The organism is Ferrovibrio sp. MS7 (assembly GCF_038404985.1).
Taxonomy (GTDB): Bacteria; Pseudomonadota; Alphaproteobacteria; order Ferrovibrionales; family Ferrovibrionaceae; genus Ferrovibrio; species Ferrovibrio plantarum.
Map to the genome: position 1 here is coordinate 1914326 of NZ_JBBKBA010000001.1, position 113750 is coordinate 2028075.

Below are 113750 nucleotides of genomic sequence, written 5' to 3' on the forward strand. Positions count from 1 at the left end.
CTAAGCGCCCGGCATGGTAGGCGACACCCTGTGCATGATTGCCGGCCGACATGGCGATGACGCCGCGCCTGCGCTCATCGGCGTTCAGTTGCAGCAGCTTGTTCAGCGCACCGCGCTCCTTGAAGCTGGCGGTGAATTGCAGGTTCTCGAATTTCAGCCACACCTCGGCATCGACGAGCTGCGACAGCGTGCGCGATTGCAGGCAGGGCGTGCGGGTCAGCGCCCCGTCGATGCGCCGTGCCGCCGCTTCGATATCGCCGAGGGTGAGCAGCATGGTCAGTGGTCCGCGCGATGCAGAATCTTGTCGCGCAGGCCGGTTTCATAGGCCAGGCCGGCCGGCGTCAGGGTCATGCCGGGCTCGACCAGGCCTTTGCGGCCCAACGCCACCCATACCGCCTCGTTATGCAGGCCGGTGGCATCGGCGCCCGAGACCACGGCGGCGCCGATATGGAAATGGTTGCCATGCGGCGAGGGCAATTGGTGCAGCCGCACGCGGCCATCGGCCAGCGGCTCGCCCGCTATTTCAGCAATGGCCTGCAGCAGGGTCAGGGTCTTGAGTTGCAGCGGGTTCAATTTCAGCGGGTTGAGCTTGGGCGCCATGATGCCTGTCCCTGTAACTACTGTCCGAAAACTAGGCCCCAGGGTTAAGGCTTGCGCGGGGCGGCGTCAATCAGTGGCTTGCCGCCCGGCCGGCTAGGAGTAATCTAGCCGTCATGGATCAGGCGGCTCATCCCTTCTTCCAGGCCGAGTTGCGCCCGCACCGCTCGCTCGGGCGGCGCGGCTTTTTCATCCTGATCGCCTGCGTGGCGCTGATCAATTTCGCTGCCGGGGTGGCCTTCTGGCTCGCCGGGGCCTGGCCGGTGATGGGCTTCTGCGGCCTGGAAGTGCTGCTGCTATGGCTGGCCTTCCGCTACAGCTATGCCCAGGCGCGGGCGCGGGAATATGTCACGCTGGATGGCTCCAGCCTCACCATCCGCCGCGTCACCGCGCGCGGCCAGCAGAAGCAATGGCAGTTGCAGCCCTACTGGGTGCAGGTGGAATGCGATGAGGAGCCGGACAGCCATCAGGTGACGCTCTGGAGCCATGGCCGGGGCATCCCGGTCGGACAGTTCCTCAGCCCGCCCGAGCGGCTGGAACTGGCCGAGGCCTTGCGCGATGCGCTGTGGCGCTGGCGCCAGCCGCCGGGCGCCGGCCTGCGTACGCTCGACGTCGTTTAACCGGCGCTATGTCGGCTGCGGGAAGGCCCGCTCCATCATGCCGCGCGCGATTTCGCGCTCGCCCATCACGATCAGGTCGGCACCGAGATTGCTGAGGTAATCCACCTCGCCATCGGCATGGGCGCGGGCGACGATCTTGAGATCGGGATTGGCCTTGCGCGCCTGCTCGACGATCTGGCCGGCCTCGAAGGCATTCGGGATCGCTACGAAGATCCAGCGCGCGCCCGCGATATTCGCCGCCTCGATCATGTCATGCGCCGCGGCATTGCCGAGCAAGGTTTCAAAACCGGCGGCGCGGGCCTGCTCGGCGAGCTTCTGGCGTTCCTCGATCACCAGCAGCGCGCGGTTCTCGCGCCGCAGCGCCTCGGCCACCAGGCTGCCGACGCGGCCGAAGCCGATCACCACGGCGTGCTGGCTGAGGACGGTAGGCACCAGTTTTTCGGCGGCAGCGCTCTCCTTGTCCTCCGGTGCGGGCTCCTTGCCCTCGCGTTTTTCGAGCCAGCCTTTGAGCCGGTCTAGCGAGGCGAAGAAGATCGGGTTGGCCAGGATCGAGAGGATGGCACCTGTAACGATCAGGTCGCGGCCCATCGGCGGCAGCAATTCAAGATGCAGGCCCAGTGCCGCCAGGATGAAGGAGAATTCGCCGATCTGCGCCAGGCTGGCGGCGATGGTGAGCGCGGTGGAGAGCTTGTGGCGGAAGGCGAGAACCAGCGCCAGGGCCGCCACCGACTTGCCGATCACGATGATGATGAAGGTGGCCAGCACCGGCAGCGGCTCGCGCAGCAGGATGCTGGGATCGAACAGCATGCCGACCGAGACGAAGAACAGCACCGCAAAGGCATCGCGCAACGGCAGCGATTCTTCCGCCGCGCGATGGGAGAGTTCGCTCTCGCTCAACACCATGCCGGCGAAGAAGGCGCCGAGCGCGAAGGAGACGCCGAACAGCACGGCGGCGCCATAGGCAACGCCGAGCGCGATGGCCAGCACGGCAAGGCGGAATAACTCGCGTGAGCCGGTATGGGCGATGTAATGCAGCAGCCAGGGGATGACGCGGCGGCCGACAATCAGCATCAGCGCCATGAAGGCGGCAACCTTGCCCAGCGTGATCGCCAGCAGCGTGCCGATCTCGCGTGCGCCCAGCCCGCCGGCCTCGTCCTTCAGCAGGCCGGCCAGCGGCGGCAGCAGCACCAGCGCCAGCACCATGGCAAGGTCTTCCACGATCAGCCATCCGACCGCGATGCGGCCGCGTTCGGACTCCATCAGGTGGCGTTCCTGCAGCGCGCGCAGTAGCACCACGGTGGAGGCGACCGATAGCGCCAGGCCGAAGACGAAGCCGCCGCCCATGCTCCAGCCCATCGCCCAGGCCAGCGCCATGCCAAGCACCGTGGCCACCGCGATTTGGGCGACGGCGCCGGGAATGGCGATGGCCTTCACGCTGAGGAGGTCCTTGAGCGAGAAATGCATGCCGACGCCGAACATCAGCAGGATCACGCCCAGTTCGGCCAGCTCCGGCGCCAGCGCCTGGTCGGCGACGAAGCCGGGCGTGAACGGCCCGACCACGACGCCGGCCAGCAGGTAGCCAACCAGCGGCGAGATGCGCAGTCGGTTGGCGATGGCCCCCAGGATGAAGGCGAGCACCAGGCCGCCGACGACGGTGGCGATAAGGGGAGTGTGATGCGGCATCGGCGCTTAAGACTCCTGTCGAGATTTTGGCGGGAGGCAGCCGAAGCGTACCAAGGTCTGATATAAAAGCGCGGTAAAGAATGTCAACCTTTGCCGCCAAATTTGCCAGCGTCGAAGTTTGTCTGGCAATCACCCTTCGGTTATCATCGAAGCATGACTGCAGATCACCAGAGCGGCCCGAGCCTGGCCGAAATCGCAGCGCTGATCGGCGATCCGGCCCGCGCCAACATGCTGGCGGCGCTGATGGCTGGCCAGGCGCTCACCGCCAGCGAACTGGCGCTGATCGCCGGCATCGCGCCTTCCACCGCCTCCAGCCATCTGGGCAAATTGCAGGCCGGCGGCCTGCTCGCCCAGGAGGCGCAGGGGCGGCACCGCTATTTCCGCCTCAACGGTCCGCTGGTGGCCCAGGCGCTGGAGGCGATTATGGCGGTAGCCGGCGCGGCACCGAAGCCGAAGCGGCTGCCCGGCCCGCGCGATGCGGACATGCGCCGTGCCCGCACCTGCTACGACCATATTGCCGGCGAGTTGGGCGTGAAGCTGACCGATGCGCTGATCGCCCGGGGCTGTATCGAGCGCAGCGGGCAGGATTTCATCCTGACACAGCAGGGCAGGGCCTTCTTCGACCAACTCGGCATCGACCTGGCGGGCCTGAAAGTGGCTCGGCGCGGCCTGGCGCGGGTCTGCCTGGACTGGAGCGAGCGGCGGCCGCATCTGGCCGGCGCGCTTGGTGCCGCGCTGGCACGGCATTGCCTCAAGGCCGGCTGGGTGGCGCAGGCGAAAGGCGCGCGCACGCTCAGCGTCACCCGCACCGGCAAGGCAGCCTTCGAGAAATACTTCGCCGTTGCCGCTTGAGCGGCTAGGCCTGCTTCAGCTCCAGCACGTCGTTCATGTTGTACAGCCCCGGCGCCCGGCCGCGCGACCACAATGCGCAGCGCACCGCGCCGCGGGCGAAGATGCTGCGGTCGGTGGCCTTGTGGGTCAGTTCCAGGCGTTCATTATCGGCAGCGAAGATCACCGTATGCTCGCCCGCGACATTGCCGCCGCGGAGTGCTGCGAAGCCGATGGCGCCGGCTTTGCGCGCGCCGGTGATGCCGTCGCGGCCTGAATCGGTCACGTCCTTGAGCGCCACGCCACGGCCCTGGGCCGCTGCCTCGCCGAACATGATCGCAGTGCCGGATGGCGCATCCACCTTCATGCGATGATGCATTTCCACGATCTCGATATCCCAGTCGTCGCCAAGCGAGGCAGCCACCTGGCGCACCAGGCCGGCCAGCAGGTTGACGCCGAGACTCATGTTGAAGCTCTGCACCACGCAGCAATGCCGCGCCGCCTTGCGCAGCGCATCGAAATGCTGGTCCTCAAGCCCGGTCATGCCGACGATATAGGCGGTCTTGGCCTGGGCCGCGAGCGCGGCATGGCTGGCCAGCACAGCCGGCGCGCTGAAATCGATCACCGCATCGGCTTCGGCAAACAGCCGTGCCGCGTCGCCCTCGATGAGCGTGCCGGTAGCGGACAGACCAGCCAGTGGCCCGGGATCCTTGCCGACCAGCTCGGAGCCGGGACGCTCGGTGCCACCGGCCAGGGCTGCGCCGGGCGTTGCCGCCACCACGCGCAAGATCGCCTGGCCCATGCGGCCGCCGATGCCGATAATGCCGATGCGGGTGTCGTCGGAACTCATGAAAGCCTCCCGGATGCTGCTGCCTCCGGTGTGGCAGACACAGGCGTTGCCGTCAATCCGCCTTGCCGCCGAGCATTTCCTTGACGCGGGCGAAGAAGCCGGCGCTTTCCGGGCTGGTGCTTTCGGCGTCGATGGCGGCGAATTCCTCCAGCAGTTCGCGCTGGCGCTTGGAGAGTTTCACCGGCGTCTCGACATTGACCTGGATATAGAGGTCGCCGAAACCGCTGCCGCGGCCCTGCTGCGGCAGGCCGGGCATGCCCTTGCCGCGCAGGCGGAACTGCTTGCCGGTCTGGGTGCCATCGGGAATGGTGATGCGGGCCTTGCCGCCATCCAGCGTCGGCACCTCGACAACGCCGCCGAGCGCGGCAGTCGCCATCGAGATCGGCACGCGGCATTGCAGATGCTGGCCTTCGCGGCGGAAGATGCGGTGCGCCGCCACCGAGATGAAGACATAGAGATCGCCCGGCGAGCCGCCGCGCAATCCGGCCTCGCCTTCGCCAGCCAGGCGGATGCGGTTGCCTTCATCGACGCCCGGCGGGATATCGACGCTGAGCGTCTTTTCCTTATGCACGCGGCCGGCGCCGCCGCAGATCTTGCAGGGACGCTCGATCACCTTGCCGGCGCCGCCGCAGCTCGGGCAGCCGCGCTCGATGGTGAAGAAGCCCTGCGCGGAGCGGATTTTGCCGAAGCCTTTGCAGGTGGGGCAGGAGATCGGCTGTGCGCCGGCCTCGGCGCCGGAGCCGTCGCAGGCCTCGCAGGCAATCGAGGTCGGCACGCGGACCTGCACGGTCTTGCCGCGGAAGGCGTCTTCCAGGCTGATCTCGAGATTGTAGCGCAGGTCGGAGCCGCGATTGGCATTGCTGCTGCCGCCGCGCCGCTGGCCGCCCATGATGTCGCCAAACAGATCGTCGAAAATGTCGGAGAAGGAGCCGAAATCGAAACCGGCGCCGCCAGCGCCGCCGGGGCCGCGCGGGCCACCCATGCCGCCCTCGAAGGCGGCGTGGCCATACTGGTCGTAAGCCGCGCGCTTCTGGTCGTCCTTCAGCACGTCGTAGGCTTCGTTCAATTCCTTGAATTTCTGCTCAGCGCTGGCGTCGCCCGGATTGCGGTCCGGGTGATATTGCATGGCGAGTTTGCGGAAGGCGCGCTTCAGCTCATCGGCATCCGAAGTGCCACGCGGCACGCCCAGAACTTCATAGTAATCGCGTTTGGTCGCCATTCTTTGCAGCCCCGCCCGACGCGGAACCGGGCGCCCTGATGTTTCGGGCGCCCGGTCCGTCGGTCATTCCCGACTTACTTCTTTTTCTTATCGTCTTTCACTTCTTCGAATTCGGCATCAACGACGCCGTCATCGGGCTTCTTGGCATCGGCGCCTGAACCGGCGCCGGCCTCGCCGCCAGGCGCCGCCGCATCGGCCGCGCCCTGTTCCTTGTAGAGCGCCTCGCCGAGCTTCATGGCGATCTGGCTCAGCTTCTGCGCCTTGGTCTTGATCGCCTCGGCGTCATTGGCCTCGATCGACTTCTTGAGGTCGGCGATGGCGGCCTCGACGTCGGCCTTGTCGCCGGCCGGAGCCTTGTCGCCGAGATCGACCAGGGTCTTCTCGGTGGCATGGATCAGCGACTCAGCCTGGTTCTTGGCCTCGGCCGCCTCGCGCCGCTTCTTGTCTTCGGACGCATGCTCCTCGGCGTCGCGCACCATCTTCTTGATGTCGTCTTCCGACAGACCACCAGACGCCTGGATGCGGATCTGCTGCTCCTTGCCGGTGCCCTTGTCCTTCGCCGAGACATGCACGATGCCGTTGGCGTCGATATCGAAGGTCACCTCGATCTGCGGCACGCCGCGCGGTGCCGGCGGAATGCCCATCAGGTCGAACTGGCCGAGGATCTTGTTGTCCGCCGCCATCTCGCGCTCGCCCTGGAACACCCGGATCGTCACGGCGTTCTGGTTGTCCTCGGCGGTGGAGAAGACCTGGCTCTTCTTGGTCGGGATCGTGGTGTTGCGGTCGATCAGCTTGGTGAACACGCCACCCAGCGTCTCGATGCCGAGGCTCAACGGGGTGACGTCGAGCAGCAGCACGTCCTTGACGTCGCCCTGCAGCACGCCGGCCTGGATGGCAGCGCCGATGGCCACCACTTCGTCCGGGTTCACGCCCTTGTGCGGCTCGCGGCCGAACAACTGCTTCACCACCTCGATCACCTTTGGCATGCGGGTCATGCCGCCCACCAGCACCACCTCGTCGATGTCGCCGGCGGAGAGGTCCGCATCCTTGAGCGCCTTCTTGCAGGGCTCGATCGAGCGCTGGATCAGGTCGTCGACCAGGGCTTCCAGCTTGGCACGGGTGAGCTTCATCACCAGATGCTTCGGGCCCGACTGGTCGGCGGTGATGAAGGGCAGGTTGATCTCGGTCTGCTGCGAGGACGACAGCTCGATCTTCGCCTTCTCAGCCGCTTCCTTCAGGCGCTGCAGCGCCAGGCGGTCGTTGCGCAGGTCGATGCCGTTCTCTTTCTTGAACTCATCGGCCAGGTACTCAACGATGCGCAGGTCGAAGTCTTCGCCGCCGAGGAAGGTGTCGCCGTTGGTCGAGCGCACTTCGAACACGCCGTCGCCGATTTCGAGGATCGAGACGTCGAAGGTGCCGCCGCCCAAGTCATAGACCGCGATCTTCTTGCCGTCCGACTGCTTGTCGAGGCCATAGGCCAGGGCCGCCGCCGTCGGTTCGTTGATGATGCGCAGCACTTCCAGGCCGGCGATGCGGCCGGCATCCTTGGTGGCCTGGCGCTGGGCGTCGTTGAAATAGGCCGGCACGGTGATGACCGCCTGGGTCACCTTCTCGCCGAGGAAGGCTTCCGCCGTTTCCTTCATCTTCTGCAGCACGAAGGCCGAGACCTGGCTCGGGCTGTACTTCTTGCCGTCGGCTTCCACCCAGGCATCGCCGTTGTCACCGGCCACCACCTTGTAGGGCACCATCTTGGTGAACTTCTGCGAAGCTTCGTCGCGGATGCCGCGGCCGATCAGGCGCTTCACCGAGAACAGGGTGTTTTCCGGGTTGGTGACCGCCTGGCGCTTGGCCGGCTGGCCGATCAGGCGCTCGCCGTCCTTGGTGAAGGCAACCATCGACGGCGTGGTGCGCGCGCCTTCCGCGTTCTCCACCACCTTCGGGGTCTTGCCATCCATGATGGCGATACAGGAATTGGTCGTTCCCAGGTCGATGCCGATAACTTTGGCCATTACTCATCTCCTCGATTCAGGCAGTCCGAGGCGGCCTCCTTAGGCTGTGAGCGCCGGGCCGGACCCCTTGTCTGTTTGCACTTGTGACCGGTATGTAAGTGGGGACCCTGGGTCCCGCAACGCCCCAGGCAAAAAAAACGTGAAGTCCGGTCGAGTCTTGGTCTCCCTGGCGGCATAGTCCGGCCTGGCGCTTCCCAGCGAGGAAACCCGTGTCCGCTGCCCCTGGCCAAGCCCCGTCGAACGCCACTGCCAAAGCCCTGCAAAGCGGGGTGAAAGCGTCGGACTCGTCACCAATATTTATGGGAATTTTATTCGCCGCCATCGCCTATTGCGCCTGGGGCCTGTCGCCGCTGTATTTCCGCATGGCGGGCTTCATGACGCCGCTGGAAATCACCGCACAGCGTGTGCTGTGGGCCTGTCTGCTCTGCTTTGTTCTGCTGGCGGCGATGGGCAAGCTGCCGCTGCTGGCCCGAGCGGTGGCCAACCGCCGCCTGGTCGGCGTGTTGGCCATCACCAGCGCCATGATGCTGCTGAACTGGCTGCTGTTCGTCTATGCCATCGACACGCGGCAGGTGATGTCGGCCTCGCTCGGCTATTACATCAACCCGCTGGTGGCGGTGCTGCTCGGCCGCCTGGTGCTGAAGGAAAAGGTCAATCCTGTGCAATGGGCGATGCTGGCGCTGGCGGCGGTCGGTGTCACCGTGCTGGGTACGGCGGCGGCCAATACCGGCATCTGGATCTCGCTCGCCATTGCCATCTCCTGGGGCATCTACGCGCTGCTGCGCAAGCGCAATCCGGTCGACAGCCTGGTTGGCTTCACGGTGGAAATCCTGCTGCCGCTGCCGATCGCCATCGGTTATCTGGCCTGGCATGGCGGCGGTGCGCTGGGCCCGGCCTGGAATGGCTTGCTGAGCGCCGATCTGGTGCCGCTGCTGCTGCTGGTTTTCGCCGGAGTGATCACGGCGATCCCGCTGGTCGCCTTCGGTGCCGGGCAGAGCCGCCTCACCATGGCCAGCATGGGCCTTATGCAATACATCTCGCCGACCCTGCAATTCCTGCTCGCCACGCTGCTTTGGGGCGAAAGCTTCACCAGCAATCACGCCATCGCCTTCTCCTGCATCTGGGTGGCGGTGGGTGTGTTCAGCTTCGAGAACTGGCGCCGGGCACGGCGGGCGGCGGCGACCGGCTGAGGCGCCGCGAAATCAGGCAGTGATCGCCTAAATTGTTTGCATACAAATAGTTTTTGACAAAGCAAATAGCCGTGCTTTGATCAAGGCAGTGCAATCAAACGGGGGAGTGCTGCCATGACGAATGTAAGTCATTTCAATCGACGCCATCTGCTGCTTGGCCTCGGCGCCACGGCGGCGCTTGCCGGCCTTGGTAGTGCCGCCCAGGCGGCAGGCAAAGTTTCCGCCGGCTCGCGCAGCGTGCTGATCGTGGTGGACGTGCAGAACTGCTTCATCCCCGGCGGCAGCCTGGCGGTGAAGGAAGGCGACGTGATCGTGCCGCTGATCAACACATTGGCGAAGAAATTCCAGAATGTGGTGCTCACTCAGGACTGGCATACCGCCGACCATGTTTCCTTCGCCTCGCAGCATAGCGGCAAGAAGCCGTTCGAGAGCGTGAAGCTGCCCTATGGCAATCAGGTGCTGTGGCCGGATCACTGCGTGCAGGGCACGGAAGGCGCGGCCTTGGCCAAGGATCTGGCGATCCCGCAGGCGCAGCTCGTCATCCGCAAGGGCTATCACAAGAATGTCGACAGCTACTCGGCCTTCTTCGAGGCCGATGGCAAGACCTCTACCGGACTGGGAGGCTATCTCAAGCAGCGCGGCATGAAGCGGGTTTTCGTCGTCGGCCTGGCGACCGATTTCTGCGTCGCCTGGACCGCCATGGATGCGCGCAAGGAAGGCTTCGAGACCTATGTGATCGAGGATGCCTGCCGTGGCATCGACGCCGCCGGCTCGCTTGCCAAGGCCTGGACCGACATGAAGGCCAAGGGCGTGAAGCGCATCCAGTCGGCGGATATGGCCTAGGGTGACCTAGCATAGGCCAGCGGGCCGTCCTACATTGCAGAAATGTCGGACGGCCTGCATTTCCTTCCCGGATATTTCGATGCGGCGGCGCAGGCGGCTTTGCTGGGCGATGTACGTGCGCTGCTGGCCGAGGCGCCGCCCTATCGTGCGCTGATGCCGAAAACCGGCCAGCCGATGCGGGTGCGCATGAGCAATGCCGGCGCGCTCGGCTGGTATACCGACCGTGATGGCGGCTATCGCTATATATCAACCCATCCTGAAACCGGGCGGCCCTGGCCGGCGATCCCGGAACGCATCCTGAGCGTCTGGCGCGCGGTGAGCGGCTACGGCCATGATCCGGAATGCTGCCTGATCAATCTCTATGATACTGAGGCGAAGATGGGTCTGCACCAGGATCGCGATGAGCAGGATTTCTCGGCGCCCGTGGTGTCGATCTCGCTTGGCGACAGCGCCCTGTTCCGCATCGGCGGGCAGAACCGCCGCGATCCGACGCGCTCGCTGAAACTTGCCAGCGGCGATGTGCTGGTGCTGGGCGGCGCTGCGCGTCTGGCCTTTCACGGCATCGACCGCATCCATGCTGGCAGCAGTCGGCTGTTGCCGGAAGGCGGCCGGATCAACCTGACTTTGCGGCGGGTGACGCTGCCGCGCTGACAGCTGATTGCAGAGGCTGGGGCGATTGCAGCGGTGGTGGGAATTCCAGCGTCACCGTGGTGCCCTGACCGAGCCGGCTTTGCAGCAGGAATGTGCCGCGATGCAGCTCCACCAGTGCCTTGACCAGCGGCAGGCCAAGACCGGTGCCTTCATATTGCCGTGTGAGATCGTTCTCCACCTGGCCGAAGGGGCTCAGCACCAGGTCGAGATGTTCCGGCGCGATGCCGATGCCGGTGTCGCTGACCCAGATGCGGAAACCGCCATGCTCCATCGCCTGGGTGCCGATCTCGATGCGGCCGCCCTTGGGCGTGAATTTCACGGCATTCGACAGCAGGTTCAGCAGTATCTGCCGCACCGCCTGGGCATCGGCATAGCCTTCCTCCAGCGCCGGATCGAACCGGGTGGCGAAGCTCAGTTCCTGCCGCTCGGCATGAGGCCGCAGCACCCGCATGCATAGTTCGGCCATTTCCTGCGGATCGATCATGGCGGGATGGATGGTCCAGCCACCGCTCTCGATCTTGGCCATGTCCAGGATGTTGTTGATCAGGCCGAGCAGATGCTGGCCGCTGGCCAGGATGTCCTGCACGTATTCGGCATAGCGCGGTGTGGTAAGCGGGCCGAACAGCCGGTCGCGCATCACCTCGGCAAAGCCGATGATGGCGTTGAGCGGCGTGCGCAATTCATGGCTCATGGTGGCGAGGAAGCGCGTCTTGGCGCGCGAGGCTTCCTCGGCGGCGGCGCGGGCGCGTTCCAGCGAGCGGTTGCGCCGTTCGCTGCGCGCGCGGCTCAACTGCAGCAGCGACAGCGCGGTGCCGACGCCGTGATACAGGCCATCGGCGGTGACGATGAAGCCGCGCAGCAGGGCTGATGGGTGCTCGTCGGCGATCAGCGCTTCCAGGCGGTCGATACCGAGCTGCGCCTCCACGGTCAGCGGCTCCGGGTCCATCAGCGCCGTCACCGGTTTCTTAGCGTAGAGCGCACGGCCATAGTCGCGCGAAAGATGGGTGATCAGGTCGTAGCGGTTGATCAGGCCGAGCGGGCGGCCCTGTTCATTCACCACCGCGAGCGCGCCGAGATCGGGGTCGGCGGCAAACAGGCGGTCGACATCCTCGCAACGCATGCCGGGCGGCACTGGGGTACGGGGACTGGCGACACCGCCTATGGTCTCGAGCAGATCGCCATCGCTCATATGCACGGCAGGCCTCATGGATCTTGAGGCCTTGTTATCGCCGCCTAACGTGACGGCGCCGTGACATTGGGGGCGGGTTTACGCCCTGGTATCGACACTACCAGCAGTGGCGCCATCCGGCTGCGGACCGCCCTTGGTGACGCCCACCATGGCGGCGCGCAGCAGCCGGCCATGCTGCACATAGCCGGCGGCCACCACCTGGAACACCGTGCCGGCGGGCAGGTTCGGGTTCTCCACCTCGAACATCGCCTGATGCAGATTGGGATCAAAACGCTGGCCCTGCGGATCGATGCGCTGGATGCCGTGGCGCTCGAACACGCTGATCAGTTCCCGCTCGGTGGCCTCGATGCCGACCAGCAGGTTGTTCAGCGGATCACTCTTGGCGGCTTCGCCTTCGCTGGGCTTCGGCGCGCTTTGCAGCGCACGGCCGAGATTGTCGGCGACGGTGAGGATGTCCTTGGCGAACTTGGCCGAAGCGAACTTCACCGCATCATCGCGCTCGCGCTCCAGGCGGCGGCGCAGATTCTCGGTTTCGGCTGCCAGCCGCAGCAGCTTGTCCTTCAGTTCCGCGCTTTCCGCTTGCGCCTTGGCAAGATCGGCGGCGAGCAACACGGCGTCGCCGCCGAGGCTCGGTTCGGTGTTGATCGCGGCGTCGAAATTCACGCTGTCCTGGGCAGGCTGGGTCGGCTGGGTGTTCATCTTACATCTCTAAATAGCTGCGGCCCTGCATATACGGGCAGGGGCGGCAAATTTCAACCAAGCGGCTTTTACCGCAGCAGGCGGCCCACCACCTGGGCGGTGAAATCCACCATCGGCACCAAGCGGGCATAATTCATGCGGGTGGGGCCGATCACGCCGATGGCGCCGACAATGCGCTGCTGCTGGTTCTGCAGCGGCGCCACGATCAGCGAGCAGCCGGCTTGGCGGAACAGGGTATTCTCCGAGCCGATGAAGATGCGCACGCCCTCGCTGCCATGGGTGAGGTCGATCAGGCGCAGCATTTCCTCGGTGTTTTCCAGTTCTTCCATCAACGAGCGGATGCGTTCCAGGTCGGCCATCGCCGCCACGTCGTCGAGCAGGTTGGCCGAGCCGCGCACGATCAGGGTGCCGCCGGGATTGCGCCCTTGGGCCGGTTCGCCGCCCCACACCGCCAGGCCGGCTTCCACCACCTTTGAGGTGAGCTGGTCAAGCTCGGCGCGGCGTGCGGTGAGTTCGCCCAAGACTTCCTCGCGCGCCAAGTCGATGGTGCGGCCCTTGAGGCGGCGGGAGAGGAACTGCCCGGCCTCGGCCAGCGCCGATGGGCTCATGCCGAGCGGCATGTCGATCATGCGGTTCTCGACCTGGCCGTTCTCGGTCACCAGCACCACCAGGGCCTGGCCGGGGCCGACGGGTACGAATTCCACCTGGCGGAGCGGCGCATCGACTTTCGGCGCCACCACCAGCCCGGCATGGCCGGAAAGCCCGGAGAGCGCGGCGGTGGCTTCGGTCAGCACCTCCTGGAAGCCGCGGCCCGAGGCGGCGCAGCGATTCTCGATCGCCGAGCGTTCGTCATGGGTCAGGTCGCCGACCTGCAGCAGGCCGTCGACGAACAGCCTGAGGCCGCTCTCGGTCGGCAGCCGCCCGGCCGAGGTATGCGGCGCGAAGAGCAGCCCGGCATCTTCCAGGTCGGCCATGGTGTTGCGGATGCTGGCCGGCGACAGCTTGTGGTCCAGCTTCTTCGACAGGATGCGCGAACCGACCGGCTCGCCGGTCGCCATGTAGGTTTCCACCACGAGGCGCAGGATCTCGCGGTTGCGTTGGCCGATCTCTTTGATCATGCAGGAAGAATGGGGATTGCCTGGGCAAGCGTCAACCACCGGGTGGCTGAAGGGCGGATCCTGCGGGTATCGGAATGCCCTTTTCGGTCGTGATCGGGCGGCATGGAAAGCAGTGAGATCGCCGTGGCCGCGCGATATCCCTACCGTAGTGATCCACTAATTGCCGTGAATACTATTTTTTGTCTTGGCGGCCGCACGGAATCCGGGCAGAGTGATGCAACCATTCAGTGTTCTCGGGCGGAGAGTATTCCTGCATTCATTGCGGGCAATAACGGGGGGAGCGGGCGATGTCGGATTGGTTCCTGGGTGAAATCAGGATTTTTTCCTTCACGAACATCCCCGCCGGCTGGCATATCTGCGATGGCAGCACGCTGCCCGTGCAAGGCAATCAGGCGCTATTCAGCCTGATCGGCAATACGTTCGGCGGAGATAACGTCAACTTCAACCTGCCCAACCTGCAGGGCCGCGCCATGGTGCACATGTATGGCACGGGCAGCGGCATGAAGCCCAATGTTGGCAACATCGGCGGCAGCATAGGTGTCACGCTCAGCCAAGCGCAGATACCGGCTCATAATCATATTGTAGCCGCGGTTTCAGGCAGCGCGACGACTGCCAACCCGACTAGCAACCTGCTGGCGACCAGCGCCATGGGGCAACCGAACCCGCAACCGCCCAGCGCGCCGCTCGTATACGCGCCGCAGGGAAGCAATCCTCTGGTCGCCCTTGAGGCGACGACAATAGACAGTGAGGGCGGCTCGCAGCCGCATGAAAACCGTCAGCCCTACATGGCCCTGGTCTGCTGTATCGCGCTGACCGGCATCTACCCGCCGCGGCCCTGAAACCCCCTGCCACATAGGAGCCTGCCCCATGGCGGAAGCCTTCCTCGGTGAAATCCGGTTGTTTTCCAGCATTTACGCGCCGACCGACTGGCTGCCCTGCGATGGGCAGCTTCTGTCCATCTCGCAATACCAGGCCCTGTATTCGGTTATCGGGACCACGTATGGCGGGAATGGACAGACCAATTTTGCCCTGCCGAATCTGCAGGGACGACTGGTCATCGGCACCGGCACCTATACCAACCCGCCGGATCCGGTCACCAGCTATGCCGTGGGCAACCAGGGCGGTGTGATCCAGGTCGTGTTGACCGATGCGACCATGCCGGCGCATACCCATAGTTTCCAGGTGGTCAATGTTGAGGGCAATATCGCCGCTCCCAGCCCGGTAGTGATGTTGGCCGACACGCCGGATACCCAGCAGATGTATATGCCGAAAACCACCGGCACGGTGCGGGCCTTCGATCCAACGGCCCTCTCGCTCGAGGGTGGCGGCCAGCCGCATGAAAACCGCATGCCCGCCACAGCGATGATGTACATGATCTGCACGGTCGGGCTCTATCCGACCCCCGGCAATTAAGGGAGCGCCGCCATGGATGCCTTCTACGGTGAGATCAGGGCGTTTCCCTACCAGTTCTGTCCCTGGGATTGGGAGGAATGTAACGGCCAGGAGCTGCAAGTGCAGCAATTTCAGGCGCTCTATGCCGTCATCGGCAACCTGTATGGCGGCACCCCGGGTCAAACTTTCAAGCTGCCGGATTTGCGCGGCCAGGCGGCGATGCATTTCGGCACCTACGTCAACCCGCAGGCAAATCCGCCCGAGTGGGCGGACTACACCTGTACGGAAAGCAGCGGCGTCGATACGGTTACGCTGCAATACACGGAAATGGCGGCCCACTACCATACCCTGCAAACCATTCCCACCCAGACGCGACTGACGGCTCCCAGTTCAAGCGCTTTGATCGGCCCGCCCGCCTTCAGGCTCAAGGCGGGGAACAACTACACCTATTCGCTCTTCAGCGCTGCCGCTGCGGATACCACTCTGGCTGCGAACTCGGTGACCCCGGTCGGCTCCGGTACCGCGCATGACAATCATCAGCCCTTCCTGGTGATCCGCTACTGCATATGCGTGAACGGCTGGTGGCCGCCAAGACCGAGCTGATCGCGCCCATGCCGGAGCCGCAGCGCGGGGCGCTGCCATGGCTGCCGCTGCCGGCCAGCCTGCGGCGGCAGCGGATCGGCTTGCGGCCGGAACGCGGGCTGGAAAGCGAAAGCGTGGCCGGGAGTGGGGCAGAGAGCAGCGACCGTGATTTTCTCGGCCTGCTCTATGCCAGCACGCGATTGCATGAAATGGCTGCCAGCGGCTGGCCGATGAGCCTGCAGCAGCGTTTCCTCGCCGACCAGTTCCGGCTGCAGGACCAGCATTACCGCAGCCATTATCCCGGCATGGCCCGCCATATCATCGAGCGCGGCGGTGCACCGCTCGGGCGGCTCTACCTTTGGCGCCGCGACTATTCCAAGCAGGATGATGATCCCGAAACAGCCGGCGTCACGGCTGGCCCCGGCGAGGAATTGCGCGTGGTCGATATCTCGCTGTTGCCGGAATGGCGCGGCAGCGGCATTGGCGGCGATCTGCTGCGCGGCGTGCAGGCCATGGCGGCGGCGGCCGGCGGATTCGTCTCGCTCAATGTGTTGCAGGGCAATCCGGCTTTGCGGCTGTACCAGCGGCTCGGCTTCAAGCCGGTGCACAGCGATGGCGCCTATACGCTGATGCACTGGCGGGGCTGATCGCGCCCGCCGCGACTTCAACCGCCCCGAAAACACAAAAGCCGCGGGAAACCGCGGCTTTGGATGGTCTGGTAAATTGGAGCGGGCGATGAGATTCGAACTCACGACCCCAACCTTGGCAAAGGAAAAATTACAGTGTCAAAGTAGTACAAAAGAATATGTCGAGGTTCTTTTCTGTACATAAGAATATCTGGCACCACTACAGCCAACCTTCGACAGTATATCGAGCGGAATGAATTCTTTTGACCTCATATGAAGCCGAAAAGAAAATTAATACAGTGACCCATCGGTAACCGGCGCCATAACCGGCATTAAATTATACGAAACACTTAAAACCAGCATCCATTGAACCCCAAGTAGGCTTTTTATCAGAGGTAATCGAGAGGTTCGCGCTTTTAACAACTCATAATAGAATAAATGCGGGCGACTCGGATGATGGTAGGTAACTTTGTGGCCTGCAATTTCAGCTACCGATCTTTCGCATTGGGCTGATCGCCGTGAGGCACAGTCTCAATTGCCTGTGCTGATTCGTCGGTTGATCCATTGCACTTGCTCTGACCTGACGGTGATCACTTTCCCAGGTGGTGATTCTGTTCAAATCGGAGGTTTTGATGGTGCGCTAGAAACCTCGAAGGGCAATGTCTGGGCGCCTGCTGGCAAATCCATCTGGGAGATGGGTTGTGATCGCAAGATCAAGCAGAAAGCGGATGGCGACTACCGGAAGCGCACGACAACGGTAGTAGTCGAGGAGCGGCGGCAATCAACCTTTGTATTCGTGACGCCACGGCGATGGTCGGGTAAAGCTGCCTGGGTTGCTGCACGGAAAGCAGAAGACCAGTGGGCCGACATTCGGTGCCTTGATGCCGACGATCTTGAGCAATGGATCGAAGTAAGTCCGATTACAGCGGCGTGGCTTACTCGCGTCCTTGGGCGAGTTGTTGAGGGCATTTTAACGGCCATTGATTATTGGCGGAAATGGTCATGTGCCGCAAAGCCTGAACTCCCAGCAGAACTGCTCCTCGCAGGTCGTGATGAATTGGTTTCGAAATTAGTCGATTTGATCGAAAAGCGTCCTTCACAAGCAATTACAGTTGCTGCGGATTCTCGACATGAAGCTCTCGCTTTTGTCTGCGCGGCACTTGGTACACAGCCAAAACTCTCAGATCGATTGCTTGTTGTTGAGGGGAAGTTTCAGCCTGATCAACTGGGTAAGCCTGAAGGGCAAATACTCGCGTTGTCCGACGCGGCAGCCGAAGAGCAATTCGCTCACCTTTCGTCGCAGATTCCGCTGATTGTCCCACTGGCACGGGGGCAGGTAGGGGGCGCACCTGATATTGATTTAGAGCCGATCAGCGGGGAGCACTTTGAGAAGTGCCTGGAACAGCTTGGCCTCACAGACCATGAGATTATGGTTGCGGAGCGGGAAAGCGGTCGTTCGATTACAGTTCTTAGGCGCCGCTGGGCGGTAACCCCTGCTTTGGCTCAGCCGAAATGGTCGGGTGATTCAGAGATTGCAGGAAAGTTGGTGCCGTTTGCCCTCTGTGGCGCCTGGCATCTTGGTCGTAACGGTGACCTTGGCACGTTGGCGGCCATTGCAAATCTGTCCGTTGAGCAAATCGAGCAGAATAGCAATGAGTTACTTTCACTTGACGACGCACCCATTGAGGCAATTGGTCGATACAACCGTGTTGTGTCCCAAATCGATGCCTTGTTCGCAATCGGTCCACGACTAACAAAATTAGACTTTGATCGGTTCTTCTCCGTAATAGAACGAGCTATCGGTGTACGTGATCCTGCACTTGATTTGCCCGAAGAAAAACGCTGGATGGCCAATATCCTTGGTAAAGAGCATCCCTTTTCTGGCGCCTTACTAAAGGGTATTGGTAATGCACTCATCCTTCTCGCAATTCATGGAAATACTATTTGCGGGCGCCGTCTTGGTATAGATATCCAGGGCCGCATAAGCGCATTAGTTTCTCGACTTCTGACCGATCTCACGGGTGAGCAGTGGGTGTCAATCAGAGTTAATCTTCGTCTACTTGCCGAAGCTGCGCCTGATTCCTTTCTTAGCGCTTTGGAGCGCGACTTGGCCAAGGCGCAACCGGCTGTTATGGCGCTGATGCCCGTCACGAAGGGGGGCGTTACTGACCAATGTCTTCGGGTGGAACTGTTGTGGGCCCTGGAACTGTTGGCTTGGAATCCACGGACATATGGGCGGGTTGTCGGCATTCTTGCCATCTTGAGTCGAGTGCATTTGGATGACAACTGGGTAAACAAGCCTGCCAATAGCCTACATTCACTATTTCGCACATGGCTGCCGAAAACTGCCGCCCCTATCGAAATGCGGGTTGAAACGTTACAACAACTCTTCAATGTGGAGCCGGAAGTTGCCTTCGATTTGGCAATCAGTTTGGTTGATACCCGTCATGCTATAGCAACAGATAACACTAGGCCGCGCTGGCGCAACGATGCGGCCAATGCCGGTCGCCGAGCCAGTGCGATAGAATACTACGACATGGCTATAGCGGCGGCAGAATTGCTGTTGACAAGGGCGTCGTATTACCTGGAGCACCTGCAGAAAATTGTACCGGTTGCCGCATGTTTTGTTGCGGACCATCAGACTCGCTTATGGAATATTGTTCGTAGTTGGGCGCTGACTGCTGCTGATGGAGACAAAGCCGCACTCAAAGAAACTTTGCGCAAATATATCGCTCGGCGCCGCAAGAAACATGATGTGAAAGAAGTGGAGGATGTATTCAGCAGTTTGGAACCGTCCAATCTTTGCGAACGCCATAAGTGGTTGTTTGAGAGGCGCTGGCTGGATTTATCTGCTGACGAACTAGATGAAGATGAAAATTATAGTGATCGGCAAGAACGTGTGGATGGGCGTCGTTTCCAGGCGCTGCTGGAGATTCTTGCAGTAGAAGGTGAGGCTGGCATTTTTCGATTTGCACTCGGTGTTAAAGAACCCGCTCTTGTCGCTTATTTTATTGCCAAGAAACTAACTGAAGTAATACCTCAGGAATCTATCGTTGGGTTTATGGATAACGCAGTATCGAGTAATCAATTGGCACTGTTTCGTAGGGGTTATTTTGCCGCGCTCGAAGATCAAGAGCTGGCTGCTTTGCTGCGGCTTTATGTAGGTCAATGCGCCAGAAAGAATATTTCAGATGAGATGTTTATCGACATTCTTTGTCAGGCGCCGACTGGGCGAGTGGTTTGGAGTCTAGTAGATGAGCAACCTGAAGAGTTGAGGGGCAAGTATTGGGCCAAGGTAAACATTGGGTGGTTCGATTGGACTGCTGAAGATGTTGAGGTTGTTATCAGGAACCTATTAGCAGTTGGCCGCCCGAGATCTGCATTTTTTGCTATTCGCTTGGACAAGCAACTTGTCTCAGCGGAGTCTATGCAGATGGTTCTGCATTCCCTGTTAACAATCGATGAGCCTGGTGTATCAGTTCCGGTTGCTTATGATATTGCAGATGCATTCAAAATTCTTGATCGGTCACCTGCTCCAGATCAGGCGGCTATGGCCAAGCTTGAGTTCGGTTTTTCCATGGCACTTGTCGATACAGAGCGGGGCATGCCGAATCTTAGCCGCCATTTCGTGGAAGAGCCAGCTGAGTATGTTCGGATGCTCAGTTATGTGTATCCCCGAACTGATGACGGAAATGATCCTGAAGGTTGGAAAATTGCTGATGAAAAACATGAAGCAAACATTGCCGAGACATGTTCTTGCGTCATAGAGCACTGGAATGTGGTGAAAGCTTTCACCCATAATGATGTTCTTGACGTTGTCGCTTTTAAGGAATGGATAGATAAATGCCGCGCCATAGCTTCCGAAGTAGCGAGAGGCCGCATCGCTGACTTCAAGATCGGCACAATGCTTGCGTGGAACGCTTTTCGCGGGGAAGAGGTTTGGCCTTCTCCGGCTGTGTGCGATGTGTTGGAGCATATCGGAACGGACTCGATGCGCGACGCATTTAGCTCTGGCGTGTTCAATAGTCGCGGGATGACTACTCGCGACCCCTTTGAGGGCGGCCAGCAGGAAAGAGGGGTGGCCAAGCGATTTGATGATTATGCTGCCGTGCTTGAGATTAAATGGCCAAAGCTTGCTGCAACGATTCGCGACCTGGCGGATGGCTACCGTCGAGACGCCGAGTCGCATGATCGTCAGGCACGGCTAAACCAAGTGCGTGATTTATGATTTCACACGCACTTTTCCGCATACGCTACCGTTAGCCTATATCCCGGTGCACCTACCGTTCCCCTATACCCTGGCTTTCCACGGTGGCACAGCTACGCGCGCGGGCGCATGCGCTAGCTACGGTAGTGATGACTGACTAGATGAGTGCTTTCATATGGATTGAACGGGTGCCGGAGAATTTTGTCGACCGACTGCAGCCCGGATGAGCGATACGGTGCTCAAAGTGCTCTCGCATCCCATTGTTAGCCTTCCGGTGTGCCCGAACACGGCCATGACACTCGCAGCAGCGCAGTAGATATCCCGATCCGATGGTGAGCGCTTCGGCGATATCGATTTCCTCCCAAAGATTACCGCGTTGCACCTCGCATGTTCTCGCCTTAACCATTGATGACCCCGTGAGTTTTCAGTTTCTTGCTTCTAGCCCCACCACTTATTCGCTACTAAAAAACATAATCATGCCATCGCGGCCTAAGCATATGGGGAAATCATGTACAACGACGATATTCTACGAATACCTGCCAATGAAGACGAGATGTGGAAGGTACTTCGAGAGCAGTATGTATTTGTTCGACATCTGCTCTATGAGCTGCCCGTAGAAACCAAAGAGCAGGCGCTTGATGTCGATCTTCAAAGCACCCCGACAGCAGAACTGGCGCGGATAAGTATGGGTTCGGTTCGCTATCGTAACGTAAGCGAAGAAAACGACCAGCGAGACTATTACCTGGAAATAGGGCGAGGATTGCTCCCCTATATTGAGCGAGCGTTGGATGAGCGGAAGCTAACCCCCGAATTTGTACAGCAATGGGGCAAGGTAATGTTCTGTCACGGCTACATCGCATCACATGTATTTGATGACAGTGACGATCTCGAAACTTACCGAAATCGCGCAAAGGGGGCTCGGGCTTCGGATCGCACGCCTCAACGTGTTTTCCTTGCGAGGCTTTTGCTCTGGTTTATGAATGAACAAAAGCAAACACGCCAACAGGCTGAAGCAAGCGCGGCAAAAGCAATTTGGAAATTCATCGACGCCAAAAATAGCCGGCAGGTGCTGCCAAACTATGATTTAGACTGGTTCAGAACCCTCGTCCGAGAAGGCGAGTATCGTGACCGAATTGTCACCACAATGGCGCAAAAGAACTTGAATAAAGCTGAATTGAATGCGCTCGCTGTCGTCGAATTCGAGGGGGTGCCGTCAATTGAAGTTTTTCTTTCGGTAGTTCGCTCGTGATTTTTTCCTACAGGCTTAGCCTATAGGAATAGGCTTTGTGACGTGGCGTGTTTGCATGCGTATTTTTATCTCTGTCAGACGGCAATGTCTGAATAAGGAGATAGAACAATGAACGCAGACGTAACCCCACCGCTGTTCGATGACCTCGACCAGCTTCGCACCTTCAAAAACGCAGCCGTCGCGCTGCGTATTCCCTACTTCAAGATTCAACGCGCGGCTCGGGTGGGGATCATCCCGACCTATTCGCTGCTGAACAAACGCCGCTATGTAAAGCTGCGCGACATCCTCAATTTGATGTCCGCCGCCTAGCCAACCCTCCCCACAATCTGAGCCAACCAGCCGTGCTCTTGGCGCGGAACGGAAGCGGCTTGCCTAAAATACGAGAGAGCACAATGAACAAGCCATCTGTTCCTGTCGAATGCAGTTCCGACCAGGCCGTCGATTTCCTCGGCCGGATGTTTCCGCAACAACCCTGGCACCTTGTCGCTATCGACATGAAGGGCAGAGTCGAGGCACGCACCTTCTTGGCCAATGACTGCGAAGAAATGAGCGACTGGATTGAGGTTAGACAGGGGGGAGCCAATCTTTATTTCCACGTCAATAAGCTTCGCCCTGGCGTTGTGAACAAAAAGGCCACCAAGAACGATGTTGCTGCGGCGCTCTTCGTGCATGTCGATATCGATGATACGGGCGCCGAGGAGCGTCTTCGCAGCTTTTCGCTTCCACCGACCGTGATTGTGTTTTCCGGCGGCGGATACCACGGTTATTGGAGGCTGGACGAGCCAGCGGATGATCTGCTCCGCGTGGAGGCCATTAACAAACTGGTTGCTGAGGTGGTCGGCGGCGACCATTGCCACAACATCGACCGCCTTATGCGGCTACCAGGTACGGTAAACATTCCGAATGCCAAGAAACTGGCTTCCGGGCGCAAGCCCGCTCATGCTCGTGTCGTGGATGCGAGTTGGGCGTTGAGCTATTCGCTGAGCGACTTCCCGCAGGGCGACGCTCCGAAGCTGGCCAGCCCGAAGGGGGCGATGGCGCAGAATGCGCCTCTTGTTCCGGTTGGTTTCGACGCGTTGCCGCCCACGCTGTCGCCGGAAACGCGATCACTGATTCAGGAAGGGGACGATCCCGAACGCCCACGTGATGGCGATAATCCGCGTTACCGCTCGCGTAGTGAGGTGGTTTTCAAGGTGTCGTGCGATCTGGCACGCGCCGGCTGTACGGAGGAAATTATTGCGGGCGTTTTGACTAATCCGGCCTTCAAGATTTCACATTCGGTCTTGGAGAAGAAGTCACCGCAGCGGTATGCACTGAGGCAAGCGCGCTCTGCTCTTGCCGCCATAACGAGCGGTTGGCCGGATGTCGATAAAAGTGGCGGGCCGAAGCCGACCATGCGCAATGCAGTTGTCGCCCTTCAGCGCATTAGCGTGAGTTTCTCGCATGATCTGTTCCGCCATCGCAAAATAGTGAATGGCAATACTCTTGATGAGCATGCGGGCGAAGTGAGTGACGATGCCTGCGCCATATTGCGGGCCGCTATCATTGAGAATTTTGATTTCGATCCTAAAGCTGAGAACGTGCGTGACGCAATTACTCAGCTTTGTCTGGAGAATGCATTCCATCCGATCCGGCAGATGCTTGATGCCTTGGCCTGGGATGGTGTGCCAAGGCTTAATCGTTGGCTCACCACGTATCTAGGTGCTGCCGACACGCCGCTGAACGAAGCGATTAGCAAGATTGTGCTGATTGCCGCAGTTCGGCGGGTCCGCCAGCCGGGCGTGAAATTCGATACTATCGTCATCCTGGAAGGCGAGCAGGGCACCGGCAAATCCACGGCGCTGCAAATCTTGGCTGGCCCCGGCAACCACTCCGACAATGAAATCCTCACCCTCGACACCAAGGCCCAGATCGAGGCAATGGAGGGCGTGTGGATTTTTGAACTGGGTGAGGTATCCGGCCTCAATAAAAGTGAGGTGGAAAAGGTCAAGGCTTTTGCTTCACGGCAAGTAGACCGGGCACGCATGTCCTATGCCCGCTATTCCGATAGCCGGAAGCGGCAAGCCATATTCGTGGGCACCACCAACGAAAGTAATTACCTGAAGGATCGCACCGGCAACCGCCGTTTCCTGCCCGTAAGGACGGGCACTATCAACCTGGAGGCGTTGCGGCGCGACCGCGACCAGCTTTTGGCCGAGGCGGCGCTACGCGAGGCTCAGGGCGAGAGTATCGTGTTGCCGCAGGCTTTGTGGGCGATTGCCGCCGCCGAGCAGGAGGCTCGGCTTGAGGAAGACCCCTGGCTGGAAAAGCTGGCCGGTATTCGGGGCCGGGTGGCCGGGGAGGAGGTTCGAGCGTTCACCAGCGATTTGCTCGGCGAGATTTTAGGCATCCCCGTTGAGCGCCAGCACAATGGCCATGCCAAGCGGCTTGCGGGCTTGATGCGTGGTCTTGGCTGGATGCCCGGCAAGTTTAAGGTGGAGGGTAAAACCGTGCGCGGCTTCAGCCGACCGAAGCCCGAGGGGCATGTCGATGACAGCACGCCAACTGGCTCGGGTCATCCATTCTAGTGGTGGCGGTGGCGGCAGTGGCATGTACCTCAGGAATTCCCGGTGTGCAGTGCTGTGGGCAGGCAGGTTATGGGCGCTGCCCTGTGCCGCCCGGCGCCCGTACCCTGCCCATGCCACCGCCGCCACCGCCACCCGCTGCGATTTCAACCTCTATGGGCATGGAATCTGAATTTGCCGAGGCCGCGTCGTCGCGCGGCTTCGGTCTTCTCTCAAATCTCGAGGTTACGGTCTTGGTTACCGGGTTAGGCGCTGGGCGCTGCTTCACGATTACTTGTGCCGGTCACTTCGCAATGTTTTCCTCGCCGTTTTTTGCCTAGCGCGAGCAATCCTATGAACGACTTCAAGGTTTCGATCACCACCACCACGCGTCGCCGCAAGCTGAAGGATGGCCGCATCGCCGCCCATCTCCAATGGTATTGCGAGTTCAAGGACCCGCAGACCCGCAAGCGCTGCCGCCGCTCCTTTAACCGTAAAAAGGATGCCGAGGCGTTCCGCAATAGCCTGCTGGTGAAGGTGGCCGAGGGTAGCTATGTGGACGAGCGTAAGGCTCCGACGCTGGCCCAGGCCATCGATCACTGGCTGGGCGACAAGCTGGGCAAGGTGAAGCCGTCCACGCTGAAGGGCTACAAGGTGGTGGCGAATGGCGCCATCCGTGGCCCGCTGCTAGTCGGCAGCCGCCAGGAACGCGCCGACTATACCGAGAGCGGCATCGCGCCCAAGGGGGCGCAGTTCATCAAGTTGCTCGGCCATGTGAAGCTGACCGACCTGAACACAGCGATGATCCGTCAGTGGCATCGGGTTATCGTCGAGCAATGCGGCACCTACACCGCTAACCGCGCTAAGAGCCATTTGAAGTCGATCCTGGCTCTGGCCGAGGAAGATTTCTCCATCCGTGCGCCGTCCATGCCCACGGGCCTAGCGCGGGCGCGGCATAGGGCGAAGAAGGCCATCCTGACGCCCGAGCATATCGCCAAGCTGGTGGCGGCAGCGCGCCAGGATGCCGAGCAGGGCATCTACTACGCCTTCGCCTTCCTTGCCGGCACTCGGCCTTCCGAGCAATTGGGCCTGCTGTGGAGCGAGGTGGATTTCGAGCGCAATGTGATCCGCATCCAGCGCATCCAGGAGCGCGACGGCTCGCTCACCGAGATGACCAAGACTGAGGCCGGCACCCGCGACATTCCCATGGGCGCGGCCTTGCGCGAGATGCTGCTGGCCTGGCGGGTGCGCTGCCCTCGGCTGGGCAAGGAACTGCATCGCGTCTTCCCTGGCCCCGGTCGGCTGCAGGAATGGCCGTTGCCCCGCATCGGCGGCGGCGGGCCGCTGCTCTACCAGAACTTCCGCAAGCGCTACTGGGCGCCGGCCTTCAAGCGCCTCGGCCTGCCCTATGTCACCCCGCACTCTGCCCGGCATTCCTTCATCTCGACCTTGCAGGCACAGGGCATCGAGGTTGGGCTAGTGGCCCAGATCGCCGGCCATGCCAACCCGACCGTGACCTTGGGCCATTACACCCAGGCTGTTCGTGACGGTAGCGCCGCCATCGCGGCCCTGGACCGGGCCTATGCCAGCTAGGGGCAGGGGCGCTACCGCATACTGCGCCGCGCCCCGCCGACTATACGCCCGGCGCCATGGGCATGGGGGTAGCTACTCCCATAGCTGCTGGCGGCCATACGGCTCCCTGGGCCTCCCCGGCTCAGCGACGCCCTGCACGGCGATAATTGTGTCCAGATTATCGGCTGTGTTTTCCTGGCCTGTTGGTCACAGGAGATGGGGCGATGCATATCCTGGTCAGGTACAAAGGCAGCGGGGCCGAGGCATGGATACCGCTGGAGCAGGCGGCGCGGCTGATGCGCCTACCCGCCGACGAGATTGAGGCGGCGTTGCAGGCTTGCGGGGAATGCGAGGTGGCGGATTACATCGCCCTGGAGCCGGAAGATATCCCCGTCGAGCCAGAGGAATAGGGCAGCCGGCCAGTCCAGCCCCGAATACAGCATGGGCGCCGGTTATCCCGGCGCCCGTTGCATTTTATCCGCCGCTTCTCCGGGGCGGAATGGCTCGATACTCCCCCCTTGCGCGGGTCCCCTCCGAGCCGATGCCGGGGGACCCGCTCGATCCTGCGATCAAGCCCGGTGCATACGCGATATGCTGCCGGGCTCACTCGATCACATAATCCACAGACACCGAGGTGACGCGCACCACGCGCAGCCGCTTGCCCTCGATGGGCACGCTTTCGCCGGCCCCCAGGCTGATATGTATTGGTGCCGTCTGGCTGGCGTATTCCGTCGAACCGCGCGGGCCGATGACCTGAGTCGAGGTTGACCTTGAGGTGGCCGTTACCGGCGTCGTCCCCACCGAGCCGCTCATGCTGCTGGTGGTCGTCTGCGGGACGATGAGCGGCGTTTCGCTCATGGTGGTGGCGTTGCTGTCGATGGCGATCTGCGACCGCTCGAACACCGCCCGGCCATCCAGTGTGCCGATATAGCGCACGGTGGTGCGCCCGGCATTGACGGTACGACCGAACATGTCGGCGTTGCCGAAGGCATTGGGCAGCGAGCGCTGGATCTGAAAGGCCATCACCGTGTCGCCGGGACCGGCCGAGCGGATCTGGCCGATACCAGGGGTCATCAGTGTGGTCTTGGTCTCGACCGGTGAGCAGGCGGCAAGTGTCAGGGTGAGAAGCAAGAAAGAGGCGCGGATGTGTGCTGTGGTGGTCATCTGGTCCCTGTATAAGCTATTGAAAAAACATGTAATTCCAAAAAACACGGCGGAAATCCGCCGTCAATTTTTCGTGCCAAAGCAGCCGCATTGGCCAAGTTCAGCCTCGCTACAAGCAAGAATGCTTAGCCGAAGGGGTAATATATCAAAAAACCCCAATTTGGGGTACCCTAAAAATGGGTTCTATAGAGGCGCTAGTCTTTGCACTGGCGCCGAAATTGTCCTCACTTCGATCCGACCTCTATCGCCGAATGATCAAGCTGCTTGTCGCGGCTCGTAAAGAGGCGGGCTTAACACAAGTTGAGTTGGGTGAACGGCTTGGACAGCGGCAAACATTCGTATCGAAATTCGAACTTGGGGAACGACGCCTTGATGTTGCAGAATTCGTACTTGTCAGCAGAGCAATAGGGGTTGATCCCCATGCAATTTTGCGAAAAGCAGAAACAAACAGTTACTGAAGAACAACTTTTTACAAATCTCATAGGCTAAAGATTCAAAGCGTTTCTGCAATTCGTATCGCTTCATCGATTATTGACACTGAATAAGAGTGTTCTCTTCGCCACTTAGTGCCAACGCACTTTTCAATTGCGAAGTTGCCTTTGTAAGGAATGACACGATATTTTTTCTTGGCGCGATGTAGCACGGGAAACTCACATATACGCCAATCAGGTATCCTGCTTCTAATGTTGTTCAACACAGCTGTTAGATCAGCAACAGATGAATACCTATCAGTCCTGGCTTTTGCACAACACTTTCTAATAATTTTGATTAGAGAAGCTGGCGTCCAAGGTGGAAGAGAAGAAACCTTGAGCATCTTACCTTTACCAATTTTCTCCTCAATAATTGAGGTGGCATATGCTTGTCGATCAAGCCTGGCTAATCCGTCATATTTTTCTCTTTGCTTATCTTTTAGCCAATCGCGCTCATCATAAGGCAATGAGCCTCCTAGAGTTTGATAAAAAATAAATCCAAGCTGATATATATCACCCTCGCGATAGAAGCGGCTTTCTTGAATTTCTTCGGGTGGCCGATAGAGCAATGAGTGCTTTGTAAGTGTTTTGGCATAACCCTCGTTATTGTGTGCAACGACAGATCCGAAATCACCAATTACGAATCTGTTTTCCGACACGCAAAATATGTTGGACGGCTTTAGATCGCGATGAAGATGTCCACTGCCATGTAAAAAACTTGTGCCTGCGGCAATCTGGCTTATGACGTCGATGGCCTCCACAGGTCCAAATTTGCGATTATTGAGCGCGTCATCCAAGTCTCCTAACGCACAGTATGGCGTCATAAAGAAGGCATCATCTTCGTTTATGCTCTCAGCATGATCTATTGTGAGGATGTGTTGAGAATTGAAGCTTGCGAGTAGGGCAGGTTCGGCGTGATCACCTCCCCCCCAATAATAAAATTTAACAACAACTCGACGTTTCAAAATCTTATTGAAGCCGAATAGAACGTACCCATTCGAGCCTTTTGAATTGGTGGCAAAAAAATCTATATCCTTCGAAAGCTCTTCTGCTTTGGGGCGGATGGACTCTGGTAAGAAGGACAAATCCAAACTCATTAAAGCTGCCCAGCTTTTTTGAGATGATATGCCCCGCAAAGATAAGCATCTTTCTGATAAATAAGCGTTTCAGTTGGAATGCCCCCCAAATTTGATTTTGCGAATTTTGCTAGCGTAACGGGACTTATGAAAACAATTTCGCGATCTGATAGTTGAAACAACGTCTCCATTTTGAATGAGATGGCCCCCCCGCTCATTGCTCCCGCCTTTGCCCTCGACTTAATTGCGAAAACATCGACTCTGTTTTCATGTGCAAAAGTCTTTACTGCCTGAAGAAATGTTTTAATTGAATCAGTGTTTCTGTCCTCACCAAGGATGAGTTTTTTTGTATTGCAGCCAATGTGATACGGGCTTGCATCCGTATTGACGGAAACCAAAACTAACCTTGCTTCGCTTCCTTTTAACTCTACGCCGCACACGATCATCGTAGTTCCCCTAAATGCGGCAGCTCCGCTTCTTGTGTTTGCAGGAATCAAGCTAAGTTTATGGCCGGACCATAAGCTGTGATTGTAAAAAGTAACGATACCAAAACACCCGATAAAGTTGAACTGCTTTGCTGTAGGCTAAGGGTTAAAGGTCTATGGACGATTTTGGATAGTTTGAGGGTTTTGTGACCGTGCGGTGACCGCGGCCTCTCAAGCCCCATCGCGGTCCTGCGATTTCAATCGCCCAGAAAACACAAAAGCCGCGGTTTCCCGCGGCTTCGGATGGTCTGGAAAATTGGAGCGGGCGATGAGATTCGAACTCACGACCCCAACCTTGGCAAGGTTGTGCTCTACCCCTGAGCTACGCCCGCTCGGACGGCTTCGCGACCCGACCCAGCAGGGGGCGCCGCGTTGCAGGGGCGGACTATACTCAGCCGTTTTGCCATTGCAAGCGTCTGCATGAAAAAATGCGTGGCGGAAAAGCCCCGCCGCCGGAAGGGGTTGGGCGAAAACCGGCGGGGCGGCAGGAAAGCCCTTGCACCCCCGGCCTGGCTCTAGTATCAGAAGGCCGCCTCGCGCAGCCCCGAGCCAATCCGGCGCCGCGCAGACCCGGCATGGCGACGCCCCAAGCATCAACAGCGGCGGCTTGCCCCCAGGTCCCCATCGTCTAGAGGCCCAGGACGACGCCCTCTCACGGCGTAAACCGGGGTTCGAATCCCCGTGGGGACGCCACTTTCCCGAGTTTTAGTGTTTGAATTCCGTCGGCGCCCACACCGCCGCCCGCATGCTGGATGCCTGTGGCTGCACAGGCATCCAGCCGCCGCCGTGATGGCTTAGTTCCTGGCGTTCGGGAAGAAGAGCTGCTGGCCTTCGATCTTGTAGGAGGCGATGGCGTCCTGGCCTTCCTTCGAGGTGATCCAGTCGATGAAGGCCTTGCCCTCGCTCACCTTCACATGGGCATGCTTGGCCGGATTGACCAGCATGACGCCATACTGGTTGAACAGCTTCACGTCGCCCTCGACGCTGACCACCAGGTCGCCGCGATTCTTGAAGCTGAGCCAGGTGCCGCGATCGGTGAAGGCATAGGCGTTCATGGCGCTGGCGGTATTCAGCGTCGGGCCCATGCCGGAGCCGGTTTCGCGATACCAGCCGGCGCCGGCGGTTTTCACGTCGATATTGGCTTCCTTCCAGATGCGCAATTCGGCGGCGTGGGTGCCGGAGCTGTCGCCGCGCGAGGCGAAGGGCGCCTTGGCCTCGGCGATCTTCCTGTAGGCGGCGACGACATCCTTGCTGCCGCCGACCTTGGCCGGATCGCTCTTCGGGCCGACGATGACGAAGTCGTTATACATCACCTCGCTGCGGTCGATGCCCCAGCCATCGGCGGCGAATTTCAGTTCCGCCACGCGGTCATGCACGAAAACCACATCGGCATTGCCCTGTTCGGCGGTCTTGAGTGCCTGGCCAGTGCCCTGCGCCACAACGCGCACCTGGATGCCGGTCTTCTTGGTGAAGATCGGCAGGATATGGCCGAACAGGCCAGATTGCTCGGTCGAGGTGGTGCTGGCGACGATGATGAACTTGTCCTGCGCCAGCGCGGCGGCGCTGCTCAGGGCCAGGGTAAGGCTGGCGGCAAGCCCGAGAAGATGGCGGCGATTGAAAATGGACGTCATGGTTTCCTCCGTTTTGGACAAGTAAAAAATCACCAGGTCAGATTGCCATCGAGAAAAGCACGGGCGGCTTCGCTCTGCGGCTGGTGGAAAAAGTCGGCGGCGGCGGTGCGCTCGGCGATGCTGCCGCGATGCAGGAAGATCACGTCGCCGGCCAGCCGCTTCGCCTGGCCGAGGTCATGGGTGGTCATCACGATCTTGGTGCCGCTCTGGGCGATGCTTTCGATGATGCCTTCCACCTGGCGCGTGGCGCTGGGATCGAGCGCCGCCGATGGTTCGTCGAGGAACAGGATCTGCGGCTGCAACGCCCAGGCGCGGGCCAGCGCCAGGCGCTGCTGCTCGCCGCCGGACAGCACCCTGGCAGGCCGCTCGGCCAGGCCGGCAAGGCCGACACGCTCCAGCATGGCCATGGCGCGCTCGCGCCGTGTTGCGGCATCCAGGCCGCGCAGTTTCAGCGGAAACTCCGCATTGGCCAGCACCGAGCGGCGCAGCAGCACCGGCTTCTGAAACACCATGGCCTGGCCGAAGCGCAGGCTTTCCGCGTTCTGCGCCGCCGCACCCTGCCAGATCACGCTGCCCTGTGTCGGCATGATCAGGCCGTGGCAAAGCCGCAGCAGCAGGCTCTTGCCGGCGCCATTGGGGCCGAGTACCAGGGTCGGCGGGCCGGCGGCGAAATCCAGTGTCACGCCGCCGATCAGTGTCTGGCCGTTGATGCTATAGCCGACATCCTGCAGCCGCAGCGGCAGCAGCGTCGGGCGAGTCTGGAGCGGTGCCAGTTGCATGTTCATCATGCGCACCCGCTCAGGCGCCCTGGCGCCGGCGCGCGGCATTGCCGAGCGTGGTGGCGGCTGCATTGATGCCGATGGCGATGGCCAGCAGCACGATGCCGAGCGCCATGGCGAGCGCCAGGTCGCCACGGCTGGTTTCCAGCGAAATCGCCGTGGTCATGGTGCGGGTGTAGCCGGCGATATTGCCGCCGACGATGATGATGGCGCCGACTTCGGCAATGGCGCGGCCGAAACCGGCAAACACCGCCGTGCTGAGCGAGAAGCGGCCATCCCACAGCAAGGTGGCGATGGCTTTCAGCGGCGTGAGGCCGAGCGAGCGGAGCTGTTCTTCATATTCGCTCCACAGATCGGCGACGGTCTGGCGCGACAGGGCGGCGACGATGGGCGTGATCAGCACCACCTGGGCCATCACCATGCCGGCCGGGGTGAACAGCCAGCCGAGCGTGCCAAGCGGGCCGGAGCGCGACAGGATCAGGTAGACGATCAGGCCGACCACGACCGGCGGCAGGCCCATGCAGGCATTCAGCACCACGATGCAGGCATTACGACCAGGGAAGCGGGTGAGCGCGAGCAGGGCGCCGAGCGGCAGGCCGATAATGCTACCGAGCACCACGGCGGTAAGGCTGACGCGCAGGGAGAGGCCGACGATGCGCACCAGCTCGGGCTCGAGCCGCAGCATCATCTGCAATGAAAGAATAAAGGCTTCGGAAATTGTGTTCACCGAACCGGATTAGCGCACTTCCCTGCCTCGGCGCAAAGGCTTAAATGATTGATAAATACAGGCTTTTCGCTACAAAAAAATTTGTAGCGAAAAGCCGTTGCCGACCCGCGGCTGGCTACGGGGAGAAAGCCGGTGCCGATCATGGCGGCCGTGCGTCGCCACGCGCAGGGTTCTGACTTATATAAGGGGCATGAAGACTCAGCCGTCCGCCTATCTTGTCCAGCCCGATCCGCTGAACCCGGCGCTCACCGAAGCCGTGCAGGGGATCGACCAGGATGGCCATGCGGTCGAGACCCGGGTGCCGGTCGAACGCCCGCTCACGCTGTTTCTGAATGGCCAGGAGATCGTCACCATGATGACGATCGGCGATTACCCCGATTATCTGGCGCTTGGCTATCTGATCAACCAGCGCATGCTGCTGCCGGAGGATGAAGTCACCGGCATCGATTTCGATGCGGAGATCGAAACCATCGTGGTGCGCACCGCGCGCCGCACCGATTACGAGGAGCGGCTGAAGAAAAAGACCCAGACCTCGGGCTGCGCCCAGGGCACGGTTTTCGGCAACATGATGGAAGCGGTGGAAAGCGTGGCGCTTGATCCACAGGCCGAGCTTAAGACCTCATGGATCTACAGCCTGTCGAAACAGATCAATCTGACGCCGTCGCTTTACCTCGAAGCCGGCGCGATCCATGGCTGTGTGCTGTGCGAAGGCGAGCGGCCGCTGATCTACATGGAAGATGTCGGCCGGCACAATGCCATCGACAAGATCGCCGGCTATATGCGGGTGCATGGCTTATCGGCTGCCGGCAAGATCATGTACACCACCGGGCGCCTGACCTCGGAGATGGTGATCAAGACGGCCCAGATGGGGATTCCGATCCTGATCAGCCGCTCAGGCTTCACCGCCTGGGGCGTGCAACTGGCACGCCAGATCGGCATGACGTTGATTGGCCGCGCCAAGGGCAAGCGTTTCGTGGCGCTGAGCGGTGCCGAACGGCTGCGCTTCGATGCCGATCCGGCGACAGTGGCAGAGGAAGATGCGCGCAGCCGTCGCAAGGGCGGTCGCGATGATGAGGCAGCAGAATGAATCCCGCAGAATGGCCCGACCTGCCGCCCGGCTATACGCTGAAGCTTTGCGCCGGTGATGCCTTCGACACCGCCTGCCAGGCGGCGCGTGATGGGGCGGATGATGGCTTCATGCTGATGGTGGACCGGCAGGATCGCTGCGAGGCCGCCCTGGTGCTGCGCCCGCTCGATCCGATCCAGCCGGCATTGACGCTCAGCTATGTCGGCCTGCTCGGCCTGCATGACGGTTTCGCGGCGGTGGCGCCGGCGGAAACCCCGGCCAGTATCGGCTGGCCCGACCGCCTGCTGGTGAATGCAGCCTGCGTTGGCGGCATCCGCGTCGCGCATGGCCCGCTGGTCGAGAAGCAAGGCATGATGGATGTGCCCGACTGGCTGGTGATCGGCATTGCCGTGCAGATGTTTGGCGAGCATCAGGATGACGATCCTGGCCATGACCTCGCCTATACCGACCTGCATGAAGAGGGCTGTGGCGAGGTCACGGTGCCGAAGCTGGTCGAATCTTTCGCGCGGCACCTGCTGCATTGGCTCGACCGCTGGCAGGAAGACGGCTTCGAGCCGGTGCGCCGCGCCGTGCTGCATGACCTGGATGACAAGGCATTGAAGATCGAGCCCAATGGCGATGCGTCGCTCCAGGAAAATGGCGCCAAAACCATTTATGCCTTGCGCGACCGCCTGCGGCAGACGAGCTGGGCGTTGCCTGAAGCCATGAAAGCTGTGCTGTGAAGCTGCTGCGCGCCATCCGCTTCGATGAGTCCGACACGCGCGTCTTCCCGGCGGCAGCCGCTTCCGGCGAATGGGCGGTGCCGGGCACCTTCGTTTTCGCCGATGCCGATCCGGAGACGCTCAGCCGGCGGGAACGCCAGGCCTTCGCCAATGGTTTCCTCGGGCTGGAAAGTTTCGGCTGGTCCACCCTGGTCAGCATCGCCACCATCGACGCCGAGGAATATGAGGCGGTGGTGGCAGCCCTGGCCCGGCATCTGCAGCAAGCATATGGCGCACCGGATTTCGCCGCCGCCCATGCCGCCGCTCGCGAGGAGGTCGATTACGCCGTCTCGCTCTGCGAACACCCGATCAATACGCTGCTCTCGCTCAGCCGTTTCATCGAGGGCGATGCGATCCGCGAACAATTCCGCGTCGTGCAGCCGCCTGGCGAAAAGCCGCATGCGAAAATCTGGGAGATCGTGCCGGATGCCTGAAGCCTTCTGGATCAGCAGTGGTTATGACCTGCTGGATCGCGGCGCCGATGGCCGGTTGGGGGTGAGCGGTGATTTCATCCGCGCCTATCTCAGCCGGCCGGAAATGGCGCCGCCGGATGAAGCCTGCGATGCCGAACGCGCGCTGCATGCCGCTTTGCTGGCCGAACCGCTGCAGGCGGTGACGGCCACTGATCTTGGCCGGCTGGCTGATCCGGATGCGCGGGAAAATTATGCGATCTTCCTGCGCTTCCGCGATCATCTGGTTGGCAGCGGCAGTCTGGAGGCGGCCTATGTCGGGCTGTTCCGCCCCAATGCACCGGCAGTGCCGGCGATGTTCATTGATCATCTGGCGGCGGCGATCCTGCGCGATCTGCTGGAGGGGCGCGACAATGCCTTCCAGGCCCGCGCCGCCGAGCTGTTTTTCCGCGTGCAGAAGGTGACGATCCAGGATAGCCGCATGCTGCTTGCCGATGACGAGACGGTTGAGATGCTGTCTGCCGGCCGTGGCTTCGGTTCGCTGGGTGCATTGGTGGCGCAGGCCGGCACCGCCTTGCGCAATGTCGATATGGATATCCTGACCAAGGAGAATGCGCCGGAATACTGGGCGCGCAGCGACAAGCATGATTTCGTGCTCGACTTTGGCTTCACGCGCGCCGGGCAGGATGCCTTCGCCCGCGTGATCGAGGCCTGGGTGGAGCGGCTGACCGGCGCCGCCGTGCAGGTGCAGCCGGTGCAGACCATCCGTGACGAACGCTGGGTCTGGCATATCGGCCTCGACACCACCGCGAACACGATCATGAACGCGCTTTACGAAGGCAAGAGCGTGGACGAGGATCATATGCGCCAGATCCTGGCGCTGTTCCGGCTGGATTTCCGCGATCCGTCGCTGATGCTGCCGCGCGTGGCCGGCCGCTCGGTTTATCTCGGCATGGCGATGGATCATCATGGCAAGCTGCGGCTCAAGCCGCAGAATCTGGTGGTCAACCTGCCGCTGAATGCGGGAAGCTGAGCCAGGGGGAAGCAGATGTCTGAAATCCTGCCGCCTGAAACCGAAACCCGCCGCGTGGGCGTCATCCTCGAGCGCCGCAAGCTGGATAATCCCTGGCAGGAATTCAGCTGGCGCCCGGTGCAGGTTCTGCCCGGCGTGCCGGAAGTGTCGCCCTGGACCCGCCTGGCGGAAGGCGAGGGCTGGGTGCAGTTCTATGCCGGCGCGGCGGAGCTGCGGCTCTATCGCCACGAAAGCGAAACCTACGCCTACAACATCGAAAGCGCGCAGCCGGCGGTCTGGATTTTCCTGCGCAATTGCGATGAGGCGCCGGGTATCCTGCTGCATGGCGCCTCGGTCGATCCCGGCGAAGCCCATGCCCATAACGATACCGGCGACGATATTGTCGATTTCGTACCGATGCCGGCCTCGATCCTGGACTGGATGCAGGATTATGTGCGGCGGCATCCGCCGACCAAGGAGCATTACAAGCGCAAGCGCGACCGGGCCAATCCGGAAGCACTGGCGCGGCGCACGCGGCTGTATGAATCCGATCCGCTGCGCCAGGTGCCCGAGGACGAGTGAGGCAACAGATGGCCGCAGGCGAACGCGACAAACCCGAGCAGGACGACGGCGAGGCCGGCGGCTTCCTGTCGCGCTGGTCGCGGCGCAAGGCGGAAGCGCGGCGCGAGCCGCCGCCGGTGGCAGAGCCGGTTGTTGAGGCAGAGGTCCCTGCGCTGGAGATCGATCCGGCGACGCTGCCGCCGATCGAGAGCCTGACCGCTGAGAGCGATTTCAGCGTTTTCCTGCAAAAGGGCGTGCCGTCAGGTCTGCGTGCCGCTGCTTTGCGCAAGCTCTGGCTGGTCGAGCCCAGCGTGGTGAACTACAAGGCGCTGGTCGAATACAACTGGGACTTCAACGCGCCGGGCTATGGCGAATTGCTGCCCACCGACGACATCGCGCAGATGGCGCAGCGGGTATTCTCCGGTTTCAGCCAGGACCCGAAGCCGGAAGACCAGCCGCCGGCGGCTGGTGACGAGGCGGTGCCGCAGGCTTTGCCAGCACCGCAGGAAGAGGCGGTTGCGACAGTGCCGGCTGCCGAGCCTGCCATCGAGGCGGTGCCCGTCGTGGACGTTGAGCCACAGCCTGAACCTGTGATGCCATCGCCGCGGCGGCGGCATGGCGGGGCGCTGCCGACCTGAGGCCACAGATCCGGGCCGTTTTCGTGCCTGCTTCGCCTGGCGAAACCCGCCGGCTGAAACCGCCTTATTCATTTTATCCCGTAAAAGCTCGATAAAATCTTGCAACTGAGAGTCGCTTGCAAGATTTCGCAAGCGCAGCAAATGCCCTGACAAATCAGTTACTTACTGCGATTTCGGTTGCGTCCAACAAATGAATTTGTAAGTAATAACAATTGGAGGGAATCGTGAGCGCTGCACTGGCAAAAGTTGTAGAGATCGTGGGCGGGCAAACCCAGCTCGCGCGGCTGCTTGGCGTCAAGCAGGCCAATGTGTGGCATTGGCTGAACAAGGCTGACCGCGTGCCGGGCGAATATGTACTGGCGATCGAGACCGCGACCGGCGGTCAGGTGACGCGCCATGACCTGCGCCCCGACCTCTATCCTGATGCCCAGGCGCTTGATGCCGCCCCGTCTATCCCTGAAGAAGATCTCTGGCGGGCACAGATTTATGCGCTGCTTGGCCGTTGCCTCGCGCGGCGCCCCGATACGGCGCTGCTGACCGCCCTGGCGCAGCTCAAGGGCGATGAAAGCCCGATGGGGCAGGCGCTGGGCGCGCTGGCCGAAGCCGCCCGCACCACATCGCTGGAGCGCGCCCAGGAAGAATACGATGCCTTGTTCATTGGTTTGCCGCGCGGCGAACTGGTGCCCTATGCCTCGTTCTATCGCACCGGCTTCCTCTACGAGCGCCCGCTGGCCAAGCTGCGCGGCGATATGCAGCAACTCGGCTATGCGCGCGCCGATCACGTCACCGAGCCGGAAGACCATATGGGCGCGCTGTGCGAATTGATGGCACTGCTGATCCGTGGCGGTGATGGTCGCGGCCCGGCGGAACTGAAGACGCAGGAGCGGCTGTATCAGCAGCATCTGGCACCCTGGGGCGAACGCTTCTTCGCCGATCTGGAGCAGGCCGCCAGCGCGAAACTCTATCGGCCGCTCGGCACTGCCGGCCGGCTGTTCATGTTGATCGAAACCCAGGCATTTGTGATGGCCGCCTGAGCGGCCATCGGGAAATTTTGATGGAGGACCTGCCATGAGCAAGGACAACACCCCAGAGCAGAAGACACCGGAGAAGAAAGCGGCGCTCGATCGTCGCAGCTTTCTGCGTGCCGCTGGTGCGGGCGCTGCTGCTGCGGCGGCGGTGACCGTTGCGGCCAAGCCGGAACAGGCGGCGGCAACGGAGAATGCCGCGACCCGCAAGAAGCAGCGGTATCGGGAAACCGAGCATGTGAAGCGCTACTACGACAGCAACCGGCTTTAAGTGCCGGCCAGCCCTGTCGACCAGCCCCTTTGAACTAACTCCCGATCACGGAGAGCCCCGATGCTGATCAAGAAAAGCTCCACTACCGGCGCAGCCGCCAAGACTGGTGGCAAATTGTCCGGCCTGCTTGCCGGCGCCACCCTGCAGACGATGGATCGTCGTGGTTTCCTGAAAGCATCCGGCCTTGCGGCTGGTGGTCTGGCTGCCGTTTCGGCGCTGACCCCGGCGATGGTCAAGCAGGCCAAGGCGATGCCCTCGACCGGCGCCAATGTCGTCAAGAAGAAGAACATCTGCACCCATTGCTCGGTCGGCTGCACGGTCACCGCCGAAGTCGAGAATGGTGTGTGGGTCGGCCAGGAGCCGGCCTGGGAGAGCCCGATCAACCTCGGCACGCATTGCGCCAAGGGCGCCTCGATCCGCGAGCTGACCCATGGCGACCGCCGCCTGAAGTATCCGATGAAGCTGGTGGACGGGAAGTGGACCCGCATTAGCTGGGATACCGCGATCAACGAGATCGGCGACAAGCTGCTTGAGATCCGCCAGAAGTCCGGCCCGGAATCGGCCTACTGGCTCGGTTCGGCCAAGTTCTCCAACGAAGGCGGCTATCTGTTCCGCAAGTTCGCCGCCTTCTGGGGCACCAACAACATCGACCACCAGGCGCGTATCTGCCACTCGACCACGGTCGCCGGCGTAGCCAATACCTGGGGCTACGGCGCGATGACCAACTCGTATAACGACATTCACAATTCCAAGTGCATCGTGATCATGGGCGGCAACCCCGCCGAGGCGCATCCGGTGTCGCTGCAGCATGTGCTGCGCGGCAAGGAGCAGAACAAGGCGCCGATGATCGTAATTGATCCGCGCTTCACCCGCACCGCCGCGCATGCCACCGAATACATGCGCATCCGTCCGGGCACCGATATCCCCACCATCTACGGCCTGCTGTGGCACATCTTCCAGAATGGCTGGGAAGACAAGGAATATATCCGCCAGCGCGTCTATGGCATGGATGACATCCGCGCCGAAGTCGCCAAGTGGACGCCGGACGAAGTGGAGAAGGTCACCGGCGTTCCGGGCGAGCAGATGAAGCGCGTCGCCGAGCTGATGGCCAAGAACAAGCCCGGCACCCTGATCTGGTGCATGGGCGTGACGCAGCATACCGTGGGCACCGCCAACGTGCGTGCCCTGTCGATCCTGCAACTCGCGCTCGGCAATATCGGCGTGGAAGGCGGCGGCGCCAACATTTTCCGCGGCCACTGCAATGTTCAAGGCTGCACGGACCTTGGCCTCGACGTTACCACCCTGCCGGCCTATTACGGCCTGGTAGAAGGCGCCTGGAAGCATTGGGCCCGCGTCTGGGAAGTCGATTACAACTATCTGCTCGGCCGCTTCGCCGACAAGAAGTTCATGGAAGGCAAGGGCATCCCCTCGACCCGCTGGTTCGATGCCGTGCTGGTCGACAAGAAGGACCTGGAGCAGCCCGACAACGTGAAGGCGATGTTCTTCTGGGGCCATGGCGGCAACACCGTGCCGCGCATGCCCGAGATGCGCACCGGCATGGAGAAGGTGGAACTGATGGTCGTGGTCGATCCGCACCCGACCACTGCCGCCGCCCTGCCGGACCGCAAGAACGGCACCTATCTCTTGCCGGCCTGCACGCAGCTTGAAACCCGTGGCTCGCGCACCGCCTCGAACCGCTCGCTGCAGTGGGGCGAGCAGGTGGTGAAGCCGATCTTCGAATCGAAGCCGGATCACTGGATCCTGTACAAGCTGGCCCAGAAGCTCGGCTTCGATAAGGAGATGTTCAAGAACATCAAGATCGACGAAGGCGACGAGCCGAATGTCGAGGACATCACCCGCGAGTTCAACCGCGGCACCATCTCGATCGGCTATTCCGGCCAGTCGCCGGAGCGCCTGAAGGAGCATATGGCGCATCAGGGCGATTTCGACATCGTGTCGTTGCGCGCCACCAAGGGCCCGCTCAAGGGCGAGTTCTACGGCCTGCCGTGGCCGTGCTGGGGCACGCCGGAGATGAAGCATCCGGGCACCCATGTGCTCTACAACACCAACCTGCCGGTGAAGGATGGCGGCGGTGCTTTCCGTGCCCGCTTCGGCGTCGAGCGCAATGGCGTTTCGCTGCTGGCCGATGGTTCCTACCCGAAGGATTCGGAGATTCAGGACGGCCATCCCGAATTCACCTATGGCCTGCTGAAGAAGATGGGCTGGGACAAGGAACTCACCGACGCCGAGCGCGCCACGATCGAGCGGATCGGCGGCAACAATCCGGATGCGGTGGGCTGGGCGATTGACCTGAGCTGCGGCATCATCCGCGTCTGCATGGCGCATGGCGTGCAGGCGATGGGTAACGCCAAGGCGCGTGCCAATGCCTTCGGTCTGCCCGATCCGATCCCGGTGCATCGCGAACCGCTCTACACCTCGCGTCGTGACCTGGTCGCCAAGTACCCGGCCATGGCCGACCGCCGCGACTACCGCCTGCCGCATCTCGGCAAGAGCGTGCAGGACAAGGATGTCACCAAGGACTTCCCGCTGATCCTGACCTCTGGCCGTCTGGTGGAATACGAAGGCGGTGGTGAAGAAACCCGCTCGAACAAGTGGCTGGCCGAGTTGCAGCAGAACATGTTCGTGGAAATCAATCCCGAGGATGCTGCCCGCCTTGGCATCAAGGAAGGCCAGAATGTCTGGGTCTATGGCCCGGAAAACAAGGCCAAGGCCAAGGTCAAGGCAATGGTTACGCCGCGTGTTGGCAAGGGCGTCGCCTTCATGCCGTTCCACTTCTCCGGCTTCTGGCAGGGTGTGGATCAGCGCAAGAACTATCCGCCGGGGGCCGATCCGATCGTGCTGGGCGAAGCCGTAAACGGCGTCACCACTTACGGCTACGATCCGGTCACTCATATGCATGAGAACAAGGCCACCCTCTGCCGCATTGAAGCGGCCTAAGCGAAGGTTAGGGGAGATAAACCATGGCCCGCATGAAATTCCTCTGCGACTCCGAACGTTGCATCGAATGCAATGCCTGCGTCACCGCCTGTAAGAACGAACACGAAGTGCCCTGGGGCATCAATCGCCGCCGCGTCGTCACCCTGAATGACGGCGCCAAGGGCGAGCGTTCGATCTCGATGGCCTGCATGCATTGCGAAGATGCGCCCTGCATGGCCGTCTGCCCGGTCGATTGCTTCTACAAGACCGAGGAAGGCGTGGTGCTGCATTCCAAGGATCTGTGCATTGGCTGCGGCTATTGCTTCTATGCCTGCCCGTTCGGCGCGCCGCAGTATCCGCAGGTCGGCAATTTCGGCAGCCGTGGCAAGATGGATAAGTGCACCTTCTGCGCCGGCGGCCCCGAGGCTGACAACAGCAAGGAAGAATATGCCAAGTACGGTGCCAACCGCTTGGCCGAGGGCAAGCTGCCGCTCTGTGCCGAGATGTGCTCGACCAAGGCGCTGCTCGCCGGCGATGGCGACGTGATCGCGCAGATCTACAAGGAGCGCGTCAGCCGTCGTGGTTATGGGTCGGGTGCTTGGGGTTGGGCGACGGCCTACAAGGGCACGGCGGTTTGAGCCGGTTGGGGAGGAAAAACCACATGACCCTTTTCAACATGCGCAAGGTCACGATGTCCAAACTCTGGGCCGCTCTGGCGCTTGGCCTGATGCTCAGCATCGCCAACATGGCACCGGCTTCGGCTCAATCGCAGCAGCAGGCTGATGAAGCCGCGCTGCTGCAGCAGCTCAAAGGTGCGCCGGTTGCCGGCCGGGTCTCGATCCCGGATGCCAAGTCCGGCGTGCTGATTCAGCCGCAGGGCCGCGAATGGCGCCAGACCCTGGAAGGTCCGGTGAAGTCGGCTGGCGGCTGGCTGCTGGTTCTCACCGTGGTGGCCATTGCCGCCTTCATGGCGATCCGCGGCCGTATCAAGATCGAGCATGGCCCCTCAGGCCGCACCATCGAGCGGTTCAAGGGCATCGAGCGTTTCGCCCATTGGCTGACGGCAATCTGCTTCGTCATCCTCGGCCTCAGCGGTCTCAATATTTCCTTCGGCCGCAGCCTGCTGCTGCCGGTGATGGGGCCCGAGGCTTTCACCGCGATGAGTGCTTTCGGCAAGCTGGCGCATAACTTCCTCAGCTTCCCGTTCGTGCTTGGTGTTTTCCTGATGGCTGTGCTGTGGATCGCCCACAACATCCCGAATGCCATCGATGTGGAATGGATCAAGCAGGGCGGCGGCCTGTTCAAGAAGGGCGTGCATCCGCCGGCCGGCAAGTTCAATGCCGGCCAGAAGCTGATCTTCTGGTCTGTCGTGCTCGGCTCGACCGCGCTGGCGATCAGCGGCTACATCCTGATGTTCCCCTTCTATGTCACCGACATTGCCGGCATGCAGCTGGCGCAACTGGTGCACGCGATTGCCGGCATCCTGATGGTGGCGGTGATCCTGGGGCATATCTACATCGGCAGCATCGGCATGGAAGGCGCCTTCGATGCGATGGGCAGCGGCCAGGTCGATACCAACTGGGCCAAGGAACATCACAGCCTGTGGGTGAAGGATGTGACCGCGCGCGGCGCGGGCGACGACTAGGCTTCCTGGTTGGAGCGGAAATAAAAAGGGCGGGGGAAACCTCGCCCTTTTTCGTTTCATGCCCGTCTTGAGAATGCAGCCGCCCGCCGTCATGATGTGCAGGCCGGAGTGAAAGTTCATATTCATGCGAAGGGCGAACATGCGGCGACTGGCGGCGGCAATCGGTTTGATCCTGGGATTGGCCTGTCCTGCCGTGCCGGCGCAGGCCGATATGGTCGGCCACGGTGCCATGGTCAATGCGGTATCGGTATCCGCCGATGGGCGCCGGTTGCTCTCAGCCAGTTGGGATTACACGGTTCGTCTCTGGGATCTGGCGAAGCAGAGCGAGTTGAAGGTTTTCGATGGCCATACCGCCAGCGTGAATGCTGTGCTGTTCATGCCCGATGGCAAGTCGGCACTATCGGCAAGCTGGGATCACACGGTGATCCGCTGGGATCTGAACAGCGGCAAGGAAACCGCAAAGCTCACCGGCCATGTCAACAACATTGCCGGCATGGCACTTAGCCGTGATGGCAAATGGCTGGCCACCGCCAGCTGGGATCGCAGCATCAAGCTTTGGAATCTCTCGACCAACAAGCTGGAGCGCAGTTTTGAAGGCCATGAGGCGAATGTGATGCAGGTCGCCTTCGCCATGGATGACAAGCAGCTTGTTTCGGTGGCGTATGATCTCACGGTGCGGTTATGGGATGTGGCCAGTGGCAAGGAGCTTGCCGCCATGACCGGCCATCAGGCGAGCGTGAATGCCGTCGCGGTTTCGCCGGATGGCAAAACCGCGCTGACCGGCAGCACGGATGGTACGATCAAGCGTTGGGATCTCGCCGCGCAGCGTGAAAGTGGCAGTCTGCCTGGCCATGGCGCGTTCATCACTTCGATCGCAATTTCGAAGGATGGCCGTTATGCGCTGTCGGGCGGCGGCGATCGGCTGATGCGGCTATGGGATTTAAACACCGGGCGCCAGATGAAGCAGTTTGCTGGCCATGAAAAGCCGGTCTGGTCTGTGGCGTTCACGCCCGATGGCAAACGCGCGGTGTCAGGCGGTTACGACACGGTGATCAAGGTTTGGTCGCTGGAGACCGGCGCGCTCATCAACAACTGAGCAACGCCAGTCTGGACGCGGCGAGCGATCAGTTCTGATGCGCTTCCGGGCTGACGCGGGCACCTTCGGTGCTGAAGGCGACATCGACCGATTTATTGACAGTATTCAGGATGAAGGCGGAACCGACCGCGATGACCAGGGCAGCGATCAGGCCGGCGACAAAGGCTTTCATGGGGCTTCCTCCAAACTGCTGATTTCACTGGATTATATATGAATTAATGGACAAAGGGAAAGGGTTTGGCTAGGGCGCCGTGGCCTGTTTCAGCCAGGCAATCAGGTCAACCCGGTCCTGCGCGATGGCCAGCCCGCCATACATCTTGTTGCCTGGCATGAAGTCCTGCGTCGCGGCCAGGTACGCATCCATCGTCTGCTCGGTCCAGACCACGGCCGATTTCTTCATGGCCTCGGAATAGCGGTAGTCAGGTAAGCTGCCGGCGCGGCGCCCGAACACGCCATGCAGGCGCGGGCCGACGATGTTGCGGCCTTTGGCGTCGAGCGTGTGGCAGGCGCGGCATTTGCCCCAGAGTTCCTCGCCGCGCTCAAGGCTTGGCGGCTCCAGTTGATCGGCATTCGCAGCTTGTGCCCGGGCATCGCCGGCGCACAAAAAAAGCGCTGGAAGCAACATCCAAATCGCAGTCCGCACCAAGGCCTCCGGCTGGTTTTCGTATTGTTGCAACACTATAATCAGAGACGTGTAGTTTACCATATTGTCGGGTGAAAACAGGCCATGCGGCTGGACGGAAAACGCGTCCTGGTGTGCAACTGCGAAGGCACGATGCCGCTGGATGGCAAGGCGCTGGCGCGTGCCTGCGGCGCTGCCGAGGGCGGTGACGTCGCCAGCCAGCTTTGCCGTGCCCAGATCAAGAATTTCCAGGCGGCATTGCAGGCCGGCGAACCGCTGGTGGTGGCCTGCACCCAGGAAAGCCCGCTGTTCGACGAGCAGCGCGAGGAACTGGGCAGCGATGTTCCGGTCACCTATGTCAATATCCGCGAAACCGCCGGTTGGTCGGCGGAGGCGCCGGCGGCAACGCCGAAGATCGCCGCGCTGATTGCCGCCGCCACGGTGCCGTCGCCGGTCCTGCCGGCTGTCACGATGAAATCCGAAGGCGTGGCCCTGGTCTATGGCCGCGACGAGCAGGCAATCGCCGTGGCGCGACAGCTCAGCGACCGGCTCGATGTCACCATCATGCTGGACCGGCCGAAGGATGTGTCACCGCCTGCGGTGATGGATTTGCCAATCGTGCAGGGTCGCATCGCAACGGCACGCGGTCATCTCGGTGCGTTCGATCTGGTGATCGACGATTACGCCTTGCCGCTACCTTCCTCGCGCCGCAGCCTGCAATTCGGGGCACCGCGCAATGGTGCCAAATCGCGCTGCGATATCATCATCGATCTCACTGGCAGTGCACCGCTGTTTTCCGCCCATGAAAAGCGCGATGGCTATTTCCGCCCGGACCCCAAGGATCCGGCCGCGGTTCAGCTTGCGCTGTTCGAGGCCGCAGACCTGATCGGCAGTTTTGAAAAGCCGATCTATGTCAATTTCCATGCCGAACTCTGCGCCCATAGCCGTTCGAAGAAAACCGGCTGCACACGCTGTCTCGATGTCTGCCCCACCGGGGCGATCACGCCGGCCGGCGACCATGTGGCCATCGATCCCTATATCTGCGGCGGCTGTGGCAATTGTGGCGCGGTCTGCCCGACCGGGGCCGCTGAATACAGCCTGCCACCGCCGGCCACGCTGACCGACCGCCTGCGCAGCCTGTTGCTGGCTTTTCGCGAAGCTGGCGGCAGCCAGGCCGTGATCCTGCTGCATGATGCCAAGCATGGTGCGCCGCTGATCGATGCGCTGGCGCGCTATGGCGATGGCCTGCCGGCCCGCGTGCTGCCTTTCGCCGTGCATGCGCTAGGCGAATGCAATGTGGCTTTCTTTGCGTCCGCCTTTGCCTATGGCGCCGCCGATCTGCGCATGCTGGCGCCGGCCAAGCGCAGCGACGATGTAGCCGGGCTGGGCCAGCAGCTGGCGCTGACCGAAAGCGTGCTGGTGGGCCTGGGCTATGAAGGCGGCCGCGTGGGCCTGATCGAGGCCGATGATCCGGACCGGCTGGCGGCGGCGCTTACCGCGCTGCCGCGCCGTGAAGGGCCAAGCGGTGCCAGCTATCTGCCGATGGGCCGCAACCGCGACCTGTCGCGCCTGGCCTTCCGGCATCTGCATGCGGTGGCGCCGCAGCCGGTGGATGCCGTGGTGCTGCCACCGGGCGCGCCGTTTGGCAGCCTGCAGGTCGATGCCGCGAATTGCACGCTTTGCCTGGCCTGTGTTTCCTCCTGCCCGACCGGTGCGCTGAGCGATGACCCGGAGCGTCCGCGCCTGACTTTCACCGAGGATGCCTGCGTGCAATGCGGCCTGTGCAAGGCGACCTGCCCTGAGAAGGTGATCGCGCTCGAGCCGCGGGTGAATTTCACTGCCCAGTCGGCCCAGCCGCGCCTGGTGAAGGAAGAGGAGCCGTTCCACTGCATTCGCTGCGCCAAGCCGTTCGGCACCAAATCCTCGATCGAGAAGGTGATCGCCAAGCTGGAAGGCAAGCACTGGATGTATGGCCAGAGCGCCGTTGCCGACCGCATGCGGATGTGCGCCGATTGCCGCGTGATCGTGCAGAGCGAAAGCAAGATCGATCCCTATGCCGGCGCACCACGCCCCGAAGTCCGCACCACGGATGATTACCTTGCCGAGCGCGCGGCAGCGGAATTCAAGGCTGCCGGCAAGAAGCCGTCATGAAGGCCGAGCGTGAAGCGTCTGGGATGAAGGTTCTGGGCATTTCCGGCTGGAGCGGCGCAGGCAAGACCACGCTGCTGGTGGAACTGATCCCGCTGCTTGTGGCCCAGGGCGTGAAGGTCTCGACCATCAAGCATGCGCATCACGAATTCGATGTCGACAAGCCCGGCAAGGATTCCTATCGTCATCGCGAGGCCGGTGCCAGCGAGGTCGTGATCAGCTCGGCCCGGCGCTATGCGATCATGCATGAATTGCGTGATGAGGCCGAGCCGACGCTGGAAGAGTTGCTTGCACGCCTTGGCCCGGTGGATCTGGTGCTGGTGGAAGGCTTCAAGAAATCCAGTCATGCCAAGATCGAGGTCTGGCGCGCTTCGGTTGGCAAGCCGATGCTGCAGACGGAGGATGCCACGATCATTGCGGTAGCCAGCGATGCCGCGATACCGGCTTTGCCGGTGCCGCAACTGGATGTGAATCGACCGCAGCAGGTGGTTGCGTTCATTCTCGCCTGGATGGCGGGCGGCGGCAGGCACGAGGTGCAGCGTGGCGCAGCTGAGTGACGACTGCTTTGCCCATGGCGGCACGTTGCTGCGGCTGGATGCCGCCTTGGCTGAACTCTCTTCCCGTCTGGTTCCGATTGCGCCGACTGAAGCCCTGCCATTGGCACTTTGCCATGGCCTCATCCTGGCCGAGCCTCTCGTAGCCAAGGTCGCGGTGCCGCCGCGCGATAATTCCGCCGTCGATGGGTATGCGGTCTATTACGATGATCTGTCGCGTGATGGCGAAACCCGCCTGCCGGTGATCGGCCGCTCTGCTGCGGGCCATCCGTTTCCCATGCCGCAGCCGCGTGGCACAGCGGTGCGGGTACTCACCGGTGCCCTGATGCCGCTGGGTGCAGGCAGCAATCACCCCGATACGGTGATGATGCAGGAGGATTGCCGGGTCGAGGGTGATGCGGTGGTGATTCAGCCCGGTATCAAGCGCGGCGCCAACTGCCGACTGGCGGGCGAGGATCTGGCGGCCGGGGAAACCGTGCTGCCTGCCGGTCGCATCCTGTCGGCGCAGGACCTGGCGCTGGCGGCTGCCAGCGGCCATGCCGTGCTGACGGTGCGGCGGCCGCTGCGCGTGGCCTTGGTGTCGACTGGCGATGAATTGCACGAAGCCGGTGGTCCGCTGCCTGATGGCGGTATTTACGATGCCAACCGCCCGATGCTGGCGGCTCTGCTCGCCGCTGCGGGCTGCAAGGTGAGTGATCTTGGCATTCAGCCGGATCGCCGCGATCACCTTACCGCCTTTTTCGCCGCTATGGCGCGCGACTATGATGCGGTGGTGACATCCGGCGGCGTTTCGACCGGCGAGGAAGATCATGTGAAGGCCGCCATCCAGGCGCAGGGCCGCCTGGATTTCTGGCGTCTGGCGATCAAGCCGGGGAGACCGGTGGCGCTGGGCATGATCGGGCATGTGCCTTTCTTCGGCCTGCCGGGCAATCCGGTGGCGGCAATGCTCACCTTCTGTTTCTTCGCACGGCCGCTGCTGCAACGCTTGAATGGCGCAACGCCGCTGCCGCCGCGCAGTTTCGCGGTCACGGCCGGGTTTTCCTACAGGAAGAAGGCGGATCGCCGCGAATGGGTGCGCGTCTCGCTGCAGGATGATGGCCGGGGCGGCTGGCGGGCCGAGAAATATCCCATTGATGGCGCAGGCGTGATCACCTCGCTGACGCGCACCGATGGCTTGATCGAGCTGCCGGAAGACCTGTTGCGCCTGGAACCGGGGGAGACTGCCCGCTTCTATCCGTATGAAGCGCTCGGGCTCTGACGCGTGACGGGGCCGGGGTTCCGGCCGGCCAGTAAACCTTAATAAACAAGTATTAATGAGCCCTGGCGGCAGCATTGCTGGTATTTTTGTAACAAAACACCAACCTTGGGATTACTCTACTTTCAGTCGCTGTTTTTTGTGCGAGGTCTCGCGGGGAGGGGCCGGTGTCGCCGCTGTCGGCCAGGGGCCAATCTTCGCACACAAGTTTGAGCATGAAGCGGCTGCCAGGCTGGGCAGGATAAACTGGGTGGAAAACAGGGGTGACGCATGTTCGGTCTATTCGCACGCAAGGACGAGGCATTCGCGGCTGCCAAATTCGAGGCGATCAACCGCTCCCAGGGCATGATCGAGTTCGGCCTCGATGGCACCATCCTGCAGGCCAATGAAAACTTCCTCGCCGCCATGGGCTATACGCTGTCGGAAGTGCAGGGCAAGCATCACAGCATTTTCGTCAGCCCGGAATACAAGGCGAGCGCCGAATATCGTGGCTTCTGGGAGAAGCTGCGGCGCGGCGAATATGATGCCGGGCAATATCTGCGGCTTGGCAAGGGCGGCCGCGAGGTCTGGATCCAGGCCAGCTACAATCCGATCTTTGACAAGAATGGCCAGCCGGTGCGGGTGGTGAAAATCGCCGCCGATATCACCGAGCAGAAGCAGCGCGCCGCCGATTTCGAGGGCCAGCTTGCGGCGATACGCAAGTCGCAGGGCATGATCAGCTTCACCCTGGATGGCATTGTGCTGGATGCCAATGAAGCGTTTCTCGCCGTGCTCGGCTACAGCCTGGATGAAGTGCGCGGCAAGCATCACCGCCTGTTTGTCGAGCCGGCTTATGCCGAGAGCCAGGCCTACCGGGACTTCTGGGCCAAGCTGCATCGCGGCGCCTACGATGCCGGGCAGTATCGCCGTGTTGGCAAGGGTGGCAGGGAGGTCTGGATCCAGGCTTCCTACAACCCGATCCTCGATGCCAGTGGCCGGCCCTACAAGGTGGTGAAATTCGCCACCGACATCACGGCACAGGTCCGGTCGGCGCAATTGATGCGCCAGGCGGTGGACAAGGTGATCGCCGCCGCGCGCGCCAACGACCTGACGCAGCGTATCGACATTGCCGAACTCAATGGCGATATCCGCGAGCTCTGCCAGGGCATCAATGAATTGCTCGATTCCACCAGCGAAGTGATCCGGGCGCTGAAAGCCGCATCGGAAGCCATTGCCGCATCCACGGATGAAATCTCCGTTGGCAGCAGCGACATGGCTTCGCGCACCGAGAGCCAGGCGGCCAGCATCGAGCAGACCGCCGCCGCGATGCACCAGATCACCGCAACCGTGCGGCAGAATGCCGATAATGCCCAGGCGGCAAACCAGCTCAGCCAGGCGGCGCGCGAAACCGGTGAGCGCGGCGGAGTCGTGGTGAATGATGCGGTGGCGGCGGTCAGTCGCATCGAGGATAGCGCGCGGCGGATTTCCGATATTGTCGGCCTGATCGACGAAATCGCCTTTCAGACCAACCTGCTGGCGCTCAATGCTTCCGTCGAAGCCGCACGGGCAGGGGAGGCGGGCAAAGGATTTGCTGTCGTGGCGCAGGAAGTGCGAGCCCTGGCGCAGCGTTCCGCCAGCGCCTCCAAGGATATCAAGGGGCTGATTTCGGAATCCAATGCTCAAGTGAAATCAGGTGCCGAGCTGGTTGGCCGCACCGGCACCGCGCTGCATGAAATCCTGTCGGCAATCAAGAAAGTGAGCGATATCGTGGCGGAGATCTCGGCTGCCAGCCGCGAGCAATCCACCGGCCTGGAGCAGGTCAACACCGCCGTCACCAGCATGGATGAACTGACCCAGCGCAATGGCGCACTGATCGAGGAGAGTGCCGCCTCCGCCCAGGCCCTGGCCGATCAGGCCGCCAAACTGGCCGCGCTGGTGCAGAGTTATCGCGTCTAGGCGCTGTCGCGGTCGAAGCGCGGCAGCAGCAGCGATTGCAGGATGCCGCGTTCGAGTGTGCTGCTGTTGATTGGCGTTGCGCTCGGTTGCAGATTCTCCACATCGCCTTCGGGCCAGACCTGCAGCGTCATCACCTGTGAAACACGATGGCCATCGATGGTCAGCGGCAGCATCAGTCGCCGGGTGCGGCCGTGGCGGCCCAGGTCCCAGCGGAACGAGCTTTCGGAATAGACCGGGCTGGCAGTATCGTAGACGCGACGGAACAGGCCACGAATATAGACGGCATAGTCGTCGCGCATCAGGTCGTCGATGCGCTCGCCGGAGAAGTCGCGACCGAATTTTTCCACCATGGCGGCACCGACCATGTGGAAGCGCACATCGAAAGGATCATGCAGCAATTCGGCAATGACTAAGTGCGGCAGTAGCTGCCGTGGCAGGTCGATGGGAGAAATATCGCTGCGAAATGGCGCGAAGCGCGAACTGCGTTTTGATGCCCAGTATATTGCCGCTTCCAGCAGCAGTGGATCGTCGTAAAAGGGCAGGCCGGTATCAAACAAGGCACGCTGTGCGGCATTGCCGGTTTGGTATTGCAGCGTCCCGGTGATGAATTCCGCCAAGCTGTAGAGGGTTACCAGGTCACGCTCGCGCCATTGCCGGGGTGCGCCAGTTTGCTCACAGCACAGGATTGCTGCCGGCGTGCCGTCGCGGTCATGGATCAGGAAATCCAGCAGCGAATAGATGTCATTGTCGGTGAAGTAGTCTTTAGTGAAGCAGCGTGTTGCGGGATGCTGTCGCGCCTCCTCTGCGGCGATCACGCGCTCGGCGAGGATGGCATCCAGGTAGGAGGCATACTGGTCGCGGCTGATCACCATGCCGGCCGGTGCATTGGCGATGCGGCGGTCGATCAGGTATTGGCAAGAAATGCTGCCATTGGCCTCGAAATACCAGATGCTGGCGCGTGTAGCCTGGGTAGCGTCTAGCGCATCACGGCACACGGCGTTGAAGAGATTGCGTAGGCCCGCCGCGTTTAGGGCATGGGCCACGGCCAATCGCGACCGGTCGAACACTGCTGCTTCCCAATCCATACCTGCCGCAACGAAACGGCTAAGCCCTGCTTTATCGTCGTTATACGACGCATCGGCGGAAACGCTGCGGTCACGTTCATGTGTAGCGGGTGTTCGCCCCGCGTTGAAGTCGAATTCTGTCCAATCCTGTCTAATTTTGATAGCAACTACAGTATGTTACCGCAAATTTATATCGCATATACGGCGAGTATATATGATTTTTATTAGGGTCGAAGCGCCTACCCCAAGGAGCTTCGAATCATGGCACGCGCTGCCGCCAATCCGTTTCCCGCCCCGGTCAAGCTGCGTCGATTGCAGATCGAAATCACCACCGGCTGCAATCTGAAATGCGCCGGCTGTCCGCGCACCGTGGCGATGCAGGCTGACGAATGGCACAACCGCCATATGCCGGTGCAGCGTTTTCGCGCCGTGATCCAGAATGCGCCATTGGCCGATGTGGCGGTGCTGCAGGGCGTAGGCGAGCCAACCATTCACCCCAAGCTGCCGCAGTTGCTGGATATCGCGCTTGAGAGCGGCAAATTCGATCTGGTCAGCTTCAACACCAATGCCCTGGTGCGCGACCTTGGCTACTACATGCGGCTGGCGCAGCGCGGCCTGCGGCATTTGAGTGTCTCTGTCGATGCGCTGGACCAGGAAGGCGCGGCGATCACCCGCGCCGGCACCGACGCCGAGAAGCTGAAAAAACAGCTAAGCGGTTTGCTGCGGCTGTTTCCCGGTCTCACGGTTTCCATCGTGCTGAGCCGGATGAATCTGGATCGGCTGGAAGGCCTGCTCGACTACCTGATCGGTATCGGTACCAAGGTGATCGAGGTGCAGCCGCTGGTCAGCTATGCCGCCAGCACCAACGCGCTCGGCCTGAATCCGCAGGATATCGCCCGGGGCCTCGGGATCATCCGGGAGGCGCGGGCACGCTACGGGCAGCAATCCATGATCGTTGCGGCGCCGGGCATGGAGCCGAGCGGCAAGCGCTGCCACCGGCCGCTGAATGCCGCCTATTGCACGGTGGAGGGCTTGCTGACGCCCTGCTGCGTTACCAACGACACGGCCTATTTCGACCGCACCAGCCTGGAGCACCAGAGCTTCACCTCGGCCTGGCAGAGCCAGGGCGTGGCGCAATGGATGGAGCAATTCCGCCAGCGCGAGCCGGAAATGTGCCAGGGCTGCGGCTATAATCCGCGCGGTTTCGAGGCCGAAAGCGGTGCCATGAACGAATATGCCCGCAGCCCACGCGATGGCGCCCAGGCTTGAAACGGGTGCTGGCTTGAAACGGGTGGCCTGAGGTTTATGGCCTGAGCCGGCTTAGAACTCGACGTCGAGTTCTTCCACTTCCGCCGGCTCGAGCTGCGCTTCGGCATTCCATTCGCGCATCGCCGGCAGGTCGAGGATCAGCTTCTTGTAGTCGGCGGTAACGCTGTCGAGCTTCACGTCATAGGTCTCGAAGCGGGTGCAGACCGGCGCATACATGGCATCGGCCAGCGTCGGCGTGGCGCCGAACAGGAACGGCCCGCCATAGGTTTCCAGGCATTCGCGCCAGATCGCCAGAATGCGGTCGATATCGGCCTGGGCGCCGGCCCAGATCTTGAAGTTGGGATGCTTCGCCTTCAGGTTCATCGGCAGCGCGGCGCGCATGTTGGCAAAGCCGGAATGCATTTCGCCGGCCACCGCGCGACAATGCGCGCGCTGCGCCAGGTCTTTCGGCAGCAGCCCTGCCTTGGGCTTGATTTCGTTCAAGTATTCGGCAATCGCCAGGGTATCCCAGACCTTTACCTCGCCATCGGTGAGGCAGGGCACCAGGAAAGACGGCGAGAGCAGCAGCAGCTCGGCGCGGGAGGAGGGGTCGTCGGCGGAAAGCCGTACCTCCTCAAAATCCAGCTTCGCCATCTTGCACAGCAACCAACCGCGCAACGACCAGGACGAATAATTCTTGCTGCTGATGGTAAGCGTGGCCTTCGCCATGGCGTCATCCCTTGGTGCCGCCCCGCCGGGGAGACCGGCCGGGCGATGCTGCTCTGCATTATTATCTCGCAGTGCAATAAAAAATGCACTAGCCTTTTATCGTCTCGGTTGGGATTGCGGCGCTGGAAACGCCCGGTCCGGGTCCGGCAACGTCCAGCAGCATGGGTTTTCCGCCCGCATGATGTACTACGCCTATCAAGCTTACTCCGATCTGATGGAGCCGGTCCGTGCGGTTGCGCGCATGGCGCAAGGGGCCTTTAACGATCCGTCCAATCCGCTGCGCGATACCTCGCTGTTCCGCCACATGGCCGCTGGCGCCGAGATGGTGACGCGCGCGACTCTGACCCATCACCGCCCGCCCTATGGCATCGAGTGGGTCAAGCTCGGCAACCGCGAGGTGGCGGTGACCGAACGCGCCGCCCTGGTCACGCCCTTCGGTACCCTGCTGAATTTCAAGAAGGACAGCGATGTAGTGCAGCCGCGCGTGCTGGTGGTGGCGCCGCTCTCGGGCCACTACGCCACGCTGCTGCGCGGCACGGTGGAGACGCTGCTGCCGGAACACGATGTCTATATCAGCGACTGGCATAATGCCCGCGACGTCAGTCTGTCCGATGGCCGCTTTGGCTTCGATGAATATGTCGACCATGTAATCCGCTTCCTGGAACATCTTGGCCCTGGCGCCCATGTGGTGGCCGTGTGCCAGCCCTGCGTGCAGGTGCTGACTGCCGTGGCGCTGATGGCGGAGAGCGGCAACAAGGCGCAGCCGCGCACCATGACGCTGATGGCCGGCCCGATCGATTGCCGCGTCAATCCGACCGAAGTGAATAACCTCGCCACCGGCAAGCCCATCGAGTGGTTCGAGCGCAATCTGATCGATACGGTGCCGCAGCGTTTCAAGGGCGCCGGCCGCCGCGTTTATCCCGGCTTCGTGCAGCTTACCGCCTTCATGTCGATGAACATGGACCGCCATGTGAAGGCGCATGTCGAGCTTTACGAGAATATCGCTGCCGGCGAACTGGCGAAGGCCGAGGCGACCAAGACCTTCTACGACGAATATTTTGCCGTGCTCGACCTGCCGGCGGAATTCTATATCGAGACCGTGCAGCGCGTGTTCCAGGAATACCATCTGGCTGAAGGCCGCCTGGTGGTGCATGGCCAAAAGGTCAATCCCAAGGCTATCCGTCGCACCGCCCTGCTTACCGTTGAAGGCGAGAAGGACGATATCTGCTCAGTTGGCCAGACACTGGCGGCGCATGATCTCTGCACCGGCCTCAAGCCCTATATGCGCAAGCACCACCTGCAGCCGGGTGTCGGCCATTACGGCGTGTTCAATGGCCGGCGCTGGAATACGCAGATTTACCCGCTGGTGCGCAACCTGATCCTGGCGCACGACTGAGGTCAGCCGGTTTCAGAGGATGCCGCGGCTCTTGAGCAGGGTATCCAGACGCTGCTTCAGGACCTGCAGCGATACCGGCTTTACCATGTAGCCATCCACCTGCAGCTTTTTGGCCGTCAGCACGGTTTCCTGCTGCTTGTCGGCCGTGAGGAATACCACCGGCGTTTCCGCGACGCTGGGATTGGCCATGCCGCGTACCTTTGCCAGGAAGCCGAGGCCGTCGAGCGGCTGCATATGCACATCGCAAAGCACCAGCAATGGCCGCACCCGCACCAGTTCCTTGAAACCGGATTCGCCATCGGATGCCTCATGCAGCAGCCGGTAGCCTAGCTGGCGCAGGAGCTGGCAGATGATCTGCCGGGTGTAATCTTCATCCTCCACCACCAGGATGCGGATCTTATCGAGTGGAATACCGACCATGTGCTTAGCGGCCTCGTCTCAATGCCGCAGGATCTGCGGCAGGGTTTCATTCAATTCGCGCCAGGTGTCGGGCAGCAATTCTGCCATCAGCGCGGCGGTATCGGTGTCGTTGGCATCGCAGGCATCCTGCAGATCGGACGCCAAGTTGCCGAGCCGGTTGGCGCCCATGGAGCGGCCGGAGCCTTTCAGCGTATGGGCGGCAAAGCGCGCCGCTTCCAGGTCGCCCTTTGCCATGGCCGCTTCTACCTCTGCTACGCGCGTGGCGGCATCGGCGACGAAGTTGCTCAGGAAGCCCTTGGCGGCATCGTTCAGACTGCCGAACATTTCCGCGAGCGGGGCTGGATCGAAAATGTCGGTGTCCCAATCGGGACCGGGCGTGGCGGCGGGCACAGCCGTGGTGGCCTTTGGTGCGGCCGCCTTGCTCGCCGGTACGCGCAGGGGCAAGGCCTGCGGCAGCCATTGCGTCAGCATGTCGCCCAGCGCCCGGCTGTTGATCGGCTTGGTCAGGTAGCCATCCATACCGGCATCCAGGCATTGCTGCTCGGTGCCGGTCAGCGCATCGGCCGTCAGTGCCACGATTGGCAGGCGCGGGCCATTGGGGCTTTCGGCGCCGCGGATCGCGGCGGTCAGTTCGAAGCCGTCCATTTCCGGCATATGGAAGTCGGTCAGCAGCAGGCCATAGCCTGAATTGTTCCGATACATCTCCAATGCCTGGGCACCGTTGTCGCCGATCTCGCAGGCGAAGCCCATGCGGCTCAGCATCTGGCGGATCACCACCTGATTTGTCAGGTTGTCCTCCGCTACCAGCACCAGGGCGTTGCCGGCCCGTGCGGTTTCGATATCCGGCGGCGCCCAGGCCATGTCCTCGCGGAAGGCGCTTTCCGCCTCATCGCCAGCTATCAGGTCGAGCGCCAGGGCGGCGGCACGCCACAGGCCATGGCGGTTGAGCGGGTAAGTCAGCGCCAGGCGGAAATGCGCGCGCGCGGCGGCATCCAGGGTCGATACCAGGCTGCGCGGCGCCACCAGGGCGAAACGGGCATCTGTCGCCTGGCTGGCCGGTAGATCGAGCACGCTGGTGTGATCCGCGCCGCCAGGGCTGCGCGCATCCACCAGCACCAGGTCGATATCGCCGGCAGCAAGGCGCTGGCGTGCGGTCGGCATGGTCGATTGCATGTCGATCGCCGTGATTCCTGCGGCACGCAGATACTGCGCCGCCAGGGCTGCCTGCTCTGCCGGCAGGCCAGCCAGCAGGACGCGACACGATGCGATATCCTGTTTTGGCCGCGGTGCCTCGGCGCCGTCTTCTGGCGGCAGCGGCAATTCGAACCAGAAAGTGGAGCCATGGCCGGCGGTACTGGTGACGCCGATGCGACCACCCATCAATTCGCACAGCCGGTTGCAGATCGAGAGGCCGAGGCCGGTGCCGCCGTATTTGCGTGCCGTGGAACTGTCCGCCTGGCTGAAGGGCTGGAACAGCCTAGCCTGCTGCTCCTCGGTGAGGCCAATGCCGCTGTCGATCACCTCGAAGCGCAGCCAATGCGGTTCAGCCATCGGCTGGATGCGGATGGTGATGCTGCCTTCATGGGTGAATTTCACCGCGTTGCCACCGAGATTGAGCAGGACCTGGCGCACGCGGGTCGGGTCGCCAAGCCGCTTGTCCGGCACAGTTGGATCAATGTCGACAACCAGTTCCAGCATCTTGTCGTCGGCGCGCGGCGCCAGCAGCTCGCCGATGCCATCGGCCAGATCGCCAAGGCTGAACGGCACGCTTTCGATATCCAGCTTGCCGGCTTCGATCTTGGAGAAATCCAGGATGTCGTTGATCACCGTGAGCAAGGCCTGCGCCGACTCGCGGATCACCTTCGACATGCGGCGCTGCTCACCATCCATCGGTGTCAGTTCCAGCATTTCCGCCATGCTCATCACGCCATTCATCGGCGTGCGGATTTCGTGGCTCATGGTGGCGAGGAAGTTGGACTTCGCGCGCGTAGCGTCCTCGGCGACGACGCGGGCAGCGCGCGATTCCTCCTCGGCTTTGGCCAGGGCGACAGATTTCTCGCGCAGCTTGAGAGTGTAGAAGGCGCCAATGGAAAACAGCACAAAGCCGGCGAAGGCCAACATCAGATTACGCCGCAGCCGCTGCTCGGCATCGCGCAGCACGGCTGTTTCCGGCAGACCGACATAGGTATAGAAGGGGGCGCTCGGAATGTCGGAACGATTGGCGGCGCCGACCAGCAGGCCGCGCGGCGTTTCGATCAAACGCGACGTGCTATCGTCGCGCAAAGCCTCGAAGAGTGCCGAGGCATCCGGATCGCCCAGATCGCCGACACCGCCTGAGCGGCTGTTATTTTGGGCGCGGAAGCGGCGCATCAGCGCCGAATGGCCCAGCACCTCGCCTTCGCCGGTGGCAATGAACACGGTGCCGCCAATGCGGCGCGATTCCGCGTCGACAATGCGTGATACTTCGCTCAACTCGATATCGACGCCAATTACCGCCCGCAACACACCGCCGGCATCGAATACCGGCACGGCATAGGTGATGCCTAGCGTGGCGGCGGTGGCGAAGGTGTAGGGCTTGGTCCAGATCGGGCGTTCAGCCTTTTGGGCGCCGATATACCAAGGCCGCTGGCGCGGATCGTAAGGAGGCGCTTCATGATCGGAGCGCAGGAAGCCGCCGCCCTGAGTGGGCATGACGAATTCATTGCGCACGATTTCGCCGTTGGCTGGATCGCGCACCAGCTCACGCATCAGGATGGTACGCTTGCCGGTGATATCAAAGCCGACCCAGGCCGAATCCTGGTTTGAAAATGCCTGCACGGCATGGAACGAGCCATCCGGCAGGCCGACATAAACGCCGTTGAGAAAGACGTTGCGCTGCATCAGCGCATTGGCCATCGGCAGGAACAAGCTGAGGAAAGCATCGCGGTCTGGCACTTCGCGGGCCAGATCGCGGATAAAGCTGGTGGTGATCAGCAGGCCGTCGAAGCGGCGGTCGGTCTGCTGCTTGATGGTGGCGGCGTATTCCTCGGCACTGGACAAGCCATCGCTCAGCAGGGCATTCCGCTGCTCATGGTAGAGCTGCAGAAGGCCATACACTGCGCCGGCGAAAATGACGCAGAAGCCAAGCACAAGCTTGATCAGTCCGGTATACCGGCTCACACGCATACCTGAGAGTAGGATGTTGATGCCGCCATGTTACCGCTGATTGCGTTGTCGTGGAAATTAAATGTCGGGAAAATCACAATAATTCCACTAGGCAGGATTTGCCGGGTGCTGGGTGAAAGCTGCCGCCTTGGGTTGTAACTCTGTCATTGCCGGTGGGGCGCTTTCATGGTTAACTGCTTCCCAGGCGAAGGCGGAAGCAAGCTGAAAAATCGGCAGAAATCCGTAAATGCTGTAAGATCGCCTGGGCCCGACAGTAAGTCGCTGGCCATACCGTTGTGCTCTGGCACGAGGTTTGCGCTTGTCCTTGGGAGCTTGTCCTCCCGGATAAGCATGGCCCGTGTTCAACGGCGTCTCAGAAGGAGAGGATTACGCAGTGCCCGTGGTGGTCAATCTCGGTGACGGTGGCAACACCCAGACCTATGGCAAGGTTGATATCCTTGTCAGCGGATCGGGTGCTGATGCCATCACGATCACCAGTCCCGCCGCTGCGGCCAATATCAATCTCGGCGGCGGCGCCGACAGCCTCGTTCTCCAGGGCGCCAGCAACACGGCCACGGTCGGCAATGTCGAAACCCTGACCGGCGGCAGCGGCGCCGACACGATCACACTGGGCGCTCCGCTTTCGGGCGGCCAGATCGATCTCGGCGGCGGCAATGACAGCCTGCGGCTGGCCCACGGCACCAACAGTTTGACCCTACTCAATGTCGAGACCGTCATCGGCGGCACCGGGGCCGACAACATCACGCTAGGCAACGCGGTTACGAAAGGCAGCTTCAGCCTTGGCGATGGCGCCGACAAGCTGCAACTGGCCAATGGCGGCAACACCATCAGCGTCGCTGGCGTCGAGACCCTGACCGGCGGCAGCGGCGCGGATATCGTCATCGCCACCGGCGCGCTGCCGAATGCCCAGATCGATCTTGGCGGCGGCGCCGACAGTTTCATGCTCGGCACTGGCGTTAACAATGTCACGCTGGCCAATGTCGAGACCATCACCGGTGTTGGCGGTGCCGACACGGTGACGCTCAGCACGGATCTCACCGGCGGCAAGGTGGACCTTGGCGGCGGCAATGACAGCCTGAAGCTGACCAATGGCGGCAATAACGGCACGGTTTTGAATGTCGAAACCCTGACCGGCGGCAATGGCGCCGATCAGATCACGCTGGGCGGCAAGGGCAGTGCCGATCTTGGCCTTGGCAATGACAAGGTGACCATTACCGATGCCGGCGGCAGCTTCACGCTGGCCAATATCGAAAGCATCCAGGGCGGCGCTGGCGCCGACAAGATTACGCTCACCACCTCGCTCACCACCTCCAGCAGCGTCGATCTGGGGGCCGGTAGCGATAGCATCGCGCTGGCGAATACCGGCAATACCGCCGTGATCAGCAATGCCGAAACTGTCCAAGGCGGCAGCGGCGGCGATGCCATCACGCTTGGCACCGCCGTATCAAATGGCAGTGTCGACCTCGGCGGCGGCAATGACAGCCTGAAACTGGCCGATGGCGGCAATACCATCACGGTGGCGAATGTCGAAACCATCACCGGCGGCGCCGGCGCCGATGTGGTGACGGTTTCCACCCCGCTGGTGAACTCGACCCTGGATCTTGGCGGCGGCAACGATCAGATCAAGCTGGCTGCCGGCACCAACACGCTGACGCTGGCGAATGTTGAAACCATCACCGGCGGCACCGGTGCCGATACGGTGACGCTGTCCACCGAGCTGAATGGCGGCAAGGTCGATCTCGGTGGCGGCAATGACAGCCTGAAGCTGGCCAATGGCGGCAATTCCGCCACGATCGGCAATGTTGAAACCATCACTGGCGGTTCCGGTGCCGATGTCATCACCGTCAGCGGCAAGGCCAGCATCGACTTGGGCGGCGGCAGTGACAAGGTTACGCTTTCGGCGGCCTCCACGGTGACGCTGGCCAATGTCGAAAGCGTCACCGGCTCCTCAGGCGCCGATACCGTCACCCTGACCGGAACGCTTGGGGCCGGTTCCAGTATCGATCTCGGTGGTGGCACCGACAAGCTGGTGCTGGCCAATGGCAGCAACAGTGCCACGATCAGCAATGTCGAGAATATCTCCAGTGGCATCGGCAACGATACGATCGTGCTGGGCCAGACGATTTCCAAAGGCAGTGTCGATCTTGGTGCTGGCAGCGACAAGCTGACCCTGGCCGATGGCGTCAACAGCCTGGGCGTCTCCAATGTCGAGACCCTGGTGGGCGGCAGCGGCGCCGATACGGTGGCAATCTCGAGCAAGCTGACCAATGCCAGTATCGATCTGGGCGGCGGCAGCGACAAGCTGACCCTAGTCGGCGCGGGCAACAGCGCCAGTATCGCCAATGTCGAGACCCTGGTGGGCAGCAGCGGCAACGATACCCTTACGATCACCACCGGCCTGACCAATGCGAGTATCGATCTGGGTGCCGGCAACGACAGCCTGAAGCTGGCCGATGGCGGCAACAGCGCCACCATTGCCAATGCGGAAACCATCACTGGCGGCAATGGCGCCGACCTGATCACGCTTTCCGCCGCCGCCAAGGCCAGCATTGATCTCGGCGGCGGCAACGATGCGCTCAAGCTCGCCAACGCGGCCAATACTGTTACCGTTGCCTCGATCGAAACGCTGACCGGCGGCACGGCCAATGATTCCGTGGTGATCACATCGGCGCTGGCCTCCGGTGCGGTGATCGATCTTGGCGGTGGCCTCGATAAACTGACCCTGCAGAATGGCGGCACGCTTACCGTCACCGGTATCGAAACACTGATCACCGGCTCGACCAATGACAGCATCACCCTGGCCAACGCAGTCGCCAAGGGCAATATCGATCTCGGCGATGGCCAGGATAGCCTGACCCTCGCCGCCGGCGACAATACCCTGCAACTGACCGGCATCGAGACTGTTACCGGCAATAGCGGCGCCGATAGCATCACCTTCACCACCCAGGCGACAGCCACGGTCAACCTCGGTGCCGGCAACGACAAGCTCGCGCTCGGCAAGGGCAATAATGCGGTGACGCTGACCGGCGTCGAGACGGTGACCGGCAATGCCGGATTCGACACTGTGACGCTGATGGACACGGCGGCAAGCCGCATTGATCTCGGTGCCGGGGTCGACAAGCTGATCCTGACCAATGGCAACAACACCATCACCCTTGCTGGTGTTGAGAATCTTGTTGGTGGCAGCGGCGACGATGCTATTTCCGTCACCGGCGGCATTACCGGCGCGACCTATGATCTGGGCGCCGGCAGCGACAAGCTGAGCCTCGGCCTTGGCACTAATACGCTCACTGTCAGCAATGCCGAGACCATTCTGGGCGGCAATGCCAACGACACGATCACGCTGGGCAATGCCGTCACCGGCATAAGCATCGACCTTGCCAATGGCAACGACAGCCTGAAGCTGGCCCATGGCGGCAACAGCCTGACATTGAGCAATGTCGAAACCATCACCGGCGGCAATGATGCCGACCTGATCACGCTCGCAACCACGCTGGCGCGCGGCAGCATCGAACTTGGCGCCGGCGCCGACAAGCTGACGCTTGCCGATGGCGGGCCGCAGACTCTCACCATCGGCAATGTCGAAACGCTGATCGGTGGCAATGGCAATGACAGTATCGTCTTTACCACCGGCGTTACCGGCCTGGTCGATCTCGGCGACGGCAAGGACAAGCTGACGCTGGGCAATGGCGGCAACACGCTGACCCTGAACAATATCGAGACCATTGTCGGCGGCACTGGCGCGGACGTCATCACGCTCGGCGCGGCCTTGTCTGCCGCCAGCATCGATCTCGGCATCGGCAACGACAAGCTGGTGCTGGCCAATGGCGTCAACAACATCACGCTCGGCGGGGTTGAAACCCTGATCGCCGGCAATGGTGACGACACGATCACCCTGGTCAATGCTGTCGGCACCGCCGGCAGCTTCGATTTCGGCGGTGGCAGCGACAAGCTGATCCTGGCCGCCGGCATCAACACGGTGACGCTGAGCAATATCGAAACCGTGATCGGCAATAGCGGCACCGATAGTGTGACGCTGACCAACACGCTCAACGGCAGCGTTGATCTCGGTGCCGGCAGCGACAGTCTGACGCTGGCGAATGGCGGCAATATCCTGACGTTGACCAATATCGAGACGATTGTTGGCGGCAGTGGCGCCGATCTGATCACCCTGACCGGCGGTATCGCCAAGGGCAGCATCAGCCTGGGTGCCGGCAGCGACAGCCTGACGCTTGGCGCCGGTGCCAACACCCTGACCGTGAGCGGGGTCGAGACCCTGATCGGCAATTCCGGCGCCGATATCATCACCCTGCTCGATGCGGTGAATGGCAGCATCGATCTCGGCGACGGCAATGACAAGTTGACCCTGGCTGGCGGCAACAACACGCTGACCCTTAGCAATATAGAGAGTGTGATCGGCAATAGCGGCGTCGATGTCATCACGCTCAATACCGCCGGCACCAAAATCTATGTCGAGCTTGGCACCGGCGGCGACAAGCTGACGCTTGCCAATGGCGGCAATACGGCAACGATCGGCAATGTCGAAACCATCACCGGCGGTACCGGTGCCGATATCATCACCCTGCAGGCGGCCCTTACCACCGGCGGCAAGATCGATCTGGGTGATGGTGCCGACAAGCTGGTGCTGGCCAATGGCATCAACACGCTGACCTTGAGCAACATCGAGACCATCACCGGCGGCACGGGCGCTGATGCCGTTACGCTGACCCATGCGGTGACCGGCATCGATATCAACCTCGGCCTTGGCAGTGACAGCCTGGCGCTGACCAATGGCGGCAATGTGTTGACCATGAGCGGTGTCGAGACCCTGACCAGCGGCAGCGGCAATGACAGCATCACCTTCGGTGCGGCCGTGGCCAAGGGTAGTGTCGATCTTGGTGGCGGCAATGACAGCCTGACCCTGGCTTCGGGCACCAATACGCTGACCCTGGCCAATATCGAAACCGTCACCGGAAATTTCGGCGCCGACCTGCTCACCTTCACCACCACGCTGAATGGCGGTCTGATCGATACCGGCCTTGGCAATGACAAGGTGGTGCTGGCCGATGGTGGCAACACGGTCACCCTGACTGGCGTAGAGACCGTGATTGGCGGTGTCGGCAGTGACTATGTCACGGTTGCAGCCGCCCAGGGTAATCTGCAGATCAATATGGGTGCTGGCGCCGACAAGATCGTGCTGGCGGACGGCAATAACAACGCGACCATCGGCGATACCGAAATCATCATTGGCGGCACTGGTGCGGACACGATCAAGCTCACCACCGCGCTGGTTGGCCAGATCGACCTGGCGGCTGGCAATGACCGGGTAACGCTGTTCAACGGCGACAACAATCTGACCCTGACCGGCGTCGAGACCGTGATCGGCGGCACCGGCACGGATGATGTCAGGCTGACGGATGCGGTGACCAATGGCAGTTACTCGCTCGGTGCTGGCGTCGATACCCTGACGCTGGCAAATGGCACCAATGTCATCACCATCAGCGGTGTCGAAAGCCTGTTCGCTGGCAGCGGCTGCGACACGGTGACGCTGGGGGCTGGCGGCAACACCATCACGCTGAGCAATGTCGAGACGCTGATCGGCGGTGCCGGCGCCGATATCGTCACGCTGGCCACTACCTACAATGGCGAGATAGACCTCGGTGCCGGGGCCGACAAGCTGACACTTGCCGATGGTGGTAACAGTATCACGCTGAGCAATGTGGAATCGGTGATCGGCGGCAGCGGTGCCGATGTGATAACGCTCGATACCACGGTGGCTTCGGGTAATTTCGACCTTAATGGCGGCAATGACCGACTCTACCTGGCCGATGGCGGCAATACGCTAACGGTCACCGATGTGGAAACCCTGGTCGGTGGCAGCGGCAGCGACAAGATTACCCTGAACAGCGTACTGGGTACCGGCGCCCTGATCGACCTGGGCGATGGTGATGACAGCCTGACGCTTGCCGGCAGTGGCAATATCGTCACCCTGACCAATGTTGAAACCATCATCGCCAGCGCCGGCACCGACGATTTGACGCTCGCAACCACGGTAGACAACGGCAATATTTCGCTTGGCGCCGGCAGCGACAAGCTGAAATTCGCCGATGGCGGCAACACCGCCACGGTTACCTATGTCGAAACCATCACCGGCGGCGATGGTGCAGATATCATCACGCTGGGCACCGCGCCGGCCAGCGGCTCGGTCGATCTTGGCGACGGCGATGACAAGCTGGTGCTGACTGCCGCCAGCAACACCTTGCTGGTCGCGAATGTCGAAACCCTGATCGGCGGCAGCGGTGCGGATATCATTACCCTGGTCGGCTCGCTGGCCGCGAATACCCTGATCGATCTTGGCGTCGGCGCCGATAGCCTGACGCTGGCAGATGCGGTCAACGAGATCACGCTGAGCAATATCGAAACCCTCCAGGGTGGTGCGCTCGCCGATACGGTGACGCTGAGCGGCACCATGAGCAATGCCAGCATTGATCTCGGCGATGGTGGCGATGTGCTGGTGCTGGCTGATGGCGGCAACACGATCACGGTCTCGAATGTCGAAACCCTGACCGGCGGCAGTGGCAATGATGTCATCACACTGGGCGCCAGCCTGGCCGATGCCGTGATCGACCTTGGCGCCGGCACGGATACCCTGACGCTTTCGGCCGATGGCGGCAGCGCCACCATCGCCAATGTGGAAGTGCTGATCGGCGCGGCGGGCGACGATGTCATCACCTTGTTGGGCAATCTCACGGTGGCCAGCCTGGATCTTGGCGCCGGCAGCGACAGCCTGACGCTCGCCGATGGCGGCAACAGCCTGACGGCCAGCAATATCGAAACCCTGACCGGCGGCAGTGGCAATGATGTTGTCACGCTCGGTGCTGGCGGCAACACCATCCTGGTCGATGGCATCGAGACGCTGACCGGTGGTGCGGGTGCCGACAATGTCACGCTCGCCAATGGCGGCGTCACGCTCACCATCTCCGGCATTGAAACGCTGAATGGCGGCAGCGGTGCCGACAGCGTCACGCTTGTCGATGGCGGCAATACCATCACCATGAGCGGCATCGAAACCTTGATCGGCGGCAGTGGCAATGATGCCGTCACCTTCACGCAAGGGGTGGAGCCCGGCGCCATACTGGATCTTGGTGCCGGCAATGACAGTCTGAAGCTGGCCGATGGCGGCAACGAACTGACGGTCAGCAATATCGAGACGGTGATCGGCGGCACTGGCGCCGACAGCCTGACGCTCAGCGATGCCGGCGGCAGCATCACGGTCAGCAGCATCGAGACACTGACCGGCGGCAGCGGTGCCGACAATGTGACCCTGACTACCGCTTTCACCGGCGACAGCATCGATCTGGGTGCCGGCCTCGATACGCTGACCCTGGCCAATGGCACCAATACCATTACCACTGCCGGCATCGAGACCGTGAATGGCGGCACCGGCGCCGACACTATCACGCTCGGCGGCAGTCAGGCCGGCTTCGTCTTCGGTGGTGGTGGCAACGACACGATCGCCGGCAGCGTCGGCGCCGATACCTTGGTCGGTGGCGGCGGCACCAACAGTCTTACTGGCGGTGCCGGCAATGACCGTTTCGTATTCGACAGCACCAGCGGCAATACCACGGTGCTGGACATGGGCAGCGGCGACAAGATCGCCTTTGATACCAATAACAACAGCACGCTGACCGGCAACGCCTTCGTGCTGGCCGATCAACTGGTCGATAACGTCAATATCAAGATGGTGGCCGATGCGGTGGCCCGCGCCGCGACGCAGCTTGGCGAGGGCGGCTTCGTCTATCAGCAGGATACCGGCCAGCTCTACTACGAGGCCAATGGCGACTTCTTCAGCGGCAGCTCCATGCTGATCGGCAAGGTCACCACCGATGGCAGCACGCCCTGGACTTACGATTTCAGCGTCTTCCGCGAACTCTAAGGTTTAGAAGCTGTAGCCGAGCACGAACTGGCCGAGCCAGATGGTGCGGTCCACTGCTTCACCATTACCGGCATTGTTCGCCGTCGCCGACTGCTTCTGGCCGTCGCCGGGCTTGCCCATGCCGCCGACCAGGGTGAGGTTGAGGCCCTTCAGCGGCGTCTCCCACTGGGCATAGAGGTTCACTTCGTCCATCAGGCGGCGGGAACTGGCGCCATTCGGCACGGCATCGAAGTCATGCCGGTAATAGATGCCACCGAGGCTGAAGGCTTCGTCGGGCTGCAGCTTCAGATGTATCATCTGGCTGCGCAGATTGCTGTTGCCACCGATATAGCGGGCATAGATTTCGCCCTGATCCCAGGTGCCGAAGCCACGTGGACCGCCGCCGCTGTAGAGCGAGTCCCAGGATTTGTCGGTGGTGTCGTTGGTGTTGTCGTCGCCGCTGAAGCGTGAGAAGCGATAGCTCAGCCGCGGCTGCCAGGGCAGGGCGCTGGCCGTGTATTGCGGCTCGGCATACCAGGCCCTGGCCTTCACCTTGCTGCCGGTCTTGTCGTTTTCCTGCAAGGCATATTCGCCATAGAGGCCGAAGCCGTGGAACCTGTCGGATGGCACCAGGCCGGCACGCAGCGCATAGACATTCAGGCCATCGCGGTTGGCGCCGCCGCCGGTGGCAGTGGTGTCGGCGTCGTAGATATGCAGATAGGTGGCGCCGAGATACCAGGCGCGCTCCTCGTATTCGCTGCGGCCGTGATCGAGATGCGCGGAGCCGAACCATTCCAGGTTGGCGCCATAAAGCTGCGTGCTGGGCGAGTCGTTGCCCCGCATGCGCTTCTGGTCGACGCGGCCGGCGAGGTGGAAGAAGTCGGCGCGCACCGGGTCGGTATTGAGCTTGAGGATGGCGGTGCGCTCGAAGGCACCGCGCGGTCCCATCACATAGGCGCCGCGGCGCCAGCCTTCGGCGGTGCCATCCACGATCAGGAAGCCATCGCCAATGCTGAAACCCTGGTTGCCGGCGGAGATATCCACGGCATCCTCGCCCAGCGCGGCAAAGGTGGCGCCCGAGCGCCAGCCGATAAAAGCGTCTTCCAGCGCAAAGTGATCCGGCTGCTGCGCCGTGCCGGCAGTGGCCTGGGCCTCGCCATTGCCGCGCGTGAAGCTGCCGATGGCCGAAAGGCCGGCATAGGCGGTGCCGTCGCCGATCGGCTGCTCGATGCCCAGGCCGGGCTTCACGAAGCCCTCGAACCAGTTGCGTTTGCCAGCGCGCTCGCCATTCGGGCTGTTCGAGGCCCCACCGAATTGTGGATTGGTGACGCTGAAGCCGCCGAAACCTGCATCGAAGGTGAAATTCAGCGTGGCACTGCCAAGCTCGGTGCTGATGCCCTTCTTTTCATGGTCATCTTCAGCATGAGCGGGCGATGCTGCAAGGTAGAGGCTGGCGGTGAGCAGGAGCAGGGCTGAGGGGCGGGGCAGGGGCATGGCGGAGTCCAATTTGGTACAGTTTCACCCTGCCAAGAATCCCCTAACCGTGTAAAGCTGGATCGCCGCCCCTTGTTGCCGGTTCAGAAGGCCATGGCCAGTCCAAGGGTGATTTCGCGGCCACGGATTGGCGCTTCCTCCTTCAATAGGGAGACATGATTGCGTCCCAGCCGATCCGTCAGGTTGTTGCCTTTGAGTTGCAGCTCAATTGCGCGATTACTCTCGAAGGGGCGGAACGTGAAGGCAGTATTCAGCACTGTGTAGCCGCTGGTGCCGGTTTCGTTGAGGCCAGTGCGGTTCTGCGCCAGGCGGCCAACCGCCTCAAAGCGAAAACCCAGCATTTCGCTATCGGCAGCGAAGCCGGCGCGGTAGCCGATGGGCGGGATCAGCGGCAACGGCCGGCCATTGCCACGATCCTCGGCGCGTACATAGTCGAGTCCGCCATCGACACTGAGGTCGAAGCCGGCCCATTGCATGAAGCGCCAAGCGGCTTCTATTTCGACGCCACGAAAGTCCGCGTCGGTCTGGCTGTACAGCAGTTCATCCAGGCCGGCCTGCTGCGCCCCGGTGAAAGCGCCATAGATGAAGTTACGGTATCGCGTATTGAACAGGTTAAGCGCGCCGGTGACGTCACCTTGATTCTTGCGCAGCGACCATTCGGCATGCAGCGCGCTTTCCTTGCCCAGGCCGGTATTGCCGATCTCGAAGGAGCGTGTGGCAAGATGGGCGCCGTTGGAGAACAGCTCCTCTGCCGTCGGTCCGCGCTCAGTGCGCGACAGCGATAAGCCGGTGGAATAGAGCTTGTTGAAGCGGTAGATGGCGCTGGCGGCAACGCTGCCATTGGTGAAGCTGCGTTCCTGTGCCTGCGAGGGAACGTCGATATTTTGGTATTCAAGGCGGCCACCCAGCGAGAACTGCCAGGGGCCGGTCTCGAACCGTTCCAGCACAAACAGCGCGTGGCTGTCGGTGACGTTCTGCGGCAGATAGGCTTCCTCGCCGAGCGCGGTAAAGTCCCGCCGGTTGCTTTGCAGGCCAACGACGCCATCGATGCCGCCGATCTTGTGCACTGCTTCGAGGCGGCCTTCCCAACTGTCACTGTTGAAGCGGGTGGCGATTTCCCCTGACGGCTCGATCTCGTCATGCTTGTAATCGCCATAGCCGAGTTTGCCGCGTAATTCGCTGACCAGTGGCAATGGATCATAAAGACCGAACTGCATGTCGAGGCGAGTCTGGCGCATTGCCAGATGTACCGGATCAGCGCCGGGGATGCCGTAGTAGCTGTGGAAGCGCGATACCGCCATGCCGGCATAGCCGCCATCGGCAAATATACTGCCGCCCAGCGCACCATTGCGACCGCGCATCGCGGTATTGTCCACGCGACCAGTGGCGGCGTGATAATCCTCGGCATTGAGGAAGCCGCCTTCGGCATGCAGGGCGACGCGATCCCCGGCTGCCGTGGTGACACTGGCGAAGCTGTCATTGTCGCTGCTGCTCAGGCTTTTGCCGAGCCGCAGGCTACCGCTGGCACCGTCTTTCGGCATCGCCTGCGGAATCCGGCCATCGATCACGTTGACCACGCCGCCAATGGCCGAACTGCCATAGAGCAAGGTCGCCGGGCCACGCAGCACTTCGATGCGCGTGGCGCCGCCAATCGGCGTTCCCACGGCATGGTCCGGGCTGACGCTGGCGGCATCGAAGCTGTCCACGCCATTCTGCAGCACCCGCACACGCGGGCCGCCCTGGCCACGGATCACCGGCCGGCTGGCACCCGGGCCGAAAGCCGTGGCGGCGATGCCTGGAGTGTGGTCCAGGGCCTCACCCAAGGTGGCGGCATGGCGCAGTCGCAGCGTCTCACCCTCCAGAACCGTGCTGCCTTCCGGGATATCATCGGCCTGGGTCGGCAGGGGAGCGCTTACCAGCACCGGCGGCAGCGTTGTTGGAGTCTCGGCGGTCTGCTCTTGGGCCAGCAAAGGCTGAGAAATCAGAGGAAAAAGGGCGGCGCAGGCGGAGAGCAGGCGGGCGGGCTTGGACACGACATCCTCGTTTTTGTTACGTTATAATATAATGTTATATTATAACGTATGCGGATCGAGCAAGACCTAGATGGCTCGCCCCTTGCCGCTCAAGGTTGGGTCCACTAGAACGACGTATTGTCTTTTCCAGCCAAGGAGTTCGCCCATGCGCCCGAGCGGCCGCGCCCCCGATCAACTGCGCGCCATCCGGCTCGAGCCGGGCTTCGCCAAATACGCCGAAGGCTCCTGCCTGGTGAAATTCGGCGAGACCCATGTGCTTTGTGCCGCCACGGTGGAAGAACGCGTGCCGCCGTTCCTGCGCAATACCGGCCGCGGCTGGGTGACGGCGGAATACGGCATGCTGCCGCGCTCCACCCATAGCCGCACCGAGCGCGAGGCGGCGAAAGGCAAGCAGTCCGGCCGCACGCAGGAAATCCAGCGCCTGGTTGGCCGCTCGCTCCGCGCCGTCACCAAGCTCGATGGTTTCGGCGAGCGCCAGATCCGCCTCGATTGCGATGTACTGCAGGCCGATGGTGGCACCCGCACCGCCGCGATCACCGGCAGTTGGGTGGCGCTCTATTTTGCATTCCAGAAGCTGGTGCAGTCCGGCGCCATTCCGGCCATTCCGCTCACCGGCCAGGTGGCGGCGGTAAGCTGCGGCCTGGTGCGCGGCGAGCCGGTGCTGGATGTCGATTATATCGAAGATAGCGGCGCCGAGGCGGACGCCAATTTCGTGCTCACCGATGCCGGCCATATCGTCGAGATCCAGGGCACGGCGGAGAAGGAAGCATTCCCCGAGGATGTGTTCCTCGGCATGCTGCGGCTGGCCAAGAAGGGTGTCAGCGAACTGATCACGCTGCAGCGCCAGGCTATAGGAAAGTAAACTGCCATGGCGCGGCGCTTTGACGGCGGCAAGCTGGTCATCGCCAGCCATAACAAGGGCAAGCTGCGCGAAATCGCGGATCTGCTGCGGCCCTATAATGTCGATACGGTGTCGGCTGGCGACCTCGGCCTGCCGGAGCCGGAAGAGACCGGCAGCACCTTCGTTGCCAATGCCGAATTGAAGGCGCTGGCTTCGGCGCGCGGCGCCAACCTGCCGGCTTTGGCCGACGATTCCGGCATGAGCGTCGATTGCCTGCATGGCGATCCCGGCATCTATTCCGCCCGCTGGGCCGGGCCCGAGAAAGATTTCCAGCTTGCCATGCGCAAGGTGTGGGATGCGGTGGAGAAATCCGGAGTGCAAGGTGTGGTGGTGGCGCAGTTCGTCTGCGTGCTCACGCTGGCCTGGCCCGATGGCCATGTGGAAAGCTTTTCCGGCATCCTGCCGGGCCAGCTCGTCTGGCCGCCGCGCGGTCTCAAGGGCTTTGGCTATGATCCGATGTTCGTCGCCGATGGCCAGGGGTTAAGCTTCGGCGAAATGGAGCCGGAGGCGAAGCACGCGATCAGCCATCGTGCGCTGGCCTTCCGTCAGCTCATCGATGCCTGTTTCGCCTGACAGCATCCCGCAACGCGGTTTCGGCCTCTATGTGCATTGGCCCTTCTGCGTCTCGAAATGCCCCTATTGTGACTTCAATTCCCATGTCCGCGAGCGTGTCGACGAGGCGCGCTGGCGCTCGGCCTTGCTGGCCGAACTCGATCATTATGCTGCGGCCGGCTATGGCCGGGGCGAGAAGCTGACCTCGGTGTTTTTCGGCGGCGGCACGCCTTCGCTGATGGCACCGGAAACCGCTGCCGCCATCCTGCGGCGCGCGGAAAGCCTGTGGGGCTTCGCCGCTGACATCGAGATCACGCTGGAAGCCAACCCGAATTCGGCGGAAGCGGCGAAATTCGCCGGTTTCGCCGCAGCCGGCGTCAACCGGCTTTCCATCGGCGTGCAGAGTTTCGATGCGCAGGTGCTGAAATTCCTGAGCCGCGCCCATGATGCCGATGAAGCGCGCCGCGCCATCGTAGCCGCCCGCGCCGCCGTGCCGCGCTATTCCTTCGACCTGATCTATGCCCGGCCCGAGCAATCCGCCGCCGCCTGGCGCGACGAATTGCTTAGCGCTCTCGATCTCGCTGGCGACCACCTTTCGCTCTACACCCTCACCATTGAACCGAATACCGGCTTTGCCGGCGCGGTGGCACGCGGCACGCTGCGGCCGATGCCGGCGGATGATCAGGCGGCGCTCTATGACCTGACGCAGGAGATCATGGCCGAGGCCGGCATGCCGGCCTACGAGATTTCCAACCATGCTAAGCTGGGCGGCGAGAGCCGGCACAACCTGGTCTACTGGCGCTCTGGCGCCTATCTCGGCATCGGCCCCGGTGCCCATGGCCGCGTGCGCGATACGGCTGGCATCTGGCAGGCGACACAGACCCGGCGCAAGCCGGAAATCTGGCTGGAGCAGGTAGAGGCCCAGGGCCATGGCCGCGAAACCATCACAGCGATTGATCATCGCGAACGCGCCGAGGAAGCGTTGATGATGGGGTTGCGCCTGGCGGAAGGCGTGCATGATGCCAACCTGCGCGCGGTCTGCGGCATCGGCCTTGATGATCTGGTGCCGCGCCAGCGTTCGCAGCCACTGGAGGCCGCCGGATTGCTCAAGCGCGACGAAGCGCGGCTGGTGGCGACCACGGAAGGCCGGGCTGTGCTGGATGGCCTGCTCGCACGGTTATTGGCCTAGGGGGCTGACATGACCGACATCATCGTGACGCCCGATCCTGATGGCCGCGCCGGCTGGCTGGAGCGTAGCGGCATGCGCATGCGCTGCGCGCTTGGCAAGGGCGGCTGCAAGCCGGCGCTTGAGAAGCGCGAAGGCGATGGCGCCACGCCCTTGGGCCGCTGGCCGCTGCGGCTGGTCTTCATCCGTCAGGATCGCGTGGCGCCGCCCCGCTGCGCCCTGCCGCTGGTGCCGCTGGATAGCGGCATGGGCTGGTGCGACGATCCGGCCGACCCGGCCTATAACCGGCCCATACGGCTGCCCTTTGCCGCCAGCCATGAAAAGCTGTGGCGAGAGGATCACGTCTACGATCTGATCGTGGTGCTGGGGCATAATGACGATCCGCCCGTGCCGGGCATGGGCAGCGCCATTTTCCTGCATGTCGCGCGCGAGGGTTATGCCCCCACCGAGGGCTGCGTCGCGCTGACGCGGGAAGACCTCGTTGCCCTGCTCGAACGCGTGAGCGTTGATGACGCGCTGGTGATCGGGAATTAGCTTGCTGCGCTGCAATCGGACGGGCTAGCATTTTCATATGCCTCCTCCGCTTCCTGTCGCCTTCGTGGCCGGCGATACCGGCCCCTGGCGGATCGAAAAAGTTGCTGCCTATATCGGCGATGGCCTGGCGCCCGCCGCGAGCCTTGCGGTGATCGAAGGGCCGGCAACCCTGCCTGTCGGGGCCGCATGGCGGCTGCGCGGCGTCACGTCCAACACGCGCTATACCAGCCGGCCCGAACTTGCCGCCCTTGCCGCCGTGCAGGAAGGGCTCGGCCGGCCACAGGCGACGCGCGCGGCACTGATCCCGATCCGCAAGTCGGAAGCCTGGTGGGCACTGGCGCAGGATGAGCGCCGGGCGATCCTGGAGGAACAGTCGCGCCATATCGCCATCGGCCTGGAATACCTGCCGGCGGTGGCACGCCGGCTGCACCATAGCCGCGACCTTGGCGAGCCGTTCGATTTCCTCACCTGGTTTGAATATGCACCCGAGCAGGCCGAAGCCTTCGAGGAACTGGTGCGGCGTCTGCGCCAGAGCGAGGAATGGCGCTACGTCGAGCGCGAGGTCGATATCCGCCTGAGCAGATAGGTCTCAGGCCGGCAGCGGCGAAGCCGGGAATTTGCAGTCGACCTTGAAGCGTTCTTCCGTTGAATCGGGATCAGGCTCGACGCCGATCAGGATCAGGTCCTTGCGCGCGGCAACGCCTGGATTGAAGAAATGCAGAATCTGGAAGATCTGCGGCACTTTCGGCTCGGCGATCACACTGGTGGCCAGCGACACCATGCGGCAATCGGCGGCATAGACCACTTTGGTCAGGTCCGCCTGGGTAGCCACTTCGTTGAAGAACAGGCCATGGGTGCCCTGGCGCGCGGCATCGCGCACGCCTTCATTGGTGAGCTGCGCGCCATCGGCGCGAAAAGGGCGCTTCATGCCCTGGAACAGGAACCAGCCGAGCATGGTGGCGCAGGCGGTCTTGCCGCCGCCGGGCGGGCCGGCAATGAACACCACGTGGGAATAGCGCAGCCGTTGAGCCAGATGCTGCGCATCCGCCGGCATGAAGCCGAAATCCTCGAGCGACTTGTATACGCGAGCAACCATGATCCCCAAGCCCAAGCACTGAATGCAAGCGGCCCAAAGCTCCCATACTCATGGTCCGCACTCGATTGATTCTGACCACGAATGCAGCCTGACGCAAGGCCGTGGTCGGGCGTTTTATACAACAGCGTGTCGGCGCACCAAAATTAGGCAGAGTCGTCAGGTCAAAAAACCATAATATGACGAAATCAGGCTGCCCGATCAGGCAGCTTGGCGGCGCAGGCCCAATTGCTGCCAAACGCTGAGCAGCGCATGGGTCAGGTCATGCATCATCGCGTCGGTATGTACCGGCGTCGGGGTGATGCGCAGTCGCTCGGTGCCGCGCGGCACGGTGGGATAGTTGATCGGCTGGATGTAGATGCCGTGTTCGGCCAGCAGCAGGTCGCTGGCCTGCTTGCACAGGGCAGGATCGCCCACCATCACCGGCACGATATGGCTCTTGTTCACCAGTACCGGCAGCCCGGCATTGAGCAGCAGGCGGCGGAGCGTGGCGGCACGCTCCTGGTGCCGGGCGCGTTCCACCTGGCTCTGCTTCAGATAGCGCACGCTGGCGGCGGCGGCGGCGGCGACCGCCGGGGGCATCGTGGTGGTGAAGATGAAGCCGGCGGCATAGGAGCGGATGGCGTCCACCAGATTGCGTGAGCCGGCGATATAACCGCCGACCACGCCGAAAGCCTTGCCCAGCGTGCCCTGGATCACCGTGATGCGCTGCATGGCATTGTCGCGGTCGGCGACGCCGCCGCCTCGGTTGCCATAGAGGCCGACGGCATGCACCTCGTCCAGATAGGTCATGGCGCCATACTTCTCGGCTAGGTCGCAGATGGCATGGATCGGGGCGATGTCGCCATCCATGGAATAGACGCTCTCGAAGGCGATCATCTTCGGCCGTTCCAGCGGCTGTTCCTTGAGCAGCTCCTCCAGATGCGCCAGATCGTTGTGGCGCCACACCCGGCGCTCGCAGCCGCTCTGGCGGATGCCTTCGATCATCGAATTGTGGTTATCGGCATCGGAGAGGATGATGCAGCCGGGCAGCAGTTTGCCCAGCGTGGAAAGCGTCGCTTGGTTGGCGACATAACCCGAGCCGAAGGCCAGCGCCGCTTCCTTGCCATGCAGGTCGGCGAGTTCCGCTTCCAGCGCCACGATGGCGTGGTGGTTGCCGGAAATGTTGCGCGTGCCGCCGGCACCGGCGCCATAACGCTGCACCGCCGCCACCATGGCTTCCGTCACCACCGGATGCTGGCCCATGCCGAGATAATCGTTGGAGCACCAGATGGTGATACGGGCCGGGCCAACGCCGGAAAAGTTGTCAGCAACAGGGAAGCTGCCCGCCTCGCGTGCCAGTTCAGTGAAGACACGATAGCGCTTCTCGGCGCGGAGCGCGTCGACGGCACGGCCGAATTGGCTTTCGTAATCCATGGGGCACGCTCCGGGCTAGCGGGCAACAGATGCTGTACTGGCCGCCAAGGCCTTGAATTGCTTGAACTGCTGGTGGGGCACATTCTAGCGGCCCCGGCGCCGGGCTGGCTAGGGGGTGAATGCGGGACGGATCGTCGCAGGGATCATACTTATGTGTTAAGCTCGGCCATGGCTTTCGACCTGGCGCGCCTCTCTGTGGTGGTCCTGGATGGCGAGCCGGGCGCGGCGCCGTTATGGCGCCAGCTCGGGGTTGGGCTTGGCCTGCGCAATCTTCAGGTTTTGGGGGATGTAGGCCAGGTTTGGCCGCGGCTTGGCGGCCAGGGGGCGGCGGATGTACTGCTGCTGCGCTGGGACGATGCCGGCAAGGCGGCCGGGTTGATGCGCCGGTTGCGCCGCGATGTGGACTCGCCCAATCCCTTCCTGCCCTGCCTGACAGTGGTTACGGCGTTAACCCTGGAGCGCGCCCGCGCCGCCCTGGATGCCGGTGTGCATGGCATCCTGGTGCCGCCGCTCTCCCCGCAGGCGCTGCGTCAGAAGCTGACCGAGGTGATCGAGACGCCGCGCAAGTTCATCCGCGTGGAGAGCTATTTCGGCCCCGACCGGCGGCGCCAGGCCCGCGCCGATTATGCCGGGCCGTTCCGCCGCGCCGCTGACAAGAAGCGGTAGGGCGGTAAAAAGCGACAGAACCGTTCAGCGTGCCGCCGCCGCCAGGCTGGCGAGGATTTCCTTGCCCAGTTCGCCGGCATCGCCCTGCACGCGATTGTCGATCACCGTGCGCAAGGCCTGCACATGGGCATCGATCACCGCCGGATCATAGGTGTTGCGCTCCTGGGACAGATGCAGATAGCGGCAGAGCAGGGCGCCGATATCCGTGACCAGCCGGTAGCCGAACGTAGCGCCCTGGCCCTTGATGTCATGCGCCACTTCATAGACACCCTTGAGGCCCATGGCCGGATTGGCGGCGTCGATGCGGGTGATGGCCTGATCGAGCCGCTCAAGGTCGGCCGTGACCCAGCCGATATACTGGTCGGCCATGCCGGCCACGGCGGCCTGGGCCTGGGCCAGGGCGGCGGCAAAGTCGTCCTCCTGACTCATTCCGCAGGCTCCGGCTTGGCATTGTCGACATCGGGGCGGCTCTCCATCTCGGAGAGGCGCTTGGCAATATAGCCGGCCGGCTTGGTGAAGCGGGCCAGCAGCAGATACAGCACCGGCACCACGAACAGGCTGAGCAGGGTGGCAAACGACATGCCGCCGACGATCACCCAGCCAAGCGCCTGCCGGCTCTCGGCACCGGCGCCATGGGCATAGGCCAGCGGCACGGCACCGAAGATGGTGGCGATGGTGGTCATCAGGATCGGCCGCAGGCGGGCGATGGAGGCCTCCACGGCGGCATCATAGATATTGCGGCCTTCATCGCGGAGCTGATTGGCGAATTCCACGATCAGGATACCGTTCTTGGCGATCAGGCCGACCAGCATGATGATGCCGATCTGGCTGTAGACATTCAGCGTCTGGCCCGAGAGCAGCAGGGCCGCCAAGGCGCCGGTCACCGCCAGCGGTACCGACAGGATGATGATGATCGGGTGAATCCAGCTTTCGAACTGGCCGGCCAGCACCAGGAACACCACGATCAGCGCCAGGGCGAAGGTAATGAAGATTGCCGAGGAAGAGTCCTTGTATTCACGGCTCTGGCCGGCATAGGAGATGCGCACTTCAGGCGGCAGCACTTCGGCGGCAACGCCATCGAGATAGTCGAGCGCCTGTCCAAGCGTGTAGCCCGGCGTCATCGACGCCTCGATCATCACCGAGCGCAGGCGGTCGGTACGCACCAGCTCGCGGGCATTGGCGCCTTCCTTCAGCGATACCAGGCTGGCCAGCGGCACCAGCTTGCCGCCGGTATTGCTGCCGCGCACATAGATGTTGTTCATGTCGTTCGGCGTCACGCGCTGCTCGACCGGGGCCTGTACCAGCACCTTGTATTGCTTGCCATCGCGCTGGAAGTTGGTCACTTCGCGCGAGCCCAGCATGGTCTCCAGGGTGCGGCCGATGGTTTCGATCGGCACGCCGAGATCGGCGGCGCGGTCGCGATCGATCTGCACCTGGATTTCCGGCCGGGTCGGCAGGTAATTCTTCTTCACGCCGAGCAGGTTCGGATTCTGCAGCGCGCGTTCGATGATGCGGTCGGACCAGTCGTCGAGCTGCTGGTAGGTGGAGCCGCCGAGGATGAAGCGTACCGGCGTCTGAGCGCCGGGCAGGCCAAGGCTCGGCGGGTTGACCACCACGGCACGCACGCCAGTCTGTGCCTGCAGTTCCTGGAATACCTGGCGCGCCACCTGCTGCTGCTTAACGCTGCGGTCAGCCCAATCCGCCATGCGCACCACGATCATGCCGGAATTCACCGGCGAGGGGCGACCGCCCCAGGCCGGTGCCACGTTGGACTGCACCACGGTGACGGCACCGGACTTGATATGCTTTTCCAGCACGCGTTCGATCAGAACTATGTTGCGCCGGGTGTAGTCATAGGACGAGCCTTCCGGCCCCTCGATGATGACGAAGAAGGCGCCACGATCCTCGGTGGGGGCGAATTCACGCGGCAGCGACTTGAACATCAGGAAGGCCGCGCCGGAGGCTAGCAGGCCGAGTGCCAGCACGACGATCGGTGCGTTCATCGACATACGGACCAGGCGGCCATAGGTATTGCCCATGCCGACGAAGAATTTCTCCGTCACGCGGTAGAACCAGCCTTCGTCCTTGGCTTCGTGCAGCAGCTTGGAACACATCATCGGCGTCAGTGTCAGCGCGACGAATCCTGAGAATAATACTGCGGCTGCGACACTCATGCCGAATTCGCGGAACAACCGCCCGGTATTGCCTTCCATCAGCGAAATCGGCACGAACACCGCAATCAGCACCACTGTGGTGGCGATCACCGCGAAGCCGATCTGGCGCGCACCGCGCAAACTCGCCAGCAGCGGCGGCTCGCCAAGCTCGATGCGGCGATGGATGTTTTCCAGCACCACGATGGCATCATCCACCACCAGGCCGATGGCCAGCACCAGTGCCAGCAGGGTGAGCACGTTGATCGAATAGCCGAGCGCGCCGATCACCATGAAGCTGCCGATCACTGAGACTGGAATGGCGACAGCCGGGATCAGCGTGGCACGCCAGGAGCGCAGGAACAGGAAGATCACGCCGATCACCAGCGCCAGCGCCACGCTCAGCGCATGGAACACTTCGTAGATCGACTGGCTGATGAATTTCGACTGGTCGTAGGTCACTTCCATGCGCACGCCGGTCGGCAGGCTGCCTTGCAGGCGCTCCACCGTGGCGGTCACGCCGTTGGAAATTTCCATCGCGTTGGCCTTCGACTGGCGGATGATGCCAAGCCCGATGGCGGTGACGCCGTTGATGCGCTGCTCGGTGCGGTCGTCCTCGGCGCCGAGTTCGACCTTGGCGACTTCGCCCAAGCGCAGCAGGTAGCCATCCTGCTCGCGCAGCACGACATTGCGGAATTGCTGCGCGGTGCGCAGGCCGGACTCCGAGCGCACAGTGAATTCGCGCATGTTGCTTTCGATGCGGCCTGATGGCAGCTCGACATTCTGGCGCCGGATCGCTTCCTCGATATCCTGCACCGTGACATTGCGGGCCGCCATCGCCATGCGGTCGAGATAGACGCGCATGGAATAGCGCCGCGCGCCGTAGATATTCACCGAGGCAACGCCATCGATGATCGACAATTGGTCGACCAGATAGCGGTCGGCATAGTCGGTCAGTTCGAGCAGGCTGAGGCGGTCGGAGAACAGCGAGATATAGATGATCGGACGGGCATCGGCCTCGGTCTTGGCGATGATCGGCTGGTCGGCCTCGTCAGGCAGCCGCGACAGGATGCGGCCGACCTTGTCGCGCACGTCGTTGGCGGCGGCATCGACATTGCGCGAGAGGTTGAACTCGATGCTGATGGCGCTGGATTCCTCGCGGCTGGTCGAGGTGATGGTGCGGATACCCTCGATGCCGGCAACCGAATCCTCGATCACCTGGGTGATTTTGCTCTCGATGATCTCGGCCGAGGCGCCGCGATAGATAGTGGTGATATTCACCGCCGGCGGATCGATATCGGGATATTCGCGCACCGCCATGCCGCGCAGCGCGAACAAGCCGAAGATGATCAGCACCAGCGACATCACGGTGGCGAAAACCGGGCGCTTGATCGAAATATCGGAAAGAACCATGGCTTGAGCCTCGTATTATATCCTGCCGGTTCAGCTTGCGGTTTTCTGCGCCGTGGGGCCGGGGGCCGGGGTGTCCGGGGCATTGGTCTGGCGCACGCGCGAACCATCGCGCAATTGCTGCAAGCCGGTGACGGCAACCTGGTCGTCCGGGCGCAGGCCGTTGGTGATCTGGGCCAGGCCGGGCAGGCGCTGGCCAAGCGTGACGCGGGTGCGTGCGGCGCGGCCGTCGCGGATCACGAACACGAACTGTTCACCGCCCTGGGCCAGCAGCGATTCTTCCGGCACCACCATGGCGTCGGCCACCTTGCCCATGTTCAGCGTTACGGTCATGAACATGCCGGGCTTCAGGGCGTCGTCGGCATTGGGGATGTTGGCGCGCACGCGGATCGCCCGCTTGGTCGGGTCGATGCGGGTGTCGACGGTGGTGACAGTGCCCTCGAATTTGCGGTTCGGCATCGACGTCGCCCTAGCGCTCACCGCGCTGCCCTGGGCGATGCCGCTCAGCACGGTTTCCGGCACATCGAATTCCAGCTTGATCACCGAGGTGTCGTCCAACGTGGTGATGGCGTCGCCGGGCTTCACCAGGGCGCCGAGCGAGACGCGGCGCATGCCGAGCCGGCCGGAGAAGGGGGCGCGGATCACGCTGTCGGAGAATTTCGCCTGCTCGCCGCGCAACCGCGCCTCGGCGGCCTCGAAGGCCTTGCTCAGTTCATCGACGCGGGCCTGGGCGACGTTCTTGGTATCGAGCAGCGACGCGGCGCGCTCATAGGCCAGCTTGGCGGCGTCGCGGGCGGCGCGCAGTTCGGCCAGCTTGGCGGTGGACTCGCCGGCTTCCAGTTCCACCAGGATGACGCCGGCCTTGACCAACTGGCCTTCCTGGAAATTGATCCGCTCGATGGTGCCGTTGCCCTTGGCGGTGATGGTCACCGCCTCATTCGACTGGGCCGTGCCCACGGCTTCCATGGTGCGCGCCACATCCATGCGCCGCACCGGCTGGGTCTCCACCGGAATGACCGGGGCGGTACCGGCGGGCCGTGCCGCCGTGGGTTGCGCACCGGTGCCGATGAACGGCAGCTTGTCACGGTACATATATCCGGCTGCGCCCGCCCCCAGGATGATGCCGGTGACGACGATCTGACCCCATAGTTTCATTGGCTTTGGTAATCCTTCCTGTCTTGCATGCAGAATACACGGGGCGCCAGAGCGTTGCCTAGCCATGTCTTTGCATGACAGAATTAGCGTCAATCACACGGTCGGGAAGCTGCTTTCCTGCGCTCAAAGCTTGCAGTATCCCGGCCCTGATCATCACGCCGGCCTGACGGTTTTGGCGTGCAATACCAATACCACCCGGAGGGAATTTCCGTCATGGCTACGGCCCTGTTCAGCCATAGCGCCTGTCTGCACCACGATACCGGGCCGGGTCACCCTGAATGCGCGGACAGGTTGCGGGCCATCCTGGCGCGGCTGGAAACCGAGGAGTTCGCCTGGCTGGACCGCCGCGAGGCGCCGCTGGCCGAGGTGTCACAAATTGCCCGTGTGCATGGCGAGGGCTTTGCCGAGGCCCTGCTGGATGCCGTGCCGGCGGAGGGCTATGCCGCCATCGACGGCGACACGGTGATCTCACCGGGCTCGGGCGAGGCGGCTTTGCGGGCAGCCGGGGCGGTCTGCGCCGCCGTGGACGCCGTGATGCAGGGCGAGATCCGCAATGCCTTCTGCGCCGTGCGACCGCCCGGCCACCATGCCGAGCCGGATCAGGCCATGGGCTTCTGCCTGTTCAACAATGTCGCCATCGGGGCGCTGCATGCCCGGGCCCGCTGGGGCGTGCGCCGGGTTGCGGTGATCGATTTCGATGTGCATCATGGCAACGGCACCCAGGCCGCCTTCAACAATGACCCCGACCTGTTCTACGCCTCCACGCACCAGTCGCCGCTTTATCCCGGCACCGGCCAGGCCCATGAGCATGGCGTTGCCGGCAATATCCTGAACCTGCCGCTGCGGCCGTTTGCCGGCTCGGCCGAGTTCCGCGCCCGCGTCGCCGAGCAGCTCTTGCCCGAACTGCGCCGCTTCAAGCCGGAATTGCTGCTGATTTCCGCCGGCTTCGACGCCCATGCGCGCGACCCGCTGGCACAGCTCAACCTCACCGATGATGATTACTACTGGGTGACGGAACAGTTGCTGAAGATCGCCGCCGATACCGCCGAGGGCCGCGTCGTCTCGGCGCTGGAAGGCGGCTATGACCTGCGCGCCCTGGCCAGCGCCTCGGCAGCCCATGTGCGCGCCCTGATGGCGGGGTGAGTTTGGTCCCCGCGATTGCATAGACGCCCCGCTTTCTATAAAAATCCGCCACATTTCCCAGCATCCAGTCACAAGCATTCACCCGGAGCAGAACAATGGCCGCCTATCAGTACATTTACGTGATGAAGGGTCTGAACAAGACCTATCCGGGCGGCAAGCAGGTGCTGAAGAACATCTGGCTGAGCTTCCTGCCGGGCGCCAAGATCGGCGTGCTGGGTCTGAACGGCGCCGGCAAGTCCACCCTGCTCAAGATCATGGCCGGCCTGGATAGCGAGTTCACCGGCGAGGCCTGGGCGGCGGACGGCGTCAAGGTCGGCTATCTGGCGCAGGAGCCGGCGCTGGATCCGGCCAAGGACGTGCTCGGCAATGTGATGGAAGGCGTCGCCGAGACCAAGGCGCTGCTCGACCGCTTCGACGAAGTGTCGATGAAGTTCGGCGAAGTGACCGACGACGACGAGATGAACGCGCTGATCGCCGAGCAGGCCGAATTGCAGGAGAAGATCGACGCGATCAACGCCTGGGACCTGCAGCGCAATGTCGAGATCGCCATGGACGCGCTGCGTTGCCCGCCGGGCGATGCCGATGTGACCAAGCTTTCCGGCGGTGAGCGCCGCCGCGTCGCGCTCTGCCGCCTGCTGCTGTCCAAGCCCGACATGCTGCTGCTCGACGAGCCGACCAACCATCTCGACGCCGAGTCCGTCGCCTGGCTCGAGCGCTTCCTGCACGAATATCCGGGTACCGTGGTGGCCGTCACCCACGACCGCTACTTCCTCGACAATGTCGCCGGCTGGATTCTCGAACTTGATCGCGGCGCCGGCATCCCCTGGGAAGGCAATTACTCCTCCTGGCTGGAACAGAAAGAAAAGCGCCTGGAGCAGGAAGGCAAGGCCGAGGATGCCCGCCGCCGCACGCTCAAGAACGAGTTGGAATGGGTGCGCCAGAGCCCGCGCGCGCGCCAGGCCAAGTCGAAGGCCCGCCTCAATGCCTATGAAGAAATGTTGGCGCAGGAGCAGGATAAGGCAACCGAGCAGGTCACCATCACCATTCCGCCCGGCCCGCGTCTCGGCAATGTGGTGATCGAGGCCGAAAACCTGACCAAGGGTTTCGGCGACCGCCTGCTGATCGAGAACCTGAATTTCAAGCTGCCGCCGAACGGCATCGTCGGTGTGATCGGCCCGAACGGCGCCGGCAAGACCACGCTGTTCCGCATGCTCACCGGCGGCGAGAAGCCCGATGGCGGCGCCTTGCGTGTCGGCGAGAGCGTCAAGCTCGGCTATGTCGACCAGAGCCGCGACAGCTTGAACGACAAGAAGACCGTGTGGGAGGAACTTTCCAACGGCAACGACATGATCACGCTGGGCAAGCGCGAAGTGCCGAGCCGCGCCTATTGCTCCTGGTTCAACTTCAAGGGCGCGGACCAGCAGAAGAAGGTCGGCATGCTCTCGGGCGGTGAGCGCAACCGCCTGCATCTGGCCAAGATGCTGAAGGAAGGCGCCAACCTGCTGCTGCTCGACGAGCCGACCAACGATCTCGATGTCGATACGCTGCGCGCGCTGGAAGAGGCGCTGGAATCTTTTGCCGGTTGCGCCATCGTCATCAGCCATGACCGCTGGTTCCTCGATCGCCTCGCCACCCATATCCTGGCCTTCGAAGGCGACAGCCATGTTGAGTGGTTCGAGGGCAACTACCAGGATTACGAGGCGGACAAGAAGAAGCGCCTCGGCGCCGATGCCGACCAGCCGCACCGCATCAAGTACAAGCCGCTTGTACGTACATGATGGGGCTGCGTAGCTAAATGAATCGCCGCGAGCGGCGCAGGCAGGGCAAGGCGGGGGCTGCGGCGCCGACTGCTGCCGCTGCGCCGCTTTCGGTCAGTTCCATGCTCATGGGTCTGGCTGGCCAGGGTGGTGCACCGCTGGCCATGGCCGCACCAACCATGCTGGCAGCCGATCCGGTGCAGAGCCTGCTGGCGCGCGAGCGGCAGCAGCGCGAACTGGTGGAAGAACTGGCGCGGCAGCAGCGCGCCTTGGCCGCCGAACCGGATTCTGAATTGCTGCTGCGCTCGGTCGGCCGGCTGCAATTGCGCCTGGAACGCCGCGCCGATGCGCTGATCACCTATCGCCGCCTGTTGCAGCTCAAGCCCGATCATGCCGAAGCGGCGCATCTTGCCGCGATTCTTGCCGGCGCCACGCCGGAAAAGGCCAACGCCGACTATGTCACGAAACTATTCGATGCCTTCGCCGACAATTTCGACCGCACCCTGACCCATTGGCTCGACTATCGCGCGCCGCAGCATGTGGCGGAGACGGCACGCGCCGCATTGGCGGGCCGTGTTGCCGAGCATGCGCTGGATCTCGGTTGCGGCACCGGCCTGCTGGCGCCGGAGATGAACGGGGTGGTGCGGCGGCTGGATGGCATCGACCTGTCGCCGCGCATGATCGAGAAGGCGGCTGAACGCAAGCTCTACCACCAGCTCGAGGTTGCCGAGATTGTTGCCTATCTCTCAGGCCGCCCGGCGCGGTTCGACTTGCTGCTGGCCGCCGATGTGCTGGCTTATTTCGGCAAGTTGGACGAAGTCTTCGCAGCCGCTAAGGCGGCACTAAAGCCGGGCAGTCATTTCGTCGCCACGGTGGAAGCGCATTCGGGCGATGGTTTCAGCGCCGGTAAAAGCGGCCGCTTCGCCCATGGCGAGGGCTATCTGCGCCAGGCGGCGCAGACAACAGGGTTCGCCGTTGTCTCCCTGCAGCCTGCCGCGCTGCGCATGGAAGATGGAAAGCCGGTGCCGGGCCTGGTCTTCGCGCTTGGCCATCACGCCGGCACTGAATAAGGCGCCTTACTTTCCCCGCCGCTTCAGGCGGTGCAGGCAGGTGACGGTGAGGATCAGTTCACCGCGCTGATTGAACGTGTCGTGCCGCATCACCACGATGCCGCGGTCCGGCTTGGATTGCGATGGTTTCACTTCCATTACCTCGGCTTCGACGCGGATGGTGTCGCCGGGGCGCAGCGGCTTTAGCCAGCGCAGGTCTTCCATGCCCGGCGAGCCCAGATTGGCCTTGGCGAAAACCTCGAGGCGGAAGAATTGCGCGAAGCTTAAGGACAGTGTGTGGAAGCCGGATGCGATCAGGCCGCCGAATTCGGTATCGCGCGCCGCTTCGCTGTCGATATGGAACGGCTGCGGGTCGTAGACGCGGGCGAAATCGAGAATCTGCGCCTCGCTCACCGTAACGCCGGGCGTGGTGAAGCTGTGGCCGGGCAGCAGATCATCGAAATACCAGTCAGCCGCCATTGCCGGGGGTCCTTTGCGTGCCAAGCCGCGTCATCATCAGGCCGGCCAGCACCACGGCGGCGCCGATCAATTGTGCCATGCTGATGCTTTCGCCGAGCACCAGGGCGGCGCTGATCATGGCGAAGACCGGGATCAGGTAGGAATAGGTGGCGGCACGGGCCACGCCCAGCTTGGCCACGCCCTCATACCACCACAGATACCCTAGCGCACCGGCGCCGACCGAGGTGAACAGGAAACCGGCCCAGATTGTGAGGGTGGTGGCGCCCCAGTCGGCGCGGGCGATATCGACGATGGACAAGGGGATCAGCAGCAGCGAGCCGAACAGCATCGACCAGGCGGTGACGCGCAGCGCACCCAGGCTGGCGATGTAGCGCGGCCCCATCACGGAATAGGTCGCCCAGCAGAAGGCGACGCCGAGGAACATCAGGTCGCCCACCAGGTCGCCGCCATCCAGCGTGATGCCGGTGAGGCTGTTGTTGATCACCAGGAACACCCCGGCAAACGACAGCAGCACGCCGCTCCAGGCCAGCGCGCCGGGCGTGCTCTCACGTTTGACCAGGTTGCGCACGGTGGTCATCAGCATGGCGAAGATCGGCGATACCGCCACCAGGATCGCGCCCTTCGAGGCGGCGGTGAAGGTCAGCGCGTTGGTCCACAGCAACTGCATCATGGTGACGCCGATAAAGCCGAGCAGCGCCAGGGCCGGAATGTCGCGCCGCCGGGGCGGTTGCAGGCCGCCGCGCATCGCCATCAGGCCGAGCAGCACCAGGGCGGCCAGCAGATAGCGGGTGGTGGCATAGGCCATCGGCGGCAGGAAGCCGAGGATATACTTCGCCACCGGGAAGGTGTTGCCCCAGATGAATACGGTGAGCAGCAGATAGAAATCGGCGGTGCTGAAGCCGAAGCCGGAGCCCTTTGGCGGGGAGTGCTGAGGCGCGCTCATGCCGCATGCCGCCTTTGCATTTTTTGCAACCCTGGCTCCCAAAACAAAGACGGCAGGGGAATGCCCCTGCCGTCTGTATTATTCATTCAGAGTTATATAGCGCGGATCGGGCGGCGCGTCACGCCCCGCCCCATCTGGGTGGCCTGGTTCTTACTTGCTCGGCATCATGCGGTCTGCCTTCGGCGGCAGGAACGCATCGGTGAACAGCTCGGAAGCCTTCGGTGCACGGGCCAGGCCGACGGCCGAGGCCACGGCCTGCGCCGAACGCTCGAGACGTGCGGTGTCGACATCGCCGAAGCCGTTCTTCTTCACCCAGGGGGTGAGCACGTTGCGCTCCAGCGACATGTAGAGCCGCTCCAGTTCCAAACCCTCGTCGATCAGGCCGTCGCGGGTCTTGGCGGCACGCGCACCCAGGGTCGGGTCAGCGGCGATTTCCTTCCACGCCTTGATGGTGGCCTTCACGAAGCCCTTGATGGCATTCGGGTTGGCCTGCATGAAGGCCGGCGAGGCGATCACCGCATTGCCGTAGAAGTCCATGCCGTAATCGGCATAGATCAGCGGCACGATGTCCTCGGGCTTCACGCCGATCTTCTTCAGATCGAGGAAGGACGAGAAATAGTGGCCGGAAATGAAGTCGACGCTGCCATTCTTCAAGGAAGGCTCGCGCAGCGGCGGCGCCAGGTTCACCGACGTGACCTTGCTCTTGTCGATGCCGGTCTTGGCGGCGAAGGCCGGGAACAGCTTGAAGGAGGCGTCAAACACCGGCGCGCCAAGCTTCTTGCCTTCCAGGTCCTTCGGCGTCTTGATGCCTGAGGACTTCAGCGCGTAGACGCCGAAGGGCGGGGCGTCATACGCCATCATCACCGCCTTCACCTGCTTGTCGGGGTTGGCGACATTGTACTCGATCAGCGCGTTCACATCGGCGAAGCCCATCTCATAGGCGCCGGTGGCAACGCGCTGCAGTGCACCGGCCGAGCCCTGGCCGGCATCCAGCGTCACGTCCAGACCCTCGGCTTTGTAGTAGCCCTTCTGATCGGCATAGAGGAACGCCGAGGTCGGGCCCTGGAAGGCCCAGTCGAGGGTGAACTTGAATTTGGTTTGCGCTTCGGCAGGGCCGGTGGCGCCAAGGGCCAGGCCAAGGCCGAGCACGGCCGCCGAAAGCTTGAACATGGTGGTCATTGCGAGAGGTCTCCCCGTGGATAAAGCCGCAGCCCTGACGAATCCCCCAGGCACCGCGCTAACCACAGTTTATGCCGCTGTAATATCGGGCGCCAAGGTGGAATCGATCCGGCCTGGGGATAAGTGTATGCAAATCCAGGACCACTCCGTGCACGGCAGTCCGGGGACGGGGGAGTCCGGCATTCTACCGCTGGCCGTTCCGGCCCTGCCCAACCCTTGGGCCGGCTGCCCAAAACCGCGCCATGATAGCGACAATTGGGACATTGTTGCGGTTGCCTGGGGGCGAGGCCCGGCGTAATGTCCCGGCGCCTGTTAACCCAAGACATTGTGGAGTCGTTTCCATGCCGTTTCTGTCCGAGGCACTCGGTCGGATCAAGCCGTCCGCCACCATCGCCGCCACCCAGAAGGCGCGCGCGCTCAAGGCCGCCGGCCGTGACGTGATCGGTCTTGGGGCCGGTGAGCCCGATTTCGATACGCCCGAGAATATCCGCATCGCCGCCAAGGCCGCCATCGACCGTGGCGAGACCCGTTATACCGACGTCGACGGCACCGCGGCGCTGAAGCAGGCAATTGCCGCCAAGTTCAAGCGCGAGAACGGCCTCGACTACAAGCCGGAGCAGATCAGCGTTGGCACCGGCGGCAAGCAGGTGCTGTTCAACGCCCTGCTCGCCACCGTGAACCCTGGTGACGAGGTGATCATCCCGGCGCCCTACTGGGTGAGCTATCCGGATATCGTGAATTTCGCCGGTGGCACCCCGGTGGCGCTGCCAACCACCGCCGAGCATGGCTTCAAGGTGCAGGCCGCCGATCTGGACAAGGCGATCACGCCCAAGACCAAGTGGCTGATCCTGAATTCGCCCTCCAACCCGTCTGGCGCCGCCTATACCCGCGACGAGCTGAAGGCGTTGACCGATGTGCTGCTGAAGCACCCGCATGTCTGGATCCTCACTGACGACATGTATGAGCATCTGGTCTACGACAACTTCGTGTTCACCACGCCGGCCCAGGTCGAGCCCAAGCTCTATGACCGTACGCTGACCATGAACGGTGTGTCGAAGTCCTATTGCATGACCGGCTGGCGCATCGGCTATGCCGCCGGCCCGGTGCAGCTGATCAAGGCGATGGGCAGCCTGCAGTCGCAGTCGACGTCCAACCCGTCGTCGATCAGTCAGGCGGCCGCCGTCGAGGCGCTGAACGGCCCGCAGGACTTCATCCCGAAGAACAACGCCGTGTTCAAGGCGCGCCGCGACCTGGTGGTGAGCATGCTGAACCAGGCCAAGGGCATCACCTGCCCGAAGCCGGAAGGCGCCTTCTACGTCTACCCGAGCTGCGCCGGCACCATCGGCAAAACCTCGGCCGGCGGCGTGAAGATCAATAACGACGAGGATTTCTGCAACGCGTTGCTGGAAGAGGCGGGCGTGGCGGTGGTGTTCGGCGCGGCCTTCGGCCTCAGCCCGCATTTCCGCATCTCCTACGCCACCTCCACCGAGGTGTTGAAGGATGCCTGCACGCGTATCCAGGACTTCTGCTCGAAGCTCACTTGATCGCACTTCACCCCCATAGCAACGGGCCGGCTGCCGCAGCGGCAGGCGGCCCGTTTTTAGTGACCGCCGTCACGCGGCGGCGTCGCGGGCGCGGTTTTGCGCCAAACTTCACTTTGTCGTGCCCCATGGCAATGCTAAAGCCACCATACAGGGACGCGCGCGACGCAACGAATGGATCAGCACGATGCCGACAACCGTAAAGAAGCGGTCGGTGGTCGTTGGTGGCCATCGCACTAGCATTTCGCTCGAACGCGCCTTCTGGGATGCGCTGCGTCGTCTCGCCCAGGCCGAGGGCAAGACCATCAATCAGATGGTGAGCGATATCGACGCGGCGCGGCAGGGCAATCTGTCCAGCGCGATCCGGGTCTATGTGCTCAGCCGCGCCAGCCAGGGCCACCTGCCGCCGGAGAATAATCCCCCAGGCATATTGCCTGCGGAGGAAGACGACGACAGTTAGGCGGCATCGCCAGTCTCGATGCCGCCGCAGGCGGAGACGAGACCATGCGCAAGCCTTTCCTCATCCTGCTGCCGCTGCTGGCCCTGGGCCTGGCCGCCTGCGACCAGCCGGCGCCGCCGCCCGAACCGATCCGCCCGGTGCGCATCGCCACCGTATCGCCGCAGGCCTATGAAGGCCGCTCCACCTATACCGGCGAAGTGCGCGCCCGCTACGAGACCAATCTGGCTTTCCGCATCGGCGGCAAGATCGTCGCCCGTTATGTCGAGATCGGCTCGGAAGTGAAGAAGGGCACGCTGCTGGCCCGACTCGATCCCGAGGATACCCGGCTCGCCATCGAGAATGCCCGCGCGCAGCTCAATGCCGCCCAGGCCGATCATAACCAGGCGCAGACCGATCTGGCGCGCTATCGCAAACTGTTCGAGACCAAGGTGATCAGCCAGGCCGAGATCGACCGCCGCACGACTGTTGCGGATTCGGCTCAGGCTAGGCTGGAAAGCGCGCGCTCGCAGTTGCGCGTGATGCAGAACCAGCAGGGCTATACCGAGCTGCAGGCCGATGCCGATGGCGTCGTCACCTCGATCTCGGTGGAGGCAGGCCAGGTGGTGGCGGCCGGCCAGACCGTGCTGCGGCTGGCGCGGCCGGAAGAAAAGGAAGTGGTGTTCAGCGTCGCCGAGAACCGGCTCGACGAACTGCGCCATGCCTCGGCAATCCGCCTGGCGCTGTGGTCGCAGCCGGAGCAGACCTATGCCGGCGTGGTGCGCGAGATCGCGCCGGGCGCCGACCCGGTGACGCGGACCTATGCCGTGAAGGTCAGCGTACAGAATCCGCCGCCGACCATGCGGCTCGGCATGACCGCCAGTGTCACCATCGTGCGGCGCGGCGACGAGCGCATGGTGGCCCTGCCGCTCTCCGCGCTCTACCAGGAACAGGCGGCGGCTCAGGCGGGTGGCCAGCCTTCGCAGATCCGGCCTGCCGTTTGGGTCTACGATGCGGCGACCGAAACCGTGAATCTGCGCCCGGTGCAGGTCTCTGCCTATGTCGAGAAGTATGTGCTGATCACCGATGGCCTGAAGCATGGCGAGAAGGTGGTGACGGCCGGCGTGCATAAGCTGATCCCGAACCAGAAAGTGCGGCTGCTGCCGGAGACGGCGGAGGCCAAGCTGTGAATCAGGCCGAGCTTGAACGCTACAATCTTTCCGCCTGGGCCCTGAAGCATCCATCATTGATCGGCTTCCTGATCGTGGTGCTGATGCTGGCCGGCACGATGTCATATTTCAGCCTGGGCCGGGCCGAAGATCCGGATTTCACGTTCAAGCTGATGATCGTGCGCACCAACTGGCCGGGCGCCACGGCGCGCGAGATGGAGCAGCAGGTCACCGACAAGGTGGAAAAGAAGCTGCAGGAGACGCCGTATTTAAGCCACGTGATGAGCTATTCCAAGGCGGGTGAATCCACGGTCTATGTCGTGCTGCGCGACGACACACCGCCGAAGCAGGTTGAGGGCGTGTGGTATCAGGTGCGCAAGAAGGTGAACGATATCCGGCATACCCTGCCGCAGGGTGCGCAGGGGCCATTCTTCAATGATGAATTCGGCGACACCTTCGGCACCATCTATGCCTTCACCAGCGATGGCTTCAGCCACCGCGAATTGAAGGATTATGTGGAAGCGGTGCGCGAGGAAGTGTTGCGCGTGCGCGATGTCGGCAAGGCCGACCTGCTCGGCGTGCAGCCGGAACGCATCTATATCGAATTCTCCAACAAGAAGTTGGCCAGTCTGGGCGTCTCGCCGCAGCAGATCATCAATATCGTGCAGCAGCAGAATAACCAGGTGGCTTCCGGTCTGGTGCAGACCGCATCTGACCGTATCTACACCCGCGTTTCGGGCGATTTCGAAGATGTTCGGGCGCTGACCGAACTCTCGATCCAGGCCAATGGCCGCCTGCTGCGGCTTGGCGACATCGCCGATATCAAGCGCGATTACATCGACCCGCCCTCGGCGCAGTTCCGCTATAACGGCGAACCCGCCATCGGCCTCGCCATTTCGATGGCCAAGGGCGGCAACATGATCCAGCTCGGTGAGCGACTGGCGCCGGTGCTGAAACAGATCAAGGCCGACATGCCGATCGGCATCGATGTTCACCAGGTCGCCGACCAGCCCAAAGTGGTGCAGCGCAGTATCGACGAATTCATGAAGGTGCTGCTGGAAGCCGTGGTGATCGTGCTCGGCGTCAGTTTCCTCAGCCTCGGCCTGCGCTCCGGTCTGGTGGTGGCGCTCTGCATCCCGCTGGTGCTGGCCATTACCTTCTCGGCGATGCAGATTTTCGGCATCGACTTCCAGCGTATTTCGCTTGGCGCCCTGATCATCGCGCTCGGCCTGCTGGTGGATGATGCCATCATCGCGGTGGAAATGATGCAGGTGAAGATGGAGGAGGGCATGGACCGGTTCCATGCCGCCAGCTTCGCCTACAAATCCACTGCCTTCCCGATGCTCACCGGCACATTGATCACGGCGGCCGGCTTCGTGCCGGTGGGTTTCGCCAAGTCCTCGGCCGGCGAATACACCTTCTCGATCTTCGCGGTGGTCACCATATCGCTGGTGGTATCCTGGATCGTGGCGGTGATCTTCACGCCGTTCATCGGCTACAAGCTGCTGCCCAATCCGAAGCCGGGGCATTCCCATGAGGATGTCCATAAGCGCGGCATCTACCGCTTTATCCGCCCGGTGGTGGCCTGGTGCGTGCGCTTCAAGTGGATCGTCATTGCCGTCACGCTCGGCATCTTCGCGCTGTCGGTTTTCGGCTTCAAATTCGTGCAGCAGCAATTCTTCCCGTCATCGAACCGCCCGGAATTGATGGTGGACCTGCGGTTGCCGCAGGGCGCCAGCATTGCAGCCACGCAGGAAGAGGCGCTGAAGCTCGAGGCGATGCTGAAAGGTGATCCCGATATCGAGAATTTCACCACCTATGTCGGCAGCGGTGCGCCGCGCTTCTACCTGCCACTGGATATCCAGTTGCCGAACGACAATTTCGCGCAGGTCGTGGTGCTGACCAAGGGCGATGCCGAGCGTGAGCGCCTGCGTACCAAGCTGATGCAGGCCTTCCAGGAGGATTTCACCCTGCTGCGCGGCCGCGTCAATCGCCTGGAAAACGGCCCGCCGGTCGGCTTCCCGGTGCAGTTTCGCGTCAGTGGCCCGGATCCGCTGGAAGTGCGGCGCATCGCCTTCGCCGCCGCCGATGTGCTGCGCGCCAATCCGAATACCCGTGATGTAAACCTGGACTGGAACGAGCTGTCCAAGGTGGTGAAGCTGAATGTCGACCAGGCCAAGGCACGCCTGCTTGGCATCTCCTCGCAGGATCTCGCCGGTGCGCTGAACGCGGCGCTTACCGGCGTTACCATCACGCAATACCGCGAAGGCAAGGAACTGATCGACGTGGTGGCGCGTGCCGAGGCCGCCGAACGCCTGAGCCTTTCCGGCATTAAGGATTTGAATGTCGGCGGTGGCGAAAGCGCGCGGCCGGTGCCGCTGACCCAGGTGGCGGATGTGAATTACGCCATGGAGGAAGGCATCATCTGGCGCCGCGACCGACAGCCGGTGATCACCGTGCGTGCCGATGTGGTGGATGGCATCCAGGCGCCGGTGGTGTCGATGCAGATCGACCCGCTGCTGAACGAATTGCGCAAGCAGTTGCAGCCCGGCTATCGCATCGTCATGGGCGGTGCCATCGAGGAAAGTGCCAAGGGCAACGCCTCGCTGGCTGCCGTGATGCCGGTGATGGTGCTGATCATGGTGACGCTGCTGGTGGTGCAGTTGCAGTCGGTGTCGCGCATGCTGCTGGTGCTGCTCACCGCACCGCTCGGCCTGATCGGCATTACCGCAGCTTTGCTGCTCTTCAATGTGCCGTTCGGCTTCGTGGCTTTGCTCGGCGCCATCGCGCTGGCTGGCATGATCATGCGCAATTCGGTGATCCTGGTCGATCAGATCGAGCAGGATATCCGTGCCGGCCATGCCGCTTTCGATGCCATCGTGGACGCGACGATGCGGCGTTTCCGCCCCATCGTGCTTACCGCGCTGGCGGCAATCCTGGCGATGATTCCGCTCTCGCGCTCCAATTTCTGGGGCCCGATGGCGGTGGCGATCATGGGCGGCCTGGCGGCGGCGACGCTGCTGACGGTGCTGTTCCTGCCGGCACTCTACGCCGCCTGGTTCCGCATCAAGCCCCAGGCGAAGCCGGTGGCGTAAATCCTAGCCGTTGAGATGGCAGGCGGAGAGGCGGCCCGGCGCGATCTGGCGCAGGGCCGGCTTCTCCGTCTTGCAGCGCGCCATGGCCTGCGGGCAGCGGGGATGGAAATGGCAACCGCTCGGCGGTTCCAGCGGTGAGGGGATTTCGCCGCTGATCGGCATGTAGTCGCGCCGCTTGGCTTCCAGCTTCGGTGCCTCGGCCAGCAGGGCCTGGGTGTAGGGGTGGTTGGCGCCCTTGAACAATTCTTCCGTTGGCGCGCTTTCCACCACGCGGCCGAGATACATGATCACCACGCGGTCGGAGAGATGCTCTACCACGGCCAGGTTATGGCTGATGAACAGGTATGTCAGGTTCAGCCGCTCGCGCAGGTCCATGAACAGGTTCAGCACCTGGGCCTGGATAGACACGTCGAGCGCGGCCACGGCCTCGTCGCAGACGATGAAGCGCGGCTTCACTGCTAACGCGCGGGCGATGCCGATGCGCTGGCGCTGGCCACCGGAGAACTGGTGCGGAAACCGCTTCTTGTAGCGCGGATCCAGGCCGACCTGCAGCAGCATTTCCTCGACATAGGAATCGAACTGCGACCGCGTGATCAGGCCATGGGCCAGCGGCGCCTCGCCGATGATGTCTTCCACCCGCATGCGCGGATTGAGCGAGGCATAAGGGTCCTGGAAGATCATCTGCACGGCGAGCTTGTATGCCTTGTGCTCGGCCGGCGTCATGCTGGCGAGGTCCTTGCCTTCGAAGCTGATCTGGCCGTCGCTCTGGTCCATGATGCCGGCGACGATGCGGCCCAGTGTGCTCTTGCCGCAGCCGCTTTCGCCTACCAGGCCGACCACTTCGCCCTGCTGGATTTGCAGCGACACGCTGTCCACCGCATGCACAGCGCGTTCTTTCAGCCCGGCGCCGAGCAGGTTGGCCAGCTTGGCGGCGAAATCGAGTTTCCACACGAAGCGCTTGGAAACGCCCTTGAGTTCGAGCATCGCCATCACGCCGCTCCTTCCAGCGGATGCCAGCAACGTACGTCATGGCCCGGCGCCAGGGGCAACAGGTCTGGTATCGCCTCGCAGGCGGCATCGGCGCGGCTGCAGCGCGTCTTGAAGCGGCAGCCCGGCGGCAGGTTCAGCAGCGGCGGCGTCATGCCGGGAATCTGGAACAGCCGCTTGCCGCGCTGGCCGGTATTGGTATGTGCGCCGGGCACAGAGCCGATCAGGCCGGCGGTGTAGGGGTGGCGCGGAGCTTCGATCACAGCGGCGACGCTGCCGGTTTCGACGATGCGGCCGGCATACATAACCATGACACGGTCGGCGAGGCCGGCCACCACGGAAAGGTCGTGCGTAATCCAGATCAGCGCCGTGCCGGTCTCGCGACAGAGCTTGCGCACTTCATAGAGGATTTGGCCCTGGATGGTCACATCCAGCGCCGTGGTCGGCTCATCGGCGATGATCAGTTCCGGTTTGTTCAGCAGCGCGATGGCTATGGCGATGCGCTGGCGCATGCCGCCGGAAAGCTGGTGCGGATAGGCCTGCAGGCGGTCTTCCGGCGCGGCGATGCCGACAGCCTTCAGCGTCTCGATGCAGCGGGCGCGGGCGGCGGCCTCAGTGATCTTCTCATGCGCCAGCACGCCCTCGATCATCTGCGTGTCGACACGCAGCACCGGATTGAGCGTCATCATCGGGTCCTGGAAGATCATGGCAATGCTTTTGCCGCGCAATTGGCGCAGCCGCGCCGGCTTGGCCTGGGCGATATCCTCGCCCTTGAACAGCACGCGGCCATTGGCGATATGGCCGGGCTGATCGAGCAGGCCGATGATGGAAAAGCCGGTGATGCTTTTGCCCGAGCCGCTTTCTCCCACCAGGCCCAGGATTTCGCCTGGCGCTACTTCAAAACTGACGCCATCCACCGCGCGCACGATGCCGTCGCGCGTCGGGAAATGGGTCTCCAGATTCTCGACCTTCAGCGTGGGCGTCATGGATCAGCGCTTCAAACGGGGATTGAGCACGTCGCGGAGCTGGTCGCCCACGAGATTGATGGCGACGATCACCACGGTGAGCGCGATGCCCGGGAACATGGAAATCCAGTAGACGCCGGAAAGCAGGTAGTCGAAGCCGTTGGCAATCAGCATGCCCAGCGAAGGTTCCGTGACGGGCACGCCAAGGCCGAGGAAGCTGAGCGTGGCTTCCAGCGTGATCGCGCGCGCGATGTCGATGGTGGCGATCACGATCAGCGGCGGCAGGCAGTTCGGCAGCAGGTGGCGCCACAGGATGCGGCTCTGCTTCAGGCCCAGGCAGCGCGCGGCTTCCACGTATTCCTTGTTGCGTTCCACCAGGGCGGCGCCGCGCGCGGCACGGGCGAAATACGCCCATTGCACCGCCACCAGTGCCATGATCACCTTGTCGACGCCGTTGCCCAGCACCGCCAGCAGGATCAGCGCCACCAGGATGGCGGGGAAGGAAAGCTGGATATCGACGATGCGCATGATCAGGGCTTCGACGCCGCCGCCGAAATACGCCGCGGCGAGACCGGCGGCCGCACCGATCGCAAGGGCGCAGGATACGGCGACCACGCCGACGAACAGGCTGATGCGCAGGCCATGCAGCATGGCGGAAAGCATGTCGCGGCCCTGGCCATCGGAGCCGAGCATAAAGACGAAGCCATCGCCCGAGAGCGCGCCGGGCGGCAGGCGCGAATCCATGATGTCGAGCTTGGCGAGATCGTAGGGATTCTGCGGCGACAGCCAAGGTGCCAGCAGAGCCGCCGTGATGGCCAGCACGAACAGCGCGAGGCCGAACAGCGCCAGCTTGCTTTCGGCGAATTCCGAAACGATGCGCTGCAGCGGGGTTTGCGCTTTTACCAGTTTGACGGTGGCGGGGAGGGCTGCGTCGGTCACTTGGCACCTCCCAGCCGCACACGCGGATCCAGCACGGTGTAGAGGATGTCCACCACCAGATTGATCACTACCAGCAGGAACACCACGATGATCAGGTAGGCGACGATCACCGGGCGGTCGAGCTGGTTGATCGAGTCGATCAGCAGCTTGCCCATGCCTGGCCAGGAGAAGATGGTTTCAGTGATCACCGCGAAGGCAATCAGCGCGCCGAGTTCCAGGCCGGTGACGGTGACGACAGGCACCAGGATGTTTTTCAGGATATGCACGCCGACCACGCGGCGTTCATCCAGACCCTTGGCGCGGGCGAATTTCACATAATCCATCAGCATCACCTCGCGCGCCGTGGCGCGCGCCAGACGCACGATCAGGGCGCATTTCGACAGCGCCAGGGTGACGGCCGGCAGCAGGATGTGGTGCCAGCCTTTCGCGGTCAGCACGCTCAAATGCAGGCCCATTACATCCACCGTTGGGCCACGGCCCGAGGCCGGCATCAGGCCGAGCTGCACGGCGAAAACCATGATCAGCATCAGGCCGACCCAGAAATTCGGCAGGCTGAAGCCCAGGATCGAGCCGGCCATGATGGCGCGGGCGCCGAAGCTTTCATGGCGCAGGCCTGCATATACGCCAAGCGGCAGGCCGATCACCACAGCCATTACCGTGGCGGTGATGGCGAGTTCCAGCGTCGCCGGCATGCGTTCCAGGATCAGGCTCATGGCCGGCTGGCCATAGACGAAGGATTTGCCGAATTCGCCGGAAAAGGCGGAGCCGACGAAGCGCATATATTGCACCCACACCGGCTGATCGAGGCCCAGTGCGGCGGCGATCTGCTCGCGGTCGATCTCGGTGGCCTCGGGGCTTGCCAGCACCGCCAGCGGGTCGCCCAGCAGGTAGATGCCGCCGAAAACCAGCACCGACATAACCGCCACGACCAGCGCTGCCTGCAGCAGCCGCCGGATAATGAATACCAACATCCCCCGATGTCCCTGTTGTTATACTGTCATGGATGCTAGCCGAAAGCCTGGCACGGAGCCAGCCTGATATACGGGCAGCCTGTTATTCGGGCGTTAGCAATCGCGCCGCTATTCAGGCGGCAGCAAGCGTGCCGTGCCGGAAACCCGGATCGATGCACCGGGCTCGGCGGAAATTTCCGCCCTGAGGCGCGAGCGCATGCCCATATCCTCGCCCTGCACGATGTCGATCACGCCACCATGCGGCCAGCCGATCTCGCGCAAATAGCCGGCCAGCGCCGCTGTTGCCGCACCGGTTGCCGGGTCTTCATAGACGCCACCGGCGGCGAAGGGATTGCGCGTGTGGAAAAGCTGCGCGCTCTCGGCGTAGATGAGAATGATTGTTACCAGCCCAGCTTGCTGCATCAGGGCGCGCCCGGCCTCGAAGTCGTAGCGCATGGCGCCGAGTGCTGTGCGGCTGTTCAGTGCCAGCACCAGATGCCGCGCACCGGCATCGGCGATGGCCGGCGGAATGCGCCAATCCAGATCCGCATTCGTGTAGCCGAACAGCGCCAGTGTGTCGGCCACCAGTTTCGGCTCTGCAGTCCTGCTGCTGGTCGGCGGCGATTGCAGTGCGGCGGCGATGGTGCTGCCATCGCGCCGCCCGGTCACGGTGATGGCGGCATCATTCAGGGTCAAGGCGAATTCGCCATCGCCGCATTGCAGCGCCAGCGCGGCGCCCAGCGCAATCGTGGCATGGCCGCAGAACGGCACTTCCATGCCGGGCGCGAAATAGCGCACGCGCCAGGTTTTGTCGCTCAGCGGTGCCGCGAAAGCTGTTTCGGAATAACCGACTTCGGCGGCAATGGCCTGCATCTCGGCGGCAGACGGGAGCGCATCAGCAATCACCACGCCGGCGGGATTGCCGCCAATCTCGCCATCGGAAAATGCCGCTAACCGTTGTACCTGTATCGGGCGCTTTACCTGCATGCTCAGCCTCGCTGGTGTTGCGTGAGGCTAACCAATGCGGCGCGAAGCAGCCAGAATTGAATTGTCAGGCTGCAATTGCTGCCGCAGCGTCAGGTGCGCTGCGGCTAGCGTGAATCAGGCGGCGTCTTCGCTGCCGTCGATCTCTTCCAGCGGCTCGGCGGCCACCGGTGCGTTGGCTTCGCGGTCGGCGCGGGCGCGCTCGCGGGCTTCGCGCTTTTCCTTGTTGTCGCGGCGCTTGGCGGCGAGCAGCAGCACGCGGTCGAGTTCCGACTGGCTGCAGATGCCGAGGCTGACCGGATCGCGCGGCTTGATGTTGGGCGCGTTCCAATGCGTGCGCGAACGCACCGAGTCAATCGTCGCCTTGGTGGTGCCGAGCAGCTTCTGCACCTGTGCATCGCCCACTTCCGGGTGATACTTCAGCAGCCAGGCGATGGCATCGGGGCGATCCTGGCGCTTCGAGAGCGGCGTGTAGCGCGCGCCCTTGGTCTTCTGGCGTGCCAGCGGCACGGTCGGCTCCAGCAGCTTCAGGTTCGCCGCCGGGTTGGCTTCGCAGCGCGCGATCTCTTCTGGCGTCAACTGGTTGTTGGCGATCGGGTCCTGGCCGACGATGCCGACGGCCACTTCGCCATCGGCAATGCCCTTCACTTCCAGCGGATGCAGGCCGCAGAAATAGGCAATCTGATCGAAGGTCAGCTTGGTATTGTCGATGAGCCAGACGGCGGTGGCTTTGGGCATCAACGGTAGGGCCATGATACGCATCCTTCATAAACCAGCAGGCGGAAGCCGCGTGGCATAAGCCGGTATGGACCAGACAGCCGGGGGAGGTTCGCCGGGCAGCCCTTCCGGGACTGCCCCGGGCCACACCAGCTGGGAGTGTCCGGAAAACGGCGCCAACTATACCCAAGCCGGCGTCGCGCGCAACCACCGGACGGCCATGTTTACGCTTTTATGGTCAAAGAGTTAGCAAAACTTTCCCGATATGGTCGCCGGCATCCAGGCGGGCATGGGCGGCTGCGGCCTCAGCGAGCGGGAAGCGGGAGTCGATGATCGGCTTGATCGTGCCAGCCGCCAGGCCGGGCCAGATTTTGGCTTCCAGGGCGGCGGCGATGGCGCCCTTGAAGGCCACCGGGCGGGGGCGGAGGGTCGAGCCGGTGATGGTCAGGCGGCGGCGCATCACCAGGCTCAGGTCGCCTTCGCCCTTCGGCCCGCCCTGCAGTGCGATGATCACCAGCCTGCCCTCGTCGGCCAGGCACTTGATGTTGCGCGGCAGGTAGCTGCCGCCGACCATGTCGAGGATGACGTTGACGCCCTGGCCGCCGGTCTCCTGCTTGATGACTTCGGCGAAATCCTCGGTCTTGTAGTTGATGCCGCGCGCGGCGCCGAGCTGTTCGACGAAGCGGCATTTCGCATCGGTGCCGGCGGTGGCGAAGATGCGGCCCGCACCCAGCAGGCGGGAAAGCTGAAGCGCCGCCACACCGATGCCTGAGGCGCCGCCATGGATCAGGATGCTCTCGCCGGCTGAGAGGCCGCCACGGTCGGCGATGTTGCTCCACACCGTGAACCAGTTTTCCGGCAGCGCGGCGGCTTCATCCAGGCTGAGGCCGGCCGGGATCGGCAGGCATTGCACGGCGGGCGCGGTGCAGTATTCGGCATAGCCGCCGCCCGCAACCAGGGCGGTCACCTTGTCGCCGGCCTTCCAGCGCGCGGCATTGGTTCCCAGGGCGACGATCTCGCCGGCCACTTCCAGGCCGGGAATATCCGGGGCGCCCGGCGGTGGCGGATACATGCCGGCACGCTGCATCAGGTCGGGCCGGTTCACGCCGGCGGCGGCAACCTTGATCAGGACTTCGCCGGCTTCCGGCTGCGGCACCGGGCGGCGGCCGGGTTTCAGCACCTCCGGCCCACCGGGCTGGGTGATCTCGATGGCGGTCATGTCCTGGGGCAGCATATCTCTCTCCCTGATCGGTGCCGATTGATGTAGCCTCTGCCGGCCACTGCAGCAAGCGTGCGGATAATTTAAGGGGGGAGGCGGCAATGGACTGGGATGAGGCACTGAAGAAGGCGCCGCTGGCGCCGCAATATGATGCCATGTCGATCGCCGACCTCGAGGAGCGGATCGAGGAACTGAAGGCCGAGATCGACCGCATCCGTACCGTGATCGCCAAGAAGCAGGCGGCGCGCGGCTCGGCCTCCGGCTTTTTCAAAAACTAGCCAACTAGCGCGGGCGCTTTTCCAGCCAGTCGGCGGCCGCCGCCGCCAGCGCGGTTTCGCGCGGGCCGGATTCCAGCAGGATGCGCGGATCGTGCAGCGGGCGGCTCATATCCTCCACCGTCTGCGCCAGGGCTTCCGAACTGCCGGAGCGGAAGCGGCCGGCGCGCTGACCATCACGGATCACGCCGGCATAGAGTGCGCGCAGTGCCCGGCGGTGCTGTTCCCACACATCGGCGCTATCCTGCAACGCCGCCGTTACCACCTCGGCCAGCACGCGGTCGGCCAGCAACAGCCGCAGGCATTCGGCCTCCGCCAGCAGCAACGCCTTCAGCCGCGCCGCCGGGCTGCGGTCGCGGTCGCGCGCCAGTTCCGCCAGCCGCGCCTCGTCGCCCTGCAAGGTGCGGGCGGCCAGGGCAGCGAGGATGGCGCGCTTGCTGGGATAGAAACGATACAGCGCGGTCCGCGCCATGCCGGCCATGGCGGCGATATCCTCGATCCGCGCCTTCTGGCTGCCAAGCTGGCGGAAACTCGCCAGCGCCGCTTCCAGCAGGCGGTCGGAATTCGGCAAAGCCGCTATGTCACCCCGTTCGGCCATGCCCCACCTTACCTGAAACAGCTTCGTCTGAAACCTTGGGGCGGAAAACCGCCCCGGACCGCCTCCTGCTTCACCCTTCCTTAAGCAATCCAGGTTATAAACAACACAGTATCGTATCGTGTTTCCTCCCTGTTGGACTAAGACGGCCGCCGCGCCTGTATGTCCCAACTCCGGCGGCCGTTTTTTTCACGACGCGCCTTTCCCGCGACACGGCGATCCCTCCGTTACAATCTGTTACAACTGCTTGACTCCGTCCGTGGGCGGTGCGTTAATCTTTCTCAGTTGAGGTTGAGGCAATTCACAGGGCCGTCCCGAAATTGGGGCGGCCTATTTTTTTGCCGCCCTCGTATTTTGCCGCGAAGCCGGTATTGTCGCGCCAGTTTGCTTAAGGGGGGAGCGCCCGATGGAGCCGAAGTTTCTCAAGTTCGATACGCTGAGCCTGCATGCCGGCCAGCAGCCCGATCCCACCACCGGCGCGCGGGCGTTGCCGATCTATCAGACCACGTCCTACGTCTTCCGCGATGCCGACCATGCCGCGGCTTTGTTCAACCTGGAACGCGCCGGCCATATCTACTCGCGCATCTCCAACCCCACCGTCGCGGTGCTGGAAGAACGCCTGGCGGCGCTTGAAGGCGGCGTCGGCGCGGTCTGCACCGCGTCTGGCCAGGCGGCCCTGCATCTCGCCATCGCCACGCTGATGGGGCAGGGGGCGCATATCGTCGCCAGCCGCAACATCTATGGCGGCAGCTACAACATCCTGGTCCACACCCTGCCGCGTTTCGGCATCACCACCACCTTCGTCGACCCGCGCGACCATGCGGCGCTGCGGGCCGCGATCAAGCCGGAAACCCGGCTGGTATTCGGCGAGATCCTCGGCAATCCTGGCCTGGAAGTGCTGGATGTGCCGGCCTGGGCCGAGATCGCCCATGCCGCTGGTCTGCCGCTGATGCTCGATTGCACCTTCGCCACGCCGTATCTGTTCAAGGGCTTCGAGCATGGCGCCGATCTGGTGATGCATTCCGCCACCAAATTCCTCGGCGGCCATGGTGTTGCCATCGGCGGCGCGCTGATCGATTCCGGTCGCTTCGACTGGGAAGCCTCGGGCAAATTCCCGACCCTGACCGAGCCCTATGCCGGCTATCATGGCCTGGATTTCGCCGAGGAATTCGGCCCCGCCGCCTTCATCATGCGCGCGCGTGCCGAGGGCTTGCGCGATTTCGGCGCCTGCCTGAGCCCAACCAACGCTTTCCATATCCTGCAGGGTGTCGAGACGCTGCCGCTGCGCATGAGCCGCCATGTGGAGAATGCACGCCAGATTGTGCAGTTCCTGAAAAGCCACAAGGGCGTCGAATGGGTCAGCTACCCCGAACTGCCCGAACACAAGGATCACGAACTGGCGAAGAAGCTGCTACCCAAGGGCAGCGGCGCGGTGTTCAGCTTCGGCGTCAAGGGCGGCCGCGCGGCGGGCCGCGCGCTGATCGAGGCGTTGCAGGTGTTCTCGCATCTGGCCAATGTCGGCGATGCCAAGTCGCTGGTGATCCATCCGGCCTCCACCACGCATCAGCAGATGTCTGCTGCCGAACTCAAGGCCGCCGGCATCGGCGAGGAACTGGTGCGGCTTTCGGTCGGCCTGGAAGATATCGGCGACCTGATCGACGACCTGAATCAGGCTTTGCGGGCGGCTGCCAAGGCAGCGCCGGCGCAGGCCGCTGAGTAAGAGGGCAGTAAAGATGTGGCTTGAGGTTCAGGGAACCAAGATTTTCGCCGCCACCGGCGGCAAGGCATTCGATCCGGCATTGCCGACTGTGGTGTTCATCCATGGCAATGCCTGCGACCACACGAACTGGGCATTGCAGACGCGCTGGTTTGCCTATCATGGCTGGTCGGTGCTGGCCGTCGACCTGCCGGGCAATGGCCGCTCCGGCGGCGAGATGCCGCAGAGCATCGAGGCAATCGCCGACTGGATGCCGCATCTGCTTGATGCCGCAAAGGTGAAGCAGGCGGCACTTGTCGGCCATTCCATGGGGGCGCTGATCGCGCTGGAAACTGCCGCGCGCTATCCTGACCGCGTCACCAAGCTGTCGCTGCTTGGCTTCGCGCTGCCGATGAGTGTCAATCCGGAATTGCAGGCTTTGGCCGATGCCGGCGACTTCAAGGCCATCGCGCTGATGAATGACTGGATGCTGGCGCGCAAGAGCCATATCGGCGGCAACCGCAATCCCGGCGGCTGGATCCTCGGCGGTTCGATCCGCCTCACCGACAGCGCGCCGCGCCAGGTGCTGGCCACCGGCTTCCGCATTTGCAACGCCTATGCGGCGGGCGAGGCGGCAGCGGCCAAGGTCGCCTGCCCGGTGCAGGTGCTGTCGGGTGCGCGCGACATGATGACGCCGGCGCGCTCCGGCGCCGCTTTCGCCAAGAAATTCAAGCAAGCCCGTGTCGATGTGTTGCCTGATTGCGGCCACCTGATGATGAGCGAGAAGCCGGACGAGACTCTCGATACCTTGAAGGCGTTCCTGGCATGAGCGGCGCGGAGACTAAGCCGCAGGCGCGGCTCTACCTGATCACGCCGTCCATCGTCGAGCCGGCGGCCTTCGCCGAACAGCTCAAGGCGGCCTTTGGCGCTGGTGATGTCGCCTGCCTGCAATTGCGCCTCAAGGAAGGCGAGCAGCCGGCTTCCGACAATGCTTTCCGCCGTGCCGCCGAGGCGGTGCTGCCGCTGTGCCATGAGCATGATGTGGCGCTGCTGATCAATGATCGCCCGGACCTGGCGGTGAAGCTCGGGGCCGATGGCGTGCATATCGGCCAGCAGGACACGCCCTATGAGGAAGCGCGCCGGCTGCTGGGGCCCGACCGCATCGTCGGCGTCACCTGTCACAATTCCCGCCACCTGGCGATGGAGGCCGCCGAGGCCGGCGCCGATTATGTCGCCTTCGGCGCCTTCTACCCGACGACCACGAAGCAGCCGAAATTCCAGGCCGAGCCGGACCTGCTGGCCTGGTGGTCCGAGCTGATGGAAGTGCCGAGTGTCGCCATCGGCGGCATCACGGTGGAGAATTGTGGCCCCCTGGTCGCTGCCGGAACGGATTTTCTGGCGGTTTCTGCCGGTGTTTGGGCCTATCCGGGAGGCCCGGCCAAGGCCGTTCAGGCCTTCAATGAGGCAATTGCCAAGCACCGGCCCGGCTGATAGGGTCCGCCCCCTTCCGCCAGCCCCCCGTCTGAAGTACCGCCGAGCACGAAAAGCCATGGCCCTGCGATCCGCCCTGATTAACGCGATGACCAATTCGGCGCGCAAGGCCGCGCGCGGCCTGCTGCGCGACTTCAACGAGGTCGAGCATCTCCAGATCAGCCGCAAGGGCCCGGCCGATTTCGTGTCTGCCGCCGACCGCAAGGCGGAGAAGGTGCTGCAGGCCGAACTGTCCAAGCTGCGCCCGGATTTCGGCTTCATCATGGAAGAGGGCGGCCGCATCGAGGCCAAGGACGGCAAGCATTACTGGGTGATCGACCCGCTGGACGGCACCACCAATTTCCTGCACGCCATCCCGCATTTCGCCATTTCCATCGCCGTGAAGCGCGACGAAGAACTGATCGCCGGTATCGTGCTGGACGTGGTGCGCGACGAATTGTTCTGGGCCGAGAAGGGTGCTGGCGCCTATTGCAATGAACGCCGCTTGCGCGTTTCCGTGCGCCGCAAGATGACCGATGCGGTGATCGCCACCGGCATCCCGTTCCATGGCCGTGGCGACCATGCCCAGTTCCGCCGCGAGATGGCCGGCGTGATGCAGGAAGTGGCCGGCATCCGTCGCATGGGTGCGGCGGCCCTCGACCTCGCCTATGTCGCCGCCGGCCGCTATGACGGCTTCTGGGAGCGCGGGCTTTCGGAGTGGGATATTGCCGCCGGCATCGTGCTGGTGCGCGAGGCGGGCGGCATGGTCACCGACCTCAAGGGCGGCGAGACCATGATGGCGTCAGGCGATATTCTCGCCGCCAACGACGCGCTCTACACCCCGCTGCAGAAATTGCTCAATAAACCGGCCTAATTGGTTTCGCTTCCACCCTTTTGCCGGGTTGAGCTAGAGGGGAAGGTCCGCTATCGTTCGCGCCATACTGCGTAACGGGGGGACCCACCAATGGCCGTCAAGCTGTTTCAGCATCCGCTTCCCGCCATGGCGCTTGGCCTGGTGCTGGCGTTGCCGGCGGTGCATGGCGCCTCGGCCCAGACCACCTATGTCGGTGGCGGCAGCGTGATCGTGAACATGCAGGCGCTCGACCGCCTCGGCCCGCCGTTGCCCGGCTTTGCCAATAACCAGGATCCCGGTTCGTCCGCGTTGGGTGGCCCGGCGCAGAAGCCGCTGCTCGGCGATTCCGGCCCGGCGCCGGCCAGCGTGAAACTGCGTCCACCGCGTGCCACGAAGTCAGCCGCCGCACCCGCCACCACTGCTGCCGTGGCCAAGGCGCCGACCCCGGCTGCCGCGCCTGCCGCGACCACACCACGCCGCACGGGCGGCAGCCGTGGCGAGGGTACCAGCCCGGCACCGCAGACCCCCGCCGTGGTGGTGAACCTGCCGCCGCCAGTCACAGATACCCCTTCGAGCAATGCCGCCAGCAATGCCGGCCGCCCGCTGCAATTGCCCGCGCCACCGTCGGCCGTGGCTGCGGCACCGTCTACTGTCCCAGCCCCGGCTCCGGCACCTGCCGCCGTGGCCCAGGCCCCTGTAATCCAGGCTCCCGCCGCGCCGGCGCCGGCTGCTCCGCGGGCCGCCAACCCGGCGGCACAGCAATCGGCCTTGCTGACCCCGCCGCCGGTTTCGAGCGCGGCGCCCACCCCGTTGCCTGGAGGGGCCGCCGGCCAGGTCAATCTCACCTTCGAGGCCGGCAAGAGCGATCTTTCCGGCGAAGGCAGCGGCGCGCTTGAAGCCCTGGCCCGCGCACTCGCCAATACCGAAGACCGTATCCAGATCCGTGCCTATGCCAGCGCCAGCGGCGCGGATGCCGCCAGCGGTGCGCGTCGCCTCTCGCTCAGCCGTGCGCTCGCAGTGCGCGGTTTCCTGATCGACCGTGGTATTCGTTCCACGCGCATTGATGTGCGCGCGCTTGGTGCGCCTAGCGACAATTCGCCGCCGGACCGTGTTGAAGTTGCCCCGGTCGGGCGCTGATTGATGCAGGCACACGGCTTTTCGCCCAGGAAAAGCCATATTCGCTGCCTAAGTCGGAACCATATACCACTAGCCATTGGGCCGCAGGATAAGGTGAAGGCATGACCAGACCTGGTCGTTACCTGGTGCGTATGGTGCTGTTCCTCGTTGCTGTCGGCGCGGTGATTTTCGTGCTGAAGGATCCGCTGCAGCGTGCCTTCCTCGCCAATCCGGCGCTCAACGGCCTGATCACGGCCGTGGCCGTGATCGGCATTCTTTTCATCTTCCGCCAGGTTTTCGTGCTCGGCCGCGAAGCCGACTGGCTCGCCGCTTGGCAGAAGTCGCAGCATACCAGCACCGTCGCCCATGTCGGCAAGCCGTCCAACCTGCTGGCGCCGCTGGCCAAGATGCTCGAGAACCGTGGCCCGCGCGGCCAGGTTTCGGCAGCCGCGACGCGCGCTCTGCTCGATTCCGTCGGTTCGCGGCTGGATGAAGCACGCGATATCTCGCGCTACCTGATCGGCTTGATGGTTTTCCTCGGCCTGCTTGGCACCTTCTGGGGCCTGCTCGAGACCATCGGTTCCGTCACCGATACCATCTCCGGCCTGTCGCTGGGGGCGGAAGAGAATATCAACGTGTTGTTCGAGAAGCTGAAGGGCGGCCTGCAGCGGCCGCTGGCTGGCATGGGCCTGGCTTTCTCCTCCTCGATGCTCGGCCTTTCCGGCTCGCTGATCCTCGGTTTCCTCGATCTGCAGGCGGGCCAGGCGCAGAATCGTTTCTATAACGATCTCGAGGAATGGCTCGCCGGCTTTACCCGCGTCGGCGGCGGCGCGGTGGCCGATGGCGACCAGTCGGTGCCGGCTTATGTGCAGGCGTTGCTGGAACAGACGGCTGACAGCCTCGATAACCTGCAGCGTACCCTGGCGCGCTCGGAAGACAATCGCGGCAACGCTTCTGCCGCCCTGCTGCAGCTCAACGAGAAGCTCAGCCTGCTCACGGAGCAGATGCGCGCCGAGCAGGGGCTGCTGCTGAAGCTCACCGAGCATCAGATCGAGATGAAGCCGATCATGGCCAAGCTGGCGCAGAATACCGAAAGCGGCGGCTTCGATGCCGCCAGCCGGGGTCATCTGCGCAATATGGATATCCTTCTCACCCGCCTGCTCGACGATGCCGCCCAGGGCCGCGCCAAGCTGGTCGACGACATGCGGGCCGAGATCAAGCTGTTGTCGCGCACCATCGCGGCGGCAGCCGACAATCAGCGGCGGACCTAAGGTATGGCAAGCCGCGCCTGGCGCCGGGGCGAGAGCGGGGTAGCCAATCCCTGGCCCGGTTATGTCGACGTGCTGTCGACCCTGATGATGGTCATCGTCTTCGTGCTGGCGGTGTTCATCCTGGCGCAGTTCTTCCTCGCCAATGCGATTTCCGGCAAGGACAAGGCGATTGATGCGCTGCGTGGCGACCTCGCCCGTCTGGTCGAGCAATTGTCGCTGGAGAAAAAGACCAGTGCCGACCTGCGTACCAATCTCGGCCAGTTGCAGGCCACGCTGGCTGCCAGCATCGCCGAGCGCGACCAGCTTGCCGCCGCGCTGAGCGATGCCCAGACCCGCCATGATGAAGCCGAGAAGCAGCTTGCCGAGCAGAAGCAGATCGTGATCGATCTCGATGGCAAGCTGGTTTCCGGCGCGGCTGCCCTGGAAGCCGAGCGCCGTGCCTCCGCCGATGCCCGCAGCCAGATCGACCTGCTGAACCGCCAGATCCTGGCCTTGCGCGAGCAATTGGCGCAGATCGACCGCATCCTGCGCGAGAGCGAGGAGAAGGAGAAGCAGAGCCAGGCCCAGGTGATCGACCTTGGCAAGCGGCTGAATGCCGCGCTGGCGCGCAAGGTCGACGACCTGATGAGTTACCGCTCGGAATTCTTCGGCCGGCTGCGTCAGGCGCTCGGCGACCGCAAGGATATCCAGATCGTCGGCGACCGCTTCGTGTTTCAGTCGGAAGTGCTGTTCACGTCGGGCTCGGCCGAACTCAATCCGCAGGGTCGCGAGCAGATGGGTCAGCTCGCCAAAACACTGATCGAGATAGCGAAGAAGATTCCGGCTGACCTGCCCTGGGTGCTGCGGGTCGATGGCCATACCGACCGTGTGCCGATCAACACGCCGCAATTCCCCTCCAACTGGGAATTGTCGGCGGCGCGGGCCATCTCGGTAACGAAATTCCTGATCGCCCAGGGCGTGCCGGCGCAGCGCCTCGCCGCTGCCGGCTTCGGCGAATTCCAGCCGCTGGACGAGCGCAACGACGAGATTGCCTTGCGGCGCAACCGGCGCATTGAATTGAAGCTGACGGAGCGCTAGAAACGCCGCCATGCTGAACCTGATCGCTCCGCATTCCTTTGTTGGCCGTCTTGTCGCCAGCCTTGCCTATGGCATCGGCTTGCCGGTGCTGATTTATGCCGTGCTGCTACTGCGCACCCATGGCAACGAACCGCAGGGCATGTGCAGCCGCGTGCCGGGCCAGGGCGGCACGCTGCCGATCCAGATGGGCCGCGGCGATGGCGATTTCACCTGCGGCCTGAACTGGGATTACACTTTCTGGAATCTGGCGCTGCCGGCGCTGGGCTTCGCCGCGCTGGCTTTCATCCTGATGGGCATGGCGCGCAAGCGCGCCTAGGCTATATTTTTGTTCGGGCCCTTAAGGCTGGATTTCCTTAAGCTTCGCCGTCTCGATGCGGCAATCCATGATGCGCGGCTGGAAGGTGGCGCCGATCAGCAGCCGGCCCTTGTGATGCGCTGCCACGCTGGCGCCTGAGAGCAGCCCGCCGGGATCGCCGAAGGCTTCAACAATACGCGTGGCGCCACGGCCATCGCGGTCGACCCGCACCACCAGGCTCGGGCTTTCCTTCTGCGCATCGCGGGCATGGCCGATGAAGGCGAAGGAATTGACGTGCAATGCCGCCCACATCGCGCCGTCTGAATCAAAGCGGATATTGTCGACGCCGCCGGGCAACGCCAGCGAGCCGCTGCGCCTGAGCAGGCCGCTGGCCGGCTCGCGGTCAAAGGACAGCACCATGCGCCACAATGTCGAGCCGACCAGGGCGGTGAGGCCATCCGGCGTGAGTGCGATGCCATTGGCAAACGCGATATCCTCCGCCACCGGCCTGGTGCCGCGCGGGTCGTGATAGATCACCGTGGAGCGCGAGAGCTGCAGGATATTCTCCACCGCATGCATCCAGCGCGGGCCGGCGCCACGGTCGTTGGTGAGGTAAAAGCTCTGCGGCCCGGTGGCGACGATGCCGTTCGGGCTGACGAACAGGTCGCTGCCGATGCTGCCGAGATGCCTCAGTTTGCCGGCTTCGAGCGCGAAGACTTCCACTGTGTTGCGGTCGGCGCTGCGCTGGTTGATCACCTGCAATACCCACTCGCCGCTGCTTGGGCCATGCAGCGCGATGCCGCGCGGGTGGAACGGCATCTGTTCAGGCACATTGAGTTCGGTGAGCTTGCCCGGCGCATTCCCGCTCAAGTCATAGAACCACAGGCCGCCGCGATTGCTGCGGTTGCGGCGGTCCTGCGCCGAGATGATGGCACCGCTGCCATCTGGCAGGATCAGGATGTCTTCCGGACCAGCCGGCGCATCGATGGGCGTGCATTGCCCGGCCATGAAAGGCTCGACGCTGCGATAGGCGCCGCCGAGCCACACGGTATAGACGCCATAGGCGACCAGCACGGCCGCCAGGAAACTCCACCACAGCTTCATGCGCGAGCCGCGCCGCACCGGCAGATTGCGATTGGGCGCGCGCTGGCGCGGACTAGCTTGCGGCTTCGGTGTCATCGAGGGTGGTGTTCATGAATTGCAGCCGCGCCAGCCGTGCGTAGAGGCCGTCCTCGCGCATCAGCGTTTCATGCCGCCCGGCGGCGACGATGCGGCCCTTGTCCATCACCACGATGCGGTCGGCTTTCTGCACGGTGGCGAGGCGGTGCGCGATCACCAGGGTGGTGCGGCCGCGCATCAGGTGTTCCAGCGCCTTCTGCACCTTGCGCTCGGATTCGGCATCCAGCGACGAGGTGGCTTCGTCCAGCAGCAGGATCGGCGGATCGCGCAGCAGGGCGCGGGCGATGGCGATGCGCTGGCGCTGGCCGCCGGAAAGCCGCACGCCGCGTTCGCCCAGATAGGTGTCGTAGCCCTGCGGCAATGCCTGGACGAAGCCGTGCGCCGCAGCGGCTTCGGCGGCCTGGCGCAGTTCGGCATCGCTGGCATCGGGCCGGCCATAGCGGATGTTGTCGGCGACGCTGGCGCCGAAGATCACCGGATCCTGCGCCACCAGGGCGATATGCTGGCGCAAGGCCACCGGATCGAGGCGGCGGATCGGCACGCCATCGACGCGCACTTCGCCGAATTGCGGATCGTAGAAGCGCAGCAGCAACTGGAACAGCGTGGTCTTGCCCGCGCCCGAGGGGCCAACAATCGCCACCGTCTCGCCAGCCTTGATCTCCAACGACAGGTTGTCGACGGCGGGCATGTTGGGCCGCGCCGGATAGGTGAAGCGCAGCTCGGCGAATTCGACGCGGCCTTCCGGCTTGGCCGGCAGGGCGAGCGGCTGGCTCGGCGCCTGGATGCCCGGCTCGGTGGCCAGCAACTGCATCAGCCGTTCGGCGGCGCCGGCTGCCCGCTGCACATCGCTCCACACTTCCGACAAGGCGCCAACCGATGAGGCGCCGATGATCGCATAAAAGACGAAGGCGGAGAGTTCGCCGCCCGACATCTCGCCGGCGAACACCGCCTTGCCGCCGATCCACATCACGCCGTTCACGGCGCCGAATACCAGCAGCATCACCAGGGCGGTGAGGGTGGCGCGCGCCCGGGTGCGGCGCACGGCGGTATTGAAAGCGGCTTCGGCATTGCCCCGGAAGCGGCGGCCCTCGCGGGCTTCCGCAGTATAGGCCTGCACGGTGCTGATGGCGTTGAGCGTTTCGCCCGCCTGGGCGGCGAGATCGGCTACGCGGTCCTGGCTCTGGCGCGACAAGGCCCGCAGCTTGCGGCCATAGATCACGATCGGCAGCACCACGAAGGGCACCACCACGGCCACCAGCAGGGTGAGATGCGGCGAGGTGATCAGCAGCAGCACGGCGCTGCCGAGGAACAGCAGTATGTTGCGCAGCGCGACCGAGACCGAGGAGCCGACCAGGGTCTGGATCAGTTCGGTATCGGTGGTCAGGCGGGACAGCACTTCGCCGGTGCGGGTGGTCTCGAAGAAGGCCGGCGAGAGTTTCAGCACATGGCTGAACACTGCCTGGCGGATATCGGCGACGATGCGCTCGCCGAGCCAGGTGACGCAGTAGAAGCGGGCATAGGTGGCCACCGCCAGCACCGCCACCACGCCGAACAGGGCGCCGAAATAGAGATCGAGGAACTGGCCGTCGCCGGCGCCGCCGGGATGGGCCGCACTCGGCATGCCGGCGCCGAAGCCGACATCGATGACCCGGCGGATGGCCTGGCCGATGCCCAGCACAGCCAGCGCCGCCACCACCAGGGCAATGCCGGCCAGCACCGCCACCCAGCGGTAAGGCTTCAGGAAACCGAGCAGCAATGTCAAAGGCTTGAGCGGCGCACGGGGCGGCCTGCCTCCGGTCTCCGGGGTGGCGTCTCGGGCTGTGCTCGGGCGGGTCGCGGTCATGGCGGTAGGGATATACCAGCCGGGCCGGTTTCTGCCCAGCGGCAGGGCCTGGTTCCCGGGGTCGCAGGGCCGCCCCAGGAAGCCGCCCAGGAAGCCGCACGGGGGCACTTCCGGGCTTGCGGAGGCGGCCTGCTTTGGCTATAACCCGCCGCCATTGCGGATTTTTGAGGCCGGCCCGGGTGTGTCCAGGCGGCCAGGAGACAGATCATGAAGGCCGATATCCATCCCGACTACCACGAAATCAAGGTGCAGATGACCGACGGCACCGTGTATTCGACCCGTTCCACCTACGGCAAGGCGGGCGATACCCTGGCGCTGGATATCGACTCGAAGTCGCATCCGGCCTGGACCGGTGGCCCGGCCCGTATCAACGAGGCGGGTGGCCAGGTGGCCAAGTTCAACAAGCGTTTCGCCGGTTTCGGCCTCAAGAAGTAACGCTTTTCCGCCCTTCACAGGCGGTGCTAGAATTACAGGCGGTCCGAATACTCGGGCCGCCTGTATTGTTTTCTAGGGAGCCGCCAGCAAAATGGGGCAGGTTTACCAGGCGACGTCGTTCCAGCTCGGTGCCGAGGTGGTGACCATTGTTCTCGTCGCGGAGAGCGCCGTTGCCACCGCCGAAATGGCGCAACGGTCATTCAAGGCATTACAGCCCTATTTCGGCAATTCGTTGCTGGTGCTGGCCTATCAGGCAATGAATCTGGCGCCGCAATTCGTTGGCCCGAAACACATCGTGCAGCAGCTTGGCGGCAAGCGGCTCACTGATTTCCGCTGGCAGCCCGTCGCCATAACGCGCTAACCGGGGGCAACGCCCCTCTTGAAAGCCGTCACAGGCTCCCTAAATCGAAAGCATTCCGGTGCCGCAGAGCGGATCGGGATAGTTCCGCGGCCTGGCCATCCTGGCGGGCCGCAAGCAACCCATCTTGTCGCTCAAGGAGGATAAGACCCATGCGTGCTTTCGATATTTCCCCGCTGCTGCGTTCCAGTGTCGGCTTCGACCATGTGAACCGCCTGTTCGATCTCGCCAGCCGGCTGGACGAATCGAGCCTCAGCTACCCGCCCTACAACATCGAGAAGCGTGGCGAAGATGCCTACCGCATCACCATGGCGGTGGCCGGCTTCCGCCAGGATGAACTCGATGTGACGGTGAAGGAAAACAGCCTCACCATTTCGGCCAAGGCGCAGGGCGCCGAGCAGCCGGAAGAGGGTGTGACCTACCTGCACCGCGGCATTGCGCGCCGCGCCTTCGAGCGCCGCTTCGAGCTTGCCGACACCGTGAAGGTGGTGGGTGCGCAGCTCACTGACGGCCTGCTGCATATCGAGCTGAAGCGCGAGATCCCCGAGGCCAAGAAGCCGCGCCAGATCTCGATCAACGTCGGCAGCCAGCCGGTGACGCTGGAACAGGCTCGCGCCGCGTAACGCGCGTCCTGACCTCGAAATGAAGAAGCCCGGGTGGCAACACCCGGGCTTCAGCTTTTTCCGGCCTGTCTTTGATGATCAGGCGGTCTTGAGCGCCGCCACGCCAGGCAGTTCCTTGCCTTCCAGCCATTCCAGGAAGGCACCGCCAGCAGTCGAGACGTAGGAGAATTCCTCCGCCACGCCGGCATGGCGCAGAGCCGCCACGGTATCGCCGCCGCCGGCCACGCTGAGCAGGCGGCCCGAGGCGGTGAGCGCCGCCGCCGTGCGCGCCACCATCACGGTGCCGGCATCGAAGGGCGCGGTCTCGAAGGCACCGAGCGGGCCGTTCCATACCAGCGTCTTGCAATCCGCCAGCAGGGTGCCGAGGCGCGAGGCCGCGACCGGTCCGATATCCAGGATCATCTGGTCCGCCGGCACGCGGTCGGCTGCCACCACCTTGCTCGGGGCACCGGCCTTGAACTCGCGCGCCACCACTACGTCATCGGGCAGCACCACGGCACAGCCGCGCGTCACCGCATCGCGCAGGATGTCGCGGGCGGTATCGGCCATGTTCTTCTCGCACAGGCTCTTGCCCACCTCGCGCCCTTGGGCGAACAGGAAGGTGTTGGCCATGCCGCCGCCGATGATC

The 113750-nt window shown here is 62.9% G+C and carries 103 protein-coding genes and 2 tRNA genes (2 of these 105 running past the window's edge); 61 read left to right on the forward strand and 44 right to left on the reverse strand.

From position 1 onward, the window contains the following. Together V6B08_RS09135 and V6B08_RS09140 are read right to left on the reverse strand one after the other, a co-directional pair. Nucleotides 1–274, reverse strand: the 5' portion of a protein-coding gene (locus V6B08_RS09135; RefSeq protein WP_341979897.1) for a threonine ammonia-lyase. The gene continues 941 nt to the left of window position 1, outside the view; only the first 274 of its 1215 coding nucleotides appear in the window; its start codon is at nucleotides 272–274; the stop codon falls past the left edge of the window. A 2-nt stretch (nucleotides 275–276) separates the two neighbouring features. Further along, nucleotides 277–600 carry a hypothetical protein gene (locus V6B08_RS09140; RefSeq protein ID WP_341979899.1) on the reverse strand — a complete coding sequence of 108 codons (324 nt, stop codon included), beginning with the start codon at nucleotides 598–600 and terminating at the stop codon, nucleotides 277–279. A 113-nt stretch (nucleotides 601–713) separates the two neighbouring features. On the opposite strand from V6B08_RS09140, the gene V6B08_RS09145 reads away from it, so the two are divergent. Beyond that, nucleotides 714–1217: a DUF2244 domain-containing protein gene (locus V6B08_RS09145; protein ID WP_341979901.1), complete on the forward strand. Its 504-nt coding sequence runs from the start codon at nucleotides 714–716 to the stop codon at nucleotides 1215–1217. Between the two features lie 6 nt (nucleotides 1218–1223). On the opposite strand, the gene ybaL is transcribed toward V6B08_RS09145, so the two are convergent. Then, nucleotides 1224–2900: a YbaL family putative K(+) efflux transporter gene (gene ybaL / locus V6B08_RS09150; protein ID WP_341979903.1), complete on the reverse strand. Its 1677-nt coding sequence runs from the start codon at nucleotides 2898–2900 to the stop codon at nucleotides 1224–1226. A 153-nt stretch (nucleotides 2901–3053) separates the two neighbouring features. Between ybaL and V6B08_RS09155 the strand changes: the two genes are divergently transcribed. Then, nucleotides 3054–3752: an ArsR/SmtB family transcription factor gene (locus V6B08_RS09155; RefSeq protein WP_341979905.1), complete on the forward strand. Its 699-nt coding sequence runs from the start codon at nucleotides 3054–3056 to the stop codon at nucleotides 3750–3752. Nucleotides 3753–3756: 4 nt separating this feature from the next. Here V6B08_RS09155 and dapB read toward each other — a convergent pair whose 3' ends face one another. The 3 genes from dapB to dnaK form a co-directional block, all read right to left on the reverse strand. Then, nucleotides 3757–4578 (reverse strand): 4-hydroxy-tetrahydrodipicolinate reductase, encoded by an 822-nt coding sequence (gene dapB / locus V6B08_RS09160; protein WP_341979907.1) that lies wholly within the window; start codon nucleotides 4576–4578, stop codon nucleotides 3757–3759. 52 nt (nucleotides 4579–4630) lie between these two features. Continuing rightward, a complete protein-coding gene (gene dnaJ / locus V6B08_RS09165) occupies nucleotides 4631–5797 on the reverse strand; it encodes a molecular chaperone DnaJ (RefSeq protein ID WP_341979909.1) in 1167 nt (388 codons plus the stop codon). A gap of 74 nt (nucleotides 5798–5871) precedes the next feature. Beyond that, nucleotides 5872–7806, reverse strand: a complete 1935-nt coding sequence (gene dnaK, locus V6B08_RS09170; protein ID WP_341979911.1) for a molecular chaperone DnaK — start codon at nucleotides 7804–7806, stop codon at nucleotides 5872–5874. Between the two features lie 299 nt (nucleotides 7807–8105). Here dnaK and rarD point away from each other — a divergent pair, with 299 nt between their 5' ends. The 3 genes from rarD (at nucleotide 8106) to V6B08_RS09185 (ending at nucleotide 10490) form a co-directional block, all read left to right on the forward strand. Beyond that, nucleotides 8106–8996, forward strand: coding sequence for an EamA family transporter RarD (rarD, locus tag V6B08_RS09175; RefSeq protein WP_341979913.1), 891 nt, complete (start codon nucleotides 8106–8108; stop codon nucleotides 8994–8996). A gap of 114 nt (nucleotides 8997–9110) precedes the next feature. Further along, nucleotides 9111–9839, forward strand: coding sequence for a bifunctional nicotinamidase/pyrazinamidase (gene pncA, locus V6B08_RS09180; protein WP_341979915.1), 729 nt, complete (start codon nucleotides 9111–9113; stop codon nucleotides 9837–9839). A gap of 42 nt (nucleotides 9840–9881) precedes the next feature. Then, the gene (locus V6B08_RS09185) at nucleotides 9882–10490 is read left to right on the forward strand and encodes an alpha-ketoglutarate-dependent dioxygenase AlkB family protein (protein ID WP_341979917.1); all 609 of its coding nucleotides are present in this window, start codon (nucleotides 9882–9884) and stop codon (nucleotides 10488–10490) included. Here the strand turns inward: V6B08_RS09185 and V6B08_RS09190 are convergent. The 3 genes from V6B08_RS09190 to hrcA form a co-directional block, all read right to left on the reverse strand. Further along, on the reverse strand, nucleotides 10453–11679 hold the full coding sequence (locus V6B08_RS09190; RefSeq protein ID WP_341981617.1) for an ATP-binding protein: 1227 nt from the start codon (nucleotides 11677–11679) through the stop codon (nucleotides 10453–10455). The two genes, V6B08_RS09185 and V6B08_RS09190, sit on opposite strands and share 38 nt — an antisense overlap. Nucleotides 11680–11757: 78 nt before the next feature. Then, the gene (gene grpE, locus V6B08_RS09195; protein ID WP_341979919.1) at nucleotides 11758–12378 is read right to left on the reverse strand and encodes a nucleotide exchange factor GrpE; all 621 of its coding nucleotides are present in this window, start codon (nucleotides 12376–12378) and stop codon (nucleotides 11758–11760) included. Nucleotides 12379–12446: 68 nt separating this feature from the next. After that, complete coding sequence (hrcA, locus tag V6B08_RS09200) at nucleotides 12447–13496, reverse strand: heat-inducible transcriptional repressor HrcA (protein WP_341979921.1); 1050 nt, start codon at nucleotides 13494–13496, stop codon at nucleotides 12447–12449. Between the two features lie 287 nt (nucleotides 13497–13783). Here hrcA and V6B08_RS09205 point away from each other — a divergent pair, with 287 nt between their 5' ends. The 5 genes from V6B08_RS09205 (at nucleotide 13784) to V6B08_RS09225 (ending at nucleotide 20324) form a co-directional block, all read left to right on the forward strand. Beyond that, nucleotides 13784–14335: a phage tail protein gene (locus V6B08_RS09205; protein WP_341979923.1), complete on the forward strand. Its 552-nt coding sequence runs from the start codon at nucleotides 13784–13786 to the stop codon at nucleotides 14333–14335. Nucleotides 14336–14363: 28 nt separating this feature from the next. Next, complete coding sequence (locus V6B08_RS09210; RefSeq protein ID WP_341979925.1) at nucleotides 14364–14909, forward strand: phage tail protein; 546 nt, start codon at nucleotides 14364–14366, stop codon at nucleotides 14907–14909. A gap of 12 nt (nucleotides 14910–14921) precedes the next feature. Next, entirely contained in the window at nucleotides 14922–15491 is a 570-nt protein-coding gene (locus V6B08_RS09215) for a phage tail protein (RefSeq protein WP_341979927.1), read from the forward strand. After that, on the forward strand, nucleotides 15455–16117 hold the full coding sequence (locus V6B08_RS09220; RefSeq protein WP_341979929.1) for a GNAT family N-acetyltransferase: 663 nt from the start codon (nucleotides 15455–15457) through the stop codon (nucleotides 16115–16117). Before V6B08_RS09215 ends, V6B08_RS09220 begins: the two co-directional genes overlap by 37 nt. Before the next feature lie 514 nt (nucleotides 16118–16631). Further along, nucleotides 16632–20324, forward strand: a complete 3693-nt coding sequence (locus tag V6B08_RS09225; protein WP_341979931.1) for a hypothetical protein — start codon at nucleotides 16632–16634, stop codon at nucleotides 20322–20324. Between the two features lie 136 nt (nucleotides 20325–20460). Here V6B08_RS09225 and V6B08_RS21955 read toward each other — a convergent pair whose 3' ends face one another. Next, nucleotides 20461–20709, reverse strand: a complete 249-nt coding sequence (locus V6B08_RS21955) for a hypothetical protein (RefSeq protein WP_502258299.1) — start codon at nucleotides 20707–20709, stop codon at nucleotides 20461–20463. 102 nt (nucleotides 20710–20811) lie between these two features. On the opposite strand from V6B08_RS21955, the gene V6B08_RS09230 reads away from it, so the two are divergent. The 5 genes from V6B08_RS09230 to V6B08_RS09250 all read left to right on the forward strand — a co-directional run bounded on the left by V6B08_RS09230 (nucleotide 20812) and on the right by V6B08_RS09250 (nucleotide 26077). After that, the gene (locus V6B08_RS09230; protein WP_341979933.1) at nucleotides 20812–21552 is read left to right on the forward strand and encodes a hypothetical protein; all 741 of its coding nucleotides are present in this window, start codon (nucleotides 20812–20814) and stop codon (nucleotides 21550–21552) included. A 108-nt stretch (nucleotides 21553–21660) separates the two neighbouring features. Next, nucleotides 21661–21861, forward strand: a complete 201-nt coding sequence (locus tag V6B08_RS09235; protein ID WP_341979935.1) for a hypothetical protein — start codon at nucleotides 21661–21663, stop codon at nucleotides 21859–21861. A gap of 83 nt (nucleotides 21862–21944) precedes the next feature. Next, nucleotides 21945–24119, forward strand: coding sequence for a VapE domain-containing protein (locus V6B08_RS09240; RefSeq protein WP_341979937.1), 2175 nt, complete (start codon nucleotides 21945–21947; stop codon nucleotides 24117–24119). A 330-nt stretch (nucleotides 24120–24449) separates the two neighbouring features. Continuing rightward, on the forward strand, nucleotides 24450–25688 hold the full coding sequence (locus V6B08_RS09245) for a tyrosine-type recombinase/integrase (protein ID WP_341979939.1): 1239 nt from the start codon (nucleotides 24450–24452) through the stop codon (nucleotides 25686–25688). A gap of 203 nt (nucleotides 25689–25891) precedes the next feature. After that, a complete protein-coding gene (locus tag V6B08_RS09250) occupies nucleotides 25892–26077 on the forward strand; it encodes a hypothetical protein (RefSeq protein ID WP_341979941.1) in 186 nt (61 codons plus the stop codon). Between the two features lie 193 nt (nucleotides 26078–26270). Here the strand turns inward: V6B08_RS09250 and V6B08_RS09255 are convergent, their stop codons facing one another. Further along, nucleotides 26271–26831, reverse strand: a complete 561-nt coding sequence (locus tag V6B08_RS09255; RefSeq protein ID WP_341979943.1) for a hypothetical protein — start codon at nucleotides 26829–26831, stop codon at nucleotides 26271–26273. A 251-nt stretch (nucleotides 26832–27082) separates the two neighbouring features. On the opposite strand from V6B08_RS09255, the gene V6B08_RS09260 reads away from it, so the two are divergent. Further along, the gene (locus V6B08_RS09260; protein ID WP_341979945.1) at nucleotides 27083–27289 is read left to right on the forward strand and encodes a helix-turn-helix domain-containing protein; all 207 of its coding nucleotides are present in this window, start codon (nucleotides 27083–27085) and stop codon (nucleotides 27287–27289) included. A gap of 35 nt (nucleotides 27290–27324) precedes the next feature. Here V6B08_RS09260 and V6B08_RS09265 read toward each other — a convergent pair whose 3' ends face one another. The 3 genes from V6B08_RS09265 to V6B08_RS09275 all read right to left on the reverse strand — a co-directional run bounded on the left by V6B08_RS09265 (nucleotide 27325) and on the right by V6B08_RS09275 (nucleotide 29194). Beyond that, complete coding sequence (locus tag V6B08_RS09265) at nucleotides 27325–28398, reverse strand: serine/threonine protein kinase (RefSeq protein ID WP_341979947.1); 1074 nt, start codon at nucleotides 28396–28398, stop codon at nucleotides 27325–27327. Further along, nucleotides 28398–28823: a DUF3010 family protein gene (locus tag V6B08_RS09270; RefSeq protein WP_341979949.1), complete on the reverse strand. Its 426-nt coding sequence runs from the start codon at nucleotides 28821–28823 to the stop codon at nucleotides 28398–28400. The genes V6B08_RS09265 and V6B08_RS09270 overlap by 1 nt, the downstream gene beginning before the upstream one ends. A gap of 296 nt (nucleotides 28824–29119) precedes the next feature. Further along, nucleotides 29120–29194, reverse strand: a tRNA-Gly gene (locus tag V6B08_RS09275). 285 nt (nucleotides 29195–29479) lie between these two features. On the opposite strand from V6B08_RS09275, the gene V6B08_RS09280 reads away from it, so the two are divergent. Next, a tRNA-Glu gene (locus tag V6B08_RS09280) sits at nucleotides 29480–29555 on the forward strand. A gap of 101 nt (nucleotides 29556–29656) precedes the next feature. Here V6B08_RS09280 and V6B08_RS09285 read toward each other — a convergent pair. The 3 genes from V6B08_RS09285 to V6B08_RS09295 are packed head-to-tail and all read right to left on the reverse strand — an operon-like array spanning nucleotide 29657 to nucleotide 31999. After that, nucleotides 29657–30493, reverse strand: a complete 837-nt coding sequence (locus V6B08_RS09285; protein ID WP_341979951.1) for an ABC transporter substrate-binding protein — start codon at nucleotides 30491–30493, stop codon at nucleotides 29657–29659. 29 nt (nucleotides 30494–30522) lie between these two features. Continuing rightward, the gene (locus V6B08_RS09290) at nucleotides 30523–31281 is read right to left on the reverse strand and encodes an ATP-binding cassette domain-containing protein (RefSeq protein WP_341979954.1); all 759 of its coding nucleotides are present in this window, start codon (nucleotides 31279–31281) and stop codon (nucleotides 30523–30525) included. Nucleotides 31282–31291: 10 nt separating this feature from the next. Next, entirely contained in the window at nucleotides 31292–31999 is a 708-nt protein-coding gene (locus V6B08_RS09295; protein ID WP_341979955.1) for an ABC transporter permease, read from the reverse strand. A 190-nt stretch (nucleotides 32000–32189) separates the two neighbouring features. On the opposite strand from V6B08_RS09295, the gene V6B08_RS09300 reads away from it, so the two are divergent. From V6B08_RS09300 to V6B08_RS09355, 12 genes are all read left to right on the forward strand, one after another. Then, nucleotides 32190–33086 (forward strand): formate dehydrogenase accessory sulfurtransferase FdhD, encoded by an 897-nt coding sequence (locus V6B08_RS09300; RefSeq protein WP_341979957.1) that lies wholly within the window; start codon nucleotides 32190–32192, stop codon nucleotides 33084–33086. After that, on the forward strand, nucleotides 33083–33808 hold the full coding sequence (locus V6B08_RS09305; RefSeq protein ID WP_341979959.1) for a biotin/lipoate--protein ligase family protein: 726 nt from the start codon (nucleotides 33083–33085) through the stop codon (nucleotides 33806–33808). Before V6B08_RS09300 ends, V6B08_RS09305 begins: the two co-directional genes overlap by 4 nt. Continuing rightward, the gene (locus V6B08_RS09310; RefSeq protein ID WP_341979961.1) at nucleotides 33805–34281 is read left to right on the forward strand and encodes a DUF6505 family protein; all 477 of its coding nucleotides are present in this window, start codon (nucleotides 33805–33807) and stop codon (nucleotides 34279–34281) included. The genes V6B08_RS09305 and V6B08_RS09310 overlap by 4 nt, the downstream gene beginning before the upstream one ends. Beyond that, nucleotides 34274–35290 carry a DUF6352 family protein gene (locus V6B08_RS09315; protein ID WP_341979963.1) on the forward strand — a complete coding sequence of 339 codons (1017 nt, stop codon included), beginning with the start codon at nucleotides 34274–34276 and terminating at the stop codon, nucleotides 35288–35290. The genes V6B08_RS09310 and V6B08_RS09315 overlap by 8 nt, the downstream gene beginning before the upstream one ends. A 15-nt stretch (nucleotides 35291–35305) precedes the next feature. Further along, entirely contained in the window at nucleotides 35306–35851 is a 546-nt protein-coding gene (locus V6B08_RS09320) for a DUF3305 domain-containing protein (RefSeq protein ID WP_341979965.1), read from the forward strand. An 8-nt stretch (nucleotides 35852–35859) separates the two neighbouring features. Next, nucleotides 35860–36468, forward strand: coding sequence for a DUF3306 domain-containing protein (locus V6B08_RS09325; protein WP_341979968.1), 609 nt, complete (start codon nucleotides 35860–35862; stop codon nucleotides 36466–36468). A 224-nt stretch (nucleotides 36469–36692) separates the two neighbouring features. Continuing rightward, a complete protein-coding gene (locus V6B08_RS09330) occupies nucleotides 36693–37502 on the forward strand; it encodes a DUF2863 family protein (RefSeq protein WP_341979970.1) in 810 nt (269 codons plus the stop codon). Between the two features lie 34 nt (nucleotides 37503–37536). Then, the gene (locus V6B08_RS09335) at nucleotides 37537–37764 is read left to right on the forward strand and encodes a twin-arginine translocation signal domain-containing protein (protein WP_341979973.1); all 228 of its coding nucleotides are present in this window, start codon (nucleotides 37537–37539) and stop codon (nucleotides 37762–37764) included. Nucleotides 37765–37824: 60 nt separating this feature from the next. Further along, nucleotides 37825–40722: a formate dehydrogenase subunit alpha gene (locus V6B08_RS09340; RefSeq protein ID WP_341979975.1), complete on the forward strand. Its 2898-nt coding sequence runs from the start codon at nucleotides 37825–37827 to the stop codon at nucleotides 40720–40722. A gap of 23 nt (nucleotides 40723–40745) precedes the next feature. After that, nucleotides 40746–41339 (forward strand): formate dehydrogenase FDH3 subunit beta, encoded by a 594-nt coding sequence (gene fdh3B / locus V6B08_RS09345; protein WP_341979977.1) that lies wholly within the window; start codon nucleotides 40746–40748, stop codon nucleotides 41337–41339. 23 nt (nucleotides 41340–41362) lie between these two features. Then, complete coding sequence (locus tag V6B08_RS09350) at nucleotides 41363–42346, forward strand: formate dehydrogenase subunit gamma (RefSeq protein ID WP_341979979.1); 984 nt, start codon at nucleotides 41363–41365, stop codon at nucleotides 42344–42346. Between the two features lie 139 nt (nucleotides 42347–42485). Further along, nucleotides 42486–43442 (forward strand): WD40 repeat domain-containing protein, encoded by a 957-nt coding sequence (locus V6B08_RS09355; RefSeq protein ID WP_341979981.1) that lies wholly within the window; start codon nucleotides 42486–42488, stop codon nucleotides 43440–43442. Nucleotides 43443–43470: 28 nt separating this feature from the next. On the opposite strand, the gene V6B08_RS09360 is transcribed toward V6B08_RS09355, so the two are convergent. Together V6B08_RS09360 and V6B08_RS09365 are read right to left on the reverse strand one after the other, a co-directional pair. Beyond that, nucleotides 43471–43614, reverse strand: coding sequence for a hypothetical protein (locus V6B08_RS09360; protein WP_341979983.1), 144 nt, complete (start codon nucleotides 43612–43614; stop codon nucleotides 43471–43473). 69 nt (nucleotides 43615–43683) lie between these two features. Further along, the gene (locus V6B08_RS09365) at nucleotides 43684–44118 is read right to left on the reverse strand and encodes a c-type cytochrome (RefSeq protein WP_341979985.1); all 435 of its coding nucleotides are present in this window, start codon (nucleotides 44116–44118) and stop codon (nucleotides 43684–43686) included. A 51-nt stretch (nucleotides 44119–44169) separates the two neighbouring features. Here V6B08_RS09365 and V6B08_RS09370 point away from each other — a divergent pair, with 51 nt between their 5' ends. The 4 genes from V6B08_RS09370 (at nucleotide 44170) to V6B08_RS09385 (ending at nucleotide 49956) form a co-directional block, all read left to right on the forward strand. Then, a complete protein-coding gene (locus V6B08_RS09370) occupies nucleotides 44170–46215 on the forward strand; it encodes a 4Fe-4S binding protein (protein ID WP_341979987.1) in 2046 nt (681 codons plus the stop codon). 23 nt (nucleotides 46216–46238) lie between these two features. Further along, a complete protein-coding gene (gene mobB, locus V6B08_RS09375; protein WP_341981620.1) occupies nucleotides 46239–46769 on the forward strand; it encodes a molybdopterin-guanine dinucleotide biosynthesis protein B in 531 nt (176 codons plus the stop codon). Continuing rightward, entirely contained in the window at nucleotides 46753–48024 is a 1272-nt protein-coding gene (locus tag V6B08_RS09380; RefSeq protein ID WP_341979989.1) for a molybdopterin molybdotransferase MoeA, read from the forward strand. Before mobB ends, V6B08_RS09380 begins: the two co-directional genes overlap by 17 nt. A 267-nt stretch (nucleotides 48025–48291) precedes the next feature. Beyond that, entirely contained in the window at nucleotides 48292–49956 is a 1665-nt protein-coding gene (locus V6B08_RS09385; protein WP_341979991.1) for a methyl-accepting chemotaxis protein, read from the forward strand. Here V6B08_RS09385 and V6B08_RS09390 read toward each other — a convergent pair. After that, nucleotides 49953–51023 (reverse strand): PAS domain-containing protein, encoded by a 1071-nt coding sequence (locus V6B08_RS09390; protein WP_341979995.1) that lies wholly within the window; start codon nucleotides 51021–51023, stop codon nucleotides 49953–49955. The two genes, V6B08_RS09385 and V6B08_RS09390, sit on opposite strands and share 4 nt — an antisense overlap. A gap of 258 nt (nucleotides 51024–51281) precedes the next feature. On the opposite strand from V6B08_RS09390, the gene V6B08_RS09395 reads away from it, so the two are divergent. After that, nucleotides 51282–52289 (forward strand): radical SAM protein, encoded by a 1008-nt coding sequence (locus V6B08_RS09395; protein ID WP_341979997.1) that lies wholly within the window; start codon nucleotides 51282–51284, stop codon nucleotides 52287–52289. 51 nt (nucleotides 52290–52340) lie between these two features. Here V6B08_RS09395 and V6B08_RS09400 read toward each other — a convergent pair whose 3' ends face one another. Further along, complete coding sequence (locus tag V6B08_RS09400) at nucleotides 52341–52997, reverse strand: glutathione S-transferase family protein (RefSeq protein ID WP_341979999.1); 657 nt, start codon at nucleotides 52995–52997, stop codon at nucleotides 52341–52343. A gap of 178 nt (nucleotides 52998–53175) precedes the next feature. Here V6B08_RS09400 and V6B08_RS09405 point away from each other — a divergent pair, with 178 nt between their 5' ends. Next, on the forward strand, nucleotides 53176–54393 hold the full coding sequence (locus V6B08_RS09405; protein ID WP_341980001.1) for a polyhydroxyalkanoate depolymerase: 1218 nt from the start codon (nucleotides 53176–53178) through the stop codon (nucleotides 54391–54393). 12 nt (nucleotides 54394–54405) lie between these two features. On the opposite strand, the gene V6B08_RS09410 is transcribed toward V6B08_RS09405, so the two are convergent. Then, nucleotides 54406–54813, reverse strand: a complete 408-nt coding sequence (locus tag V6B08_RS09410; RefSeq protein WP_341980003.1) for a response regulator — start codon at nucleotides 54811–54813, stop codon at nucleotides 54406–54408. A gap of 18 nt (nucleotides 54814–54831) precedes the next feature. After that, nucleotides 54832–57972 (reverse strand): hybrid sensor histidine kinase/response regulator, encoded by a 3141-nt coding sequence (locus tag V6B08_RS09415; protein ID WP_341980004.1) that lies wholly within the window; start codon nucleotides 57970–57972, stop codon nucleotides 54832–54834. A gap of 379 nt (nucleotides 57973–58351) precedes the next feature. On the opposite strand from V6B08_RS09415, the gene V6B08_RS09420 reads away from it, so the two are divergent. Next, complete coding sequence (locus V6B08_RS09420) at nucleotides 58352–65914, forward strand: beta strand repeat-containing protein (protein ID WP_341980006.1); 7563 nt, start codon at nucleotides 58352–58354, stop codon at nucleotides 65912–65914. Nucleotides 65915–65917: 3 nt separating this feature from the next. Here V6B08_RS09420 and V6B08_RS09425 read toward each other — a convergent pair whose 3' ends face one another. Further along, complete coding sequence (locus V6B08_RS09425; RefSeq protein ID WP_341980008.1) at nucleotides 65918–67387, reverse strand: alginate export family protein; 1470 nt, start codon at nucleotides 67385–67387, stop codon at nucleotides 65918–65920. Between the two features lie 83 nt (nucleotides 67388–67470). Then, nucleotides 67471–69420, reverse strand: coding sequence for a TonB-dependent receptor (locus V6B08_RS09430; protein ID WP_341980010.1), 1950 nt, complete (start codon nucleotides 69418–69420; stop codon nucleotides 67471–67473). Nucleotides 69421–69565: 145 nt separating this feature from the next. Between V6B08_RS09430 and rph the strand changes: the two genes are divergently transcribed. Genes rph through V6B08_RS09455 form a run of 5 tightly spaced genes read left to right on the forward strand, consistent with a single transcriptional unit; the run spans nucleotide 69566 to nucleotide 73179 of the window. Then, on the forward strand, nucleotides 69566–70282 hold the full coding sequence (rph, locus tag V6B08_RS09435) for a ribonuclease PH (protein ID WP_341980012.1): 717 nt from the start codon (nucleotides 69566–69568) through the stop codon (nucleotides 70280–70282). Nucleotides 70283–70288: 6 nt separating this feature from the next. Further along, nucleotides 70289–70894, forward strand: coding sequence for an RdgB/HAM1 family non-canonical purine NTP pyrophosphatase (gene rdgB, locus V6B08_RS09440; protein WP_341980014.1), 606 nt, complete (start codon nucleotides 70289–70291; stop codon nucleotides 70892–70894). Then, the gene (gene hemW / locus V6B08_RS09445; protein ID WP_341980016.1) at nucleotides 70878–72062 is read left to right on the forward strand and encodes a radical SAM family heme chaperone HemW; all 1185 of its coding nucleotides are present in this window, start codon (nucleotides 70878–70880) and stop codon (nucleotides 72060–72062) included. Before rdgB ends, hemW begins: the two co-directional genes overlap by 17 nt. Before the next feature lie 9 nt (nucleotides 72063–72071). Then, nucleotides 72072–72593 carry a L,D-transpeptidase family protein gene (locus tag V6B08_RS09450; RefSeq protein WP_440588798.1) on the forward strand — a complete coding sequence of 174 codons (522 nt, stop codon included), beginning with the start codon at nucleotides 72072–72074 and terminating at the stop codon, nucleotides 72591–72593. A 37-nt stretch (nucleotides 72594–72630) separates the two neighbouring features. Further along, nucleotides 72631–73179 carry a chlorite dismutase family protein gene (locus tag V6B08_RS09455; protein ID WP_341980018.1) on the forward strand — a complete coding sequence of 183 codons (549 nt, stop codon included), beginning with the start codon at nucleotides 72631–72633 and terminating at the stop codon, nucleotides 73177–73179. Between the two features lie 3 nt (nucleotides 73180–73182). Here V6B08_RS09455 and V6B08_RS09460 read toward each other — a convergent pair whose 3' ends face one another. Both V6B08_RS09460 and hemA read right to left on the reverse strand, forming a co-directional pair. After that, nucleotides 73183–73689: a P-loop NTPase family protein gene (locus tag V6B08_RS09460; RefSeq protein ID WP_341980020.1), complete on the reverse strand. Its 507-nt coding sequence runs from the start codon at nucleotides 73687–73689 to the stop codon at nucleotides 73183–73185. Between the two features lie 198 nt (nucleotides 73690–73887). Further along, on the reverse strand, nucleotides 73888–75102 hold the full coding sequence (gene hemA / locus V6B08_RS09465) for a 5-aminolevulinate synthase (RefSeq protein WP_341980022.1): 1215 nt from the start codon (nucleotides 75100–75102) through the stop codon (nucleotides 73888–73890). Between the two features lie 168 nt (nucleotides 75103–75270). Here hemA and V6B08_RS09470 point away from each other — a divergent pair, with 168 nt between their 5' ends. Continuing rightward, nucleotides 75271–75768 carry a hypothetical protein gene (locus V6B08_RS09470; RefSeq protein ID WP_341980025.1) on the forward strand — a complete coding sequence of 166 codons (498 nt, stop codon included), beginning with the start codon at nucleotides 75271–75273 and terminating at the stop codon, nucleotides 75766–75768. A 24-nt stretch (nucleotides 75769–75792) separates the two neighbouring features. On the opposite strand, the gene V6B08_RS09475 is transcribed toward V6B08_RS09470, so the two are convergent. The 3 genes from V6B08_RS09475 to V6B08_RS09485 are packed head-to-tail and all read right to left on the reverse strand — an operon-like array spanning nucleotide 75793 to nucleotide 80483. After that, nucleotides 75793–76197, reverse strand: coding sequence for an Hpt domain-containing protein (locus V6B08_RS09475; protein ID WP_341980028.1), 405 nt, complete (start codon nucleotides 76195–76197; stop codon nucleotides 75793–75795). Beyond that, a complete protein-coding gene (locus V6B08_RS09480) occupies nucleotides 76194–79331 on the reverse strand; it encodes an efflux RND transporter permease subunit (RefSeq protein WP_341980030.1) in 3138 nt (1045 codons plus the stop codon). Before V6B08_RS09480 ends, V6B08_RS09475 begins: the two co-directional genes overlap by 4 nt. A gap of 30 nt (nucleotides 79332–79361) precedes the next feature. Next, on the reverse strand, nucleotides 79362–80483 hold the full coding sequence (locus V6B08_RS09485) for an efflux RND transporter periplasmic adaptor subunit (RefSeq protein ID WP_341980032.1): 1122 nt from the start codon (nucleotides 80481–80483) through the stop codon (nucleotides 79362–79364). 213 nt (nucleotides 80484–80696) lie between these two features. Here V6B08_RS09485 and V6B08_RS09490 point away from each other — a divergent pair, with 213 nt between their 5' ends. From V6B08_RS09490 to V6B08_RS09500, 3 genes are all read left to right on the forward strand, one after another. Continuing rightward, on the forward strand, nucleotides 80697–81626 hold the full coding sequence (locus tag V6B08_RS09490) for a histone deacetylase family protein (RefSeq protein WP_341980034.1): 930 nt from the start codon (nucleotides 80697–80699) through the stop codon (nucleotides 81624–81626). Nucleotides 81627–81721: 95 nt separating this feature from the next. Next, nucleotides 81722–83404 carry an energy-dependent translational throttle protein EttA gene (ettA, locus tag V6B08_RS09495; protein ID WP_341980036.1) on the forward strand — a complete coding sequence of 561 codons (1683 nt, stop codon included), beginning with the start codon at nucleotides 81722–81724 and terminating at the stop codon, nucleotides 83402–83404. A gap of 17 nt (nucleotides 83405–83421) precedes the next feature. Further along, nucleotides 83422–84453: a class I SAM-dependent DNA methyltransferase gene (locus V6B08_RS09500; RefSeq protein WP_341980038.1), complete on the forward strand. Its 1032-nt coding sequence runs from the start codon at nucleotides 83422–83424 to the stop codon at nucleotides 84451–84453. A 6-nt stretch (nucleotides 84454–84459) separates the two neighbouring features. Here V6B08_RS09500 and V6B08_RS09505 read toward each other — a convergent pair whose 3' ends face one another. The 3 genes from V6B08_RS09505 to V6B08_RS09515 all read right to left on the reverse strand — a co-directional run bounded on the left by V6B08_RS09505 (nucleotide 84460) and on the right by V6B08_RS09515 (nucleotide 87034). Then, complete coding sequence (locus V6B08_RS09505) at nucleotides 84460–84912, reverse strand: MaoC family dehydratase (protein ID WP_341980040.1); 453 nt, start codon at nucleotides 84910–84912, stop codon at nucleotides 84460–84462. Further along, entirely contained in the window at nucleotides 84902–85855 is a 954-nt protein-coding gene (locus V6B08_RS09510; protein ID WP_341980041.1) for a DMT family transporter, read from the reverse strand. The genes V6B08_RS09505 and V6B08_RS09510 overlap by 11 nt, the downstream gene beginning before the upstream one ends. A 150-nt stretch (nucleotides 85856–86005) precedes the next feature. After that, a complete protein-coding gene (locus V6B08_RS09515) occupies nucleotides 86006–87034 on the reverse strand; it encodes an ABC transporter substrate-binding protein (RefSeq protein ID WP_341980042.1) in 1029 nt (342 codons plus the stop codon). A 341-nt stretch (nucleotides 87035–87375) separates the two neighbouring features. Between V6B08_RS09515 and V6B08_RS09520 the strand changes: the two genes are divergently transcribed. The 4 genes from V6B08_RS09520 (at nucleotide 87376) to V6B08_RS09535 (ending at nucleotide 93275) form a co-directional block, all read left to right on the forward strand. Further along, on the forward strand, nucleotides 87376–88578 hold the full coding sequence (locus tag V6B08_RS09520) for a pyridoxal phosphate-dependent aminotransferase (RefSeq protein ID WP_341980044.1): 1203 nt from the start codon (nucleotides 87376–87378) through the stop codon (nucleotides 88576–88578). Nucleotides 88579–88762: 184 nt separating this feature from the next. Next, a complete protein-coding gene (locus tag V6B08_RS09525; RefSeq protein WP_341980045.1) occupies nucleotides 88763–89035 on the forward strand; it encodes a ribbon-helix-helix domain-containing protein in 273 nt (90 codons plus the stop codon). A gap of 44 nt (nucleotides 89036–89079) precedes the next feature. Further along, on the forward strand, nucleotides 89080–90201 hold the full coding sequence (locus V6B08_RS09530) for an efflux RND transporter periplasmic adaptor subunit (RefSeq protein WP_341980047.1): 1122 nt from the start codon (nucleotides 89080–89082) through the stop codon (nucleotides 90199–90201). Further along, the gene (locus tag V6B08_RS09535; protein ID WP_341980049.1) at nucleotides 90198–93275 is read left to right on the forward strand and encodes an efflux RND transporter permease subunit; all 3078 of its coding nucleotides are present in this window, start codon (nucleotides 90198–90200) and stop codon (nucleotides 93273–93275) included. The genes V6B08_RS09530 and V6B08_RS09535 overlap by 4 nt, the downstream gene beginning before the upstream one ends. Before the next feature lie 3 nt (nucleotides 93276–93278). On the opposite strand, the gene V6B08_RS09540 is transcribed toward V6B08_RS09535, so the two are convergent. The 7 genes from V6B08_RS09540 to V6B08_RS09570 form a co-directional block, all read right to left on the reverse strand. Continuing rightward, entirely contained in the window at nucleotides 93279–94265 is a 987-nt protein-coding gene (locus V6B08_RS09540; protein WP_341980051.1) for an ABC transporter ATP-binding protein, read from the reverse strand. Continuing rightward, the gene (locus V6B08_RS09545; protein ID WP_341980053.1) at nucleotides 94265–95248 is read right to left on the reverse strand and encodes an ABC transporter ATP-binding protein; all 984 of its coding nucleotides are present in this window, start codon (nucleotides 95246–95248) and stop codon (nucleotides 94265–94267) included. The genes V6B08_RS09540 and V6B08_RS09545 overlap by 1 nt, the downstream gene beginning before the upstream one ends. 3 nt (nucleotides 95249–95251) lie before the next feature. Then, entirely contained in the window at nucleotides 95252–96166 is a 915-nt protein-coding gene (locus tag V6B08_RS09550) for an ABC transporter permease (protein ID WP_341980055.1), read from the reverse strand. Then, nucleotides 96163–97137 (reverse strand): ABC transporter permease, encoded by a 975-nt coding sequence (locus V6B08_RS09555; protein ID WP_341980057.1) that lies wholly within the window; start codon nucleotides 97135–97137, stop codon nucleotides 96163–96165. Before V6B08_RS09555 ends, V6B08_RS09550 begins: the two co-directional genes overlap by 4 nt. Nucleotides 97138–97245: 108 nt before the next feature. Further along, nucleotides 97246–98103, reverse strand: a complete 858-nt coding sequence (locus tag V6B08_RS09560; RefSeq protein ID WP_341980059.1) for a PhzF family phenazine biosynthesis protein — start codon at nucleotides 98101–98103, stop codon at nucleotides 97246–97248. Between the two features lie 114 nt (nucleotides 98104–98217). Further along, nucleotides 98218–98853 carry a DUF1013 domain-containing protein gene (locus V6B08_RS09565; RefSeq protein WP_341980061.1) on the reverse strand — a complete coding sequence of 212 codons (636 nt, stop codon included), beginning with the start codon at nucleotides 98851–98853 and terminating at the stop codon, nucleotides 98218–98220. A gap of 202 nt (nucleotides 98854–99055) precedes the next feature. Continuing rightward, nucleotides 99056–100051, reverse strand: a complete 996-nt coding sequence (locus tag V6B08_RS09570; RefSeq protein WP_341980063.1) for an NAD(P)H-quinone oxidoreductase — start codon at nucleotides 100049–100051, stop codon at nucleotides 99056–99058. Nucleotides 100052–100137: 86 nt separating this feature from the next. On the opposite strand from V6B08_RS09570, the gene V6B08_RS09575 reads away from it, so the two are divergent. Beyond that, on the forward strand, nucleotides 100138–100314 hold the full coding sequence (locus tag V6B08_RS09575; protein ID WP_341980067.1) for a DUF1192 family protein: 177 nt from the start codon (nucleotides 100138–100140) through the stop codon (nucleotides 100312–100314). 4 nt (nucleotides 100315–100318) lie between these two features. Here the strand turns inward: V6B08_RS09575 and V6B08_RS09580 are convergent, their stop codons facing one another. Continuing rightward, entirely contained in the window at nucleotides 100319–100909 is a 591-nt protein-coding gene (locus tag V6B08_RS09580) for a TetR/AcrR family transcriptional regulator (protein WP_341980069.1), read from the reverse strand. A 403-nt stretch (nucleotides 100910–101312) separates the two neighbouring features. Here V6B08_RS09580 and V6B08_RS09585 point away from each other — a divergent pair, with 403 nt between their 5' ends. From V6B08_RS09585 to V6B08_RS09620, 8 genes are all read left to right on the forward strand, one after another. Next, nucleotides 101313–102626, forward strand: a complete 1314-nt coding sequence (locus V6B08_RS09585) for an O-acetylhomoserine aminocarboxypropyltransferase (RefSeq protein WP_341980071.1) — start codon at nucleotides 101313–101315, stop codon at nucleotides 102624–102626. A gap of 13 nt (nucleotides 102627–102639) precedes the next feature. Further along, the gene (locus V6B08_RS09590) at nucleotides 102640–103431 is read left to right on the forward strand and encodes an alpha/beta fold hydrolase (RefSeq protein ID WP_341980073.1); all 792 of its coding nucleotides are present in this window, start codon (nucleotides 102640–102642) and stop codon (nucleotides 103429–103431) included. Further along, a complete protein-coding gene (gene thiE, locus V6B08_RS09595) occupies nucleotides 103428–104093 on the forward strand; it encodes a thiamine phosphate synthase (protein ID WP_341980075.1) in 666 nt (221 codons plus the stop codon). Before V6B08_RS09590 ends, thiE begins: the two co-directional genes overlap by 4 nt. A gap of 58 nt (nucleotides 104094–104151) precedes the next feature. Then, complete coding sequence (locus V6B08_RS09600) at nucleotides 104152–104946, forward strand: inositol monophosphatase family protein (RefSeq protein ID WP_341980077.1); 795 nt, start codon at nucleotides 104152–104154, stop codon at nucleotides 104944–104946. A gap of 90 nt (nucleotides 104947–105036) precedes the next feature. Beyond that, a complete protein-coding gene (locus tag V6B08_RS09605; protein WP_341980079.1) occupies nucleotides 105037–106062 on the forward strand; it encodes an OmpA family protein in 1026 nt (341 codons plus the stop codon). 101 nt (nucleotides 106063–106163) lie between these two features. Beyond that, nucleotides 106164–107312, forward strand: coding sequence for a flagellar motor protein MotA (locus V6B08_RS09610; RefSeq protein WP_341980081.1), 1149 nt, complete (start codon nucleotides 106164–106166; stop codon nucleotides 107310–107312). A gap of 3 nt (nucleotides 107313–107315) precedes the next feature. Then, nucleotides 107316–108389: a peptidoglycan -binding protein gene (locus tag V6B08_RS09615; protein ID WP_341980083.1), complete on the forward strand. Its 1074-nt coding sequence runs from the start codon at nucleotides 107316–107318 to the stop codon at nucleotides 108387–108389. 10 nt (nucleotides 108390–108399) lie between these two features. Next, nucleotides 108400–108705, forward strand: a complete 306-nt coding sequence (locus V6B08_RS09620; protein WP_341980085.1) for a hypothetical protein — start codon at nucleotides 108400–108402, stop codon at nucleotides 108703–108705. A gap of 21 nt (nucleotides 108706–108726) precedes the next feature. Here V6B08_RS09620 and V6B08_RS09625 read toward each other — a convergent pair whose 3' ends face one another. Both V6B08_RS09625 and V6B08_RS09630 read right to left on the reverse strand, forming a co-directional pair. Further along, nucleotides 108727–109863, reverse strand: coding sequence for a strictosidine synthase family protein (locus V6B08_RS09625; RefSeq protein WP_341980088.1), 1137 nt, complete (start codon nucleotides 109861–109863; stop codon nucleotides 108727–108729). Beyond that, nucleotides 109841–111706, reverse strand: a complete 1866-nt coding sequence (locus V6B08_RS09630; RefSeq protein WP_341980090.1) for an ABC transporter transmembrane domain-containing protein — start codon at nucleotides 111704–111706, stop codon at nucleotides 109841–109843. Before V6B08_RS09630 ends, V6B08_RS09625 begins: the two co-directional genes overlap by 23 nt. Before the next feature lie 207 nt (nucleotides 111707–111913). On the opposite strand from V6B08_RS09630, the gene rpmE reads away from it, so the two are divergent. The 3 genes from rpmE (at nucleotide 111914) to V6B08_RS09645 (ending at nucleotide 113122) form a co-directional block, all read left to right on the forward strand. Further along, nucleotides 111914–112141, forward strand: a complete 228-nt coding sequence (gene rpmE / locus V6B08_RS09635) for a 50S ribosomal protein L31 (protein WP_341980092.1) — start codon at nucleotides 111914–111916, stop codon at nucleotides 112139–112141. Nucleotides 112142–112232: 91 nt separating this feature from the next. Continuing rightward, nucleotides 112233–112502, forward strand: a complete 270-nt coding sequence (locus V6B08_RS09640; protein WP_341980094.1) for a hypothetical protein — start codon at nucleotides 112233–112235, stop codon at nucleotides 112500–112502. Between the two features lie 149 nt (nucleotides 112503–112651). Beyond that, nucleotides 112652–113122, forward strand: a complete 471-nt coding sequence (locus V6B08_RS09645) for an Hsp20 family protein (RefSeq protein ID WP_341980096.1) — start codon at nucleotides 112652–112654, stop codon at nucleotides 113120–113122. 78 nt (nucleotides 113123–113200) lie between these two features. On the opposite strand, the gene V6B08_RS09650 is transcribed toward V6B08_RS09645, so the two are convergent. After that, on the reverse strand, nucleotides 113201–113750 hold the 3' end of the coding sequence (locus V6B08_RS09650) for a phosphoglycerate kinase (RefSeq protein ID WP_341980098.1). It continues 647 nt past the right edge of the window; 550 of the gene's 1197 nt are visible here — the last part of the coding sequence; the start codon falls outside the window, past its right edge; the stop codon is at nucleotides 113201–113203.

Excerpts from the sequence above, each read along its gene's own strand:
- V6B08_RS09320 (WP_341979965.1), top strand. The coding sequence starts at position 35,306 with ATGTCTGAAATCCTGCCGCCTGAAACCGAAACCCGCCGCGTGGGCGTC.
- V6B08_RS09490 (WP_341980034.1), top strand. The coding sequence starts at position 80,697 with ATGGCTACGGCCCTGTTCAGCCATAGCGCCTGTCTGCACCACGATACC.
- mobB (WP_341981620.1), top strand. The coding sequence starts at position 46,239 with ATGAAGGTTCTGGGCATTTCCGGCTGGAGCGGCGCAGGCAAGACCACG.
- V6B08_RS09480 (WP_341980030.1), bottom strand. The coding sequence starts at position 79,331 with ATGGTTCTTTCCGATATTTCGATCAAGCGCCCGGTTTTCGCCACCGTG.
- V6B08_RS09305 (WP_341979959.1), top strand. The coding sequence starts at position 33,083 with ATGAATCCCGCAGAATGGCCCGACCTGCCGCCCGGCTATACGCTGAAG.
- V6B08_RS09340 (WP_341979975.1), top strand. The coding sequence starts at position 37,825 with ATGCTGATCAAGAAAAGCTCCACTACCGGCGCAGCCGCCAAGACTGGT.
- V6B08_RS09450 (WP_440588798.1), top strand. The coding sequence starts at position 72,072 with ATGACCGACATCATCGTGACGCCCGATCCTGATGGCCGCGCCGGCTGG.
- V6B08_RS09620 (WP_341980085.1), top strand. The coding sequence starts at position 108,400 with ATGCTGAACCTGATCGCTCCGCATTCCTTTGTTGGCCGTCTTGTCGCC.
- V6B08_RS09240 (WP_341979937.1), top strand. The coding sequence starts at position 21,945 with ATGAACAAGCCATCTGTTCCTGTCGAATGCAGTTCCGACCAGGCCGTC.
- V6B08_RS09500 (WP_341980038.1), top strand. The coding sequence starts at position 83,422 with ATGAATCGCCGCGAGCGGCGCAGGCAGGGCAAGGCGGGGGCTGCGGCG.
- pncA (WP_341979915.1), top strand. The coding sequence starts at position 9,111 with ATGACGAATGTAAGTCATTTCAATCGACGCCATCTGCTGCTTGGCCTC.
- V6B08_RS09290 (WP_341979954.1), bottom strand. The coding sequence starts at position 31,281 with ATGATGAACATGCAACTGGCACCGCTCCAGACTCGCCCGACGCTGCTG.
- dnaJ (WP_341979909.1), bottom strand. The coding sequence starts at position 5,797 with ATGGCGACCAAACGCGATTACTATGAAGTTCTGGGCGTGCCGCGTGGC.
- V6B08_RS09615 (WP_341980083.1), top strand. The coding sequence starts at position 107,316 with ATGGCAAGCCGCGCCTGGCGCCGGGGCGAGAGCGGGGTAGCCAATCCC.
- V6B08_RS09355 (WP_341979981.1), top strand. The coding sequence starts at position 42,486 with ATGCGGCGACTGGCGGCGGCAATCGGTTTGATCCTGGGATTGGCCTGT.
- V6B08_RS09510 (WP_341980041.1), bottom strand. The coding sequence starts at position 85,855 with ATGAGCGCGCCTCAGCACTCCCCGCCAAAGGGCTCCGGCTTCGGCTTC.
- V6B08_RS09300 (WP_341979957.1), top strand. The coding sequence starts at position 32,190 with ATGAAGACTCAGCCGTCCGCCTATCTTGTCCAGCCCGATCCGCTGAAC.
- V6B08_RS09530 (WP_341980047.1), top strand. The coding sequence starts at position 89,080 with ATGCGCAAGCCTTTCCTCATCCTGCTGCCGCTGCTGGCCCTGGGCCTG.
- rarD (WP_341979913.1), top strand. The coding sequence starts at position 8,106 with ATGGGAATTTTATTCGCCGCCATCGCCTATTGCGCCTGGGGCCTGTCG.
- V6B08_RS09400 (WP_341979999.1), bottom strand. The coding sequence starts at position 52,997 with ATGGCGAAGGCCACGCTTACCATCAGCAGCAAGAATTATTCGTCCTGG.
- grpE (WP_341979919.1), bottom strand. The coding sequence starts at position 12,378 with ATGAACACCCAGCCGACCCAGCCTGCCCAGGACAGCGTGAATTTCGAC.
- V6B08_RS09460 (WP_341980020.1), bottom strand. The coding sequence starts at position 73,689 with ATGGTTGCTCGCGTATACAAGTCGCTCGAGGATTTCGGCTTCATGCCG.
- V6B08_RS09215 (WP_341979927.1), top strand. The coding sequence starts at position 14,922 with ATGGATGCCTTCTACGGTGAGATCAGGGCGTTTCCCTACCAGTTCTGT.
- V6B08_RS09560 (WP_341980059.1), bottom strand. The coding sequence starts at position 98,103 with ATGCAGGTAAAGCGCCCGATACAGGTACAACGGTTAGCGGCATTTTCC.
- V6B08_RS09245 (WP_341979939.1), top strand. The coding sequence starts at position 24,450 with ATGAACGACTTCAAGGTTTCGATCACCACCACCACGCGTCGCCGCAAG.
- rph (WP_341980012.1), top strand. The coding sequence starts at position 69,566 with ATGCGCCCGAGCGGCCGCGCCCCCGATCAACTGCGCGCCATCCGGCTC.
- V6B08_RS09545 (WP_341980053.1), bottom strand. The coding sequence starts at position 95,248 with ATGACGCCCACGCTGAAGGTCGAGAATCTGGAGACCCATTTCCCGACG.
- V6B08_RS09255 (WP_341979943.1), bottom strand. The coding sequence starts at position 26,831 with ATGACCACCACAGCACACATCCGCGCCTCTTTCTTGCTTCTCACCCTG.
- V6B08_RS09485 (WP_341980032.1), bottom strand. The coding sequence starts at position 80,483 with ATGAAACTATGGGGTCAGATCGTCGTCACCGGCATCATCCTGGGGGCG.
- V6B08_RS09585 (WP_341980071.1), top strand. The coding sequence starts at position 101,313 with ATGGAGCCGAAGTTTCTCAAGTTCGATACGCTGAGCCTGCATGCCGGC.
- V6B08_RS09590 (WP_341980073.1), top strand. The coding sequence starts at position 102,640 with ATGTGGCTTGAGGTTCAGGGAACCAAGATTTTCGCCGCCACCGGCGGC.
- hemW (WP_341980016.1), top strand. The coding sequence starts at position 70,878 with ATGCCTGTTTCGCCTGACAGCATCCCGCAACGCGGTTTCGGCCTCTAT.
- V6B08_RS09505 (WP_341980040.1), bottom strand. The coding sequence starts at position 84,912 with ATGGCGGCTGACTGGTATTTCGATGATCTGCTGCCCGGCCACAGCTTC.
- V6B08_RS09235 (WP_341979935.1), top strand. The coding sequence starts at position 21,661 with ATGAACGCAGACGTAACCCCACCGCTGTTCGATGACCTCGACCAGCTT.
- V6B08_RS09625 (WP_341980088.1), bottom strand. The coding sequence starts at position 109,863 with ATGACACCGAAGCCGCAAGCTAGTCCGCGCCAGCGCGCGCCCAATCGC.
- V6B08_RS09555 (WP_341980057.1), bottom strand. The coding sequence starts at position 97,137 with ATGTTGGTATTCATTATCCGGCGGCTGCTGCAGGCAGCGCTGGTCGTG.
- V6B08_RS09260 (WP_341979945.1), top strand. The coding sequence starts at position 27,083 with ATGATCAAGCTGCTTGTCGCGGCTCGTAAAGAGGCGGGCTTAACACAA.
- V6B08_RS09210 (WP_341979925.1), top strand. The coding sequence starts at position 14,364 with ATGGCGGAAGCCTTCCTCGGTGAAATCCGGTTGTTTTCCAGCATTTAC.
- V6B08_RS09405 (WP_341980001.1), top strand. The coding sequence starts at position 53,176 with ATGATGTACTACGCCTATCAAGCTTACTCCGATCTGATGGAGCCGGTC.
- V6B08_RS09600 (WP_341980077.1), top strand. The coding sequence starts at position 104,152 with ATGGCCCTGCGATCCGCCCTGATTAACGCGATGACCAATTCGGCGCGC.
- V6B08_RS09190 (WP_341981617.1), bottom strand. The coding sequence starts at position 11,679 with ATGAGCGATGGCGATCTGCTCGAGACCATAGGCGGTGTCGCCAGTCCC.
- V6B08_RS09475 (WP_341980028.1), bottom strand. The coding sequence starts at position 76,197 with ATGAGTCAGGAGGACGACTTTGCCGCCGCCCTGGCCCAGGCCCAGGCC.
- V6B08_RS09540 (WP_341980051.1), bottom strand. The coding sequence starts at position 94,265 with ATGGCGATGCTCGAACTCAAGGGCGTTTCCAAGCGCTTCGTGTGGAAA.
- V6B08_RS09325 (WP_341979968.1), top strand. The coding sequence starts at position 35,860 with ATGGCCGCAGGCGAACGCGACAAACCCGAGCAGGACGACGGCGAGGCC.
- V6B08_RS09470 (WP_341980025.1), top strand. The coding sequence starts at position 75,271 with ATGGCTTTCGACCTGGCGCGCCTCTCTGTGGTGGTCCTGGATGGCGAG.
- dapB (WP_341979907.1), bottom strand. The coding sequence starts at position 4,578 with ATGAGTTCCGACGACACCCGCATCGGCATTATCGGCATCGGCGGCCGC.
- V6B08_RS09395 (WP_341979997.1), top strand. The coding sequence starts at position 51,282 with ATGGCACGCGCTGCCGCCAATCCGTTTCCCGCCCCGGTCAAGCTGCGT.
- V6B08_RS09455 (WP_341980018.1), top strand. The coding sequence starts at position 72,631 with ATGCCTCCTCCGCTTCCTGTCGCCTTCGTGGCCGGCGATACCGGCCCC.
- V6B08_RS09630 (WP_341980090.1), bottom strand. The coding sequence starts at position 111,706 with ATGACCGCGACCCGCCCGAGCACAGCCCGAGACGCCACCCCGGAGACC.
- V6B08_RS09185 (WP_341979917.1), top strand. The coding sequence starts at position 9,882 with ATGTCGGACGGCCTGCATTTCCTTCCCGGATATTTCGATGCGGCGGCG.
- V6B08_RS09580 (WP_341980069.1), bottom strand. The coding sequence starts at position 100,909 with ATGGCCGAACGGGGTGACATAGCGGCTTTGCCGAATTCCGACCGCCTG.
- ettA (WP_341980036.1), top strand. The coding sequence starts at position 81,722 with ATGGCCGCCTATCAGTACATTTACGTGATGAAGGGTCTGAACAAGACC.
- V6B08_RS09370 (WP_341979987.1), top strand. The coding sequence starts at position 44,170 with ATGCGGCTGGACGGAAAACGCGTCCTGGTGTGCAACTGCGAAGGCACG.
- fdh3B (WP_341979977.1), top strand. The coding sequence starts at position 40,746 with ATGGCCCGCATGAAATTCCTCTGCGACTCCGAACGTTGCATCGAATGC.
- V6B08_RS09645 (WP_341980096.1), top strand. The coding sequence starts at position 112,652 with ATGCGTGCTTTCGATATTTCCCCGCTGCTGCGTTCCAGTGTCGGCTTC.
- V6B08_RS09265 (WP_341979947.1), bottom strand. The coding sequence starts at position 28,398 with ATGAGTTTGGATTTGTCCTTCTTACCAGAGTCCATCCGCCCCAAAGCA.
- dnaK (WP_341979911.1), bottom strand. The coding sequence starts at position 7,806 with ATGGCCAAAGTTATCGGCATCGACCTGGGAACGACCAATTCCTGTATC.
- V6B08_RS09520 (WP_341980044.1), top strand. The coding sequence starts at position 87,376 with ATGCCGTTTCTGTCCGAGGCACTCGGTCGGATCAAGCCGTCCGCCACC.
- V6B08_RS09335 (WP_341979973.1), top strand. The coding sequence starts at position 37,537 with ATGAGCAAGGACAACACCCCAGAGCAGAAGACACCGGAGAAGAAAGCG.
- V6B08_RS09315 (WP_341979963.1), top strand. The coding sequence starts at position 34,274 with ATGCCTGAAGCCTTCTGGATCAGCAGTGGTTATGACCTGCTGGATCGC.
- V6B08_RS09515 (WP_341980042.1), bottom strand. The coding sequence starts at position 87,034 with ATGACCACCATGTTCAAGCTTTCGGCGGCCGTGCTCGGCCTTGGCCTG.
- rdgB (WP_341980014.1), top strand. The coding sequence starts at position 70,289 with ATGGCGCGGCGCTTTGACGGCGGCAAGCTGGTCATCGCCAGCCATAAC.
- V6B08_RS09205 (WP_341979923.1), top strand. The coding sequence starts at position 13,784 with ATGTCGGATTGGTTCCTGGGTGAAATCAGGATTTTTTCCTTCACGAAC.
- V6B08_RS09230 (WP_341979933.1), top strand. The coding sequence starts at position 20,812 with ATGTACAACGACGATATTCTACGAATACCTGCCAATGAAGACGAGATG.
- V6B08_RS09140 (WP_341979899.1), bottom strand. The coding sequence starts at position 600 with ATGGCGCCCAAGCTCAACCCGCTGAAATTGAACCCGCTGCAACTCAAG.
- V6B08_RS09250 (WP_341979941.1), top strand. The coding sequence starts at position 25,892 with ATGCATATCCTGGTCAGGTACAAAGGCAGCGGGGCCGAGGCATGGATA.
- V6B08_RS09155 (WP_341979905.1), top strand. The coding sequence starts at position 3,054 with ATGACTGCAGATCACCAGAGCGGCCCGAGCCTGGCCGAAATCGCAGCG.
- hemA (WP_341980022.1), bottom strand. The coding sequence starts at position 75,102 with ATGGATTACGAAAGCCAATTCGGCCGTGCCGTCGACGCGCTCCGCGCC.
- V6B08_RS09640 (WP_341980094.1), top strand. The coding sequence starts at position 112,233 with ATGGGGCAGGTTTACCAGGCGACGTCGTTCCAGCTCGGTGCCGAGGTG.
- ybaL (WP_341979903.1), bottom strand. The coding sequence starts at position 2,900 with ATGCCGCATCACACTCCCCTTATCGCCACCGTCGTCGGCGGCCTGGTG.
- V6B08_RS09525 (WP_341980045.1), top strand. The coding sequence starts at position 88,763 with ATGCCGACAACCGTAAAGAAGCGGTCGGTGGTCGTTGGTGGCCATCGC.
- V6B08_RS09360 (WP_341979983.1), bottom strand. The coding sequence starts at position 43,614 with ATGAAAGCCTTTGTCGCCGGCCTGATCGCTGCCCTGGTCATCGCGGTC.
- V6B08_RS09145 (WP_341979901.1), top strand. The coding sequence starts at position 714 with ATGGATCAGGCGGCTCATCCCTTCTTCCAGGCCGAGTTGCGCCCGCAC.
- V6B08_RS09610 (WP_341980081.1), top strand. The coding sequence starts at position 106,164 with ATGACCAGACCTGGTCGTTACCTGGTGCGTATGGTGCTGTTCCTCGTT.
- V6B08_RS09350 (WP_341979979.1), top strand. The coding sequence starts at position 41,363 with ATGACCCTTTTCAACATGCGCAAGGTCACGATGTCCAAACTCTGGGCC.
- V6B08_RS09575 (WP_341980067.1), top strand. The coding sequence starts at position 100,138 with ATGGACTGGGATGAGGCACTGAAGAAGGCGCCGCTGGCGCCGCAATAT.
- thiE (WP_341980075.1), top strand. The coding sequence starts at position 103,428 with ATGAGCGGCGCGGAGACTAAGCCGCAGGCGCGGCTCTACCTGATCACG.
- V6B08_RS21955 (WP_502258299.1), bottom strand. The coding sequence starts at position 20,709 with ATGGTTAAGGCGAGAACATGCGAGGTGCAACGCGGTAATCTTTGGGAG.
- hrcA (WP_341979921.1), bottom strand. The coding sequence starts at position 13,496 with ATGATCAAAGAGATCGGCCAACGCAACCGCGAGATCCTGCGCCTCGTG.
- V6B08_RS09385 (WP_341979991.1), top strand. The coding sequence starts at position 48,292 with ATGTTCGGTCTATTCGCACGCAAGGACGAGGCATTCGCGGCTGCCAAA.
- V6B08_RS09565 (WP_341980061.1), bottom strand. The coding sequence starts at position 98,853 with ATGGCCCTACCGTTGATGCCCAAAGCCACCGCCGTCTGGCTCATCGAC.
- V6B08_RS09410 (WP_341980003.1), bottom strand. The coding sequence starts at position 54,813 with ATGGTCGGTATTCCACTCGATAAGATCCGCATCCTGGTGGTGGAGGAT.
- V6B08_RS09220 (WP_341979929.1), top strand. The coding sequence starts at position 15,455 with ATGCGTGAACGGCTGGTGGCCGCCAAGACCGAGCTGATCGCGCCCATG.
- V6B08_RS09605 (WP_341980079.1), top strand. The coding sequence starts at position 105,037 with ATGGCCGTCAAGCTGTTTCAGCATCCGCTTCCCGCCATGGCGCTTGGC.
- V6B08_RS09570 (WP_341980063.1), bottom strand. The coding sequence starts at position 100,051 with ATGCTGCCCCAGGACATGACCGCCATCGAGATCACCCAGCCCGGTGGG.
- V6B08_RS09270 (WP_341979949.1), bottom strand. The coding sequence starts at position 28,823 with ATGATCGTGTGCGGCGTAGAGTTAAAAGGAAGCGAAGCAAGGTTAGTT.
- rpmE (WP_341980092.1), top strand. The coding sequence starts at position 111,914 with ATGAAGGCCGATATCCATCCCGACTACCACGAAATCAAGGTGCAGATG.
- V6B08_RS09285 (WP_341979951.1), bottom strand. The coding sequence starts at position 30,493 with ATGACGTCCATTTTCAATCGCCGCCATCTTCTCGGGCTTGCCGCCAGC.
- V6B08_RS09425 (WP_341980008.1), bottom strand. The coding sequence starts at position 67,387 with ATGCCCCTGCCCCGCCCCTCAGCCCTGCTCCTGCTCACCGCCAGCCTC.